109 protein-coding genes, 2 tRNA genes and 1 pseudogene (2 of these 112 only partly in view) are annotated in these 112,173 nt (G+C 71.2%); 68 read left to right on the forward strand and 44 right to left on the reverse strand.

Annotated features, from left to right (window positions below; genetic code table 11):
* Together KIK06_RS03690 and KIK06_RS03695 are read left to right on the forward strand one after the other, a co-directional pair.
* Positions 1–79 carry the 3' portion of an ABC transporter ATP-binding protein gene (locus KIK06_RS03690; RefSeq protein WP_268641900.1) on the forward strand. Its footprint begins 803 nt before the window's first position, so the window shows 79 of its 882 coding nt (coding positions 804–882); its start codon lies off the left edge, out of view; the stop codon is at positions 77–79.
* A complete protein-coding gene (locus KIK06_RS03695) occupies positions 72–917 on the forward strand; it encodes an ABC transporter ATP-binding protein (RefSeq protein WP_017597192.1) in 846 nt (281 codons plus the stop codon). Before KIK06_RS03690 ends, KIK06_RS03695 begins: the two co-directional genes overlap by 8 nt.
* Before the next feature lie 522 nt (positions 918–1,439).
* On the opposite strand, the gene KIK06_RS03700 is transcribed toward KIK06_RS03695, so the two are convergent.
* Both KIK06_RS03700 and KIK06_RS03705 read right to left on the reverse strand, forming a co-directional pair.
* Positions 1,440–2,687 carry an ABC transporter substrate-binding protein gene (locus KIK06_RS03700; protein ID WP_268641901.1) on the reverse strand — a complete coding sequence of 416 codons (1,248 nt, stop codon included), beginning with the start codon at positions 2,685–2,687 and terminating at the stop codon, positions 1,440–1,442.
* 389 nt (positions 2,688–3,076) lie between these two features.
* A complete protein-coding gene (locus KIK06_RS03705) occupies positions 3,077–3,508 on the reverse strand; it encodes a PaaI family thioesterase (RefSeq protein ID WP_268641902.1) in 432 nt (143 codons plus the stop codon).
* Between the two features lie 108 nt (positions 3,509–3,616).
* On the opposite strand from KIK06_RS03705, the gene polA reads away from it, so the two are divergent.
* The 23 genes from polA (at position 3,617) to KIK06_RS03820 (ending at position 28,822) form a co-directional block, all read left to right on the forward strand.
* Entirely contained in the window at positions 3,617–6,412 is a 2,796-nt protein-coding gene (polA, locus tag KIK06_RS03710) for a DNA polymerase I (protein ID WP_442789735.1), read from the forward strand.
* Positions 6,413–6,452: 40 nt separating this feature from the next.
* Positions 6,453–6,902 carry an alternative ribosome rescue aminoacyl-tRNA hydrolase ArfB gene (arfB, locus tag KIK06_RS03715; RefSeq protein ID WP_017597196.1) on the forward strand — a complete coding sequence of 150 codons (450 nt, stop codon included), beginning with the start codon at positions 6,453–6,455 and terminating at the stop codon, positions 6,900–6,902.
* Positions 6,903–7,318: 416 nt separating this feature from the next.
* Positions 7,319–8,809: a 30S ribosomal protein S1 gene (rpsA, locus tag KIK06_RS03720; RefSeq protein ID WP_017597197.1), complete on the forward strand. Its 1,491-nt coding sequence runs from the start codon at positions 7,319–7,321 to the stop codon at positions 8,807–8,809.
* Between the two features lie 254 nt (positions 8,810–9,063).
* The gene (locus tag KIK06_RS03725) at positions 9,064–9,567 is read left to right on the forward strand and encodes a GNAT family N-acetyltransferase (protein WP_268641903.1); all 504 of its coding nucleotides are present in this window, start codon (positions 9,064–9,066) and stop codon (positions 9,565–9,567) included.
* Between the two features lie 45 nt (positions 9,568–9,612).
* Complete coding sequence (gene coaE, locus KIK06_RS03730; protein WP_017597199.1) at positions 9,613–10,212, forward strand: dephospho-CoA kinase; 600 nt, start codon at positions 9,613–9,615, stop codon at positions 10,210–10,212.
* A 107-nt stretch (positions 10,213–10,319) separates the two neighbouring features.
* The gene (gene uvrB, locus KIK06_RS03735; protein ID WP_268641904.1) at positions 10,320–12,407 is read left to right on the forward strand and encodes an excinuclease ABC subunit UvrB; all 2,088 of its coding nucleotides are present in this window, start codon (positions 10,320–10,322) and stop codon (positions 12,405–12,407) included.
* A 170-nt stretch (positions 12,408–12,577) separates the two neighbouring features.
* Positions 12,578–13,066: a DUF3060 domain-containing protein gene (locus KIK06_RS03740; protein WP_017597201.1), complete on the forward strand. Its 489-nt coding sequence runs from the start codon at positions 12,578–12,580 to the stop codon at positions 13,064–13,066.
* Between the two features lie 185 nt (positions 13,067–13,251).
* On the forward strand, positions 13,252–14,247 hold the full coding sequence (locus KIK06_RS03745; RefSeq protein ID WP_026127338.1) for a GNAT family N-acetyltransferase: 996 nt from the start codon (positions 13,252–13,254) through the stop codon (positions 14,245–14,247).
* A 108-nt stretch (positions 14,248–14,355) separates the two neighbouring features.
* Positions 14,356–15,279, forward strand: coding sequence for a hydroxymethylglutaryl-CoA lyase (locus KIK06_RS03750; RefSeq protein WP_268641905.1), 924 nt, complete (start codon positions 14,356–14,358; stop codon positions 15,277–15,279).
* Between the two features lie 298 nt (positions 15,280–15,577).
* Positions 15,578–17,218, forward strand: a complete 1,641-nt coding sequence (locus tag KIK06_RS03755; RefSeq protein ID WP_083924033.1) for a CTP synthase — start codon at positions 15,578–15,580, stop codon at positions 17,216–17,218.
* A gap of 39 nt (positions 17,219–17,257) precedes the next feature.
* On the forward strand, positions 17,258–17,914 hold the full coding sequence (locus tag KIK06_RS03760; RefSeq protein ID WP_026127340.1) for an NUDIX domain-containing protein: 657 nt from the start codon (positions 17,258–17,260) through the stop codon (positions 17,912–17,914).
* Positions 17,911–18,924 carry a site-specific tyrosine recombinase XerD gene (locus KIK06_RS03765; protein ID WP_442789816.1) on the forward strand — a complete coding sequence of 338 codons (1,014 nt, stop codon included), beginning with the start codon at positions 17,911–17,913 and terminating at the stop codon, positions 18,922–18,924. Before KIK06_RS03760 ends, KIK06_RS03765 begins: the two co-directional genes overlap by 4 nt.
* Before the next feature lie 220 nt (positions 18,925–19,144).
* Entirely contained in the window at positions 19,145–20,104 is a 960-nt protein-coding gene (locus KIK06_RS03770) for a ParA family protein (RefSeq protein WP_017597208.1), read from the forward strand.
* Positions 20,077–20,502, forward strand: a complete 426-nt coding sequence (locus tag KIK06_RS03775; protein ID WP_017597209.1) for a hypothetical protein — start codon at positions 20,077–20,079, stop codon at positions 20,500–20,502. Before KIK06_RS03770 ends, KIK06_RS03775 begins: the two co-directional genes overlap by 28 nt.
* A gap of 115 nt (positions 20,503–20,617) precedes the next feature.
* Complete coding sequence (locus tag KIK06_RS03780; RefSeq protein WP_268641906.1) at positions 20,618–21,466, forward strand: segregation and condensation protein A; 849 nt, start codon at positions 20,618–20,620, stop codon at positions 21,464–21,466.
* Positions 21,463–22,056, forward strand: coding sequence for an SMC-Scp complex subunit ScpB (scpB, locus tag KIK06_RS03785; RefSeq protein WP_268641907.1), 594 nt, complete (start codon positions 21,463–21,465; stop codon positions 22,054–22,056). The genes KIK06_RS03780 and scpB overlap by 4 nt, the downstream gene beginning before the upstream one ends.
* On the forward strand, positions 22,040–23,884 hold the full coding sequence (locus KIK06_RS03790; RefSeq protein ID WP_268641908.1) for a pseudouridine synthase: 1,845 nt from the start codon (positions 22,040–22,042) through the stop codon (positions 23,882–23,884). The genes scpB and KIK06_RS03790 overlap by 17 nt, the downstream gene beginning before the upstream one ends.
* Positions 23,885–23,990: 106 nt before the next feature.
* The gene (gene aroH / locus KIK06_RS03795) at positions 23,991–24,353 is read left to right on the forward strand and encodes a chorismate mutase (RefSeq protein ID WP_026127343.1); all 363 of its coding nucleotides are present in this window, start codon (positions 23,991–23,993) and stop codon (positions 24,351–24,353) included.
* Between the two features lie 71 nt (positions 24,354–24,424).
* Positions 24,425–25,564, forward strand: coding sequence for a prephenate dehydrogenase (locus KIK06_RS03800; RefSeq protein ID WP_268641909.1), 1,140 nt, complete (start codon positions 24,425–24,427; stop codon positions 25,562–25,564).
* A 91-nt stretch (positions 25,565–25,655) separates the two neighbouring features.
* Positions 25,656–26,351, forward strand: a complete 696-nt coding sequence (cmk, locus tag KIK06_RS03805; RefSeq protein ID WP_017597217.1) for a (d)CMP kinase — start codon at positions 25,656–25,658, stop codon at positions 26,349–26,351.
* Positions 26,352–26,556: 205 nt separating this feature from the next.
* Positions 26,557–27,996: a ribosome biogenesis GTPase Der gene (gene der / locus KIK06_RS03810; protein ID WP_017597218.1), complete on the forward strand. Its 1,440-nt coding sequence runs from the start codon at positions 26,557–26,559 to the stop codon at positions 27,994–27,996.
* A 131-nt stretch (positions 27,997–28,127) separates the two neighbouring features.
* Positions 28,128–28,625 (forward strand): DUF523 domain-containing protein, encoded by a 498-nt coding sequence (locus KIK06_RS03815; protein WP_026127345.1) that lies wholly within the window; start codon positions 28,128–28,130, stop codon positions 28,623–28,625.
* Positions 28,626–28,748: 123 nt separating this feature from the next.
* Positions 28,749–28,822: transfer RNA gene (locus tag KIK06_RS03820), tRNA-Pro, on the forward strand.
* Between the two features lie 124 nt (positions 28,823–28,946).
* Here the strand turns inward: KIK06_RS03820 and KIK06_RS29315 are convergent.
* Positions 28,947–29,360: pseudogene (locus tag KIK06_RS29315) on the reverse strand (transposase); the annotation flags it as partial.
* 167 nt (positions 29,361–29,527) lie between these two features.
* Between KIK06_RS29315 and KIK06_RS03830 the strand changes: the two are divergent.
* Complete coding sequence (locus KIK06_RS03830) at positions 29,528–29,947, forward strand: hypothetical protein (protein WP_268641910.1); 420 nt, start codon at positions 29,528–29,530, stop codon at positions 29,945–29,947.
* A 255-nt stretch (positions 29,948–30,202) separates the two neighbouring features.
* Here KIK06_RS03830 and KIK06_RS03835 read toward each other — a convergent pair whose 3' ends face one another.
* A complete protein-coding gene (locus KIK06_RS03835) occupies positions 30,203–30,718 on the reverse strand; it encodes a hypothetical protein (RefSeq protein ID WP_268641911.1) in 516 nt (171 codons plus the stop codon).
* 468 nt (positions 30,719–31,186) lie between these two features.
* Between KIK06_RS03835 and KIK06_RS03840 the strand changes: the two genes are divergently transcribed.
* On the forward strand, positions 31,187–31,753 hold the full coding sequence (locus KIK06_RS03840) for an RNA polymerase sigma factor (protein WP_268641913.1): 567 nt from the start codon (positions 31,187–31,189) through the stop codon (positions 31,751–31,753).
* Entirely contained in the window at positions 31,741–32,817 is a 1,077-nt protein-coding gene (locus KIK06_RS03845) for a CU044_5270 family protein (RefSeq protein ID WP_268641915.1), read from the forward strand. Before KIK06_RS03840 ends, KIK06_RS03845 begins: the two co-directional genes overlap by 13 nt.
* Before the next feature lie 66 nt (positions 32,818–32,883).
* On the opposite strand, the gene KIK06_RS03850 is transcribed toward KIK06_RS03845, so the two are convergent.
* The 3 genes from KIK06_RS03850 to KIK06_RS03860 all read right to left on the reverse strand — a co-directional run bounded on the left by KIK06_RS03850 (position 32,884) and on the right by KIK06_RS03860 (position 34,728).
* Positions 32,884–33,618, reverse strand: coding sequence for a flavodoxin family protein (locus KIK06_RS03850; RefSeq protein ID WP_268641916.1), 735 nt, complete (start codon positions 33,616–33,618; stop codon positions 32,884–32,886).
* A gap of 154 nt (positions 33,619–33,772) precedes the next feature.
* Positions 33,773–34,045: a hypothetical protein gene (locus KIK06_RS03855; RefSeq protein WP_017597225.1), complete on the reverse strand. Its 273-nt coding sequence runs from the start codon at positions 34,043–34,045 to the stop codon at positions 33,773–33,775.
* Between the two features lie 497 nt (positions 34,046–34,542).
* Positions 34,543–34,728: a hypothetical protein gene (locus KIK06_RS03860; RefSeq protein ID WP_086002993.1), complete on the reverse strand. Its 186-nt coding sequence runs from the start codon at positions 34,726–34,728 to the stop codon at positions 34,543–34,545.
* Between the two features lie 1,065 nt (positions 34,729–35,793).
* On the opposite strand from KIK06_RS03860, the gene KIK06_RS03865 reads away from it, so the two are divergent.
* From KIK06_RS03865 to KIK06_RS03875, 3 genes are all read left to right on the forward strand, one after another.
* Complete coding sequence (locus KIK06_RS03865) at positions 35,794–36,498, forward strand: class I SAM-dependent methyltransferase (RefSeq protein WP_268641917.1); 705 nt, start codon at positions 35,794–35,796, stop codon at positions 36,496–36,498.
* A 177-nt stretch (positions 36,499–36,675) separates the two neighbouring features.
* Positions 36,676–37,794: a SagB/ThcOx family dehydrogenase gene (locus KIK06_RS03870; protein WP_268641918.1), complete on the forward strand. Its 1,119-nt coding sequence runs from the start codon at positions 36,676–36,678 to the stop codon at positions 37,792–37,794.
* A gap of 4 nt (positions 37,795–37,798) precedes the next feature.
* On the forward strand, positions 37,799–39,070 hold the full coding sequence (locus tag KIK06_RS03875) for an MFS transporter (RefSeq protein WP_017597228.1): 1,272 nt from the start codon (positions 37,799–37,801) through the stop codon (positions 39,068–39,070).
* A gap of 75 nt (positions 39,071–39,145) precedes the next feature.
* Here the strand turns inward: KIK06_RS03875 and KIK06_RS03880 are convergent, their stop codons facing one another.
* Positions 39,146–40,681 carry an MFS transporter gene (locus KIK06_RS03880; protein WP_268641919.1) on the reverse strand — a complete coding sequence of 512 codons (1,536 nt, stop codon included), beginning with the start codon at positions 40,679–40,681 and terminating at the stop codon, positions 39,146–39,148.
* A gap of 74 nt (positions 40,682–40,755) precedes the next feature.
* Between KIK06_RS03880 and KIK06_RS03885 the strand changes: the two genes are divergently transcribed.
* Positions 40,756–41,391 carry a TetR/AcrR family transcriptional regulator gene (locus KIK06_RS03885; RefSeq protein WP_268641920.1) on the forward strand — a complete coding sequence of 212 codons (636 nt, stop codon included), beginning with the start codon at positions 40,756–40,758 and terminating at the stop codon, positions 41,389–41,391.
* Here KIK06_RS03885 and KIK06_RS03890 read toward each other — a convergent pair.
* Complete coding sequence (locus tag KIK06_RS03890; protein WP_268641921.1) at positions 41,388–42,629, reverse strand: MFS transporter; 1,242 nt, start codon at positions 42,627–42,629, stop codon at positions 41,388–41,390. The two genes, KIK06_RS03885 and KIK06_RS03890, sit on opposite strands and share 4 nt — an antisense overlap.
* Positions 42,626–43,276, reverse strand: a complete 651-nt coding sequence (locus KIK06_RS03895) for a helix-turn-helix domain-containing protein (protein ID WP_268641922.1) — start codon at positions 43,274–43,276, stop codon at positions 42,626–42,628. The genes KIK06_RS03890 and KIK06_RS03895 overlap by 4 nt, the downstream gene beginning before the upstream one ends.
* 420 nt (positions 43,277–43,696) lie before the next feature.
* Here KIK06_RS03895 and KIK06_RS03900 point away from each other — a divergent pair, with 420 nt between their 5' ends.
* The 3 genes from KIK06_RS03900 to KIK06_RS03910 all read left to right on the forward strand — a co-directional run bounded on the left by KIK06_RS03900 (position 43,697) and on the right by KIK06_RS03910 (position 45,655).
* On the forward strand, positions 43,697–44,683 hold the full coding sequence (locus KIK06_RS03900) for a coiled-coil domain-containing protein (RefSeq protein ID WP_017597232.1): 987 nt from the start codon (positions 43,697–43,699) through the stop codon (positions 44,681–44,683).
* 127 nt (positions 44,684–44,810) lie between these two features.
* Positions 44,811–45,473, forward strand: a complete 663-nt coding sequence (locus tag KIK06_RS03905; protein ID WP_268641923.1) for a dienelactone hydrolase family protein — start codon at positions 44,811–44,813, stop codon at positions 45,471–45,473.
* 108 nt (positions 45,474–45,581) lie between these two features.
* A tRNA-Pro gene (locus KIK06_RS03910) sits at positions 45,582–45,655 on the forward strand.
* Positions 45,656–45,755: 100 nt separating this feature from the next.
* Here the strand turns inward: KIK06_RS03910 and KIK06_RS03915 are convergent.
* The 4 genes from KIK06_RS03915 to KIK06_RS03930 form a co-directional block, all read right to left on the reverse strand.
* Positions 45,756–46,937: a site-specific integrase gene (locus KIK06_RS03915; RefSeq protein WP_268641924.1), complete on the reverse strand. Its 1,182-nt coding sequence runs from the start codon at positions 46,935–46,937 to the stop codon at positions 45,756–45,758.
* A gap of 35 nt (positions 46,938–46,972) precedes the next feature.
* Positions 46,973–47,161, reverse strand: coding sequence for a helix-turn-helix domain-containing protein (locus KIK06_RS03920; protein ID WP_268641925.1), 189 nt, complete (start codon positions 47,159–47,161; stop codon positions 46,973–46,975).
* 166 nt (positions 47,162–47,327) lie between these two features.
* Complete coding sequence (locus tag KIK06_RS03925; RefSeq protein ID WP_268641926.1) at positions 47,328–47,750, reverse strand: hypothetical protein; 423 nt, start codon at positions 47,748–47,750, stop codon at positions 47,328–47,330.
* Positions 47,747–47,983, reverse strand: coding sequence for a hypothetical protein (locus KIK06_RS03930; protein WP_268641927.1), 237 nt, complete (start codon positions 47,981–47,983; stop codon positions 47,747–47,749). Before KIK06_RS03930 ends, KIK06_RS03925 begins: the two co-directional genes overlap by 4 nt.
* A 142-nt stretch (positions 47,984–48,125) precedes the next feature.
* Here KIK06_RS03930 and KIK06_RS03935 point away from each other — a divergent pair, with 142 nt between their 5' ends.
* Entirely contained in the window at positions 48,126–49,319 is a 1,194-nt protein-coding gene (locus KIK06_RS03935; protein WP_268641928.1) for a helix-turn-helix transcriptional regulator, read from the forward strand.
* A 282-nt stretch (positions 49,320–49,601) separates the two neighbouring features.
* Here KIK06_RS03935 and KIK06_RS03940 read toward each other — a convergent pair whose 3' ends face one another.
* Both KIK06_RS03940 and KIK06_RS03945 read right to left on the reverse strand, forming a co-directional pair.
* The gene (locus tag KIK06_RS03940; RefSeq protein WP_268641929.1) at positions 49,602–50,387 is read right to left on the reverse strand and encodes an HNH endonuclease; all 786 of its coding nucleotides are present in this window, start codon (positions 50,385–50,387) and stop codon (positions 49,602–49,604) included.
* 450 nt (positions 50,388–50,837) lie between these two features.
* A complete protein-coding gene (locus tag KIK06_RS03945) occupies positions 50,838–51,218 on the reverse strand; it encodes a hypothetical protein (protein ID WP_268641930.1) in 381 nt (126 codons plus the stop codon).
* 85 nt (positions 51,219–51,303) lie between these two features.
* Here KIK06_RS03945 and KIK06_RS03950 point away from each other — a divergent pair, with 85 nt between their 5' ends.
* From KIK06_RS03950 to KIK06_RS03960, 3 genes are all read left to right on the forward strand, one after another.
* Entirely contained in the window at positions 51,304–51,693 is a 390-nt protein-coding gene (locus KIK06_RS03950) for a hypothetical protein (RefSeq protein WP_268641931.1), read from the forward strand.
* Positions 51,694–51,819: 126 nt separating this feature from the next.
* Positions 51,820–52,515: a DsbA family protein gene (locus KIK06_RS03955; protein WP_268641932.1), complete on the forward strand. Its 696-nt coding sequence runs from the start codon at positions 51,820–51,822 to the stop codon at positions 52,513–52,515.
* Entirely contained in the window at positions 52,512–53,156 is a 645-nt protein-coding gene (locus tag KIK06_RS03960; RefSeq protein ID WP_268641933.1) for a vitamin K epoxide reductase family protein, read from the forward strand. The genes KIK06_RS03955 and KIK06_RS03960 overlap by 4 nt, the downstream gene beginning before the upstream one ends.
* Positions 53,157–53,169: 13 nt before the next feature.
* On the opposite strand, the gene KIK06_RS03965 is transcribed toward KIK06_RS03960, so the two are convergent.
* Together KIK06_RS03965 and KIK06_RS03970 are read right to left on the reverse strand one after the other, a co-directional pair.
* A complete protein-coding gene (locus KIK06_RS03965; protein WP_268641934.1) occupies positions 53,170–54,072 on the reverse strand; it encodes a serine hydrolase in 903 nt (300 codons plus the stop codon).
* Complete coding sequence (locus tag KIK06_RS03970) at positions 54,069–54,959, reverse strand: LysR family transcriptional regulator (protein WP_017597240.1); 891 nt, start codon at positions 54,957–54,959, stop codon at positions 54,069–54,071. Before KIK06_RS03970 ends, KIK06_RS03965 begins: the two co-directional genes overlap by 4 nt.
* A 209-nt stretch (positions 54,960–55,168) precedes the next feature.
* On the opposite strand from KIK06_RS03970, the gene bla reads away from it, so the two are divergent.
* Positions 55,169–56,089 carry a class A beta-lactamase gene (gene bla / locus KIK06_RS03975; RefSeq protein WP_268641935.1) on the forward strand — a complete coding sequence of 307 codons (921 nt, stop codon included), beginning with the start codon at positions 55,169–55,171 and terminating at the stop codon, positions 56,087–56,089.
* Between the two features lie 50 nt (positions 56,090–56,139).
* Here bla and KIK06_RS03980 read toward each other — a convergent pair whose 3' ends face one another.
* On the reverse strand, positions 56,140–57,039 hold the full coding sequence (locus KIK06_RS03980) for a LysR family transcriptional regulator (protein WP_268641936.1): 900 nt from the start codon (positions 57,037–57,039) through the stop codon (positions 56,140–56,142).
* 104 nt (positions 57,040–57,143) lie between these two features.
* On the opposite strand from KIK06_RS03980, the gene KIK06_RS03985 reads away from it, so the two are divergent.
* From KIK06_RS03985 to KIK06_RS04005, 5 genes are all read left to right on the forward strand, one after another.
* Complete coding sequence (locus tag KIK06_RS03985) at positions 57,144–58,094, forward strand: EamA family transporter (protein ID WP_268641938.1); 951 nt, start codon at positions 57,144–57,146, stop codon at positions 58,092–58,094.
* Positions 58,095–58,213: 119 nt separating this feature from the next.
* A complete protein-coding gene (locus tag KIK06_RS03990) occupies positions 58,214–59,152 on the forward strand; it encodes a carbohydrate kinase family protein (RefSeq protein WP_268641939.1) in 939 nt (312 codons plus the stop codon).
* A gap of 89 nt (positions 59,153–59,241) precedes the next feature.
* On the forward strand, positions 59,242–60,102 hold the full coding sequence (gene folP, locus KIK06_RS03995) for a dihydropteroate synthase (protein WP_017597245.1): 861 nt from the start codon (positions 59,242–59,244) through the stop codon (positions 60,100–60,102).
* A gap of 10 nt (positions 60,103–60,112) precedes the next feature.
* Positions 60,113–60,847: a hypothetical protein gene (locus tag KIK06_RS04000; protein ID WP_268641940.1), complete on the forward strand. Its 735-nt coding sequence runs from the start codon at positions 60,113–60,115 to the stop codon at positions 60,845–60,847.
* Complete coding sequence (locus KIK06_RS04005; RefSeq protein WP_268641941.1) at positions 60,826–61,602, forward strand: pyrimidine reductase family protein; 777 nt, start codon at positions 60,826–60,828, stop codon at positions 61,600–61,602. The genes KIK06_RS04000 and KIK06_RS04005 overlap by 22 nt, the downstream gene beginning before the upstream one ends.
* Before the next feature lie 74 nt (positions 61,603–61,676).
* Here KIK06_RS04005 and KIK06_RS04010 read toward each other — a convergent pair whose 3' ends face one another.
* The 5 genes from KIK06_RS04010 to KIK06_RS04030 form a co-directional block, all read right to left on the reverse strand.
* On the reverse strand, positions 61,677–62,876 hold the full coding sequence (locus tag KIK06_RS04010; RefSeq protein WP_268641942.1) for a PrsW family glutamic-type intramembrane protease: 1,200 nt from the start codon (positions 62,874–62,876) through the stop codon (positions 61,677–61,679).
* Positions 62,873–63,487 (reverse strand): hypothetical protein, encoded by a 615-nt coding sequence (locus KIK06_RS04015; protein ID WP_268641943.1) that lies wholly within the window; start codon positions 63,485–63,487, stop codon positions 62,873–62,875. Before KIK06_RS04015 ends, KIK06_RS04010 begins: the two co-directional genes overlap by 4 nt.
* A 121-nt stretch (positions 63,488–63,608) precedes the next feature.
* Entirely contained in the window at positions 63,609–64,394 is a 786-nt protein-coding gene (locus KIK06_RS04020; protein WP_268641944.1) for an SDR family oxidoreductase, read from the reverse strand.
* Between the two features lie 81 nt (positions 64,395–64,475).
* Complete coding sequence (locus KIK06_RS04025) at positions 64,476–65,381, reverse strand: pyridoxamine 5'-phosphate oxidase family protein (protein WP_268641946.1); 906 nt, start codon at positions 65,379–65,381, stop codon at positions 64,476–64,478.
* 69 nt (positions 65,382–65,450) lie between these two features.
* Positions 65,451–65,897, reverse strand: a complete 447-nt coding sequence (locus KIK06_RS04030; protein ID WP_040688090.1) for a VOC family protein — start codon at positions 65,895–65,897, stop codon at positions 65,451–65,453.
* A gap of 181 nt (positions 65,898–66,078) precedes the next feature.
* On the opposite strand from KIK06_RS04030, the gene KIK06_RS04035 reads away from it, so the two are divergent.
* Entirely contained in the window at positions 66,079–66,633 is a 555-nt protein-coding gene (locus tag KIK06_RS04035) for a CGNR zinc finger domain-containing protein (protein ID WP_268641947.1), read from the forward strand.
* Positions 66,634–66,652: 19 nt separating this feature from the next.
* Here the strand turns inward: KIK06_RS04035 and KIK06_RS04040 are convergent, their stop codons facing one another.
* Together KIK06_RS04040 and KIK06_RS04045 are read right to left on the reverse strand one after the other, a co-directional pair.
* A complete protein-coding gene (locus KIK06_RS04040; protein WP_268641948.1) occupies positions 66,653–66,940 on the reverse strand; it encodes a hypothetical protein in 288 nt (95 codons plus the stop codon).
* A gap of 86 nt (positions 66,941–67,026) precedes the next feature.
* On the reverse strand, positions 67,027–68,022 hold the full coding sequence (locus KIK06_RS04045) for an aldo/keto reductase (RefSeq protein ID WP_017597256.1): 996 nt from the start codon (positions 68,020–68,022) through the stop codon (positions 67,027–67,029).
* A 189-nt stretch (positions 68,023–68,211) separates the two neighbouring features.
* Here KIK06_RS04045 and KIK06_RS04050 point away from each other — a divergent pair, with 189 nt between their 5' ends.
* On the forward strand, positions 68,212–68,376 hold the full coding sequence (locus tag KIK06_RS04050; RefSeq protein WP_017597257.1) for a hypothetical protein: 165 nt from the start codon (positions 68,212–68,214) through the stop codon (positions 68,374–68,376).
* A gap of 81 nt (positions 68,377–68,457) precedes the next feature.
* Here the strand turns inward: KIK06_RS04050 and KIK06_RS04055 are convergent, their stop codons facing one another.
* The gene (locus tag KIK06_RS04055; protein WP_268641949.1) at positions 68,458–69,408 is read right to left on the reverse strand and encodes an aldo/keto reductase; all 951 of its coding nucleotides are present in this window, start codon (positions 69,406–69,408) and stop codon (positions 68,458–68,460) included.
* Between the two features lie 284 nt (positions 69,409–69,692).
* Here KIK06_RS04055 and KIK06_RS04060 point away from each other — a divergent pair, with 284 nt between their 5' ends.
* The 4 genes from KIK06_RS04060 to KIK06_RS04075 all read left to right on the forward strand — a co-directional run bounded on the left by KIK06_RS04060 (position 69,693) and on the right by KIK06_RS04075 (position 73,779).
* Complete coding sequence (locus tag KIK06_RS04060) at positions 69,693–70,574, forward strand: MetQ/NlpA family ABC transporter substrate-binding protein (protein WP_268641950.1); 882 nt, start codon at positions 69,693–69,695, stop codon at positions 70,572–70,574.
* Between the two features lie 514 nt (positions 70,575–71,088).
* Complete coding sequence (locus tag KIK06_RS04065; protein WP_268641951.1) at positions 71,089–72,138, forward strand: ABC transporter substrate-binding protein; 1,050 nt, start codon at positions 71,089–71,091, stop codon at positions 72,136–72,138.
* 8 nt (positions 72,139–72,146) lie between these two features.
* Positions 72,147–72,917: an ABC transporter ATP-binding protein gene (locus KIK06_RS04070; RefSeq protein WP_017597261.1), complete on the forward strand. Its 771-nt coding sequence runs from the start codon at positions 72,147–72,149 to the stop codon at positions 72,915–72,917.
* The gene (locus KIK06_RS04075; protein ID WP_268641953.1) at positions 72,910–73,779 is read left to right on the forward strand and encodes an ABC transporter permease; all 870 of its coding nucleotides are present in this window, start codon (positions 72,910–72,912) and stop codon (positions 73,777–73,779) included. Before KIK06_RS04070 ends, KIK06_RS04075 begins: the two co-directional genes overlap by 8 nt.
* 128 nt (positions 73,780–73,907) lie before the next feature.
* Here the strand turns inward: KIK06_RS04075 and KIK06_RS04080 are convergent, their stop codons facing one another.
* Positions 73,908–74,360 (reverse strand): GlcG/HbpS family heme-binding protein, encoded by a 453-nt coding sequence (locus KIK06_RS04080; RefSeq protein ID WP_268641954.1) that lies wholly within the window; start codon positions 74,358–74,360, stop codon positions 73,908–73,910.
* A gap of 270 nt (positions 74,361–74,630) precedes the next feature.
* The gene (locus KIK06_RS04085) at positions 74,631–74,963 is read right to left on the reverse strand and encodes a winged helix-turn-helix transcriptional regulator (protein WP_327084626.1); all 333 of its coding nucleotides are present in this window, start codon (positions 74,961–74,963) and stop codon (positions 74,631–74,633) included.
* Between the two features lie 150 nt (positions 74,964–75,113).
* Between KIK06_RS04085 and KIK06_RS04090 the strand changes: the two genes are divergently transcribed.
* Positions 75,114–76,058, forward strand: coding sequence for an NADP-dependent oxidoreductase (locus KIK06_RS04090; RefSeq protein ID WP_268641957.1), 945 nt, complete (start codon positions 75,114–75,116; stop codon positions 76,056–76,058).
* A gap of 83 nt (positions 76,059–76,141) precedes the next feature.
* Here KIK06_RS04090 and KIK06_RS04095 read toward each other — a convergent pair whose 3' ends face one another.
* The 3 genes from KIK06_RS04095 to KIK06_RS04105 form a co-directional block, all read right to left on the reverse strand.
* The gene (locus tag KIK06_RS04095) at positions 76,142–76,735 is read right to left on the reverse strand and encodes a Dps family protein (RefSeq protein WP_017597266.1); all 594 of its coding nucleotides are present in this window, start codon (positions 76,733–76,735) and stop codon (positions 76,142–76,144) included.
* A gap of 424 nt (positions 76,736–77,159) precedes the next feature.
* The gene (locus tag KIK06_RS04100; RefSeq protein ID WP_268641960.1) at positions 77,160–78,371 is read right to left on the reverse strand and encodes a cytochrome P450 family protein; all 1,212 of its coding nucleotides are present in this window, start codon (positions 78,369–78,371) and stop codon (positions 77,160–77,162) included.
* A gap of 68 nt (positions 78,372–78,439) precedes the next feature.
* Positions 78,440–79,612, reverse strand: a complete 1,173-nt coding sequence (locus KIK06_RS04105; protein ID WP_268641961.1) for a PucR family transcriptional regulator — start codon at positions 79,610–79,612, stop codon at positions 78,440–78,442.
* Positions 79,613–79,762: 150 nt separating this feature from the next.
* Here KIK06_RS04105 and KIK06_RS04110 point away from each other — a divergent pair, with 150 nt between their 5' ends.
* Positions 79,763–80,590, forward strand: coding sequence for an aldo/keto reductase (locus tag KIK06_RS04110; protein ID WP_268641962.1), 828 nt, complete (start codon positions 79,763–79,765; stop codon positions 80,588–80,590).
* A gap of 32 nt (positions 80,591–80,622) precedes the next feature.
* On the opposite strand, the gene KIK06_RS04115 is transcribed toward KIK06_RS04110, so the two are convergent.
* A complete protein-coding gene (locus KIK06_RS04115; protein ID WP_017597271.1) occupies positions 80,623–80,787 on the reverse strand; it encodes a hypothetical protein in 165 nt (54 codons plus the stop codon).
* Positions 80,788–80,890: 103 nt separating this feature from the next.
* Between KIK06_RS04115 and KIK06_RS04120 the strand changes: the two genes are divergently transcribed.
* Together KIK06_RS04120 and KIK06_RS04125 are read left to right on the forward strand one after the other, a co-directional pair.
* Complete coding sequence (locus KIK06_RS04120; protein WP_017597272.1) at positions 80,891–81,403, forward strand: RidA family protein; 513 nt, start codon at positions 80,891–80,893, stop codon at positions 81,401–81,403.
* 154 nt (positions 81,404–81,557) lie between these two features.
* Entirely contained in the window at positions 81,558–82,172 is a 615-nt protein-coding gene (locus KIK06_RS04125; protein WP_017597274.1) for a TetR/AcrR family transcriptional regulator, read from the forward strand.
* Here the strand turns inward: KIK06_RS04125 and KIK06_RS04130 are convergent.
* Positions 82,163–83,047, reverse strand: coding sequence for a sulfotransferase family protein (locus KIK06_RS04130; RefSeq protein WP_026127354.1), 885 nt, complete (start codon positions 83,045–83,047; stop codon positions 82,163–82,165). The genes KIK06_RS04125 and KIK06_RS04130 overlap by 10 nt on opposite strands.
* Before the next feature lie 166 nt (positions 83,048–83,213).
* Here KIK06_RS04130 and KIK06_RS04135 point away from each other — a divergent pair, with 166 nt between their 5' ends.
* Positions 83,214–84,020 (forward strand): SIR2 family NAD-dependent protein deacylase, encoded by an 807-nt coding sequence (locus KIK06_RS04135; protein WP_017597276.1) that lies wholly within the window; start codon positions 83,214–83,216, stop codon positions 84,018–84,020.
* On the opposite strand, the gene KIK06_RS04140 is transcribed toward KIK06_RS04135, so the two are convergent.
* Complete coding sequence (locus KIK06_RS04140; RefSeq protein WP_268641963.1) at positions 83,974–87,345, reverse strand: NACHT domain-containing protein; 3,372 nt, start codon at positions 87,343–87,345, stop codon at positions 83,974–83,976. The two genes, KIK06_RS04135 and KIK06_RS04140, sit on opposite strands and share 47 nt — an antisense overlap.
* A gap of 124 nt (positions 87,346–87,469) precedes the next feature.
* Positions 87,470–88,144 carry a uracil-DNA glycosylase gene (locus KIK06_RS04145; protein WP_026127355.1) on the reverse strand — a complete coding sequence of 225 codons (675 nt, stop codon included), beginning with the start codon at positions 88,142–88,144 and terminating at the stop codon, positions 87,470–87,472.
* Positions 88,145–88,772: 628 nt separating this feature from the next.
* On the opposite strand from KIK06_RS04145, the gene KIK06_RS04150 reads away from it, so the two are divergent.
* Together KIK06_RS04150 and KIK06_RS04155 are read left to right on the forward strand one after the other, a co-directional pair.
* Positions 88,773–89,480 (forward strand): tRNA-dependent cyclodipeptide synthase, encoded by a 708-nt coding sequence (locus KIK06_RS04150; protein WP_268641964.1) that lies wholly within the window; start codon positions 88,773–88,775, stop codon positions 89,478–89,480.
* Positions 89,480–90,646, forward strand: a complete 1,167-nt coding sequence (locus tag KIK06_RS04155) for a cytochrome P450 (RefSeq protein WP_268641965.1) — start codon at positions 89,480–89,482, stop codon at positions 90,644–90,646. The genes KIK06_RS04150 and KIK06_RS04155 overlap by 1 nt, the downstream gene beginning before the upstream one ends.
* A gap of 108 nt (positions 90,647–90,754) precedes the next feature.
* Here KIK06_RS04155 and KIK06_RS04160 read toward each other — a convergent pair whose 3' ends face one another.
* Positions 90,755–92,416, reverse strand: a complete 1,662-nt coding sequence (locus KIK06_RS04160; RefSeq protein WP_268641966.1) for a serine/threonine-protein kinase — start codon at positions 92,414–92,416, stop codon at positions 90,755–90,757.
* Between the two features lie 145 nt (positions 92,417–92,561).
* Here KIK06_RS04160 and KIK06_RS04165 point away from each other — a divergent pair, with 145 nt between their 5' ends.
* Positions 92,562–94,802, forward strand: a complete 2,241-nt coding sequence (locus KIK06_RS04165) for a protein kinase domain-containing protein (protein ID WP_268641968.1) — start codon at positions 92,562–92,564, stop codon at positions 94,800–94,802.
* A 63-nt stretch (positions 94,803–94,865) separates the two neighbouring features.
* On the opposite strand, the gene KIK06_RS04170 is transcribed toward KIK06_RS04165, so the two are convergent.
* Positions 94,866–96,671 carry a glycoside hydrolase family 15 protein gene (locus tag KIK06_RS04170; protein WP_268645842.1) on the reverse strand — a complete coding sequence of 602 codons (1,806 nt, stop codon included), beginning with the start codon at positions 96,669–96,671 and terminating at the stop codon, positions 94,866–94,868.
* Between the two features lie 432 nt (positions 96,672–97,103).
* Positions 97,104–97,793 (reverse strand): membrane protein YczE, encoded by a 690-nt coding sequence (gene yczE / locus KIK06_RS04175; protein ID WP_442789736.1) that lies wholly within the window; start codon positions 97,791–97,793, stop codon positions 97,104–97,106.
* Positions 97,794–97,945: 152 nt separating this feature from the next.
* Between yczE and yczR the strand changes: the two genes are divergently transcribed.
* Positions 97,946–99,418, forward strand: a complete 1,473-nt coding sequence (yczR, locus tag KIK06_RS04180) for a MocR-like transcription factor YczR (protein WP_268641969.1) — start codon at positions 97,946–97,948, stop codon at positions 99,416–99,418.
* Positions 99,419–99,465: 47 nt separating this feature from the next.
* On the opposite strand, the gene KIK06_RS04185 is transcribed toward yczR, so the two are convergent.
* A complete protein-coding gene (locus tag KIK06_RS04185; RefSeq protein WP_268641970.1) occupies positions 99,466–100,299 on the reverse strand; it encodes an alpha/beta hydrolase in 834 nt (277 codons plus the stop codon).
* A gap of 348 nt (positions 100,300–100,647) precedes the next feature.
* Between KIK06_RS04185 and moaA the strand changes: the two genes are divergently transcribed.
* The 5 genes from moaA (at position 100,648) to mobA (ending at position 105,607) form a co-directional block, all read left to right on the forward strand.
* Entirely contained in the window at positions 100,648–101,655 is a 1,008-nt protein-coding gene (gene moaA / locus KIK06_RS04190; protein ID WP_026127359.1) for a GTP 3',8-cyclase MoaA, read from the forward strand.
* Between the two features lie 82 nt (positions 101,656–101,737).
* The gene (locus KIK06_RS04195) at positions 101,738–102,160 is read left to right on the forward strand and encodes an archease (RefSeq protein WP_268641971.1); all 423 of its coding nucleotides are present in this window, start codon (positions 101,738–101,740) and stop codon (positions 102,158–102,160) included.
* Positions 102,161–102,222: 62 nt separating this feature from the next.
* Positions 102,223–103,641, forward strand: a complete 1,419-nt coding sequence (locus tag KIK06_RS04200) for an RtcB family protein (RefSeq protein ID WP_268641972.1) — start codon at positions 102,223–102,225, stop codon at positions 103,639–103,641.
* A 118-nt stretch (positions 103,642–103,759) separates the two neighbouring features.
* Entirely contained in the window at positions 103,760–104,947 is a 1,188-nt protein-coding gene (locus KIK06_RS04205) for an RtcB family protein (RefSeq protein ID WP_268641973.1), read from the forward strand.
* A 57-nt stretch (positions 104,948–105,004) separates the two neighbouring features.
* A complete protein-coding gene (gene mobA / locus KIK06_RS04210) occupies positions 105,005–105,607 on the forward strand; it encodes a molybdenum cofactor guanylyltransferase (RefSeq protein WP_268641974.1) in 603 nt (200 codons plus the stop codon).
* Between the two features lie 124 nt (positions 105,608–105,731).
* On the opposite strand, the gene KIK06_RS04215 is transcribed toward mobA, so the two are convergent.
* Positions 105,732–105,932 carry a hypothetical protein gene (locus KIK06_RS04215; protein WP_268641975.1) on the reverse strand — a complete coding sequence of 67 codons (201 nt, stop codon included), beginning with the start codon at positions 105,930–105,932 and terminating at the stop codon, positions 105,732–105,734.
* A gap of 550 nt (positions 105,933–106,482) precedes the next feature.
* On the opposite strand from KIK06_RS04215, the gene KIK06_RS04220 reads away from it, so the two are divergent.
* On the forward strand, positions 106,483–106,692 hold the full coding sequence (locus tag KIK06_RS04220) for a dodecin (protein WP_017597296.1): 210 nt from the start codon (positions 106,483–106,485) through the stop codon (positions 106,690–106,692).
* 122 nt (positions 106,693–106,814) lie between these two features.
* Here the strand turns inward: KIK06_RS04220 and KIK06_RS04225 are convergent, their stop codons facing one another.
* Both KIK06_RS04225 and KIK06_RS04230 read right to left on the reverse strand, forming a co-directional pair.
* A complete protein-coding gene (locus KIK06_RS04225; RefSeq protein ID WP_268641976.1) occupies positions 106,815–107,603 on the reverse strand; it encodes a hypothetical protein in 789 nt (262 codons plus the stop codon).
* Between the two features lie 306 nt (positions 107,604–107,909).
* A complete protein-coding gene (locus KIK06_RS04230; protein ID WP_268641977.1) occupies positions 107,910–109,433 on the reverse strand; it encodes an LCP family protein in 1,524 nt (507 codons plus the stop codon).
* Between the two features lie 496 nt (positions 109,434–109,929).
* Between KIK06_RS04230 and KIK06_RS04235 the strand changes: the two genes are divergently transcribed.
* The gene (locus tag KIK06_RS04235; protein ID WP_026127363.1) at positions 109,930–110,838 is read left to right on the forward strand and encodes an Lrp/AsnC family transcriptional regulator; all 909 of its coding nucleotides are present in this window, start codon (positions 109,930–109,932) and stop codon (positions 110,836–110,838) included.
* A gap of 231 nt (positions 110,839–111,069) precedes the next feature.
* Complete coding sequence (locus KIK06_RS04240; protein WP_268645844.1) at positions 111,070–111,837, forward strand: RraA family protein; 768 nt, start codon at positions 111,070–111,072, stop codon at positions 111,835–111,837.
* A gap of 65 nt (positions 111,838–111,902) precedes the next feature.
* On the opposite strand, the gene KIK06_RS04245 is transcribed toward KIK06_RS04240, so the two are convergent.
* Positions 111,903–112,173, reverse strand: partial view of a FadR/GntR family transcriptional regulator gene (locus tag KIK06_RS04245; RefSeq protein WP_017597301.1) — the final stretch only. It continues 431 nt past the right edge of the window; only the last 271 of its 702 coding nucleotides appear in the window; its start codon lies beyond the right edge, outside the window — the gene reads right to left on this strand; it ends in the stop codon at positions 111,903–111,905.

The following is a 112,173-nucleotide window of genomic DNA, read 5'->3' on the forward strand; positions in this document are numbered from 1 at the left end:
GAACCAGCAGGTGATCGACGCCTACCTGGGTGCCCAGGAGGACGACTCGGCCGAGGCCCGGGGGAGTGGTGATGACTGAGAAGGACGACCTGGGAACGGCGAAGGTTCCCTCGGAGGCCGAGGTCTTCGAGAGGCACCGTGAGGAGGTCCTGGAGCACGCGGGCGCCGAGGCGGTCGGTGAGGTGGGTGGTCCGGACGACTACCTTCTGCTGGCCAAGGAGTTGGTGGCCGGGTACGTGCCCGGGGTGAACATCCTCAACGGGTGTACGTTGACGCTCACCGAGGGTGAGGTCGTGGCGATCATCGGCCCCAACGGTGCGGGTAAGTCGACGCTGATCAAGACGATCTTCGGGCTGATCCCGGTGCGCGAGGGCGGTCTGACGCTGCGGGGTTCGAGTATCAAGGGCCTGGCGGCGCACAGTCTGGTCGAGCGCGGCGTGGGTTACGTGCCGCAGACGCAGAACGTGTTCCCGTCGTTGACGATCGAGGAGAACCTCCAGATGGGGGCGTTCCTGCGGCCGAGGTCGTTCGCGCAGCGGTTCGCCGTGGTGGCGGAGCTCTTCCCGTTGCTGGGTGAGCGGCGTAGGGCGAAGGCGGGTTCGCTGTCGGGCGGTGAGCGCCAGATGGTGGCGATGGGTCGTGCGTTGATGATGGATCCGTCGGTGCTGTTGTTGGACGAGCCGACGGCGGGGTTGTCGCCGATCTACCAGGAGGAGGTCTTCCAGCGGGTCAAGGAGGTCAACTCCACGGGTGTGTCGGTGATCATGGTGGAGCAGAACGCCCGGCGCTGTCTGCAGATCTGTGATCGCGGTTATGTGCTGGACCAGGGCCGTAACGCGTACACGGGGTCGGGTCGGGACCTGTTGACCGACCCGAACGTGATCGAGCTGTACCTGGGGACGCTGGCCAGGGACTGATCCGGTCGTCGGTGGGGGCGGGGCCTGCGGGCTCCGCCCCTTCGTCGTGTGCGGGGCCTGGGCGGGTCGCCCATCGCCGTGTGGGAAGTGTGCCCGGCGCCCTTCTTCGCGTGCCCGGCCGGGGTGTGCGGTGTTCGGGGGCGCCGGGGCGGTGTCGGTCCGGTGCGGTGCACGTCGACGGGCCTGGGCGGCCCCGGCGGGTGAGGTGCCGGTGGGGGAGACGGGGCGGGCCGATGCGGTCGCCTTGAGGGCTCCGCAGTGGTGGTGCGGCCGTGTCAGGGGTTGGCGATGGTTCTCGGGGCACGGTGTGGGTGGTCGTGGCCGCCCGTGGCGGTTCCGGTCGTTTCCGCGGATCGTCCGGTGCGCCGTGCGCCGTGCGCCGTCGCGTGGTCGTGGTTGCGGCCGCGCCCGAGGCCGTGTGGCGGCCGTGGGGAGGCGTGCACAGCAGAGCGCCCCGGGACGGGTGTCCCGGGGCGCTTGCCGTGCGTGGTCAGGGGGCCGGAGCCGCCTGACGGCGTCTCCCTAGTCGTTCAGGGAGTGTTCCTCGTAGGCGAGGACCTCGTGGCCGTCGTCTCCGAAGGCGAAGATCTCGAAGGTGGCGGCGGTCGGGTCGCCGTTGTCGTCGAAGTCGATGTTGCCGCTGACGCCCTGGTAGTTGATGTCCTCACCGTCGGCGATCAGTTCGGCGCACTCGCCGAAGCTGCCGCACTCGGTGCCCTCGGGGCGGCTGACGTTGGGCAGTTCGGCCACGTAGTCGGCGGGGTCGACGCTGCCGGCGGCCTCGGCGGCCAGGGCGATGACGGTGACGCAGTCGAAGACCTGCGGGGCGAACTGGAAGACCTCCAGCTCCGGGTTGAACTCGGTCAGCCCCTCGGAGAACTCGGCGTTGTCGGCGGAGGGGGCGACGCCGGTGACGCCGTTGATGGCGTCGGGGTCGTCCTGGTTGACCTTCTCGCCGAGCTCGGGGTCGTTGAGACCGTCGGTGATGAAGAGCTGCTCGCCCTCGACGCCGCTCTCCAGCAGCTGGGCGATGACCTGGGCGCCCTCCTCGAAGGCGATGAGGGCGACGGCGTCGGGCTCTGAGTCGTTGACGCTGCTGACCACCGAGTCGAAGGTGGTGGCCTCGGGGTCGTAGGTCTCGCTGACCGTGATCTCGGCTCCCAGGGCCTCCAGCTCGGCCTCCAGGTTCTGGGCGTAGCCGGCGCCGTAGTCGTCACCGCGGGCCACGACGGCGACGCTCTGGTTGCCGGCCTCGACGATCTTGCGGGCCATCACCACGGCGGAGAGGCTGTCGCTGGGCGCGGTGCGGAAGTAGTAGCCGTTGTCGTCGATGTCGCTCAGGGCCGCGGAGGTGTTGGAGCCGGAGCACTGGACGATGTTGGCGCTGGTGATGGTGTCGTAGGTGGCCTGGGTCATGCCGGAGGCGGCGGCGCCGATGACGGCGTTGACCTCGTCGGCGACCAGGTTGTTGGCGGCCTGGTTGGCCTGGGCGTTGTCGCCGGCCTCGTCGCCCTCGATGATGGTGGGGACCTCGGTGCCGAGGATGCCGCCGGCGCCGTTGATCTCGGAGATGGCGTACTCGGCGGCGGTGATCTGGGGCGGGCCGAGGAAGGCGAGGTTACCGGTCTGGGGGTAGAGGATGCCGAAGGTGAACGCCTCGCCGCCTCCGCCTTCTCCGCCTTCGCTTTCTCCACCGTTGCCACACGCGCTGATGCCGAGTACCAGGGCCGCGGTCGCGGCTGTGAGGCCGAGCAGCTTCTTGCTTGCCATGGTCGTGGTCAACTCCGTTCAACCGAAGAAGCACGGGCTGCGTGACGCAGGCGTGCCGTAGTGCTGTGCGTCCTGTTATGCCCGCGTTGTGTGGCATTGCTTAATCAGGAGCGTTAGCGGAGCTTAATCACGTATGTTCCCGGCGTGGAAGCTCGGTTCCGGCGTTGGTGCCGACTCGCCGTCATGCTGTTATGGGTCCGTAGTCATCGCAGCTCGTCAGGGCTGTGGTCGTTGGACGGACATCGCTGTTTCGTGATCGCGGGGTGGCGATGTGTCGTGGTTCGCGGGCATGACGAAGCCCGATCGTCGAGGGTCGCGGTACCCCGTGGGGCGCGCGGCGCCGTCGTCGACCGGGCCTGGCGGCGTGCCGCGTGGTGCGGCCCGCGGGATCAGCTGCCGGGCATCTCCCGCAGCATGCACGTCAACCGGGAGGTGCACACCTTCTTGTCCTGGTCGTCGGTGATGGTGATCTCCCAGGTGGCGAGGGTGCGTCCGAGGTGGACGGGGACGGCCACACCGGTGACGTGGCCGCCGGCCGCCGCGCGGTGGTGGGTGGCGTTGATCTCGATGCCGACCGCGACGCGCCCGAACTGGGCGGCGTGGATGGTGGAGCCGATCGAGCCGAGGGACTCGGCCAGGACGCAGGAGGCACCGCCGTGCAGGAGGCCGAAGGGCTGCTGGTTGCCCTCCACCGGCATCCGGCCGACCACGCGCTCGGCGGAGGCCTCGGTGAGCTCGATGCCCACGCGGTCGGCGAGGGCTCCCATGCTGATGGTGCCCTGGTCGAACTGGGCGCGCAGGGACTCGATGTCTGTGGGCATGGTGGTGCCTTCCGGTGGAATGCCCCGTGGGGGTGTTCGTCTGTGGCGCCTGCACCGATCTCCCGGTGATGGCCACGGATTGTCTCGTCCGCATCTTAGGATTTGCCTGTGGTGACCAAGCGAGAGACCCCCGGCCAGAATTCCCGTGCCAGCGCAGCGGCGGACGGCGCCTCCTCCTCAGCGGGTGGTGGCGCGCGGCCCCGCCTGCTGCTCCTGGACGGCCACTCGATGGCCTTCCGAGCGTTCTTCGCGCTTCCCGTGGAGAAGTTCGGGACGAGTACCGGACAGTCGACCAACGCCATCTACGGTTTCACGTCGATGCTGGTCAAGCTGTTGCGGGATGAGGAGCCCACGCACGTGGCGGTGGCGTGGGACCTGTCGGGTCCGACGTTTCGGCACGAGGAGTACGCCGAGTACAAGGACGGGCGGTCCGAGACGCCCGAGGGCTTCCCGTCCCAGGTTCCGCTCACCCAGGACCTCATGCGGTTGATGGGGGTGGCGAACCTGTCGGCTCCCGGTTACGAGGCCGACGACGTGATCGCCACGCTCGCCCACCAGGGCGGCGAGGCCGGGATGGAGGTGCTGATCGCCTCCGGTGACCGGGACGCCTTCCAGCTGGTGACGAGGGACTGCACGGTGCTGTACCCGGGCAAGAGCCTGTCGGACCTCAAGCGCATGACTCCGGAGGCGGTCGAGGAGAAGTACGCGGTCCCGCCGGAGCGGTACCGGGACCTGGCCGCCCTGGTGGGGGAGAAGGCGGACAACCTGCCGGGCGTGCCGGGGGTGGGGCCCAAGACCGCGGCGAAGTGGATCGCCAAGTACGGGTCGCTGGACGAGCTGGTCGCCCACGTGGACGAGGTCACCGGCAAGGCCGGGCAGAACCTGCGCGACCACCTGGACGACGTGCTGCGCAACCAGCGGCTGAACCTGTTGGCGACCGACGTCGACCTGGGCGTGGACGTGGCCGACCTGGGCATCGGAGAGGCGGACCGCGCGGGGATCGACGCGCTGTTCGACAACCTGGAGTTCGCCTCCAACCTGCGTGAGCGTCTGTACGCGGTGATCCGCTCCGGCGAGCCGGAGGGCGGGGCCGACGCGGCGGCGGAGGGGTTCTGCGTCGACCTGACGGTCGCGGACACGGGCGCGGTGGCGGCCTGGCTCACCGAGCACGCGGCGCCCGAGGCGCTGACCGGGGAGGCTCCCGCCGGTGTGGCGGTCGAGGGGGCGTGGGGCCAGGGGAGCGGTCGGGTCGACGCGCTGGCGCTGTGCGTGCCCGGTGGGGCGGCCCTGTACGTGGACCCCTCCGCGCTGGACCCGGCCGACACCGCGGCGCTGTCGGAGTTCCTCGCCGACCGGGACCGTCCGAAGGTCGTGCACGAGTACAAGGGGGCGTCGCTGGCGCTGGGGGCGCACGGGTGGTCCCTGGGCGGAGTGGTCAGCGACACGGCGCTGGCGGCCTACCTGGCGCAGCCGGGCCAGCGGCGGTTCGACCTGGCCGATCTGTGCCGCAGGTACCTGGGCCGGGAGCTGGAGGAGGACACCGACGGCGCGCAGATGGCCCTGGACCTGGGGACGGGGACCGAGGAGGGCGGTGGGCGCCAGCGGTTGTTGGCGGTGCGGGCGGCGGCCACCCGAGACCTGGCGGGCGTGCTCTCGGCCGAGCTGGACAAACGGGGCGGCAGTCACCTGCTGCACGAGGTCGAGCTGCCGCTGGTGGACGTGCTGGCGCGGATGGAGCGGGCCGGAATCGCCGCCGATCTGCCGTACCTGGAGGGGCTCCAGGGCGAGTTCGCGGCCTCGGCGCGCGGCGCGGTGGAGCGGGCGCACGAGATCGTGGGCCGCGAGTTCAACCTGGGGTCGCCCAAACAGCTCCAGCAGGTCCTGTTCGAGGAGCTGGGGCTGCCCAGGACGAAGAAGATCAAGACGGGGTACACCACCGACGCGGACGCTCTGGCGTGGCTGGCGACGCAGACCGACAACGAGTTGCCGGCGGTGCTGTTGCACCACCGGGACCAGACCAAGCTGCGGACGACGGTGGAGGGGTTGATCAAGACCGTCTCCGACGACGGTCGCATCCACACGACGTTCAACCAGACGGTGGCGGCGACCGGGCGGCTGAGTTCGACCGATCCCAACCTGCAGAACATTCCGGTGCGCACGGACGTGGGTCGGCGCATCCGGCGGGCGTTCGTGGTGGGTGAGGGATTCGAGGAGCTGCTCACCGCCGACTACAGCCAGATCGAGTTGCGGATCATGGCGCACCTGTCGGGTGAGCGGGCGCTGATCGACGCCTTCAACAGCGGCTACGACTTCCACGCGCACATGGCGGCGCAGGTGTTTCGCATCGGGGTCGACGAGGTGGACGGTGAGGCGCGGTCGAAGATCAAGGCGATGAGCTACGGCCTGGCCTACGGGCTGAGCGCGTACGGGCTGTCGCAGCAGCTGGGGATCGCCCCGGACGAGGCGAAGAAGTTGATGGAGGACTACTTCGAGCGGTTCGGCGGGGTGCGCGACTACCTGCGGTCGGTGGTGGACGACGCGCGCAGGGCCGGGTACACGGAGACGATCCTGGGGCGGCGCCGGTACCTGCCGGACCTGACCAGTGACAACCGTCAGCGCAGGGAGATGGCGGAGCGCATGGCGCTCAACGCTCCGATCCAGGGGTCGGCCGCCGACATCATCAAGGTGGCGATGCTCCAGGTGGACGCGGCGCTGACCGAGGGCGGACTCGCGTCGAGGGTGCTGCTCCAGGTGCACGACGAACTCGTGGTGGAGGTCGCTCCGGGTGAGCGTGAGCGGGTGGAAAACCTCGTGACGCACGAGATGGGCACGGCGTACGATCTGCGTGTCCCGCTGGCCGTGTCGGTCGGCAGCGGGCAGAACTGGCACGACGCCGCGCACTAGGCGCGCGGGTCGCGCCCCTGGGACATGGGAGGTGGGAACGGTGACGGACACGGGGGGATCCTCCGTGGCGGGCGGGTTGACCGTGGGTTCGGTCACCGTTCCCGCCGACGCCCTGGTGTGGCGCTTCTCCCGGTCCTCGGGGCCGGGCGGGCAGCACGTCAACACGTCGGACACGCGGGTGTCGCTGTCGCTCGACGTCGCGTCGTGCCGGGCGCTCGGGCAGACGCGCCGTCAGCGCGCCCTGGAGCGGTTGTCGGGACGCCTGGTCGACGGGGTGTTGACGGTGTCGGTGCAGACGCACCGGTCCCAGACGCGCAACCGGGCCGAGGCGCGGGAGCGGATGGCCGCCCTGCTGGCCGAGGCGATGGCGCCGCCCGCCCGCAAGCGCCGGGCGACGCGGCCGAGCAGGGCCTCCCGCCAGCGGCGCCTGGACGCCAAGCGGCGGCGCGGTGACGTGAAGCGTTCGCGTTCGCGTCCCCCGTTGGACTAAAGCCCTGTTTTCGGGAATTTTCCTGACTCGCGACGCTACGCCTCGCCACGGGGCGGGGCCGCGGGGCACCCCCTCGGACATGGGGCGGCGTGTAGTTGATCTTGACCACCATGCTCGGGTAAATTGCGGCCAACGTGACCTTCGTCGGGTTGGCGGCCCTGGGTTCCGATTGACCAGGACGCCCATGTCTCATATTCTGGCCAGAGCGTTGTGGGTTCGTGCGGGCGTCTGTCGTCCCCGGTTCGGGGTTCGATGATCGCACCGCTTCGGTCAACACTCTGGACCCGGCGGCCTGTGGCCACGGATGGTTCCGCCTTCCGTGACTGCGGTTCTCACTTCTGGACGACGGATCGACGGGCTCGAACTCGCGGCGTGCCCATTTTCTGAACCTGTCCGTATCCGGAGTCCACCCACAAATGACGAGCAGCACCGAGGCCACCTCGACACCCCAGGTAGCGGTCGACGACATCGGGTCCGAGGAAGCCTTCCTCGCGGCGATCGACGAGACCATCAAGTACTTCAACGACGGTGACATTGTCGAGGGCACCATCGTGAAGGTCGATCGAGACGAGGTCTTGCTCGACATCGGTTACAAGACCGAGGGTGTCATCCCCTCCCGGGAGCTGTCGATCAAGCACGACGTCGACCCCGGTGAGGTCGTCGCCGTCGGCGATCAGGTCGAGGCCCTTGTCCTCCAGAAGGAGGACAAGGAAGGCCGCCTGATCCTGTCCAAGAAGCGCGCCCAGTACGAGCGCGCCTGGGGCACGATCGAGAAGATCAAGGAGGAGGACGGCGTCGTCACCGGCACCGTCATCGAGGTCGTCAAGGGTGGTCTCATCCTCGACATCGGCCTGCGCGGCTTCCTGCCCGCCTCCCTGGTCGAGATGCGCCGCGTGCGCGACCTTCAGCCCTACGTCGGCCGCGAGCTCGAGGCCAAGATCATCGAGCTGGACAAGAACCGCAACAACGTGGTCCTGTCCCGCCGTGCCTGGCTGGAGCAGACGCAGTCCGAGGTGCGTCAGACCTTCCTCAACACCCTCCAGAAGGGTCAGATCCGCAAGGGCGTCGTCTCCTCGATCGTCAACTTCGGTGCCTTCGTGGACCTGGGCGGCGTCGACGGTCTGGTGCACGTCTCCGAGCTGTCCTGGAAGCACATCGACCACCCGAGCGAGGTCGTCGAGGTCGGCCAGGAGGTCACCGTCGAGGTCCTCGACGTGGACATGGAGCGCGAGCGCGTCTCCCTGTCGCTCAAGGCGACCCAGGAAGACCCGTGGCAGCAGTTCGCCCGGACCCACCAGATCGGCCAGGTCGTTCCCGGCAAGGTCACCAAGCTGGTTCCGTTCGGTGCGTTCGTGCGCGTCGAGGAGGGCATCGAGGGCCTGGTCCACATCTCCGAGCTGGCCGAGCGCCACGTCGAGGTGCCCGAGCAGGTCGTCCAGGTCGGCACCGAGATCTTCGTCAAGATCATCGACATCGACCTCGACCGCCGCCGCATCAGCCTCTCGCTGAAGCAGGCCAACGAGGCCGTCGAGCCGGGCCAGGAGGAGTTCGACCCGACCCTCTACGGCATGGCCGCCGAGTACGACGAGCAGGGCAACTACAAGTACCCGGAGGGCTTCGACGCCGAGAGCGGCGAGTGGCTCGAGGGCTTCGAGGCCCAGCGCGACGAGTGGGAGCGCAGCTACGCCGAGGCGCAGGCCCGCTTCGAGGCGCACCGCAAGCAGGTCGAGGAGGCCCGTGCGGCCGAGGCCGACGCCGCCAACGCCCCGGCCGAGGAGGCCGAGGAGGAGTACACCGGCGGTGGCCAGAGCGGCACCACGACCGGCTCCGACTCCAGCAGCGGCGCCCTCGCCTCCGACGAGGCGCTGGCCGCCCTCCGCGAGAAGCTCGCGGGTGGCGAGGCCTGATCAGAGGGCCGGGCTTGACCAGCCCGGCCAGTAGGTCCGTGAGGACCTTCTGACAGCCCCGAAGGGCCGTCCCCACACGGGGGCGGCCCTTCGTCGTGTGGGTCCCGGCCTTCCTCACGCCCCTCCGCTCCCCTGGGACGCGCGCAGCGGTCGGACACGCCCCGATCCCCGGCGGGCCTGATCCGGGACGGGACCGGTGGATGAGGCACGGTCAGGAGCGTTCCTGTGGAAGACTCGCTCCACGAGGAGGCGACGTGTTCGACATCCACCCGGCCACCCCCGCCGACGCCGGCGAGCTCCTGACGCTCCAGCGCGCGGCGTTCGTCGATGAGGCGCAGGCCTACGGCGACCCTTTCATCCTTCCGCTCACCGAGGGCCTGGACCGGATCGACCGGCTCCTGCGGGACGAGGGCGTGCTCGTCCTCAAGGCCGTCCGCGGGGCCCGGATCGTCGGGGCCGTGCGCGCGAGTACGGCCGGCGCGCACGGGGTGATCGGCCGCCTGGCCGTCGCCCCCGACCAGCGCCGCCAGGGGGTCGCCCGGGCTCTGCTGTCCGCGGTGGAGGAGGGGTTGCGCGTCCACAGTCCCGGACTGACCGCCCTGACCCTGTTCACCGGTGCGCAGAGCGCCGACCAGCAGCGCCTGTACCGCGAGCGCGGCTATGCCGAGACGCACCGCGAGCGGGTCGCCGACCACCTGGTGATGGTGCACATGCGCAAGGAACTGGTCCCGGTGGGGGCGTCCACCGAGCCGGTGTGACGGTCGGTCGCGGGCGGCCCGGGGGCGTGCCCTAGGGTCGGTGGCATGCTGACAGTGGGACTGACCGGGGGAATCGGCTCCGGTAAGAGCGCGGTCTCGGCGGAACTGGCGCGCCTGGGCGCGACGGTCATCGACGCCGACGCGATCGCGCGAGAGGTGGTCGAACCCGGCACGGAGGGGCTGGCCGCGGTCGTCGCGGAGTTCGGTGAGGGGGTGCTCGCCCCGGACGGGCGCCTGGACCGGGCCAGACTCGGGGAGATCGTCTTCGCGGACGAGGAGCGGTTGGCCCGGCTCAACGCGATCGTGCACCCTCGGGTGGGGGAGCGCAGCGCCGAGCTGATGGAGCGGGCGCGGGCGGCCGGTGCGCGGGTCGTCGTCTATGACGTCCCGCTGCTGGTGGAGAACGATCTGGGCTCCCTCTACGACGTGGTGGTCGTGGTGGACACCCCCGACGGGACACGTGTGGAGAGGGTGGCCGCCGACCGGGGCATGCCGCGTGACCAGGTGTGGGCGCGGATCCGGGCGCAGGCGGACCGGGAGACCCGGTTGGCCGCGGCGGATCTGGTGGTGGACAACTCGGGGACGCGCGAGGAGTTGGCGGCGCGGGTCGCCGAGGTGTGGAAGGAGTTGCTGGAGCGCGCCTGAGCCCTCCCCCTCGCCACCGCCTCCGTGTTCTTGGCGGGCACGGGATGTCGGGGGCGGTCGGTAGCGTTGGAGGGAAGGCAGGCGTGGGTGAGGCGAGGAGTGGCGACGTGCGACCGGTCAGCGACATCAAGCGCAGCGAGGCACCGTTCGAGGTCGTCTCGGAGATGACCCCGGCGGGAGACCAGCCCGGGGCGATCGCCGAGATCACGCGGCGGGTGGAGTCGGGCGACGCGCACACCGTCCTGCTGGGCGCGACGGGTACGGGTAAGACGGCGACCGTGGCGTGGACGGTGGAGCGGCTCCAGCGTCCGACGCTGGTGATGCAGCCGAACAAGACGCTGGCGGCGCAGTTCGCCAACGAGCTGCGGCAGATGCTGCCGAACAACGCGGTCGAGTACTTCGTCTCGTACTACGACTACTACCAGCCCGAGGCCTACGTCCCGCAGAGCGACACCTACATCGAGAAGGACTCGTCGATCAACGACGAGGTGGAGCGACTGCGTCACTCGGCGACCAACTCGCTGCTCACGCGCCGGGACACGATCGTGGTGGCGTCGGTGTCGTGCATCTACGGTCTGGGCACGCCGCAGGAGTACGTGGACCGGATGGCGCAGCTGTCGGTGGGCATGGAGGTGGACCGCGACGAGCTGCTGCGCCGGTTGGTGGAGATGCAGTACTCCCGTAACGACACCGCGTTCACCCGGGGCACGTTCCGTGTGCGCGGCGACACCATCGAGATCATCCCGGTGTATGAGGAGCTGGCGATCCGCATCGAGATGTTCGGTGACGAGGTGGAGCGGTTGATGACCCTGCACCCGTTGACCGGAGAGGTGCTGGGGGAGAGCCGGGAGATGTTCATCTTCCCGGCGTCGCACTACGTGGCCGGAGAGGAGCGCACGGAGCGCGCCGTCGCCTCGATCGAGGCCGAGTTGGGGGAGCGGCTGGCCGAGTTGGAGGGCCAGGGCAAGCTTCTGGAGGCGCAGCGGCTACGGATGCGCACCACGCACGACCTGGAGATGATGCGGCAGCTGGGGACGTGTTCGGGGATCGAGAACTACTCCCGCCACTTCGACGGTCGTGAGCAGGGCAGCCCGCCGAACACGTTGCTGGACTACTTCCCCGAGGACTTCCTGTTGGTCCTGGACGAGTCGCACGTGACGGTCCCGCAGATCGGCGCCATGTACGAGGGTGACGCGGCGCGCAAGCGCACGCTGGTCGACCACGGGTTCCGTCTGCCGTCGGCGCTGGACAACCGCCCGCTGAAGTGGGAGGAGTTCACTGAGCGGATCGGGCAGACGGTGTACCTGTCGGCGACGCCGGGCCGGTACGAGCTGCGGCAGGGCGCCGGTGACGTGGTGGAGCAGGTGATCCGTCCGACGGGGCTGGTCGACCCGGAGGTGCTGGTCAAGCCGACCGACGGGCAGATCGACGACCTGGTGCACGAGATCCGGGAGCGCGCCGAGCGCCAGGAGCGGGTGCTGGTCACGACGCTGACCAAGAAGATGGCCGAGGACCTGACCGACTACTTCGCGGAGCTGGGCATCCGGGTGCGCTACCTGCACAGCGAGGTCGACACGCTGCGGCGGGTGGAGTTGCTGCGTGAGCTGCGCGTGGGCGAGTTCGACGTGCTGGTGGGCATCAACCTGCTGCGTGAGGGGCTGGATCTGCCCGAGGTGTCGCTGGTGGCGATCCTGGACGCTGACAAGGAGGGGTTCCTGCGGTCGGAGACCTCCCTGATTCAGACGATCGGTCGCGCCGCACGCAACGTCGCCGGTCAGGTGCACATGTACGCGGACCACGTGACCGACTCGATGCGGGCGGCGATCGACGAGACCAACCGGCGCCGGGACAAGCAGTTGGCCTACAACGCCGAGCACGGGATCGACCCCACGCCGCTGCGCAAGCAGATCGCGGACATCCTCGACTCTCTGAACAGGGAGGATGTCGACACTGAGGAGCTCATGGCGACGGGGTACCGTAAGGGCGAGTCCGCTCCGGTACCCGCGCTGGGTGAACGCGCGGTGGACACGAAGAGCATGCCGCGCGCGGAGCTGGCCGGGCTGATCGACCAGTTGAGCGCCCAGATGCACCAGGCCGCGACCGACCTCCAGTTCGAGCTGGCGGCCCGGTTGCGGGACGAGATCAAGGAATTGAAGCGTGAGCTTCGCGGCATGGACGAGGCCGGGGTGAAGTGACGGCGGGCCCTGCGGGGTGGGCCTTTTCCGGCGTGTCGCCACCCTCGTGAGGTATCAGATTGAGAACGTTCGTACAACGAGTGGGTCGCGTGGTTACCTTCGCGTGACATACCCTTGGGGTCGACCAGGGTCATGTCGTACATTCCGGATATCCGGTCGCGGGGGAGTCCATGAAGGTTCAGCTGTTGGCGACGACGGGTGTCCTCCTCGTCGGAACGTCTTTCCTGGTAGGCGGTTGTTCCCTGGTCAGGGGAGGGGCCGAGGCCGCCGACTCTTCGGACGTCTCGGGTGCGCCGACCGGAGCTGATCCCTCCCCGGGGCCCGTCAGTGACGAGGACACGCTGGTGGTGGCCGACGACGGGGCCGAGGTCCGCCAGGACTGCGGCGACCGTGAGATCGTGGTCAGCGCCGATGACGCCGTCGTCGTCCTGGACGGGGCGTGCGGCCTGGTCAGGGCCACCGGCCGGGGCACCACCGTGGACGTCGGGTCGGCCGAACGGATCGTGCTGGTGGGAGTGGACAACACGGTCTCCTTCGCGGCGGGGGAGCCCGAGGTGATCAACCACGGGCGCAACACCTCGGTCGTCGAGGGCGGGGTGGCCACCGCGTCGCCGCGTCGGACCGTCGACGAGGACGGGACTTCCGTGTCCGCGGATTGACCGCCCCGACACCCGCGGGCTACCTGGGATCCGTTACCGTGGTGCGCGTCCGTGCCCATACGAAACCGGGGCACGGGTGATGGACCGGACGGGCACGTCCGCGCGGGGTGGATCCGCGGGGACGGGCGAGGCGACCGGCCCGTCATGGAGTGCTCCGGGCGAGAGACCCGCTAGGGGAGGGGTGGATGAGCGGATATGTGGCGCGGGTGCGGCACGACGAGTCGCCCGGGGGCGATCTCGGGCTGGACCCGCTGGTGCGGTCCGCCGCCCAGCGTTGGGCCGCGACCGACCCGCTGCTGCCCGAACCCGTGGGCTTCGCCCCCGGTTCCTCCCCGCTCGTGACGGTCAGCGACGAGGAAGGCAACACCGTCGCGGCCGGGAGCATGCACTACACCTGGTACCAGCCCGGCGAGGTCGGCCGGATCTGGGGGGTGCCCGACCAGCACTGGCTCACCCCCATCGTCGGCGGGCCCGACCCCGGCCGCGCCCTGGACTCCCTCCTCACGAGCTGGCGTGACCAGCTGGAGGAGCTGCCGACCGGTACCGGTTCGGAGTCGGCCGCCCTGGTCAGCTGGCCCGCCCGCGACGTGTGCGGGATCATCCCGCTCCAGCGGCACGGCCTCCAGCCCTACACGGTGCTGGCCGCCCGTCAGCGCCGCCGTGGGGTGCCCCCGTCGCTGCCCCCGCGCGACGTGACCATCCGGTTGGCCGACCGCAGCGACCTCACCCAGGTCGTCACCCTGCTCATGGAGGAGCACCGCTACGAGCAGCACTTCGGTGGAGTGTTCCTGCAGCCGGACACCGCCGAGCAGACCCGCAAGGTCGCGGCGCGGGCGCTGGACCGGTCCCGTTCGTGGATCTGGCTGGCGGAGCGACGCGGCCGGGCCGTGGGCCTGTTGTGGGTCTCGCCCCCGGAACGGTCGCGGTGGGCCAAGTCCCTGGTCAACGCGCGCCCGATCGCGCACATCGGCTACGGCGTGGTGACCGCCTCCGAGCGTGGCAACGGGATCGGTACCGCCTTGGTCGGCCAGGCCCACCAGGCGCTGGACAGTCACGGCGTGGGCGTGTCCGTGCTCAACTACGCGGCGATGAACCCGCTGTCGGGGCCGTTCTGGCACCGGATGGGCTACCGGCCGGTGTGGACGACCTGGGAGGTCCGTCCGGCCCTGGCCCTGCGCTGACCGCCGCGCCGCGTCCGGAGTGGCGGGGGTCACCCCGGTTCGGTCGCGGCGCGGGGCGCTCCGTTAGCCTGGCCGCAGGACGCGATGGGGCGTGGGAGAGGTGGACCGATGGCTGTGGACGAGCGCGGGTCCGAGGGCGCGGAGCACGTGGAGATCGTCGAGGTGGGGCCGCGTGACGGCCTCCAGAACGAAGACACCGTGCTGTCGGTCGAGGACCGGATCGAGCTGATCGACCGGGCGGTGGACGCCGGTGTGCGGCGGATCGAGGCGGTCAGCTTCGTCAACCCGAAACGGGTGCCGCAGATGGCGGGGGCCGAGGAGGTCATGGCGGGTGTGCGCCGCGCCCCGGGGGTGTCCCACATCGGCCTGGTGCTCAACCGGCGCGGTCTGGAGCGCGCGGTGGCCGCGAAGGTGTCGGAGGTCAACGTGGCGGTGCCCGCCACGGACGGGTTCTGCACGCGCAACCAGGGGTGCTCGGTCGACGAGATGTTGGACGTGCTGGCCGCGATCGACTCCGACCTGGCCGGTACGGGCATCCCGTTGAGTGTGACGGTCTCGACGGCGTTCGGCTGTCCGTTCGACGGTGAGGTCGCCCCGGGGCGGGTCGTGGAGGTGGTGCGGCGGATCGCCGAGACCGGTGCGGTGGAGATCGCCCTGGCCGACACGATCGGTGTGGGTGTGCCGCGCCAGGTGTCCGAACTGCTGCGTGCGGTCGGCCCGGTCGCGGGCGGACGGGCGCTGCGCTGCCACTTCCACAACACCCGTAACACCGGCTACGCGAACGCGCTCGCCGCGGTGGACGGCGGTGTGCGCGTGCTCGACTCCAGCCTGGGCGGCTTCGGCGGTTGCCCGTTCGCGCCCGCGGCGACCGGCAACATCGCCACCGAGGACCTGTTGTACATGCTGCACCGCAGCGGGCTGCGCACGGGCGTGGACCTGGCGGAGGCGGCGGCGCTGGGTGACTGGATGGGTGAGCGCCTGGGCAAGCGGCCGCCCGCCTACCTGGGGCGGGCCGGGGGCTTTCCGGTGTGATCCCGGGCCCGGACCCAGGGTCCGGGCCGCGTGTGGTGTTGGTCGCGGCGGGGAGGCCGCGCGGTGGGGCGGCAACGCCCGCCGCCGCGCGGGGTCGGTGGATCCGTCCAGGTCGGAGGCGGAACACCGATGCGGCACCTGGCGTTCCCAGGTGTAGGCGCGCGGGGGGCCTGTTATCCTGGTGCCCCGTGGAGTCCGACGGACCTGGGCGAGGATCTACCGCTCGGCACCGGACCGCCGCACGGCCGCTCAGTTCACCCGAGTCCGCCGTAGCCACTCAACCCACGGGAGCATCACTTTGGCATCCGCCGCGAGTACCAAGCACATTTTCGTTACTGGCGGCGTCGCCTCCAGTCTTGGCAAGGGGCTGACCGCCTCCAGCCTGGGCCGACTCCTGAAGTCGCGTGGTCTGCGGGTCACCATGCAGAAGCTGGACCCCTACCTCAACGTCGACCCGGGGACGATGAACCCCTTCCAGCACGGCGAGGTCTTCGTCACCGACGACGGCGCTGAGACCGACCTGGACGTGGGCCACTACGAGCGGTTCCTGGACACCGAGCTGTCCGCCTCGGCCAACGTCACGACCGGCCAGATCTACTCCAGCGTCATCGCCAAGGAGCGCCAGGGCGCCTACCTCGGTGACACCGTGCAGGTCATCCCGCACATCACCAACGAGATCAAGTCGCGCATCTACGCGATGGACGCGCCCGACGTCGACATCGTCATCACGGAGATCGGCGGCACGGTCGGCGACATCGAGTCACAGCCCTTCCTGGAGGCGGTCCGCCAGATCCGCCACGAGATCGGCCGGGACAACTGCTTCTTCCTGCACGTGTCCCTGATCCCGTTCCTCGGTCCGTCCGGGGAGATGAAGACCAAGCCGACCCAGCACTCCGTGGCCGCGCTGCGCAGCATCGGTATCCAGCCCGACGCGATCGTGTGCCGTTCGGACCGGCCCATCACCCAGAGCCTCAAGTCCAAGATCAGCCTCATGTGCGACGTGGACGAGGCCGGTGTGGTCTCCACCCCTGACGCCCCCTCGATCTACGACATCCCCAAGGTCCTGCACCGTGAGGGGCTGGACGCCTACGTCGTCCGCCGCCTGGGCATGCCCTTCCGCGACGTGGACTGGACCGAGTGGGACGAGCTGCTGCGCCGTGTGCACCAGCCCGACCACGAGGTCACCATCGCCATGGTCGGCAAGTACATCGACCTGCCCGACGCCTACCTTTCGGTGAGCGAGGCCCTGCGCGCGGGCGGTTTCGCCACCAACACCCACGTCAACATCCGCTGGGTCGCCAGCGACAACTGCGCCAGCCCCTCCGGCGCCGCCGCCGAGCTCGACGGTGCGGACGGCATCCTCATCCCCGGCGGGTTCGGTGTGCGCGGTATCGAGGGCAAGCTCGGCGCCATCCGCTACGCCCGTGAGAACCGTATCCCCCTGTTGGGTATCTGCCTGGGACTCCAGGGCATGGTCATCGAGTACGCCCGGAACGTGCTCGGTCTGGAGGGCGCCAACAGCACCGAATTCGACGACAAGGCCGTCGAGCCGGTCATCGCGACCATGGCCGACCAGACCGACGTCGTGTCCGGTGAGCGCGACATGGGCGGCACCATGAGGCTGGGCATGTACCCGGCCGACCTGGGCGAGGGCACCCTGGTGCGTGAGCTCTACGACGGTGAGGAGCGGGTCTCCGAGCGACACCGCCACCGCTTCGAGGTCAACAACGCCTACCGGGTCAAGCTGGAGGGTGCGGGCCTGGTGTTCTCCGGGCTGTCCCCCGATGGCAAGCTGGTGGAGTACGTCGAACTGCCCCGGGAGGCGCACCCGTTCTTCGTCGCGACGCAGGCGCACCCGGAGCTGCGTTCCCGTCCGACCAAGGCGCACCCGCTCTTCCGCGGCCTGATCTCGGCCTCCCTGGAGGGGCAGAAGTCCTGAGCCTGGGCCGGGCGGGGCATGAGCCTGAGAGGCGAGCACATGGCCGGTGACACCCGTCCGGAGACGATGGCGGGGGCGGACGCGAAGATCGCGGACGCCCCCGCGTCGTGGCCCGTGGAGCGCTCCGAGGAGCGTTTCCGTGGCCGCAAGTGCGGCATGCGCACGGACTGGGTGCGGATGCCCGCCGGGGACGGGGAGGGCACCACCCTGGCGGCCCGCGACTACATGGAACACCCGGGGGCCGCCGCCGTCCTGGTACTGGACGGGGACGGGCGGGTACTGCTCCAGCGCCAGTACCGCCACGCGACGGGCCACACGATGTGGGAGCTGCCCGCCGGGATGATCGACGTGGCGGGGGAGGGGCCGCTGGCCACGGCCCGGCGCGAACTGGTCGAGGAGGCGGGACTGCGCGCCGAGGAGTGGTACGAGCTTCCCGACTTCTTCCCCAGCCCCGGGTTCTCCGCCGAGCGGATCTGGCTGTTCCTGGCCCGGGGCCTGTCGGAGGTGCCCGCCGCCGAGATCGACTTCGTCCGCCAGCACGAGGAGACCGACCTGGCCGCGGAGTGGGTCCCCCTGGAGGAGGCGGTGGGGCTGGTCATGGGCGGCGTTCTGCACAACGGAGCGACCGTCATCGGTATCCTCGCCGCCCACGAGGCCGCCCGGGATGGTTTCGCGTCCCTGCGCCGGGCCCGCTGACCGTGGGCGGGGAAGCGGGCGGCACCGCTCCCTCCGCCGCCGGGGCCGCCGGGACGTTGGCGCGCGCCGGCGCGGCCTTCCTCGACCACCTGTCCGCCGAGCGCGCGCTGGCGGACAACACCCTGCTGGCCTACCGCCGTGATCTGGCCCGCTATATCGGCCACCTGTCCGCGCTGGGCGTCACCGACCTCGCCGACGTCGGCCCCGGACAGGTGGCCGGGTTCCTCCGCGCCCTACGTGAGGGCGACGACGACCGCCGGCCGCTCAGCGCCGCGTCCGCCGGGCGGGCGCTGGCCGCGGTGCGCGGGCTGCACCGGTTCGCGGTCCGAGAGGGCTGGACGGGGACCGACCCGGCGGCGGAGGTCGTCCCGCCGGCCCCGCCCATGCGGCTGCCCAAGGCGGTGTCGCTGGAGCTGGTGGAGCGGCTCCTGGCGGCCGCCGCTCCCGCGGAGGCCCCGGTGTCGGGTGACCGCGCGGCCCTGCTCGCGCTGCGCGACCGCGCCCTGCTGGAGGTGCTCTACGGTACGGGCGCGCGGATCTCCGAGGCGGTGGGGTTGGACGTGGACGACGTCGGCGACGCCGTGGAGGGGGACGACGGCGTCGGGCTGGTGCGTTTTCGCGGCAAGGGCGGGCGTGAGCGGTTGGTGCCGCTGGGTTCGTACGCGCGGCGCGCGCTGGGCGCCTACCTGGTGCGGGCCCGCCCGGCGCTGGCGATGTCGGGGCGGTCGGGGCCCGCCGTCTTCCTGAACGCGCGCGGCGGTCGTCTGACCCGGCAGGGCGGATGGGCGGTCCTCAGCGCTGTCGCGGACAGGGCGGGGGTCGAGGGTGTCTCACCGCACACGCTGCGGCACTCCTTCGCCACCCACCTGCTGGACGGAGGTGCCGACATCCGGGTCGTCCAGGAGCTGCTGGGGCACAGTTCGGTCACCACCACCCAGATCTACACGTTGGTGACCGTGGACCACCTGCGCGAGGTGTACGCGTCCAGCCACCCTCGGGCACGGCGCTGAACCGGTGCGGGGCACCCGATGCCGCGCGGGCGGGGCCGTCGCCGGAGCGGGTGCGACGGGGTTTCTTCGATTGGTTCGTGTTGAAGTGCGTCGTGTCGTCGTTCTAGAGTCGCCGCACAGAGGTACGTTGCTGTCGACATATTGAGTTTCCGACGGCGGCCAGGCGCAGGGGAGCAACGCCCCTCGGGCCGTGGCCGGTCCGTGGGGGAGGTCAAGGGTTGTGAACTGGTCGGAGAACGACGCGGATGCGAACACCGCACCCGTCGGCGGGCAGGACCCCGCCGACCCGGTGAGCAACCCTTGGGGGACGACACGCAACACGGGGGCGGAACTGCACACCAAGAGACCGGAGTACCAGTTTCCGGTGCCGGAGCCGCTGGACGAACACGGCCCGGCACGAATTGTAGCACTCTGTAACCAGAAGGGTGGGGTCGGTAAGACCACCACCACCATCAACCTCGGGGCGGCCATCGCCGAGTTCGGCAGACGGGTGCTGCTGGTCGACTTCGACCCGCAGGGCGCGCTCTCCGTCGGCCTGGGCAGGCTCGACCCGCGCGAGCTGGACCTGACCGTCTACAACCTGCTGATGCAGCGGGACGTGTCGGTCGAGGACGTCCTGCTCAAGACCGACATCGACGGTCTGGATCTCATTCCGAGCAACATCGACCTGTCCGCGGCCGAGGTCCAGTTGGTCGGCGAGGTGGCCCGCGAGCAGATGTTGGGCCGGGCGCTGCGGCCGGTGATCGACGACTACGACGTCGTGCTCATCGACTGTCAGCCGTCGCTGGGCCTGCTCACCGTCAACGCGCTCACCGCGGCCGACGGGGTCATCGTGCCCTTGGAGTGCGAATTCTTCGCGCTGCGTGGTGTGGCGCTGCTCATGGACACCATCCAGAAGGTCCAGGAGCGCCTCAACGAGCGCTTGGTCATCGACGGCTTCCTGGGCACCATGTACGACCCGCGCACCCTGCACGCGCGTGAGGTGCTGTCCACCATCGTCGACGGCTTCGGCGACAAGGTCTACGGGACGGTCATCAACCGGACCGTGCGCTTCCCGGACGCCACAGTCGCGGGGGAGCCCATCACCAGGTTCGACTCGTCCTCGGCGGGCGCAAACGCCTACCGGGAACTGGCCAAGGAGGTGCTGGCGAGGTGGCCTCTCAGCGGTCACGGCGCGTGACCCTGCCCGGGGCGGACGAACTGTTCTTCCGCCCCTCCGGCCCCGAAGCGGAGCCGGACGAGCCGACCGGACGCCAGCGCACGGCACCCGAGCGCGAGGCCGCGGGAGACGGATCCGAAGGCGGCGCCAAGGGCAGGCGTGGCACCTCCGGAGGGGCCGCCAAGGTGCGCCGCGCTCCCAAGCCGAGCGGCCGCCAGCGCCACGACGAGAAGATCACCGTGTACGTCTCCGGGGCGGAGCTGCTGGCCCTGGAACAGACGCGGCTGTCGCTGCGGGCCGAGCACGGGTTGTCGGCCGACCGCGGCCGCCTCGTCCGCGAGGCCGTCGCGGTGCTGCTCGCCGACTTCGAGGAGCACGGTTCGTCCAGCATGCTGGTGCGGCGGCTCAGCGAGGACTGATCGTCGGGCCCGGTGCGAGGGGGAGCGCCGGGCCCGACGGTGCGAGGGTGTCACCGGCGGAGCCTGGCCGGTGACACCCTTGTGTGTATGAGTGAGACGACGTGGAGCCGCCCCCATGGCGGCTGATCAGGAGGCGCACCCGCCCCCGGAGGAGACCGGGGAGGGCGACCCGAACGCCTTCCAGGTGCACCTGGACAACTTCGAGGGGCCCTTCGACCTGCTGCTGGCGCTGATCTCCAAGCACAAGCTGGACATCACCGAGGTGTCGCTGTCGAGGGTCACCGACGAGTTCATCGCCCACATCCGTGAGCACGGTGAGGAGTGGGACCTGGACCAGGCCAGCAGTTTCCTGCTGGTCGCGGCGACGCTGCTGGACCTGAAGGCGGCCCGGCTCCTGCCCCGGGGCGATGTGGAGGACGAGGCCGACCTCGCCCTGCTGGAAGCCCGGGACCTGCTGTTCGCGCGACTGTTGCAGTACCGCGCCTACAAGGAGGTCGCGGCGGTCATGAGCGACCGTCTGGTGTCGCAGGGCCGCCGGTACGCGCGCGCGGTGCCGCTGGAGGAGCGGTTCGCGGCACTGCGGCCGGAGGTGCTGTTCCGGTTGGGGCCGCAGGAGTTCGCGGCGCTGGCGGGCCGGGTGTTCACCCCCAAGGAACCGCCGAGCGTGCCGGTCACCCACATCCATCAGACCAAGACGTCGGTCAAGGAGCAGGGCGAGCTGGTCGTGGCGGCGCTGCGGGAGCACGGGACGCTCACGTTCGCCGAACTCACCGAGGGGTGTACCGGTACCTTCGAGGTCGTCGCGCGCTTCCTCGCCCTGTTGGAGCTGTACCGGGCCGCGAACGTGGGCTTCGACCAACCGGAGCCGCTGGGCGCGCTGACGGTGACGTGGACCGGCGGCGAGGGCGAGGTTCGGGTGGAGACCGACTACGACGACGCCGCGGGCGAGGGGGAACACGAATGAGCGGGGATCGCAGGGCCGGTGTGGGGGATGTCTCGGCGCCGGCGACGCTGCGCCGCGACCTGGAGGCGGTGCTCATGGTGGTGGACCAGCCGGTCGCCGAGTACGACCTGGCGCGGGCCCTGGAGGTGCCCCTGGAGGTGGTGACCCGGACACTGGAGGAGCTGGCCAGGGAATACACCGAGCAGGGCCGCGGTTTCGATCTGCGTGCGGTGGCCGACGGGTGGCGCGTGTACACGCGGCCCGAGTGCGCCGACATCGTCGAACACTTCCTCAAGGAGGGGCAGGAGGTCCGCCTCACGCAGGCCGCCCTGGAGACGATGGCGGTGGTGGCCTACCGCCAGCCGGTCTCCCGCGGCAGGGTCTCCGCCGTTCGCGGTGTCAACTGCGACGGAGTTATGCGTACCCTCGTACTGAGGGGGCTGATCGAAGAGGCCGGACACGACTCCGAATCCGGCGCGCTGCTGTATCGGACCACCTCCTATTTCCTGGAACGGCTGGGCCTGCGCGGCCTCGACGAGCTGCCTGATCTGGCGCCGTTCCTCCCCGACGACATCGAAGGTCTAGACGACACCGGTGAGCACACCCAATGACAGTTCCCGCGGTGCGCGGGACGACGCCCCGCGCGGTGAGCGCGGCGACAACAACGACAACCGCCGACGTGGCGGACGAGACTTCCACGGTCGGGGCGACCGTGACCGGCGCGACCGCGACGACCGGGGCTTCCGAGGCGGAGGCGACCGGTCCTTCCGGCGTGAGGACCGGGGCCGTGGGGGGTTCCGCGGCCGTGACGACCGGCGTTCGTACGGTCGTGAGGACCGTGACCGTCGGCCCCAGGGTCGTGACGACCGTGACCGCGGCGGCTTCCAGCGCCGTGATGACCGTGACCGCGGGGGTTTCCGTGGTCGGGACGATCGTGACCGTTCCTTCGACCGCGGCGAGCGGCGCGGCGGCTTCCGTGACGACCGCGGCGAGCGGCGTTCGCACGGTCGTGACGACCGTGACTTCCGTGGCCGTGACGACCGGCGTTCGTTCGGCCGTGACGACCGTCGCGGTGGGGGCCAGCGCGATGACCGGGGCCGTGGGGGGTTCCGCGGCCGCGACGACCGGCGTTCGTACGACCGTGACCGTCGGCCCCAGGGTCGTGACGACCGTGACCGAGGCGGCTTCCAGCGCCGTGATGACCGTGACCGCGGGGGTTTGCGTGGTCGGGACGATCGTGACCGTTCCTTCGACCGCGGCGAGCGGCGTTCGTACGGTCGTGACGACCGTGACCGCCGTGACCGCGGCCCGCGTGAAGACCGTGGCGGCTACCGCGGTGACCGGCGTCCGCACGGCCGTGACGACCGTCGCGGTGGGGGCCAGCGCGATGACCGGGGCCGCGGTGGTTTCCGCGATGACCGCGACCGCGGCGGCTTCCAGCGCCGTGACGACCGAGGCGACCGGCGTCCGCACGGCCGCGACGACCGCCGTTCCCACGGTGGTGACCGCGAACGGCGCGGTGGCGCCCGCCAGGACCGCGGCGGCCGCGGCCCCGCCCCTGAGCGCCGTGACACCGTTCGTTCCGGTGGCGTCCAGAACGAGTCGCAGCTGTCGAAGGCCGCGCGCGAACGGCTCAACGCCCTGCGCGCCGACTACGACCCCAAGGACGAGGACCGCCACACCGGTGAGGACCGCGACACCTACACCGACGTGCCCGGCGGCATCCGCCTCCAGAAGGCACTGGCCGGGGCCGGTGTCGCCAGCCGCAGGGCCAGCGAGGAGATGATCGCCGCCGGCCGCGTGAGCGTCGACGGCCAGGTCGTCCGCCGGTTCGGTGCCCGGGTCGACCCCGAGGCCTCCGAGATCCGCGTCGACGGCATGCGCGTCGTCACGGCTCCCGACAAGCTGTACTTCGCGCTCAACAAGCCGCGCGGCGTGGTCAGCACCATGTGGGACCCCGAGGGTCGTCCGACCCTGGCCGACTACACCGGCCAGACCGACGAGCGCATCTTCCACGTGGGTCGGTTGGACACCGAGACCGAGGGCCTCATCCTGCTCACCAACGACGGAGAGCTCGCCAACCGGCTCACGCACCCGCGCTACAAGGTCGTCAAGACCTACATCGCCAAGGTGCCGGGCCCGGTCCCGCACAGTGTGGTGCGCGAGATCCGCAAGGGCGTGGAGCTGGAGGACGGTCCGGTCGAGGTCGACTCCTTCCGGATCGTCGACAACGACGACCCCAGGGCCATGGTGGAGATCCGCCTGCACGAGGGACGCAAGCACATCGTCCGCCGTCTGATGGAGGCCGTGGGCCACCCGGTCGCGGACCTGGCGCGCACCCAGGTCGGCCCGATCGACCTCAACGCCCTCAAACTGGGCACGATGCGATCGCTGACCTCACGTGAGGTCAGCGAACTCTACGAGGCCGCGGGCCTGTAGATACAGTTGACGGCGGTCGTCGCCCCAGCTCTCCGGCCGGGGTGGCGGCCGCCGTCCTCTCGTTCGGGAGGACGGCCCGAGGTACGACGACGAGACGGGAACGAACGTGGCGGTACGGGCCATCCGTGGTGCGGTGCAGGTCGACGCGGACGAACGGGAGCAGGTGCTGGAGGCCACGGCAGAGCTGGTCTCCGAGGTGATGCGGCGCAACGGACTGGGGACTGACGACGTCATCAGCGTCCTGTTCACGGCCACACCGGATCTGACCAGTGAGTTTCCCGCTCTGGCCGCGCGCAGGATCGGCTTCGCCGACGTTCCGCTGATGTGCGCGGCGGAGATCGACGTCCCGCACGCCCTGCCGCGCGTGGTCCGGCTCATGGCCCATGTGGAGACCGACCTCCCCCGGTCGGAGGTCCAGCACGTCTACCTGCGCGGGGCGCAGGCGTTGCGCCTGGACATCGCGCAGTGATCGGGGGGCGCCCCCTCCGGGATGGGCCGTAGTCTGGTGTGGGTAGGCACGTGTAGGAGGACGGAAGAGCAGTGGGCGAGAGCTGGGACGGGGCCGGACACCGGCCCGTCGTGCGCCGTGTCACGGTGGTCGGCACCGGACTCATCGGGACCTCCGTGGCACTGGCGCTGCGTGCCCGCGACGTGGACGTCGCCCTGTCCGACCCTGACCCCGACACGCTGCGCCTGGCCTGTGACCTGGGCGCCGGTCGGCCGCTCACCGAGGCGGACGACCGGCCCGCCGACGTGGCGGTGATCGCCGCTCCGCCCGCCGTCATCCCGGACGTCCTGCGTGACGCGCAGGACCGGGGGCTGGCGCACGTCTACACCGACGCCGCGAGCGTGAAGGCCAGTGTGCTGGCCGGGGCGGACCGGCTCGGCTGCGACATGGCCACCTTCGTACCCGGTCACCCCATGGGGGGGCGGGAGAAGCACGGCCCCGGGGCGGCCCGCGCGGACCTCTTCCTGGGCCGCTCCTGGGCGCTGTGCCCCACGGGCAAGGCCGACGCCGAGACCGTCGCCACCGTCGCCGAGCTGGCGCGGATGTGCGGCGCGGTCCCCAGGGTCCTGGACGCCGACGCGCACGACCGCGCCGTGGCGTTGGTCTCGCACGCTCCGCACGTGGCCTCCTCCGCCGTGGCCGCCAGCCTGCTGGGCGCGGACGAGGCGGCTCTGGCCCTGGCGGGGCAGGGGGTGCGCGACGTCACCCGCGTGGCCGGGGGCGACCCGGCGATGTGGACCGAGATTCTCACCCACAACGCCGCGCCCGTCGCGGAGGTCCTGTCGGGGGTGGCCGCTGACCTCGCCGCCACGGCCGAGGCCCTGCGCGCGTTCGGCGCGGACCCCGACACCCGGACGGACGCGACGCTGGCCCCGGTGCGTGACGTGCTCGCCCGGGGGCGTGGCGGTCAGGGGAGCCTGCCCGGCAAGCACGGGGCGGTGCGGCGGCCCTCCTACACGGTCGTGCCCGTGGTCATCCCGGACGAACCGGGGGCGTTGGGCCACCTGTTCGCCGCGACCGCCGAGGCGGGGGTCAACATCGAGGACGTGCGGATCGAGCACACACCGGGCCTGCCGCTGGGCGTGTGCGAGCTGTACGTCCTGCCCGAGGCCGAGAACACGCTCGTCGGGGCGCTGGCCGAGGGTGGCTGGTCGGTGCACCCCGGCCGGTGATCCGGGGTTCGGACGGACGTACCGGACCGCGTCCACGCCCGGGTACGCTGGGGCGTCGGCAAGAAGTGAACGTACGCGGGAGTCAGGGCCAGTGAGCGCGCAGGGCAGCACCGAGGGCATCGTCGTCGCGATCGACGGCCCCTCCGGATCGGGCAAGTCGAGCACGTCGAAGGGCGTGGCCAAGGCGCGCGACCTGCGGTACCTCGACACGGGTGCCATGTACCGGGCGCTGACCTGGTGGATGCTGGACACGGGCGTGGACGTGCACGACGCCGCCGCCGTGGCCGCGGCCGTGGAGCGTCCCGGGATCACGATGGGCACCGATCCGTCGGCTCCCACCGTGGCGGTGGACGGCCGCGACGTGGCGGTCGAGATCCGGAGCAAGGACGTCACCGACAACGTGTCGGCCGTCTCCGCCGTCCCCGAGGCACGTGAGCTGCTCGTGCGCAGGCAGCGCGAGATCATCGCGGCCGCCCGCGCGGAAAGCGCGGGCATCGTGGTGGAGGGGCGCGACATCACGACCGTGGTCGCGCCGGACGCTCCGGTCAAGCTCTACCTGACCGCCAGCGCCGAGGCACGTGCCCAGCGGCGCAGCAAGGAGGTTCGGACCAGCGACGTGGCCGGGACCCAGGCCGACCTGGCCCGGCGTGACCGGTTGGACTCCAGCCGGTCGCACTCGCCGCTGACGCGGACCGAGTCGGCGACCGAGCTCGACACCACGGGCCTGACCTTGGACGAGGTCGTCGCGCTGGTGGTCAAGCTCGTCGACCAGGTCCGGGAGCAGTAGCCCGGGCCGACACCATCGGCGGGTGCCCCGCGAGCGGGGGCCCGCACGCGGAGGCGTGTCCTCCGTGGCCAGTACACGGGTGCCGTGGGCGCCCGTGCCGTCACGCCCGAGACCGTGGCCCCGTTCGGGGAGCGGGACCGGGCGTTCATTCGATCCTCGCGGCACGCGTCCTGGGCGCGCGGGGACCTGGAACCGGGAGCAGTACATGAGTGACTTCGACGTCTCCGATGTCGGCTACGAGGGCGAGGAGGGCACGGAGGCCACGCCCCTGCCCGTGGTCGCCGTGGTCGGCCGCCCCAACGTGGGCAAGTCCAGCCTCGTCAACCGCATTCTCGGCCGCCGTGAGGCGGTCGTGGAGGATGTGCCGGGTGTGACCCGTGACCGGGTCGCCTACGACGCCGAGTGGCAGAACACCAGGTTCACCCTGGTCGACACCGGCGGGTGGGAGACCAGTGTGAGCGGCCTGGCCGCCATGGTCGCCCGGCAGGCCGAGTACGCCGCGCAGACCGCCGACGTGATCCTGTTCGTGGTCGACGCGACCGTGGGCATCACCGACGCCGACGCCGCCGTCACACGCGTGTTGCGCAACACGAAGCGCCCCGTGGTGCTGGCCGCCAACAAGGTCGACGGTGAGATGCAGGAGGCCGACGCGCTCGCCCTGTGGAACCTGGGTGTGGGCCAGCCGTACCCGATCAGCGCCCTGCACGGCCGCGGTACCGGTGACCTGCTGGACGCGGTCGTTGACGCCTTCCCCGAGCAGCCCCGGGGTGAGGCCGAGGACGACGCGGAGGGCGGGCCGCGCCGGATCGCTCTTCTGGGCCGTCCGAACGTCGGCAAGTCCAGCCTGCTCAACCGCCTGGCCGACGAGGACCGCGTGGTCGTGGACTCGGTGGCCGGGACCACGCGCGACGCGGTCGACGAGCTCATCGAGCTCGGCGGCCAGACGTGGAAGTTCATCGACACCGCCGGAATCCGCCGCCGTTTCCGGGCCCTGCAGGGCGCCGACTACTACGCGACGATGCGCACCGGCAGCGCCCTGGAGCGGGCCGAGATCGCGGTGGTGCTGATGGATGTCAGCGCGCCCCTGGCCGAGCAGGACATCCGGGTGGTCGAGCAGGTCGTGGAGGCCGGGCGCGGTCTGGTGCTGGCGTTCAACAAGTGGGACGTCCTCGACGAGGAGCGCCGCACGTACCTGGAGAAGGAGATCGACCGCCAGCTGTCGCGGGTCTCCTGGGCGCCGCGGGTGAACATCTCGGCGAAGACCGGCCGCCACATGGAGAAGCTGGTTCCGGCGATTGAGACGAGCCTGCGCGGTTGGGAGCAGCGGATCCCGACCGGACAGCTGAACAACTGGCTCAAGGAGTTGGTCGCGGCGACCCCGCCGCCGGTGCGTGGCGGCAAGCAGCCCAAGATCCTGTTCGGGACTCAGGCGGGCGCGCGTCCGCCGCACTTCATCCTGTTCACGACCGGGTTCCTGGAGGACAACTACCGGCGCTTCATCGAGCGGCGCCTGCGGGAGGATTTCGGGTTCGACGGGTCGCCGGTGCACATCAGCATGCGCATCCGGGAGAAGAAGAACGGCACGGTGGGACGGGCCTCGAAGGGCAGTGTCCGTCCGGACCGCAAGCCGCGCGGTCGGCGCTAGAGACGTCGCTGCCGGTTGGGAGGGGTCGTCCGAGGTCGGGCGGCCCCTTCGCCGTGTCCGTCACCAGGGGAGGCGACGGGCGGTGCTCCCCCCGGGGCGGTAGCTTGACGGGGGAGCGAGGAGGAGGAATCGTGCGCAGGGTGCTGATCAGCTCGTGTCTGGTGGGTCGTCGGGTGCGCTACGACGGGGGTGCCAAGACCGTCGCGGCCGAGGTGCTCGACCGGTGGCGGGAGGAGGGGCGCCTGGTCCCGCACTGCCCGGAGGTCGCGGGCGGCCTTCCGGTTCCGCGCCCGCCCGCCGAGATCGAGCCCGGCGCGACCGCCACCGACGTCCTGGAGGGCAGGGCGCGCATCCTTACCCCGGAGGGGGAGGATGTGACCGAGGCCTTCGTCGCCGGTGCGCGTTCGGCCCTGGCCACCGTTCGTGCGCGCGGCGTCGCCGTGGCGGTGCTCAAGGAGGGCAGCCCGTCGTGTGGCGGCAACGTCGTCTATGACGGCACCTTCTCCGGACGCCGTATCCCCGGTGAGGGCGTCACCGCGCAGTTGCTGCGCGACCACGGCGTCGAGGTGTTCAGCGAGGATGAGCTCGCGCGGGCGCGCGAGTGCCTCGACGAACTCGACGAGGTCTGAGGCGACCGCCCCGGAGCCGCTGGTCCGCCGGGCATAGCGCCCATAACGTGGTGCGAGCGCACCGGAAAGTACGGTAAGGTTTCATCCGTTGGCGGCGCCGGAGACGGGGCCGGGCCAACGGTACGGGACGTGGCGCAGTTTGGTAGCGCACTTGACTGGGGGTCAAGGGGTCGTGGGTTCAAATCCCGCCGTCCCGACAGATGAGGGGCGTTCACCCAGGTGAGCGCCCCTTTCGCGTGTCCGGAGCGAAGGTGCCCGGGCTTTCTGCACATTCATTGCGGATGGGTTCGGAACTCAGGGACAGGCGTGTTGGAGCTCATCTCATTCGGTGAGTCCGCGGTAACGGATCCGTATGCGGGCGATGCCGGCGAAGGCCGGGAGGTGATCGGCCGGTGGCGGCGGTGTAGGCGGCGGCTCCGGCCGGTCAGGCCACGGTGCGCTCGATCCGCCACCGGTGCCGCCCCAACCGCTGGGAGGACTCCACCCCCTTCGCGGGCCGGGTGGTGCACGATCCCCCGCTCGCGGAGCCAGCGGCGCAGGTGGTCGTCGTCGTAGCCCCTGTCGCCGTGGAGCTCGTGCCCGGGCCCACCCGGTGAAGCGGCGGTGCGCGGTGGGCCCCGACGGGCCGAACACCGGTGGGAGCTGGGCCCAGGTGCGGCCGGTCGCGGCCACGAAGATGATCGCGGCCAGTGCTCGGCGGTCTCCGTGTCTGTGTCGACCGCCGCCCTGGGGCCGGTCAACGACCTGGTCACGGCCTCGCGCAGTGCGTAGGCCGACTGCGGACGGACATCTACAAAGCTGGCTGTGTGACTTTCCACCTTGGCGGCACCCAGGCCGTGGCCGTACTCGGCCAATCCGAGCAAACCTGTCCGCGCGCGCCGACCATCTGTGACCATGCCCCCATGACCACTATCGCCCTGCACTACCGGGACGGCGCCTGGACGTCGGGCCCCGACCCCGTCGAAGAAGCCACCGAGGCCCAGACCGTGGAGGAGGACTGGCGCGACAGCGTCGCCCGTGCCGGATTCAACCGGCACCCCTTCGCCGTCTACAGCGGCCCCTACTCCTACTCCTACGCCGAGATGTTCCGAAGCGCCGACGGCACGACGTTCTTCATGAACATCGCTCACGGCGACTGCGAGCAGCACTTGTACTTCCACTCCGTGGTCGACGCCCTGGAGCACGCGGCCCGGTGGGCGCCGGCCTTCGCCCTCCAGCACGACGACCCCGACCTGGTCTCGCCCGGGGTCAGGCCCGAACCGGACCTGGAGGACGTCGACGACGAGGAGCTGGCCGCGCTGCGGCAAGCCCCCCACCCCTGACCGCCTCGCCCCAGGACCACCACGGCGCGGCCCCGTACACCACGTGCGGGGCCGCGCCGGTCTTTCCGCCAAGCTGGCTTTTCAGATTGTTTTCCCCGGTGAGGGGATCGGACGGAGCCCTCGCTCCTCGGGATCCGGGCAGGGCATCCATTCGACTGTCATCCAGCCGTCCGGGTTCGTGGGCTCGAACGGCTGGAGGTAGGCGGTGGGCGGGACGTACAGGTCGCCGTGGTGGAGGCCGGGGGAGGGGCCGGTTCAGCCGGACGCCGTCGCGGCGTGCTCCTCCAAGGCGAGGCTGACGTCCCGGAGGGTTTGCCTGAGCGTCCACAAGGATTCTTCGGGGTAGCGGTCAACCCAGCCCTTGACGCCGAGGTTGTGGATGACGGCCCGCGGGATGAAGGCATCCTTGAAGTCTTCGGCCTCCTCTCCGTCGCAGATGTTCATGCCGTCGGAGCCGGAACCCCGGCTGACTTCCTCCACCGACTCTTTGGCCAACTTGATGATCGCTTCGGCTTTCGGAGGTGTCCTGGCGTCGGTCTGCTGTGCGTAGAAAACGAAGCGCTGACCGATCTGTACAGCGTGGCGGGGCTCCAGGATGACGGTTCCGCCCGCGGCCCGACACGTGTGGGTCACCTGCTCTTGGAAGGCGTTGAGCTCCTTGCGGTGCTGTTCGGGGAGGTCGAGGCTCGACGCCATCGGGACCTCGCACGCTGTCAGGAGGGCCGTCATGGTGAGGCAGAGCGCCGGTGTCAGGAGGCGGGGAGGCTTCACGTCGGCTCTTTCGTCGGCCGGCCCGTCGGTGCTGTGGTGCTGTTCGCTGGGCGGAGTGACTTTATCACTTTGAGTTCAACATCAAGTGACGCACAGTGACCGTTCGGGGCGGTTGGGGAGGCCACGGTGTACGTCGCCACCCTGGACGGTCGTGGGCGGACACCGCCACCGGGCGCGGCGGGCTGACCTGGAAGGACGCTACCGGACAGGGAAGTGGTCCATGTTCATCCGGGTGCCTGGTGGTCCACGTTCAACCGTTGTTGACAGCGATCGGCTGGCTGACACCCGTAGACATCCGATGGGCGCAGGGTGTCAAGCCACGGTCCGCAGCTCGGGTTCGCCCGGGTTCGGGAAGGCGGTGTTCTCGTCGTCGGTGGGGTCGTGGTCCCGGAGGAGAAAACCCGATCGGTCGTCTAACACTCGGCCCCCGTACCGACATAAGCAGGTGAGAGGACGGGAGGTAAGCCCATGGGACGCAGCACCGTCGGAGACCACTATTCCGACGAGCGCGCCTTCAACGCCCTGTTCGATGAGCACTACGACGCCGTGTACCGGTACGCACGACGCAGGGTGGGCGCCGACCACGCCGACGACGTGGCCTCGGAGGCCTTCGCCGTGGCCTGGCGGAACAAAAAACGCCTGATTCCGGAACGGGAACTGCCCTGGCTGTACGCGTGTGCGCGCCGTATCGCCCTGGCCCACCTGCGACGGTCTCAGCGCCAGGAACTGATCGTGGGCTCGCTGAGTCAGGAGCCCGGACGTGTCACCGACCACGCCGACGACGCCGACCGGGTGATCGAACGAACCGAGGCCCTGGCGGCCCTGGCACGGCTGTCGGAGATCGAACGCGAACTCGTGATGCTCGTGACCTGGGAAGGACTCGACAGTCGACAGGCCGCCAAAGTGGTGGGCTGCACCGCCGTCACCGCCCGGGGCCGCCTGCACCGCGCCCGAAAGAAACTGACCGCTCACACAGCCCAGGACTCCGACCCCCATCAGGACCGCACCGTCAGGGAGGCGGCATGGACGACCTGAACGCGCTGCGCACCGCCCTGAACGGTGCCGACCCCGCCAAGGACACCGCACCCACCCCGCAGGCCCGACAGTGGGCCCGCACCAACGCCATCCTCCGGCTGAAGGAGAACACCCCCATGGTCCGACCCCTGTGGCGCCGTATCCCCGTTCTGGCCGCTGGAGCGGTGACCGCCGCGCTGGCTGTCGGCGCCACCGCGATGCTGCTTCCCGGAGGCGACCCCCTGGGGGTGCCGGCCGCCTACGCCGCCCCGCCCGAGCCGATCGAGGTCGTGGGAGGAGAGCCGACCGACGGCACCGGGCGGCTGTTGGCCTTGGCCGACACCGCGGAGGGCCGCGGCGACGCCGAAGGCGAGGGCGAGGTCGGCTTCGTCTCCTCCACCGGCACCACCCTGTACCGACTGACCGCGAACGCCGGGGAGGACGACCCCGAGGAAACCCACGGGTACGGGTTCATCCCCTTCGAGTGGAACGAGTGGCAGGACCTGGAAGGCAACATGCGCCGGGACGAGCACCCCCAGCCACCGCTGGAGACGGGCGGGCGGGAGGCCGACCACGAGTGGTTCCTGGAACAGCAGACCGACATCCATGAGGAGGAGCTGGACCCGACGCTGGTCTGGCCCGATGAACTGCCCACGGACACCGCGGGGATGACCGATCTCCTGAGCGACTTCGGTGCGGACCCCGTCGACGACTCCCTGGCCAACCTGGTCAACTCCGCCGAGAACCTGTACGACTCGCGTCCGCTCTCCGGCGCCGAGGAGGCGGCCGTGCAGCGGATGATCGCCGAGAGCGGCGGGGTGGAGTACCTGGGTACCGCCACCGATCCGCTGGACCGTGAGGGTGATCTCTTCCGGGTCCGCGTCGAGGACGAGGTGTCCGTGGCCGAGCACCGCTACCTCTACGACCCTCAGGACGGATCGCTGCTGTACCGCGACACGACCCTGCTGGAGGAGGACTCCTCCCAGACCCAGGCCGAGGAGTTCGGACTGGCCTACCCGCTGCTGTCCGAGCAGGTCAGCTACCTCTGGTCGGGCTGGGTCCAGGAGGTCGGCCAGCGCCCCTAGGGCACCGCGGCGTGGCCGGCCCCGATGTTTCGCACCGGGACCGGCCACGCCACGTCGGAGACGGGTTCAGCGGTAGTCGGGGTTGTCGAAGTCGCTGCGGCATCCGGCGTCCCAGACCGAACGTCGGTTGCCGTAGGCGGGCACGCCCCCCGCGGCCCTGAGCATCGCGGCCAGGTGCATCAGGTTGTAGGTCATGAACGCGGTGTTGCGGTTGGTGAAGTCGTTCTCCGGCCCGCCCGACCCCTCGTCCAGATAGGACGGGCCGGGGCCCGCCTCGCCGATCCATCCGGCATCGGCCTGGGGCGGGATCGTGTATCCCAGGTGCTGGAGGCTGTAGAGCACGTTCATCGCGCAGTGCTTGGCTCCGTCCTCGTTACCGGTGATCACGCACCCGCCCACCCGGCCGTAGTAGGCGTACTGGCCCCGATCGTTGAGCAGGTGCGAGCACCCGTAGAGCCGTTCGACGACCCTCTTCATCACCGAGCTGTTGTCACCGAGCCAGATCGGCCCGGCCAGCACCAGGATGTCCGCGGCCAGGACCTGCTCGTACACCTGGGGCCAGGCGTCGACCGCCCACCCGTGCTCGGTCATGTCGGGATGGACCCCGGTCGCGATGTCGTGGTCGATCGCCCGCAGCGTGTCCACCGTGACCCCGGCCGAACGCATCAGGGACACGCTGCGTTCGATCAGGCCCTCGGTGTGGCTCAGCTGTGGTGACGGTTTCAGGGTGCAGTTGACGAACAGCGCCCGGAGCCCGTCGAAGGACGGCGCCGGATCGGTGACGGTCTCGTGCGCGGGCATGATCGGGTCCTTCCCTGCAGGCGATGGCCGACCACCAGTTGATCACGACGGGTGACCGGTTCCTCGTCATGCGCGCCGAGCGCGTCCGGCCGGGGGTGTGGGCGTCCCTCCGCCCCCATCTTTCGCGAGCCCGGGAGCGATCGTCCTTCGGCGGTCAGGCATCGAGGTCAGCGGCGGCGGTGACGTGCACGGGCGGGGTCAGCAGGCCGAGCTCGCGGGCGATGGCCGGGACTCCGGGGTCTGCGAGGAACCCTTCGTAGTCCCTGGTGTCCCAGTCGAAGAAGGACCACACCCGGTGCGTGTCCTCGGGGTCGATGTAGGCCCGTGCCGCGCGGCAGCCGTGCTCCCGCCGCTTCCGCGCGCCGATGGTTCGGAAGATTTCCAGGAACCGGTCGGGGTCGGTGACCCGGGCGACGGTGACGATCATGGCCTGCTCCTCGTCGTCGGAGTCGTCGTTCTCGTGCCGGTCGGCGGCCGATCAGGCGCGGGAGTCGAACCTGCTCTGCGCGGTGTCGGACTCCGGGTTCCGCGCCGCGGCGGAGGGGACGCGCGAGGCGGCTTCCTCGTCCATCCCCGTGTTCTTCCCCATGGCCCTCACCTACCCGCTGACCAGGCCGATACCGAACGTCGGGGGGATCCTGAGGGCAGCCATGACGCGGAGTGGCCGGCGGCCGGGTACGAGGAGGAGGTGCGCGGCCGGCCGGAGGCGGGTCAGCGGATTCTCACCTCGGACCTGCGGTCGAACACTCCGGAGCGGTTCGCGCGTCCGGTGCGGGCGCGACCCGTCGACGGCGGGCTCGGGCAGGAGCGGGGGTGAAGGGGCGGGCCGCGTGGCCGCACAGGTGTGGGTCTCTCCTCGGCGGACGACCCGGGTGAGGAATGGCCGGTCATGGGCCGGTGGGCGGGTGCGGCCTGGTGCTGACATCAACAACCGCCACCGCCATCACCCCCACCACCGCCACCATCGCTGGAGCCGTCGTGGTTGTAGGAGGAGAAGCCACCGCCGTGCCCGTCATAGCCCCTTCCCCCGCCCGGTGAGGAACCGGCTGCCAGAGCGATCAGGACGATGAAGAAGACGATCAGCACGATCGGAATGACGAGACAACTCACAAGACCACTTCCTGGGGGTTGGTGCCCAGCCAGTACCCCACCCCGAGGACGACAACCGGGAAGAGGGCGGCCGAAACGGGCCGTTCACGCCAAGGGGGCACAGACTTCGCGTGGCGAGGAAACACGTCGACCTCCTCGGGGACGGTGACGCGGTGGCCCAGCCAGGCTCTGACAAACTCAGCCCCGAACGATGTTCCACGGCTGTTCCGTGTTGTTGTGGAGTCTCCGGACGCGTCGGAGCACCTCGGCGAGACTGCCCGGTGGGTAGCCGCACGACGGCGTTGGTGTGCCCGCGCGGAGTTCCCCCTCGGTGCCGTCGAGTCCCACGGTTGCGCACGCTTGGTTGAGGACGTCGTATGGGCAAGCCGGGGGTGAGGCCGGATCGCCGCTGTCATCGGCCCCCGTAGGACCTGTTCGCGTCTTGGCGCTCCCCGCCCCGGGGCCACGGGTGAAGGTGCCCTCTCAGTGCGGTTCGCAAGACCGACCAGGCGCCAGATCAGGGAGAACGCCAGCACCGCAGCGAACGGACGACCGGGTGGGAAACCCGCCGGGTCCCTCCCGGGCCGTGGTCGGCATGGTGCGTCCGCCCCCTGGTCCTTCGGGTCCGCTCCCGTTTTCCCATGCCAGGGCCCGCTCATAACCTCGCACTTGGCCCAACTCCGATATTCGTGTGCTCTCCGGCGATCCTCGAGAACTTCGGGGGTCTGGCCGACAGGTAACCAGTTTGAGTCACGTCCGCATAACAGAGGCACACGGTATTTGGTTTCACTCAAACATCCCGGGATGCCTGCGCCGGTTTCTTTTTTCGGCTTCCGGTAGTGACCTGGTGATTCTCCGCCGACCCTCACCGGGTTGGGGTCGCTGCCGTTCCACCACTGTCCGCATGTGGCCACACTCCTTGGCCGAAGATGGCTCCTGGCATAATTTTTTACCCAATCAACTAAAGGTTGAATTTGGATGTCGAAGATTTCCACTCATCCCCCCTCGGCGTCTCCTCTGGAATCCTATGAAGGGCTTACCGGTCAATATGACGCGACATCGAGAACTTCCGACTACCACCGTTGGATGGACCTGTTCGGCGATCTCCTGAAAGAATTTGGCGCCCCCGGGCAGCGGCTGGTCGATCTCGGATACGGCACTGGCAACAGCTCTGTGGAACTTCAGAAGAACGGATACAAGGTCACCGGTGTCGACCTCTCTCCCGCGATGGTGTCGGCCGCTGAGGGAAAAGAGGAGATACGGGGGATCGATTTTTTCGTGGGAGGGTTGGCCGATCTTCCCCTCCCTTCTGCGAAATTTGATGCCGCGATTTCTGCGGGCGAGGTGTTCCACTGCCTCTCCGGAGGCGAGGAGTTGGACGCAGCTTTCGCTGAGGCTGCGCGGGTTCTGGTTCCCACTGGCCTTCTGGTCGTGGAAGTGAACACCGAACTATCTTTCCGTGTGCTCTCCCAGGCTCCCGACATCCGCAGTTCCGACCACGGGTTCATCTCCTTCTCGCCGCTGGCGCCGGCCGACTTCTCCCCCGGCGGCGCCATCGACCTCGAGGTGGACTCCTTCGCGCGGGTGGAGGGTGGCCTCTGGGAGCGTTCCGTCACACGGCACCGGCTCCGTCACCTGACCCACGAGCGCATCCTCGAGAGCATCGCCTCCGCTGGTCTGGAGTTCGTCTCCGTCCGGGGGTTCCACGGAGGAGTCCTGGAGGACGGCCTGGACAACGGAAGACACCCCAAGGCTCTGTACGTCGCCCGGCGTGCAGATTCCGTGGATTAACCGCGGAAATCCCCCCGTTGGAGCTTGGCTCCGACAGTTAAGGAGAAGGTCATGATCAAGATTGAGCCCGTCGAAGAGCTGACCGTCATCATCGTGTTCAGCGCCAGCTAGCATGCGGCCCGAGGAGGTCGGCCCCTTGACGGGGCCGACCTCCTCACTTTTACAGGGAGCAATACTTTGAAGTACAGGTCGGCAAAGCACCTTGAATGCTTCTGGGATGCATCTAATTTCTTCGTCAAGAATCTCATGACGAAAGCCAGGATCAGCACCGACCCGATCGCGGCGAGCGTTCTCTGCAGCTTTTCCGAGTTGCGATTCGTGTCTGATGTCGCGCAGGAGATTGAGTTGGACGAAAACGTCCTGGACAGTGAGGTGGCGTCCCTTTTGTCTCTCGGATTCCTTGAATCCGAGGAGCAGGGTGGGGCTGGAAAACACACAGAGGAGGGATTCGACGCCTGGGTGCCCTGGGGCAAGGAAGGTCTCTCATTCTATTTCTCCACCAGGGGCGCTCCCTTCACGGAGAGCACCGATGAGGTCCGAGAGGAGATCACGAAAGACCCGTCGCCTCCCGTTTTCAAGGAGTACAAGGACGCGGACAGGATCTTTCTCCCCCGGCATCATGAAGATCCCGGCCACTCCTACCAGGAGGTCCTCTACCGGAGGAGAACCCATCGGGACTTTGTTGACGCGCCTGTGAGGCGGGAGGTCTTCTCGGCCCTCATGGCGATGACCTTCGGTGTGAAGGACTTCATCGACGCCCAGCAGTTCGGTGCCCTCATGCTGCGAACCAGCCCCGCCGGCGGCGCCCGTCACGAACTGGAAGCGTACGCGGTCATCACCGGGGTAGCCGGGATCGCTCCGGGGATATACCACTACAACGTCCGGGAGCATTCCCTGGAACTGCTCCAGGAGGGCGAGTTCCGGGACCCTTTGACCCGTGCGTGTGACGCGCAGTCAGGGGTGGGTGAAGCGCCCTTCTCCGTGGTCCTGACGTCGGTCGTCTCACGGCTGAGCTTCAAGTACCGGCACCCCCGCGCCTATCGGGTCATGCTGATGAACTCCGGGCACCTCGGCCAGACCTTCGCCCTGACGGCGACGGCACTGGGGCTGGGCCCCTTCCAGACCGCGGCCTTCAACGACTCGGCCGTCGAGGAGCTGCTGGGCGTCGACGGGGTCCGGGAGACCGCGCTGTACGTCCTCTCCGCCGGTGTTCCCGCCGTGGACGCCAACGGGGACGCGGTTCTCTCCCATCCGCCGATGAGTCTGGAGGGCTCCCGGAAAGCCAGGTTCGAGTAAGCGCATGGACATCGACTCCTCACAGGCCAAGGGCGATCCGTCGGCGGTGGGGTTGGGGGGAGCCTTCCACCGTTTCTGGGGAGGACACACGTCGGCCAATCTCGGCGACGGCGTCCTTTTGACCCTCTTCCCGCTCATGGCCGCCGCCCTGACCTCCGACCCCTTCGCGGTCTCGATGCTGACCGTGGCGGCCTACACTCCCTGGTTGCTGTTCGGCCTCCACGCCGGGGCGCTGATCGACCGGATCGACAAGCGCCGCGCCATGATCATCGGCAATATCCTGCGCTGCGCGCTGCTCGGTGTACTGGCGGTGGTCTCCTGGTTCGGTCCGGTCCCCGTCTGGGGGTTGTGCCTCTTCGTCTTCGCCCTGGCGGTCTGTGAGGTCTTCCACGACGGCTCGGCCCGGGCGCTGCTGCCCGCGCTGGTTGCGCGCGGCCTCCTGATCACGGCCAACAGCCGCCTGCAGGGGGCGCGTGTGGTGGCCTCGGATTTCCTCGGCGGCCCGCTCGCGGGGCTGCTGTTCGCGCTCTCCACGGGGACGGCGCTGTTGTTCAACGCGGGGGCCTACCTGGTGGGGGCGCTGTTCCTGCTCTCCGTCCCCGCCGCGGCCCGGTCCTTCGGCGGGGACGGAGGGGACGAAGGCGAGCGGGCGCCGGGTACGGAGCGCTCCTCACTGACCCGCGAGGCGCTGGACGGGCTCCTGTTCGTCAGGGACGACCGCGTCCAACGGGGGTTCGCCGTGGCCGCCGCGGTCTCCGGGTTCGCCACCGGCGGGGTGTCGGCCATCCTGGTGCTCTACGTCACCCGGACCCTCGGTGTTCCAGAAGCACTGTTCGGGGTCTACACGATGCTGTCCGCGGTGGGCGCGCTCGCGGCCTCGTTCCTGTGTGCTCCGCTGGGACGGTGGTGCGGCCACGGGCCTTTGCTCATCATCGCCCACGTTCTCGGGGGCGGAGTCCTGCTGACCATGGGACTCTTTCCCAACGTCGTGGTGGGAGCCCTCGCCCTCGGTGTGTTCGGCCTGGCGGCGACGACGATCTCCGTGAGCGCCGTCTCCATCCTTCAGGCGGTGACGCCGGAACCGATCCTGGGGCGCGCATCCATGGCCCGCATGCTCCTCGCCCAAGCCTCCGTTCTCCTGGGGGTCTTCGCCGGCGGTCTGTTGGGAGGGCTTGGACTCCACACTCCGTTCGTCGTCGGAGGAGCCCTGCTCCTGACCGCGCCTCTGGTGTTCGGTCGCGTGTTCCGGGAGGGAGCGGAGCGCGCCGCGGTGTGACCGACTCCCGACCCGGGCTCGGCACGGCCTCGCGAGCATGGTGCGGGCGAGGCGCCGGGCCGTCAACCCGCGCCCTCAGGGGCGTGGAGCCGCGCTGTCGGTGCGCTTCGGGCGTAGGCCGACCAGGGCGATCACGGCCAGCCCGACGGTGATGGCGGCGCACGCGTACCCCACGGTGGAAAAGGCCGACCCGAAGGCGGCGCGGGCGGCGGCGACCACCTGTCCGGCGGCCTCGGGAGGGAGCTCTCCGGCAGCCTCGAGGGCCGCGTCGATCCCCTCCCGCGTCGCGGCCAGGGTGTCGGCGGACAGGCCTTCGGGCAGCAGGTCCGCCACGCGCAGCCGGTAGACCGCGGCCGTCAGGCTGCCCATGACCGCGACGCCGAGGGCCACGCCCAGCTCCCCGCCGGTCTCCGACAGGGCCGCGGCCGATCCGGCGCGCCCCTCGGGTGCCGACGCCACCACCAGGTCGGTGGTCAGCACCGTCGTCGGGCTGAGGCCGAGCACGGCGAGCGCGCCGCCCGCCACCAGGATCCACAGCGGATCCCCCACGTTGACCTGGGCCAGGGCCAGGTATCCGGTCAGGGAGAGTGCCGCGCCCGTGGTGATCACCGTCGGCGCGCCCCAGCGGGCGGCCAGGGCGGGTGCGGTGAGCGAACCGGCGATCGAGGACAGGGCGATGGGCGCCATCAGCAGGCCCGCCCGCAGCGGGGGCAGTCCGGCCGCGGATTGGAGGAACTGCGGGATCAGGAAGCTCGCCGACGTCGCGGTGAAGACCCCGACGACGAGCAGGGCCAGCGCGGAGCGGAAGGCGCGGGACCGGAAGAGGGCGGGGTCGATCAGCGGCGCCGCGAGGGTGCGCTGCCGACGGATGAGGGCGGTGCCCAGGACGAGGCCCGAGGCCAGAACGGCCGCGTCGGCGGTGTCCGGCCCGGAGCCGACCAGTTCCTTGAGGCCGTACACCAGACTGAGCACGGCCGCGATGGACAGCACCGCGCTCACGGTGTCGATCCGGGCCGGGGACGGGTCGCGGCTCTCCGGCAGCAGGAGGGGACCGCACAGCACCACCGCCGCCATGACGGGCACGGCCACGACGAACACCGAGCCCCACCAGAACGCCTCCAGCAGGGCGCCGCCGATGAGTGGGCCCAGGGCGACGCCGACGGAGAAGGTCGTCATCCACACCGCGACCGCGGTCGTGCGCTGGCGTTCGTTCCGGAACATCGTGCGGATGAGCGCGAGGGTGGACGGCATCAGTGTGGCTCCGGCGGCGCCGAGGGCGGCACGCGCGGCGATGAGTGACAGGGGGCCGTTCGCCAGTGCCGCCCACAGCGAGGCGGCGGCGAAGGCGGTCGATCCGACCATGAGCAGGCGTCTGCGCCCGATCCGGTCGCCGACCGCGCCCATGGTGACGAGCAGCCCGGCGATCATGAAGCCGTAGACGTCCATCGCCCACAGCCACTGGGTCGGTGTCGGATCGAGGCCGGCGGCGATGTGCGGAGCGGCCAGGAACAGGACGCTCGCGTCGACGGCCAGCACGAACAACGGCAGTGTGAGCAGGCCCAGCCCGAGCCACTGACGGCGTCCCGCGCGTGCCGGTACCTCCGTGACCATGCTTGTCCTCCGTTTCCAATTAGGATACGATACGGATCGAATCGGATCCTAGGTCGGAAGGAACGGGGGCGTCAATGGGTCAGCGCTCCGTCACGGGCGGACGGCCCCGCGACGCGCACATCGACACGGCGGTGCTGGACGCGGTCTCCGCCCTCCTGGAGGAGGACGGCTACAGGAGTCTGGCGATCGAGAAGGTGGCGCGCAGGGCGGGGGTGAGCAAGGCGGCCGTCTACCGTCGTTGGCCCAACCGGCAACTGCTCGTCCTCGCCGAGCTGGAACGGCGCATGGGCGGGGTCGAACCACCGCGTACCGGGTGCACTCTGTGCGACCTGGACGAGGCGCTGGCCCTCTTCGCGCGCACCTTCCGCTGCATGGGCCCGGAGTTCTTCAGTCCCCTGCTCGCCGACTGCTCGGGCGACGAGGAGCTGCACCGCCGGTTCATGGACACGCTCTTCGATCCACCCCGGAACGCCGTGCGCGACACCCTGGAACGGGCACGTGAGCGCGGGGACCTGCGCGACGACGTCGACCTCACCCTGGCGGTCGACACCCTGGCCTCCCTCGTCCACTACCGCCTGCTCTTCGGGCACGCCCCCGTGGACGGGCGGGAGACCGCACGCGCGGTGGCGGTCCTGCTGCGCGGTCTGGCACGAGACTTCGCCGCGCTGGAGGCCGAGGCGGTCGGACACTCCGCGACCTCGCACGGCTAGGGCGGTTCCGGGGCGGCCGACTCCGGTTCGGGCCGTGCGAGCCCCGCGGCGGCGCGGCCGAACGCTGGGACCGTGACCGCGCAGAGGTAGAGGACCGAGCACGCCACCAGGACGGGGGACATCCCCACGAGGGTGATCCCCGCGCCGACCACGGGGGCGCCGAACGGCGCGGCGAGCCGCGCCAGGGCTCCCACCGTCGCCGTTCCGCGTCCGACCATGTGCCCGGGCAGCCGTTCGAAGATCGCCGCGGACAGGATCGGGTTGATCAGGCCGCCGCCGACACCCCCCACGCCCCACACGGCCAGGACCACCCACAGGGGGGCGTCCAGCGCCAGGACGAGGATGCGCGGCGGACCGGAGAGGGCGAACGCGGCGAAGAACGTCCACCGGCGCGGGAGCCTGTGACCCACCCAGACCGCCACGAACGAACCGAGCACCGATCCGCCGCCGAGCACGCCCGCGGTGAGTCCCACGGCCTCGGGGCCGAGCCCGTGTCCGTGGACCCACAGGGGCAGCGCGATCGTCATGACGGCCGTGTCGACGAGGTTGGTGACCATGATCATCGTGATGAGCGCGCGCAACGGCAGGTCGCCCCACACCGTCCGCCACCCGGCGTACAGCTGGGACAGGTAACCGGTGTCCTCCTCCGGGGCGGCGCCCGGGGCCGGGCGGGCCCGGGGGACCAGGGTCGCCAGGGCCGCCGAGGCGAGCACCATGAGCGCGGCGTTGAGGGCCAGGGCGGGGATGGCTCCCACCAGTGCGACGAGCGCCCCGGCGGCCACCGGGCCGACGGTCTGGGAGAGGCGGTCAACGGTTCCGGTCAGGGCGGTGACGCGTTCCAGGCGGGTGCCCGTGTCGGTCGCCACGGAGGGCGAGAGCGAGACCTTGGCCGTTTCGGACGGTCCGGTGGCCAGGCCGACCAGGGCCACGAGCGCGAGCAGGAGGGGGAGCGACAACAGGTCGGCGGCGTGCAGGGCGGGGACACCCGCGAGCGCGGCGGCCGCCACCAGATCCAGGCGGACGCTGACCGCGCGCTGGCCGACACGGTCCAGGAGCGGGCCGCTGAACAGCCTGGCCAGGGTGTAGGCGCCCATCTCGAAGAGGGTCACCAACCCCATGCGGGCGGGGCTGTCGGTGGTCTCCAGGACGAACCAGGGGATGGCGACGAGGGCGAGGCGGGTGCCGGTGTAGGCGAGTGCTTGGGCGGTGACCAGTCCGACGAGCGGGCGGCGACTCACGGCTGCTTTCGACCGTCGTCGGGGCCGCCCCGGGCGGAGGGGCGGGCGTCGGAGGGGTCGGGGCTGGGGAAGGCGGCGAACTGGACGCGCACCACACGGCTGCCGGGCGCCTCGGTGTCGGCGCGCTCTCCGGGCTCGCGCGCGTACCGGTTGAGGACCGTGCGGATCTCGGACCTCAACGCGGCGAGTTCGTCGACGGTGAGCTGGGTGCTGCGCTCGCCCATGACCTGTGCCTCGCGCCAGCCCTCGGGCTGGGAGGACCACACGTTGACGGCGGCGCCGAGTTCCTCGGACCAGCGGGCGGCCAGGGCGAGCCGGACGGCCGTACTGAGTTCGGGGGCCTCGGTGTCCAGGTGCTCGGGCAGCCGGAAACCGGTGTGCGGGGCGCGCCACCAGCGTTCCTTGGCCGTGCCGAGCTCGGGCGCCTCCTCGACGAAGCCGTAGGTGTGCAGTTGGCGCAGGTGGTAGCTGGCCGAGGCGGACGCGATGCCGAAGTGCTCGGAGACGGTCTTTCCGGTGGCCGGGCCGTGGGTCTGGAGTAGGGAGAGGATGCGCAGGCGCAGCGGATGGGCGAGCCCGCGCAGGCTACGGGCGTCGGGGACCGCGGCGTTCTCGAAGGGGTCGGGGGCGTCGTGGGCGGTGTCCATGGCGCGAGGGTATATGCCCAAGACTTCTTGGCCAAGGAGTGGTGGCCAAGAAGTCTTGGGCGTGGGTGACGTTCACGTGGGCCGATGCGCCGGGTGGCCGGTACCGGCCACCCGGCCGTTCCAAGGGCGAACCCGGTGGCCGGGTCCGGCGGCTGAGTCGCCCCCCGTGGTCCGCCTCCGTATGCTGCGGGGGACGCCGGGTGCCGCGACCGCCCCTTCTGGCCGTGGCTCGTGCCCGCTGACCTGCATGGATATTCCTGGCATTAGGCATATGGGGTAAATTTCTCGTATCGTCTGCTAAGTACCCCTCGCCCCACAGGCACCCTCCAGCGAGCCTCCGTGCGCGGAGGGCGACGGCTCCGGGCCCCGACCTCCTCGCCGACGCACGGGCTCGCCAGCGGTACCACCCATGGAGCTGACATGACTCTCAACCCCGGATCGCCCTCCTCGCGGCCCTGGCGCCGCCGTGGAGTCCGCATCCGACTCGGCGCCGCCGCCGTGTGCGCGGCCGCCGTCGTCACCGTCCCCCAGGCCGCCCACGCGGACCCCGAGGACCTGGACATCGACGAGCTCAACGCCCGGGCCGAGGAACTGGAGGAGACCTACGACGGCGAGCTCCTCCAGTTCAACGAGATCGAGGAGCGCGCCGAGCGGGCGCAGCAGGATCTGGAGGATGTCGAGGAGCGACTGGACCGATCGCGCTCCGGAGTGGCCCAGATCGCCGCCAGCCAGTACATGAGCAACGGGTTCGATCCCACCCTGGACGTCGTCTTCAGCAGTGAACCCGAGAACTTCTTCACCGACGTGGCCATGGTCGAGCAGGTCGGCCGCAGCCAGTCCGAGCAGATCTCCGACCTGGTCGAGCTCAAGGAGGAGCGGGAGGAGATCGCGAAGGAGGCCGAGGAAGAGCTCACCGAGGCCGAGGAGCTGATCGAGGGCCTGGAGGAACAGCGCGACGAGGTCGAGGCCCTCATCGAGGAGTACGAGGCCGCGCAGGTCCCCGAGGAGCCGGAGACCCCCGCCACGGGCACCATCCCCAGCAGCGTGCGCGGTTGGGGCTTCGACGGCGCGACCCCGCGCATGGCGGCCATCCGCGACGAGGTCATCCTCAACGTGGGCGTCCCCTACGAGGTGGGGTGCGCCCGCAACAGCAACGACGACCACGGGTCGGGACAGGCCTGCGACTTCATGGTCTCCGGCATCGGCACCTACCCCTCCAGCGGTAACCGGAGCACGGGCAACGCGATCGCCCAGTACGCGATCGACAACGTCGACCGTCTCGGCGTGAAGTACGTCATCTGGGAGCAGCGGATCTGGCACTCCCAGAACCGCCAGTGGGTCGGGATGAACGACCGCGGCAGCGTCACGGAGAACCACTACGACCACGTGCACATCTCGTCGTACTGACACCGCCCGCCACGGGCGGGTGTGGCCCGCCGGGAGCGGGGTAGCGCTGTCTACGGGGGCCGTTCCGCGAGCGCGGACGCGCCCGCGCCGCACGGGACGCGCGGCCCTCCGGAAGGGGGAACCCGCCATGGCCGAGCACGAGGTGGCCGTGGAGACGGCCGGTGTGTCACTCAACGGGAGCCTGGTCATTCCCGCCGACCCCGTCGGCGTGGTGGTCTTCGCCCACGGCAGCGGGAGTTCGCGGCACAGCCCCCGGAACCGGATGGTGGCGTCCGTCCTCCAGAAGGCCGGGTTCGCCACGTTGCTGTTCGACCTGTTGACCGCGGACGAGGAGCGGATCGACCGCGTCACCGCCGAGCAGCGCTTCGACATCGACCTGCTGACGGGGCGGCTGTCCGGTGCGGTGTCCTGGCTCGGCGGCCGCGAGGACACCCGGGAGCTGCCGGTGGGCCTGTTCGGGGCGAGCACGGGAGCGGCCGCGGCGCTGCGCAGCGCCGCCGACCAACCCACCCCGGTCGGATCGGTCGTGTCCCGAGGAGGCCGTCCCGACCTCGCGGGTGCCGCGCTTTCCCGCGTGCGCGCCCCGGTCCTGCTCATCGTCGGGGGAGCGGACCATCAGGTGCTGGCGCTCAACGAGGACGCCGCCCGGCGGTTGGGCGGGCCGCACGAGGTCCACGTCGTCCCGCACGCCACCCACCTGTTCGAGGAACCCGGGGCGCTCGACCGGGTGGCCGACGCGGCCGCGGACTGGTTCGCGCGGACTCTGCGCGCCGAGAGGGGAGCGGCCTGAGGCCCACGCCACGCGCTCTCCCGTGCGGTGGGACGGCCCGAGCGCCTCCGGGAATGCGATAGGGTTTCACCTGTTGGCGGCACCGGAGACGGGGCCGGTCCAACGGTACGGGACGTAGCGCAGTTTGGCAGCGCACTTGACTGGGGGTCAAGGGGTCGTGGGTTCAAATCCCGCCGTCCCGACAGAGAAACAGCAGGTCAGTGAAGGGTTCACCTGAGGGTGGACCCTTTTCTGCGTCTCCGGTGGGGTTCAGGTGGGGTTGAACCAGGGTCGGGTGGGGTGTCAGCCCACGTCGTGCAGGATCCTGTCCATCGCCCGTGCCGCTGACCGGCGTACCGGTCGGAGCTGGTGGCGGTAGACGCGTTCGGTCGTGTCGGTGCCGTCGTGGCCGACCAGAAGTGAGATCTCCTCGATGCTCACGCCGTGGTCCGACAGCAGGGACACGAACGTGTGGCGCAACTCGCGCGCGGTCCATTCGTTCTCGTTCAGTCCTGCCTCTCTCATGATCTTCCGGAGGTCCCGCAGGACGTTGTGGCGGTCCAGCGGCGTTCCGTTCCTCGTACAGAACATCAGGTCGTTGTCCTGCCAGAGTTCGGCCGCCGCCAGCCGTTCGCGGACCTGCATCGCCTTGTGGGCGCTGACGGCCTTGACGGCGATGGCGGGCAGTTCCAGGGAACGCCGTGACCGTCGGGTCTTGGTGTCCCCGTCACCGCGTACTGACGTCCACACGTGGATCGTGGGGACGTTGCCGCCGGTGTCGACCTGGTCCCACGCCAGGGCGCGGATCTCCTCTGTTCGTGCGCCGATGACGATCGAGAGCACCAGGTAGGCGTACCACCTCGTGCCTTCGGTCGCGCGAAGGACCGCGACGGCCTGTTCCAGCGTCATCGACTTGGACGGCCGTCCGGGCTTGTCGCCCTTGAGCCTGCCTCGCTGGTCGAGGCGGGCCAGTTCGGCGACGTTGCGGGCGACCATCTCCTGAACCTGGGCGTACCGGATGGCGCGTTCCAACAGATTGAGCACCAGACGCAGCGTGCGCGACGACAGATGCCGCTTACGTCCCCGCAGCCACGTCAGCACGTCCGCCACCCGAAGCTCCGCCAGCAGGTGTCGGCCGGGGTAGGGGGTGATGTGGGTGTTGGCGAGCCGTGTGTAGTTGTCCTGGGTGTTGGGGGCCAGGTACGCGATCTGGTCCCGCAGGAACTCCGCGACGCAGTCGGCGACGGTGTAACGGGCAGGGGAGTTGATCCCCTCATCCAGCTCTTCGAGAACCGTGGACAGCTTGTCGTAGAGGGTGTTCTTGTTCTTGCTGCTGACCTTCTTGACCTGACAGCGTCCGGTGTGCGGGTCCTGCCTGAGACGGATCTCCGCGCGCCAGAGCTTCTTGGACCGGTCGAAGTAGACCGAGACGTCCTGTCGGTCGGTCAGGGATGCCCTGGTGGGCTTGTGTGGCGTCCTGGGCACCACTCCTCGCCTTTCCCGGGAACGGTCCCGTCAGCCTACGCCGATGCCTGGTCCTCTACGAGGCGGTTGACGTACTCCTCCAGCACGGAGCGGGGAATCAGCCTCCTGCGCCCCACACGCACCGACGCGAGCTTGCCCGTGGCCACGAGCTTCTTGACGGTGGTCCTGCCCAGGCTCAAGGCCTGCGCGGCCTCCTCGATCGAGTACGCGACCTTCTCACCCAACGTGAGTCCGCTCCCTTTCACTGAACGATGCCCTCACTATCAATTGCGATCGGGAAGGCGGAATTGGCTCACGCCCCGTGGGTCTGTGTCGGGATCGTTGTGTACGCGGTGCGGACAGCGGGAAGCCCCGCCGCTGGCGTGCGGCGGGGCTCGTGTGAGTGCTGGGTCAGGGTTTCCAGTGCACGGCGCGTTCCACGATGTAGGGGTCCAGCGTGGTTACGGTCGCTCCGCACACGTGGTGACGCTGGATCTCGACCAGCGCCGACGCGATCAGGATCGCGCTCCGTCGGGCCTCAGCCTCGGTGTCCCCGCTGGGGATGACGGCGCGTACGTGGTTGCACTGGGCACCGCCGATCTCGTGAACCAGTCCGACGACGTAGGTGCGAGCCAGACGCCGAAGCGCCACCGGGCGGGGGATGGACTGGCGGAACTGGCAACGGACCCGTGTGCCCTTGGCGTCGACGGTCTCGGCCTGGAAGGTGATGGTCTGCCAGTCCTCGGCGACCTGCGTCACCTTGGTGTGCATGGACCGTGCCCATGCTTCGAGCGTGGCGCGGTTCTTCGCGGTGAACGTGGTGGTGCCGGTCATCGCCGCTCCCGCATGGCCAGGTAGCGGCGGGTCAGTGCGGCGAGTTCGTCGAACTCCCCGGGCTGGTGCTGCGTACGCGCGATCCGAGACAGGGCGTCCATGCCCTGGTGTTGCTGGGGCGTGTGGCGCTGTCGACGGGGGAGCGGAGGTACCCCTGCGCGGTGGTGGAGTCCTCGGGGGCTCGTCAGCGGTTGTGTCAGCTTCGCCCAGATGCGGGCGATAGTGTTCCTCATGTCGGCGCTCCTGCGAAGCGTTGGCCGTGCCCCGGGGCGGTCCTACCCGTCGCCGGGGTCTGCTGGAAATGCCACTGTGCTTCGTGGAAACTGATTTCGGATCTGCCTGTTTGTAGGCCAGTTTGTAGGCCACCATGGATGTATGGCCCCCGAGACGTTCCCCCAGATGCTGAAGCGCCATCGCAAGGACCGTGGCTGGTCACAGCAGCGGCTTGCCGACGCGTTGTGCGAGGAGTCCGGTCGGGCCACGGTCACACGTCAGGACGTCTACCGGTGGGAGTCCGGCCGTAGGGCACCGAAGTTCTGGCGTCCGTATATCGCGGCGGTTCTCGGGATCACTCTGGAAGAACTGGACCGTGCCATCGCGACGTCGTCCGAACACGTACCCAAGCTGGAAGATCTTCTTCCCGGTGATGGCCCAGCCGTGGCGTTGCCGATGGGTGGCGGTCGTCGCGTCGGCAGGTCCACCGCTGACCAACTCATGGCCCGGGTACACGCGCTCAGACTCGCTGACGACGTCATCGCGGGGCAGGACCTCATCCGCCCCGCTCTCCGTGAGCTGGATGCCGCAGTCACGCTTCTGCGGGAGAGCACCCACACCGAAGCCGTGGGTAAGGCGCTTCGTGTGGCGGTGGGGGAGCTGGCGCAGATCGCCGGGTGGATCGCCTCAGACGCGGGACAGCACGACCAGGCGGAGCGGGCCTACCTCCTCGGGTTGTCCGCCGCTCGCGAAGCCGAAGACGCCACGCTTGCCGGACAGCTCGCGGGCTCTCTCGCCTACCAGTGGAGCAACATCGGGCGTGAGTCCGAAGGCGTGGAGTTGGCGGAAGCAGCGCTGGCCGAGGCCGGACCTCACACGCCTCCTCGCGCCCGCGCGCTGTTCTGGGACCGTGTCGCGTGGGCGCACACGAAAACGAAGGACGTTCGTGCCGCGATGCGCGCTCTGGGCGAGGCTTCCGAGGCTCTGTCCAAACACGGAGGGGAGGACGAACCCACCTGGCTGTACTGGGTCGATGCTGGGGAACTCCAGGTGATGGAGGCACGGGCCTACACCGAGCTTCACCGCCCCCTCCGCGCGGTTCCGTTGCTCAACGACGTCCTGTCGCGGTACGACGCGACCCACAGTCGCGAACTGGCGTTGTACCTTTCCTGGCTCGCTGTTGCGTACGCAGACGCCAACGAGCCGGAGGAAGCCGCCAGCGTTGCGCGGCGGATGCTGGATATCTCCGATGGCCTGGGCAGCGACCGCACCAACGAACGCGCACGCGTCGTACGGGAGTCTCTCGCGCCGTTCCGGGACGTGCCCGAAGTCCGAGAGGTGCTCGGCGTCGCGTAGAGCGGAGTCTCTCCGATGCCGAGGACGGGCCATGTCAGCGTGCACGGGAGGGGCGCGAGTGACATGACATCTGGTCAATCAGGTGGTCGATCAGGGGACCCGTGGGGCGGTCCGTTTGAGCGACTGGGTCATGCGTATGTCTTCACCCAGGTCAGACGAGGTTCTACCCCGGTCGGTGCCCCACCCGACATGTGAGGTCTTCACCATGCATTCCTGGGAAGAGTGGAGTGGGTAGGCGTAAATAACATACTCAAGTGCGGGTCACGGTTCAGTCGGTTATCATCACGGTGACCTGTACCATCTCCTGTACCTGTCGCTGGTATGCGAGTGAGAGTCCGATTTATTTTGATTGCAGGGCTTGCAGAGTAGTTGAATATTACTGAGATCGTTCAATCCGTAATTCGCGAGTGGAACGATATGATCAAACTGCTCGTTGGATAGTGCGTCCAACAGTCCAGAAACGTCCATGCCACAGGACACGCAGCGTCCGTGGTCGCGAAAATACACTGCTCTCTTGACCCACGTTGGGATGCTTTTTCTTTTCAAGGAACCTCTTTTGGTGAATTTCTCTTGAATCTCGACCTCCTGCATTTCAAGGCTTTTGCTTATTTCTTCGACATGCATGGAAAAGTAACTATTGAGGCCGCGCATGGTTACACGATCTCTGAAGACGACGTGGAACACCTCGTCAGCCATCCTGGAGAGCAAGTCTTCGTAGGCATAACTGTCTCTAAGGTCTTCGACAAAGTAGTCGTAGCATGCGTTGGCTACTTCTTCTGACTCTTGCCAAGTGGTCATATTTTGGGCAACTCTAACAACTTTTCCGTCTGGGGGTGGAATTTCGAATGGTGTGTGTTCGATTCCGTATCCCTGAAGTGCTAGATCAATAGGAAGATACTTCTTTGGTTGAAAGCCGTTTTTGGGGTCGTAGATTGTCACGTATGGACCGTCGGTGTCACTTAGAAAAAGTTCGTCTGCCACCACTTTTGCTAGCTTGTGAACCAGGGTGTCCTTCTGCCATGATGGAATCATTTGAAAGATTCCTTCGTTGGCATGGAAGTCTTCCATGTCAATTGCAGTGGAGGAGCCTCGCGCGAATCTGGTCAGGGTGTCTGCGATTTTGTATGTTCGAAAATATTTATGGTTAATCCATTCTTGGTCATTTTCCATTATGTTCCTGTGGCGTTAGTTTAAGTGGCAGGTTTCGGAATTATATCTGGGCTGTTTGGTGGGGTGGAGGTGGGGTTGGGAGAGGGGCACCCGTGGGTGCCCCTCGGTGACCGTTCCCGTCGTCTGGTGGCCGGAACGTGACTTCTGGCCTGGGATTTCTTGTTGTTCGGCGACCTCCGATGACCCCTGTTGGCCATGCCGTGCGTGACTGGGGGTCAAGGGGTCGTGGGTTCAAATCCCGCCGTCCCGACGGATGAGGGGCGTTCACACAGGTGAGCGTCCCTTTCACGTGTCCGGCGACCGTTCGTTTCGCGCGTGTCGACCACCGTGAGGACCGGGTTGACGCGCTCAGGGAGTCGGTTCCTCCTCGCGTTCCAGCGCGAGCACGAGCAGAGTGATGGCGCGGGTGGCGGCCTCCCACTGTTCGACGGTCAGACCGGGGAACCGCTCGCGCGGCAGCGGGGTGGACTCGATCTCCCAGGCGACGTCGCCCAGCGGGACGTCGGTGCCCCGGATCCTCAACCCCGACACCGGACGACGGCCGGGGCCGGGCGGTGTGAAGCGCGAACCGTACTCGACGTGCGCGGCGCAGGCGAGGTTGGAGGGGGTTTCGGACCCGAAGGACAGGAGCTCACGCACCAGCACGCGGGTGAGCTCCTCCGCGGACGCGGAGGAGTCCGCGTCCAGAAGTGTGCGGACGAGTCGTGCGCGGGGGTCGGGATTCACCATGGCGGGATGATACGGACCTCGCCGCCGTGACCGCCCTCCCGGCCCCGGTGCGGAGTGCCTCGGCGCCGCGGCTACAGTCTCAGGCATGGACGGGCGCACCCCTACTCGACGACAGCGCACCCTCGCGGTGCCGCTGGTCGCGTTGGTGGTCATGTGCTTCCTGTGCGCCCTGTGCCACAGTGCCGTCCCCGAGCCCTCATCGCTCGTGGCGGCGGATTGCCCGGACCTGGTCCAGGAGACCGTCGAGGCCCGGCCCGGCGCTTCCTCCCCGACCGTCCCGCACCCGTGCGAGGCCGCCGAGGCCCACGGGGTGACCACCGCCGCGTCCCTGTTCCTCCTCGCGCTCGGCGTCGTCCTCACCTTCACGCTGCTGCTGGCCCCACGGCCCGGACCGGCGTGCCGCGCCACCCGTCACCGCCCGTCGCCCCCGCACGGCCACGGGCTCTTGACGCTGCTCTGCGTCCAGCGGGTCTAGAACACGGAACACCCATCCACCTCCCCACCGGTGAGGTGCCCCGCCGTGCCCACCAGTCAGGCACGGCCCCGACGTGACCGTGTTCCGGGCGTGCCCGCGCACGCCCCCGACCCCAGGACCTTCCACATGAGCAAGAACCTCGTCATCACTCTCGGCCTGATCCTGGTCGCCGCCCTCGGGATCGGCCTCCTGGTCGTCCTCGACGGCGGTGACCCCGCCGCCACCGCGCCGACGGCGCGGAGCACCCCCACCTCCCCCGAGCCCACCGCGGCGGCCACCGCGCCGGCCGAACTACTGGTGCGCGAGGACAGCCGCCACCTGGACCGGGTGGAGGAGTCCCCGGTCACGGTCGTGGAGTTCCTCGACTTCGAGTGCGAGGCCTGCCGGGCCCAGTTCCCCGTCATGGAGCGGATCCGTGAGGACTACGACGGCCGGATCACCGTGGTGATCCGCTACTTCCCGCTGCCCGGGCACACCAACTCCGAACCCGCGGCCGCCGCGGTGGAGGCCGCCGCCCAACAGGGCGCCCTGGAGGAGATGTACGTCCGGATGTACCAGACCCAGGCCGAGTGGGGCGAGTCCCGTGAGGACCGGAGCGGGGTGTTCGTCGGCTTCGCCGAGGACCTGGGCCTGGACGTGGCGGAGTTCCGCAGGACCATGGAGTCCCCGCAGACCCTGGAACGGGTGGGTTCCGACTTCGAGGACGGCGTCGCCCTCGGAGTCCAGGGCACCCCGACCATCTTCGTCAACGGGCGCCCGACCCCGAGCATGCCCGACTACGACACCCTCGCGGCGATGATCGACGCGGAGCTGGAGGGATGAGCGCCCCCTCCGCCGCCCGCCGGGCGGTCTGCGCACCGCCCGGCTCCGGGGTCGCCGTCATCAGCCGGGCCCTGCCGTGGCTGCTCACGCTGGGCGGCGCCGTCGGGTTCGCCGCCTCCCTGGCCCTGCTCGTCGAGAAGCTCCGGGTCCTGGCCGATCCCGACCACGTCCCCGCGTGCAGCGTCAATCCGGTGCTCTCCTGCGGCACCGTCATGGCCGTCCCGCAGGCGGAGGTGTTCGGCGTCCCGAACCCGGTCGTCGGTCTCGCCTGCTTCGCCGTGGCCACCACCGTCGGCGCGGCCCTCCTGGCGGGTGCCGAGCCGCACCGCTGGTTCTGGCTCGGCCTCCAGGCGGGGGTGGTGTTCGGGGCCGCCTTCGTACACTGGCTCATCTTCCAGAGCCTGTACCGCATCGGCGCCCTGTGCCCCTACTGCATGGTGGTGTGGGCGGTGACCATCCCGCTGTTCTGGTACGTCACCCTGCACAACACCCGTTCCGGTCACCTGCCGGTGCCCGCCGGGCTCCGGCCCGTGGCGGAGGCCCTGGCGCGCAACCACACGGTCGTGCTCACGGTGTGGGGGCTGGTGATCGTCGGTGCGGTGGGCCAGGCGTTCTGGACCCACTGGACGATCGTGCTGTAGGGCCGGCCGGCCGCTACCCGCCGCGCAGGTGGTCGCGCAGCGCTCGCGCCACCCGGGCCATGAGCGCGTCGGCCTCCGGTTGCACGACCGCCGACACCCGCGACTCGGTGAGGGCGGCCACCGCGAACGCCTGGCCGTCCTCGTGCTCCACCACGCCGATCTCGTGGCGCAGGTGGAGCAGCGTCCCGGTCTTGGAGGACCACCGCGTCGAGTCGGAGGTGAAGTCGGGTGCCAACCGGTGCCGCAGCATGTTGGCGCCCATCAGTTCACGTACGCGCGCGGTCACCTGGGGCGGGATCCTCGACGGGGTCCACAGCGCGGCCAGCAGGTCGACGCAGGCCCGTGCCGACGCGGTGTTGGTCCGGGTGACGTCGAGCTGGGGGACCGGGTGGCCGCGCCCGGCTGTGCCCGCGCGGATCGCCAGCGCGTGGGCGAGGTGGGCGTCGGCCGGGGCCAGGTGGTCCTCAGGTGTCTCCCGGAGCTCACGGATCGCGTGCCGGACGGTGACGCCGCCGATCCCGAACTCCCGGAGCACGCGGGCCACCTCCTCTGGCGGGACCCGCTCGAACAGCAGGTTGGCCGCCTTGTTGTCGCTCAGGCAGAGGCTGAGGTAGATCAGGTCCTCGACGGCGATCCGGATCGGGTGCCGGAAGCGGCTGAGCCCGAACGGCCCCGTCACGCCCGCGTCCTCGGGGCGGACCTCGACCGGGTCCGCGCCGTCGAGTCCGCCCCGTCGGATCAGCTCCAGCACGGCGATCGCCAGGGGTACCTTGACCACGGAGGAGGTGGGGTACTCCAGGTCGGGCTCGATCCCCAGTTCCCTTCCGGAGGCCAGGTCCCGCACCAGGAACGATCCGCGCAGGCCGCCCTCGTCCAACTCCTGGCGCAGTTCCCTGACCAGGGACGTGTCGTTCATCCGCCGTCCTCCTCCGCTCCTCGGGCGCCCAGGCAGCGCGCGATGTCCCCGCCCAGGGTCCCGCGGATCCGCTCCGCCTCGTCTCCGGTCACGGCCCCGACCTCGTAGCCGCGTACGAGCCGCGGCTCTCCGAGGGGCCGCCAGCGCAGGCCCAGCTCCGCGGCCTGGGCGTGCGAGCACAGGAGCAGGTCCCGCGACCCGAACACCTCCGCCACGGCCGCGGTCAGCGCGGAGGCGACCGTGACCTGTGTCGGACGCAGACCGACGGTGTCGCGCACCCGGAGGATCCGGTCGCGCACGTGCGGCACGTCGTCCTCGGGTTGGAGCCACACCCGTCGGGGCGCCGATCGCTCCGCCCGGCCCGTCCGCAGGGATTCCAGGTAGACCGTTCTCGTCTGTGGTTCCTCGGCACCCGCCAGCCCCAGCGGCACCGTCCACCGCGCCTCGTCCTCGGGCACCCCGGTGACCGCGGCCCGCACCTGCTGGGTGCGCAGCAGCTCCGCCCTCCGCTCCGGCGGCGCCGGGTGGAAGTCCAGGTGCAGCCCCCGGCGCCGCGCGGCCGCGTCCAGCCGGGCGAGGGCGCGCGTGGGGCACAGGTCGGGGACGGCGAGGCGGACCGGGGCGAGCCGCGCGCGTTCCGCGTCGTGCTCCATCGCCTCGGCCAGTTCGACCAGGCGTCGGGCCGACGGCAGCATGTCCCGGCCGAACTGGGTCAGGGCGGCCCCGCGGGCGGACCGGTCGAACAGCCGCGCGCCCAGGTGCCGTTCCAGGGCGGCGACGCGGCGGCTGGCGACGGGCTGGGGAATGCGCGCTGCCGCCGCGCCGAGGGTGAAGCTGCCGCGGTCACTCACGCTGACGAACGCGCGGCAGGCGCCGACGAGGTCCATGGCCGCACAGTATGCCGTAAACGCATGGAGGCCGTCGTTCGTGTCTTGGACAGCATGCACCGGCCCGGGTGAGACTGCCGGACACGGGCCCTCCGGAGGGGGCGGGCGTGTGCGCGCGGCACGTGCGTCCGCTTCGGGACGCCGCCGGTCGGCGGCGGGGCCCGGTCCATCGGCACACCCCCACCACAGGGGAAGGAAGGCGTACAGCCATGTCGCATCACCTCTCACGTCTGGCCAGGACCGCGGCGGCCGCCGCGGTGGCCCTCGTCCCGCTGGTCGGCTGCGCGACGACCGGCGAAGCCGCTCCCCAGGCCACCGAGTCGCCCTCGTCGGCCCCGGCGGCCTCGCGGGAGCACGCGGAGCGGTTCGCCGCGTTGGAGGAGCGCTACGACGCCCGGCTCGGCGTCTTCGCGGTCGACACCGGTACCGGGGAGACCCTCGCGCACAACGCCGACGACCGGTTCGCCTACGCCTCCACCCACAAGGCGTTCTCGGCCGCCGCCGTGCTGCGGCGGAGTTCGGACGAGGACCTGGAACGGGTCGTCACCTACGCGGAGGAGGACCTCCAGGAGCACGCTCCGATCGCGAAGGAGAACCTCGACACCGGGATGACCCTCCTGGAGGTCTGCGACGCCGCCGTCCGGTACAGCGACAACACCGCCGCCAACCTGCTCTTCGACGAGCTGGGCGGGCCGAGCGGCCTCCAGGAGGAGTTGCGGGAGGTCGGCGACGACGTCACGCACGTCGACCGGGTCGAGCCCGAGCTGAGCGAGGGGGCGCCCGGCGACATCCGCGACACCAGCACGCCGCGCGCCATGGCCACCACCCTGCGCGCGTACGCGCTCGGTGACGTCCTGCCGGAGGAACGGCGGGAGGTCCTGGTCGACATGCTCCGGCGCAACGTCACGGGCGACACGGTGATCAGGGCCGGCGTCCCGGACGACTGGACGGTCGGCGACAAGACCGGCACCGCCGGCTACGGCGGCCGCAACGACATCGCGGTCCTGTGGCCGCCGGAGGGCGACCCGATCGTCCTGGCCGTGATGAGCGGCCGTGACACCGAGGACGCCGAACACGACGACGCGCTCATCGCCGACGCGGCGGCGATCGTGGCCGAGGCCATGGGGTAGGCGCGCCCCCACCGGTCCGGGGCGGTCCCGAGCGGTCGCCCCGGGCCCGGTCACAGCGCCCGGGCGTGCTCCCGCAGGACACGGACGGCCTCGGTGACGGCGGGCCGGCGCGAGGTCCCCTCACGCCAGAGGACGGACACGCCGCGGACCGGGGCGGGCTCCAACGGCCGCACCACGACGGAGTCGGGGACGGCGCCCCGCCCCAGCCGCGGGACCATCGCGATGCCCAGACCGGCCGCGACCAGCGCCACCTGGGTCTGGTACTCACCCACCAGGTGGACGACGTTCGGTTCGACCCCCACCGCGCGCAGTGTGCGCATCAGCCAGTCGTGGCACACCGTTCCCGGCGGCTGGCAGATCCAGCGGGCGGAGGCCACGTCCTCGCGGCGCAGGACCGGGTGGCTGGAGAGCGGATGGTCCGGGGGCAGCAGGACGTCGCACACATCGCGTCCGATCGTCGCGCGTGTGACCCCCTCCGGGACGGACATCGGCGCGATGTCCCAGTCGTGCACCACCGCCAGGTCGACGGTCCCCTGCGCGACCATGCGCGGCGTCGCGTGCGGGTCCTCCTCGATCAGCCGCGGGTCGAGGGCGGGGTGGGCGGCGGACAGCTCGGCCATGACGCCCGGGAGCAGGCCGCGGGCGGCGGTGGAGAAGGCGGCGACGGTCAGTCGGCCGCTGGGCCTGCCGCGCTGTTCCTCCAGGGCGACCTCGGCCTCCTCCACCAGGGACAGCACCCGGGCGGCCGTGTCGACGAGGAGGACGGCGGCGTCGGTGAGCACGACCCCCCGCCCCCGCCGTTCCAGGAGCGCGCTTCCGGTCTCCCGTTCGAGCTTGGCCACCTGCTGGGAGATCGCCGACGGTGTGTAGCCGAGCGCGTCGGCGGCGGCGCCGACGGACCCGTGGACGTGTACGGCGTGCAGGGCGCGGAGCCTGGCGAGGTCGAGCACGGCACTCCTTCCGGGGGCACACCCAGACAATGTAGCAACGCTGAATCCAACCATGCAGAACTCTTCGCTAGTGCTGAATCAACATCATCGGCATCATCGAATCCATGCGTCCGGTTCACATCGCCCTCGCCGTGCTCGTCGCCGCGGTGTGGGGCATCAACTTCGTCGTCATCGAGGTCGGCCTCGACCACGTCCCACCGCTCCTGTTCTCCGCCCTGCGTTTCCTCGTGGCGGCGGTCCCGGCGGTGTTCCTGGTACGCGGGCCCGGGGTCGCGCTCAGGTGGATCGTTCTGGTGGGGTTGGTGCTGGGTGTGGCGAAGTTCGGCCTCGTCTTCACCGGGATGCACCTGGGCATGCCCGCCGGGCTCACCTCGCTGGTCCTCCAGGTCCAGGCGGCGTTCACCGCGCTCCTGGCCGTGCTGCTCCTGGGGGAACGCCTCGGGCCCTCGCGGTACGTGGGGACGGCGGTGGCGTTGGGAGGGATCGGGGTCGCCGCCTACGACCAGGGCGCCTCCGGGCCGATGACCGCGTTCCTCATGGTCGTGGCCGCCGCCGCGTTCTGGGGCCTGGCCAACGTCATCACCCGTCGGGCCGCACCGCCCGACGCCCTGAGCTGGATGGTCTGGGTCAGCCTCGTGCCACCGCTGCCGCTGTTCGCGCTCTCCCTCCTCCTGGAGGGGCCGGAGGCCGGGCTCACGGCGATCCGGGAGCTGGACGCGGTCGGGGTCGGCGCGATCCTGTTCGTGGCGTGGGGCGCCACGGTCTTCGGCTTCGGCGCCTGGGGCTTCCTGCTCCGCCGCTACGACGCCTCGGCGGTGGCGCCGTTCTCGCTCCTGGTGCCGGTGTTCGGCATGGCCTCGGCGGCGCTGCTGCTGGGAGAGGAGATCACCCCGCTGAGCTGGGTCGCCGCCGTCCTGCTCGTGGGCGGGGTCGCCCTGACGTCGCTCAGCGGCCGTGCGCCGAGGTCCGCACCAGCCTCCGTCGGCGCCTCCGGGCCCGGGCGTGACCCCAGACCCGCCCCCGCCTCCGAAGGCGCGACCGGTCCCTCGCGCTGACCCCCGAGCGGCCCGCGGTCCTCCTCCCCGGGAGACCCCTGGCGCCCCGGGGAGGAGTGTGGGAGGGTTCCCGCGGACTCGGGCCAGCCGGATCCGGGCCCCTACCTGGAGGAGACGTGATGGCCGAGAACGGACGGGGACACGACTACGACGTCCTGGTCGTCGGCGGGACGGGGGTGGACACGATCGTCCGGGTGGAGGAGCTGGCCCTGCCCGAGGGCGACGCGGTGTTCGTGCCCCCCGTGCGCGACTACGTGGGGCACACCGGCAACGGGGTGGCCCTGGGCTGCCACGCGCTGGGTATGGCCACGAAGTTCATCGACTTCCTCGGCGACGACCTCCAGGGCCGGATGGTGCTGGAGTCCTACGCCGAGCGGGGACTCGACTTCAGCCACGTCGTCTCGCCGCACGGCACGCCGCGCGGCGTCAACCTGGTGGACGCGCGGGGACGGAGGTTCTCCTTCTTCGACGGACGCCACCCGTCGGACCTGCGGCTTCCCCGCGAGTTCTACCTCCCCTTCGTCGAACGCGCCCGCCACGTGCACATGTCGATCATGAACCACAACCGAGACATGTACGACGACCTGGAGCGGCTGGGGGTCGGCACCTCCACGGACCTGCACGACTGGGACGGCGAGGAGTCCCACCACCTCGACTACGCCCTGCGCTCCGACCTGGTCTTCCTCAGCGCCGCCGCGATCCACGGGCGCGAGGCGCGGGTGATGCGCCGCGTCCTCGACGAGGGGCGCGCCCACCTCGTCGTGGCCACCGACGGGTCGAACGGCTGCCGCGTCCTGGCGCGCGGGGAGTCCGAGCCCCGCCACTTCCCGGCCGTTCGTCCCGAACGCCCGGTGGTCGACACCAACGGCGCCGGTGACTCCTTCGTGTCCGCCTTCCTGTACACGCGTCTGGCGGGCGGCGACGTGGCGGAGTGCGTGCTCGCGGGGTCGGTCGCGGGCGCGTTCGCCTGCGGCAGCCACGGCACGCACACCGAGTTCGTGGACCCGCCCGCTCTTCGACGCCTGGCCGGTGCCGCCGGGGGGTCCGCCGTGCCCTAGGGTGGGCCGCTGGGAGGGGCGTTGAACCACGAGATGCGAAAGCGCCGCGTCTGCCGGGGCGCGAGTGTTCCGGGAGAGGCGGACGGCACGTGCTGAGACTGCGCGGTCGGGAGTACGGACCGGACACGACGCTGGTCATGGCGATCGTGAACCGGACCCGGGACTCCTTCTACGACAACGGCGCCACCTGGGACGACGCCCCCGCCTTCGAGCGCGTGCGCGCGGTGGTGGCCGAGGGCGCCGACATCATCGACATCGGCGGAGTCAAGGCCGGCCCCGGCGAGGAGGTCGACGCCGAGGAGGAGAAGCGCCGCACGGTGGACTTCGTGGCGGCGATCCGCTCCGAGTTCCCGGACCTGGTGATCAGCGTCGACACCTGGCGCGCGTCGGTGGGCCGGGCGGTCTGCGAGGCCGGCGCCGACCTTCTCAACGACGCCTGGGGCGGCCACGACCCGGAGCTGGCCGAGGTCGCCGCCGAGTTCGGCGTGGGGCTGGTGTGCACCCACACCGGTGGCCTCGCCCCCCGGACCGGACCCCTACGGCCCTCCTACGACGACGTCGTGCGCGACGCGATCGACGGGACGGTGGCGCTCGCCGAACGCGCGGTGTCCCTGGGCGTGGACCCGCGTTCGGTGCTGATCGACCCCGCCCACGACTTCAACAAGAACACCTGGCACTCGTTGGAGCTCACCCGCAGGCTCGACGAGATGACCGACACCGGCTGGCCGGTGCTGGTCGCGCTCTCCAACAAGGACTTCGTCGGCGAGACCCTCGACCTGCCGGTGGGGGAACGGCTGACCGGCACGCTCGCCGCGACCGCGGTGTGCGCCTGGCACGGCGCCCAGGTCTACCGCGTCCACGAGGTCACACCCACCCGTCAGGTGCTCGACATGGTCTCCGCCATCCGGGGCGTCACACCCCCCGCACGGACGATTCGGGGACTGGCGTGAGGAGGAGCGCGTGATCGTCGCGACCGCGGTGTGCCCACACCCGCCGCTGCTGCTGAGGGAACTCACCGGTGCCCAGGACGTCGCCGCCGACCTGCGCGGGGTCTGCGAGTCGGCGGTGTCGGTCCTGCTGTCCACACCCGGGCTGGACCGGATCGTCGTCGTGGGCGGCGCCGACACCTCCCGTGGGGAAGTGTCGGGCCGCGTGCCCACACGGATCTACGCGGACGCCGCCCGGCGCGGCCCCGAGGCGGAGGGCGCGGGGAGGGAGAGCCGTCCCCCGACCGCCGAACCGCTGCCCCTGAGCCTGGGCATCGCCCGGCGCCTGCTCGACTCGGTCGCGCCCGACACCCCCGTCGAGATGGTCACCGTCGCCTGGGACGCCTCCGCCGAGGAGGTCGAACGTGTCGCGCGCGCCGTCGCCGGACGCGCCGAGCGGGTCGGGTTGCTGGTCATGGGGGATGGCGGCGCCCGCTGGGGCGTGCGCGAACCAGGGCACCTGGACGCCGCGTCCGTCGACGTCGACGAGGTCGTGCGCCACGCACTGGCCGACGGCGACACCGGAGCGCTGACCGCCCTGGACCCGGAGGAGGCCGCCGACCAGATGGTCGCCGGGCGCGCGGCGCTCCAGGTGATGGCCTCGGCCGTGGTGCTGGGCGGTACCAGCGTCGGATCGGAACTCCTGTACGCCGACGCGCCCTTCGGCGTCACCTACTTCGTGGCGGTGTGGTCGTGCGCCTCCTGCTGAACGACGTCGCGCCCGGTGCGGCCGCCCCCGGTGACCGGCTGGGACCGGACGACCTGGAACGGCTCTACGCGTACCCGGACGCGACCGCGCGCCCCTGGGTGCGCGCGAACATGGTCGCGACCCTGGACGGCGCCGCCGCGGGCAACGACGGTAGGACCGGCTCCATCAACACCGACGCGGACCTTGTGGTCTACACGCTCCTGCGCGATCTGGCCGACGTGATCCTGGTGGGCGCCGGGACGGCCCGGAGCGAGGGGTATCGGCGCACCCCGGCCAGGTCCGCGCGCTTCCGGGACCGGGCCGCCGCCGAGGGGCGGCCGACGTGCCCGGTGACGGCGGTGGTCAGCGGCGCGGCCCAGGTACCGCCGCTGCTGGCCGCCGACGACCCCGATCACGGCGACGTCCTGCTGGTCACCTGCGAGGCCGCGGGTCCGGAGGCGCTGGACCGGGCGCGCCGTGTGATCGGCCCCGACCGGGTGATCGTGGTCGGGGAGGGGAGCGTGGACCTGCCCGCCGCCGTCGACGCCCTGCACGCCCGCGGCCTGTCGCGGATCCTGTGCGAGGGCGGGCCCCGTCTGCTGCGTGACGTGGCGGCCGCGGACGTGCTCGACGAGCTGTGTCTGACCGTCGTGCCCCTCCTCGCCGCGGGAGTGCAGCAGCGCGTCACGGTGGGGGCCGGGGTGGACCGGACACTGGTTCCCCGGCTGGTGGTCGAACAGGACGGCACCCTGCTGCACCGCTGGATGCGTCCCTAGGCTGTGTTCGTCTCGGGCCTGCCGCTTCGCCTCGGCCCGTGCTCGGGTGACCGCTCCACGAAACGGCACCCCTCTCAGGCTTCGTCCCGGGCCACGCGGTCCTCGGCGGCAGTGAGCATCCGCTCCTGCCGGTCCAGCACCGCCGGCTGCTCGGGCAGCGCGACGTCCTGGACCGCCCGGCGCCGACCGTGCCGCGTGACCAGGGCGACGGCCGCCGGGCGCCGCATCCCCACGGCCTCGCCCTCGACGGCGAGCGCACGCCGCATCCGGCGCCGGTAGGAGTGCCGCACCGGGACGTAGACGGCCATGGTGCTGGCGAAGACCGCGGTGACCTTCACCAGGACGGCGACGATCCCCTCACCGAACAGCGGCGAGTCGAGCAGCCAGTGCTGGCCCGTCGCGAGCAGGACGAGCAGGGCCGCCAGAACCGCGCGCCGCCGGTCCGGCCGCCAGCGGTCGGCGGCGAGCAGCCCCACGGCGGTGCCGGCCACGGCCGACATCGCCCAGTGCGAACCCAGGCCGGTGAGGCCGATCCGCACGATCGTGGTCGTCGCCACCGCCAGAGCCGGGTCCGTGGCTCCGCTCCGGGTCACCGACTGGAACGCGTAGATGAGGTTCTCGGTCACCTCGAATCCGAGCCCGACGAGCGCGCCCAGAACGAAGCCGTCGACCGGGCCGCGCAGGGCCCGGGGGAAGACGACGGCGACCAGGACGATGCCCGCGAGTTTGAGGAGCTCCTCGTTGACGGGCGCGGTCAGTGCGGCGTCCCAGGCGCCCGTGACGCCCAGTCCCAGAAGTTTCGACCAGACCGCGCCGAGCCCGCCGTTGGCGATGATGCCCGCGCCCGTCGCCGCCGTCATCCCCCACACGGCGGCGACCGCGCTGGGCACCGGGGCGGGAGCGCGCACCGGGCGGATCCCGCGCAGGATCCAGAACCCGAACGCCAACGTCGCCGCCGCGAACGCCAGGGCCAGCACCGCCGCCCACGGGAAGACGCGGATGTGCCCGGCGAACTGGAACATCTGGAAGATCAGCCCGGCCAGGCAGGCCACGGCGATCACGACGGCGCCGACCAGGGCGGGCAGCCGGGTACCGGGGGGTCGGGAGCCGGGACGCGCGTGCGTGGGCGCGCCGTGCCGGGCCGCGTGTGCGGTGGTCGGCGGTTCGGGCTCTCGCGCGTCGTCCCCCCTCGGGGGCGGGACCCGGGGTTCCTCCTCCGTCGGCCGTTCGGGCGCGGGGGCGGTGTCGCGGCGTTCGTGGGGCACGTCGTTCACGCGGCCCCTCCCTCGGAGAAGACGACCGACCGGATGACGTCCTCGACGGCCGCGAGGTCCGCCGGGGTGGCGTCCGGTCCGGACAGGACCAGCTGAACCGCGAACCCGCCGTCGGGGGAGGGGTAGAGGGCCGCGACTCCGTCCTCGTCGCCGGCCAGGGGGCCGGTCAGTCCCGGCGCCCCCTCGTCGGCGGCCACGGGGCGCGGATCGCCCAGCCGCGCGTCCGGATCCTCGGCGCGGACGGTCCTTCCCAACCCCTGCCACAGCTCCGTGGCGCTGGGCGGCGTCTCCTCCAACGGGACGACGGAGCGCACGGTGAGCTCCACCGGGCCACGGCCGAACAGGTAGGACCGGTCGGCCGTGCTGGAACCGGGGTACAGCTCCCATCCGCCGCGCTCGAAGGTCAGCGCGGCCTCGTAACCGCCCTCGGACCCGACCCGCAGCGCCTGCCCGGAGCGCACCGGCTCGGTGTCGGGCAGGGCCGCGTTCAGCAGTGGCCAGACCGTCACCAGCAGCACGGTCACCGCCGTGGCCACGCCCAACGGCAGCCAGGCGCTCCGACCGGGGCGCGATGGCTCCGATCCGGGCTCCCGTTCGTCCGCGTCCGCCATCGTGCCCCTCCGTCTCCGTGGCCCAGTGCCGGTTCCAGACAAACACCCGGATGGGCGAACGGAGGGGAGGAAAGCGCTACTTGGTACACGTTTGCTGGGGATTTCACCTCACCAAGGGCGGTCAGAGCGTGGGGATCAGCCCTCCGTCGACGCGGACCGTCGACCCGGTGACGTAGGCGGCCCGCTCGCTGGCCAGGAAGGCGGCCACCGCTCCGTACTCCTCCGGGTCGCCGTACCGTCCCGCCGGGATGGCGGCCCGCGAGTCGGCCTCGACCTCGGCCAGGGGGCGGCCCTCGCGCTCGGCCCTTGCCCGGTCCAGGGCGTCGGTGCGCGCCGTGGCCACCTTCCCGGGCACGATGACGTTGGCCGTCACCCCGAACGGCGCCAGTTCGCGGGCCACGGTCTTGGACCAGGCGTGCAGAGAGGAACGCAGGGTGTTGGAGACTCCGAGGTTCGGGATCGGCGCGACCGCGCCCGACGAGGTGCTCGTGATGATCCGACCCCAACGGCGTTCGCGCATGCCGCCCACGACGGCGTCGGTGAGCGCGATGACCGGGAGGACCATCGCCGCGTACTGCTCCTGCCACAGTCGCGTGTCCTGCCCGAGGGCGGGGGTGGGCGGCGGACCGCCGGTGTTGTTGACCAGGATGTCGACCGGCCCCAGTTCCTCGGCCGTGCGCGCGGCGACCTCACCGGCCCGGCCGTGGTCGGACAGGTCCCAGACCGTTCCCGTGGCGCGGACGCCGAGTTCGGCGCAGGCCGTGACGGTGGCCTCCAGCCGCTCCGGGTCGCGGCCGGTGACGGCCACGTCGACCCCCTCGGCCGCCAGGGCGACGGCCATGGCGCGGCCGAGCCCGGAGCTGGCGGCGGTGACCAGTGCGACCTTACCGGCGATGCCCAGATCCATGTGTCCTCCCGATCCCTGCTCGTGCTCATCGCATCCTGACAGCCGTCGTCGCGCGGCGCACGTTCCGGGGCGGGGCGCCGGTCAGTCCGCCGTGGCGGCCGCGACCGGCGGGTTGGCGCGGGAGTACTCGGGCGGGCCGGGGGAGAGGAGGCCCGCCCCGGGGCTGGCGACCACCTCCTCCACCGTGAACTCGACCGAGCGCGGAGCGCCGGGGGCGCCGTCCGCCCAGCGGACCCGTGCCGTTCCGGTGATCTGGAGCAGGTCCCCGGTCTCCCAGTCGGGCACGAGGAGCCCGGCCCGGGGGTTGACCCAGAGGTTGCCCAGGGTCATGAACATGGCGTTGCCGGTGTAGTCCGGCCAGCTGAGCAGCTCGGGGGAGTGCACCGTCAAGAACCCCGGATCGCCGCCCCGGTGGCTGGCGTCGGCCGCCCCCGAGGCACCGGCGGTCGCGACGAAGAACGTGTCCGCCCGCCGCAGGACCTCCTGCTGCGCCCCGGTCAGACGCCCGCCCCTCGTCGGCGCGGCGTCCGCCGTCGCGGAGGGCGTCAGTTCCCGCCGCTGGATGTACTTCGGGCAGTTGGCGTACACCTGGTCGGCCGTGACGCGCAGTCCCTCGGGGGCGAGGCCGCGCGCCGTGCCGTTGACGCGCATGCGGCGTCTGGCCACCGGGTCGAGGGCGATCGCGCCGACCTGGACGGTGCCGTCACGGAGGACCCCGGCCAGGGGGTCGGCGTCGCGGAGCGCCGCGGCGACGTCGACGGTGCGCTCGTCACGCACGCGGAGGAATCCGGGATCCCCGGTGAGCAGCGAGGACCACACACGACCGTCGTGGTCGGCCGCTCCCAGGACGAGCACGCGCTGTGCGGCGAGGAACCGCGCGGCGACGTCGGGGATGGTGGCGCGGATGGACCGGCCCGCGTGATCGGCCGGGTCCGTCAGACCGCTGCGGGCCTGTACGGCTCGCTCCCCCGGGTGGTAGGTGCCCATGCCGTCGTCCTTCTTCCTTGGTCGCGGGGGGCGGCGCCCCGGGGCGGGGCACCGCGGAATGCGGGTCGATCAGAAGAAACCGCAGGTGGGCGCGGAGGCGACCGGGGCCTTGGTCCCCTCGGCGCCGGTGGGCGCGTAGACCTCCAGCCGGATGCCGTCCGGGTCGTGGAAGAACACGCCCCCGGAGGAGGCGCCCTCGCCGTGCGGGACCACGCCGTCGTAGGCGAACCGGACGTCCGACGCGCGCAGCCGTGCCTCCACCCCGCGTACTTCCTCGACCGTCTCCACCTGGAAGGACAGGTGGTGCAGGCCGGACACGTCCCCTTGGAACGGCTCCGAGGCCTGTCGCCACAGGGTCAGGACGAGTTCGCCGTCCCGGCCGAGGAAGGCGAACTCGCGCCCCTCCTCCGTGCCCCGGCCCATCACCTCGAACTCCAGGGCCAGCGCGTAGAAGTCCACGGACCGCTCGATGTCGGTGACGTTGAGACCCACGTGCCCGGTCTTCACCTCGGTCAGTGCCACAGCACACCTTCTCTCGGGTTCGCCGATCGTTCTAACCGGCTATCTGGATATTAGGGGTTAGATTGCGATGCTGCAACCGATCAAGTGAATTTGAAGGGTTAGGCGGCGTCCTTGGTACGATCCAGACGGCCCCACGCTGACGCGGGCCTGGGACGATGCGCGAGGCGGAAGAGTGATGGCTTCGACGGTCACGAGGCGGCGACCGCTGGTCGGCGAGCCGGTCGCCATGGACCTGCTCAACACCCGGTGGGTCGAGGGGGCGACCCCGCACGACCTGCTCGACGGGATCGACGGTCTGCGCCAGTGGCTGGGCGAGACGGGCCTGGACACGCGGTTCGCCGTCGACAATCGGACGCTGGAACGGGTGCTGACCACCCGCGACGCCCTGGCCGTGCTCGTGGACGCGCCCGAGGACACCGAGGCGGCCGCGCGGCTCAACGAGGTCCTCGGCCACGGCCTCGTGCGCAGACTGCTGCGTGACGGGATCCCGGCGGCCACCGTCGAGTTCGACGACCCCGCGTGGGGGCCCGCCTGGACCGCGGCCGCCGACTACCTCGACCTGCTCGACGCCCCGGAGCGCATCCGCGGGTGCGCCAACCCCGCCTGCGTCCTCCACTTCTTCGACACGTCCCGGAACGGCACCCGGCGCTGGTGCTCCATGGCCGGGTGCGGCAACCGGGCCAAGGCGGCGCGGCACCACGCGCGCACCCGGTCCGCGGGTGCCCCCTGACCGGTTCCGCGCGGCGCGGTCAGGACCGAGGCCGGTCGGGCGGACCCGCCCCGGGCGATGGGCCGCCCGGCTCACCGGGATCCTCGCCCGTTTCCCCGGACGAGGCGCCACCCGATTCCCCGGGCTCCTCCCGTCCGGTCGGATAGCGTCGCCCGTCCGGCTCCTCGCTCCAGTCATCCGGAGAGGCGCTTCGCCGGGCGCGGGCCTGTTCGAGGGAGATGACGCCGATGACGACGAGGATCACCACGACCGGGACGGCCAGGGCCACCAGCACGCCGATCAGCCAGCCCAGGGTCGGCCATTCCATGGTCCCTCCTCCCACCGGGGAGACGGGTCCCTCCACTACCCGGCGCCCCGGCGGACAAACGCCGACGGCGGAGCCCGGTGCCCGGCTCAGTCCGCCCGGGCGTGCGGCTCGATCTCGGCGAGTTCGGCGTCGGTGAGGTCCAGCGCGCCCACGGCGGCCACGTCGTCCTCCAACTGGGCGACACCGGTCGCGCCGACCACTGCTGAGGTCACACGTTCGTCGCGCAGCACCCAGGCGAGCGCCATCTGCGCGAGGGTCTGTCCCCGTCGCCCGGCGACGCCCTCCAGGGCGCGGACCCGCTCCCACACGTTCTCGGTGATCGGCTCGCCGGAGGGGAGGGGACGCGCCTCGTCGGGGCGGGAATCCTCCGGTGCGCTCCTCAGGTGGCGGTGGGAGAGCAGCCCCCGCGCCAGGGGCGCGTCGGCGACGCACCCCGTGCCGAGGTCGTCGAGCACCTCCAGCAGACCGTCCTCCGCCCGTCGGTCGAACATGGAGTAGGGCGTCTGGTGCACGAGCATCGGCGTGCCCAGGCGGCGGAGGATCCCGGACGCCCGCCGCGTCAGCTCGGGGGAGTAGCCGGACACCCCCGCGTACAGGGCCTTACCCCGGCGCACGGCCGTGTCCAGGGCGCCCATGGTCTCCTCCAACGGGGTGTCGGGGTCCGGGTGGTCGTGGTGGAAGACGTCCACGTGGTCGAGTCCCAGCCGGGTCAGGCTCCGGTCGAGACCGGCCAGCACCGCCTTCCGGGAACCGCCCCCTCCGTAGGGACCGCGCCACGCGGAGCCCCCCGCCTTGGTCGTGACGACCACCTCGTCCCGGTATCGGCGCAGTTCACGGGTGAGCACGCGGCCAAGGGTCTCCTCGGCGGCTCCGACGGGCGGCCCCTGGGTGCCCGCCACGTCGAAGTGGGTCACACCCAGGTCGAAGGCGCGCAGGAGGACCGCGCGCTGGGCCTCGAACCCCCGGTCCTCCCCGAAGCCGTGCCACAGGCCGAGCGACAGCACCGGAAGATACAGTCCGCTGCGGCCGCACCGGCGCCGCGGCATCGTGTCGTAGCGGGCGGGAGCGGCGACGTAGATCACGAAAAAGGCCCCTGACGTCGGCGGACTCGGGTCGCGGCCATCCTCCCATCACGGCGGCTTTCAGCCGGGGAACCCGGCCGAGGCGGGTCCGGGCTTCACCCCTCCGTCACCGCGCGCGGTTTCCCCGCGGCACCCGGCGGGTAGCTGGATGTACATCCCCGGCCTGACGATCCGGGAGGAGGACGGACCATGCACACCCGTACCCACGGCGCGGTCGAGCGCTATCCCGACCCGATGCCGCCGGACCCGTTCCCCCCGACGCCCGTACCGCCGCCCCCGCCGGACCCGGAGCCCAAGCCTCCCGGCCCGGTTCCCGAACCGCCCGGACCCGAGCCCGAACCCGAACCGGCCTGAGCGCACGGGGCCCGGCCGACGGCCTCGGTCGGCGGCGAGTGTCGGACCCGGTGCGAGGGCGCGCGCCCGCACCGGGCCGCGTCAGGCGGAGGCCTTCGTCAGCCGGTCCGACTCCTCTTTGGTCAGCTTCAGACCGTGGACCGGGAGCAGGCCCTCCAACTGGGCGGCGTCGCGCGCGCTCGCGATCGCCGACACCACGCCCGGCCGGTCGGCCAACCAGGCCAGGGCCACGGATGCCTGGGGCACGCCGTGCTCGGCCGCGATCGCGTCCAGTGCCTCGAGTACGCGTTCACCACGCGGTCGGTCGAGGTAGGCTCGGGCGCTCCCGGCGCGTGGGCTGTCCACATCCGGGCCGCCGTGGCGGTACTTGCCGGTGAGGAAGCCCCGGGCCAGACCGAAGTAGGGGAGCAGCGCCAGCCCGCGCTCCTGGGCGAGGGGGACCAGGTCGGTCTCGATGCCGCGTTCCATCAGGTTGTAGTGGGGCTGGACGCACACCGGGGCGTGCAGGCCTTGGTCCGCGCAGATGTCCAGCCACTCCCGGATCCGGTCCGGGCTGTGGTTGGACAGGCCGATGTAGCGGATGACGCCCTCGTCGACGAGGGAGGAGAAGGCCTCCGCGCTCTCGGCCAGCGGGGTGTCGCGGTCGTCGAAGTGCGCGTAGTACAGGTCGATGGTCCGCACGCCCAGCCGGTGGAGCGAGGCGTGGGCCGCGGCCCGGACGTTGGCGCGGGACAGGCCGCGGAACTCGGGGTGCTGGCTGACCTTGGTCGCGATGACCAGGTCGTCGGGGCGGCCGCGGGCGGCGAGCCACGCGCCGATGACGGTCTCCGACTCCCCGCCCCGGTGGCCCTCGACCCACGCGGAGTAGACGTCCGCGGTGTCGACGATGGTGCCCCCGGCCGCTGTGTAGGCGTCCAGGACCTGGAACGAGGCGGTCTCGTCCGCGGTCCAACCGAAGACGTTGCCGCCCAGACAGAGCGGGGAGACGTACAGGTCGGAGCGGCCGAGCCTGCGGAGTCTGGTGTCGTTCATGCTCACCGTGTTCGGATAGGAGGTCGGTGGTCGCGGCCAGGTTAGGGCAGCGGGTGAGCCGGAGCCAGGCGTTTTCCGCCGTGCCCGGGGAACCGTGGCGGGCCGTTCGCGTGTGGGGGATCCCACGCTCTGAGCTGGGCGGAACGTAATTTCCTACCAAAAGGGTGGGATAGTCTCGTGCTCGGACGAACCCGCCCGTCGGCGGACTGGTCCCGCGGGCGCCCGGAGCCCCCCTGACCGGCCCCTCCCAGGTCCGCCACCCCATGAGCACGAAGGAGTGCACCATGCGCACGACCCCGACCGTCATCGGCGCCGCAGCCGTCACCCTGGCGCTCGCCGCCTGTGGCGCTCCCAGCGAGCAGGCCGCCAGCGAGGCCGCCGAGGCCGGGGCGCTCCGGATCGGGGTGAGCCCCGTGCCGCACGGCGACATCCTCACCTTCATCGACGAGAACCTCGCCGAGGAGGCCGGGCTGGACCTGGAGATCCAGGAGATCTCCGACTACAACACCCCCAACGCGGCCCTGGCCGAGGGGGAGCTGGACGCCAACTACTTCCAGCACCGCGCCTTCCTCGCCGAATGGCAGGAGAACGGCCCCGACGCCGAGTTCTCCTACGTCACCGACGTGCACATCGAGCGCCTCGGCCTGTACTCCGAGAGCGTCGAGTCCCTGGAGGACCTGCCCGAGGGCGCCGAGATCGCGGTCCCCAACGACCCCGCCAACCTCAACCGCGCCCTGCGCATCCTCGAGGCCGAGGGTCTCGTGACGGTCGATCCGGAGGCCGGGGAGTCCGCCACCGAGAACGACATCACCGACAACCCCCAGGGTCTCGTCGTCATGCCGCTGGAGGCCGCCCAGCTGCCGCGCTCCATCGCCGACGTGGACGCCGCGATCGTCAACGGCAACTACGCGATCGAGGCCGGGCTGACCGAGGACGCCAACGTCCTGGCCTGGGAGCCCGAGGGTGAGGACTACGTCGAGACCTACGCCAACGGCCTGGTGACCCTGGCGGAGAACGCCGAGGACGAGCGGGTCCTCCAGCTGGTCGAGCTCCTGCACGACGAGCGGGTCCTGGAGTACGTCGAGAACACCTGGCAGGGCGTCGTCCTGCCCGTCGACGCCGACGGCGCGGTGGTGAAGGACGAGGACGTCGTCGAGACGGATTAGGGACCGTTGCCCGGAGCGGTCGCTCCAGGCGCCCGAACAGAGTGAGCGCCGCGCCGTCAGGCGCCGGTTGAGGGTGTCCGCTCCGCCGCGGAGCGGTCCCTCGGGCGGTGGCGGGCGACGGGCGGGCCGAAGCCAAGCGGCAGGCCCACGACGAACACAGTCCCACAGCGTCCCCGCGAGGGTGGTGGAGCCGGCCGGCTCCACCACCCTCGCGTCGTGTTCGGGGCGGGTCGGCACTCCCGCGCGGGGCGGGTGACACGGATCACTCTCCTGGTGGCGTGGGAGGCGCGTGGTGCGGGAGAGTGCGTTCGGTGACCAATGGTCGGGGTGTCGTCCTCGCCAGTGCGCCTGAACTGCGGTTTTCTTCGGTTGTGGGGTTACTCCGGGTCGCCGCGCGCCGTCGTTCGGGCTGGTCGTCGCGGTCCGGGGGCTTCCGCGCCCGGCTTCCACAAAACCTACTTATTAAGTAGAGTTTCGTCAGACCTCGACAGCGGCCGGAAAGGGGCCTCCTCTCATGCGACCGCCCTCGCGCCCGACGGGAGTGCTCGCGGCCTGCCTGGCCCTGGCCATGGCCGTCACCGGCTGTGGGGCGCTCACGGAGGACGACGGCCCCTCCCTGACGCTCGGCTACTTCCCCAACGTCGCCCACGCCCCGGCCATGGTCGGTGTGGAGCGGGGCACCCTGGCCGACGCCCTCGGCGACGGCGTCGACTTCGACACCCGGGTGTTCAACGCGGGGCCGGACGCGATCAACGCCGTCTTCTCCGGGGAGGTCGACGTCGCGTTCGTCGGCCCCAACCCCGCCGTGAACGGCTGGGCCCAGTCCGAGGGGCAGGCGCTGCGCGTCATCGCCGGGGCGGCCTCCGGAGGGGCCGGCCTCGTCACACGCGACGACATCACGAGCGTCGACGACCTGCGCGGCGCCACCGTCGCCAGTCCGCAGCTCGGCAACACCCAGGACGTCGCCCTGCGCGCGTTCGCCGACGAACAGGGGTGGGACGTGGACACGGCCGGAGGCGGCGACCTGTCCATCCTCCCGCAGCCGCCCGCCGAGATCGTGGACGCCTTCGAACTCGGCGAGATCGACGGCGCCTGGCTGCCCGAACCCCACCTGAGCCGTCTGCTCACCCGAGGCGACGCCCACCTGCTCGTCGACGAGGCCGACACCTGGGCCGAGACCGACGGCGCCTTCGTCACCGCGCACCTGGTGGTCGGCTCCGAGTTCCTCGCCCGCGAGCCCGACCTGGTCGAGGACCTGCTGCGCGGCCACCTGGAGACCGTCGACTGGATCAACGCCCACCCCGAACGGGCCCGGCGCGTGGCGGGCGACCACCTGGAGGGGCTCACCGGGTCCCGGCTGTCGGACGAGGTCACCGAAGCCGCCTTCGACCGGATCGCCTTCACCGTCGACCCCGTCGCCCCGTCGCTGTTCACCGGGGCCGAGCGGGCCGAGGCCGTCGGCCTGCTCGACCCCGTCGACCTGACCGGAATCTACGCCCTGGACCCGCTCGACGGCCTCCTCGCGGAGGACGGCCGCGACCCGGTCTCCGGGCTGGAAGGCTGATGAGGCCCATGACCACCATCACCGACACCCCGACGCGCGTCAGCGCCGTGGAGGTCGACACGATCTCCAAGGTCTTCGGCGAGGGCGCGGGCTCCGTGACCGCCATCGACGGTATGTCCGTCTCCGTCGGCGAGCACGAGTTCCTGTCCATCGTGGGCGCCTCCGGATGCGGCAAGAGCACCCTGCTCTCCCTGGTGGCCGGGCTGGACCGGCCCACCACCGGCAGCGTGGACACGGCGGGCCACAAGGTGGCGATGATGTTCCAGGAGGCCGCGCTCTTCCCGTGGCTGACCGTGGGCGCCAACATCGAGGTCCCCATGAAGGTCAACGGCCTACCCAAGGCCGAGCGCCGCGAGCGTGTCGCCGAACTCCTGGAACTGGTCCGGCTGACCGGGTTCGCGCGCAAGCGCCCCCACGAGCTCTCCGGCGGCATGCGCCAGCGCGTGGCCATGGCCCGCGCCCTGGCCCAGGACGCGGACGTCCTGCTCATGGACGAGCCCTTCGGCGCCCTGGACGCCATGACCCGCGACATCCTCCACGACGAACTGGAGCGCATCTGGCAGGAGCGGCGGCTCACGGTCCTGTTCGTCACCCACAACGTCCGGGAGGCGGTGCGCCTGGGCGACCGGGTCGTGCTGCTCTCCAGCCGCCCCGGCCGCGTGATCGACGAGTTCCCGGTGGAGGGCGAGCGCCCCCGCCGGATCGACTCGGCGCTGATCGCCGGCCAGGCCGCGGTGATCACCGACCGACTCCGCCAGGAGGTCTCGCGCCATGCCTGACACCGACACCCGGGACCGCCAGGTCCAGGGCCTCGACGCGCTCGAACTCCAGCCCGAGCGCGGCCGACGCGGCGCGGGCGAGGTCGCGCGGCGCGTCTGGTCGGCGGCCTGGCCCAAACTGGCCGCCGTGGCCGTCGTCCTGGTCGCCTGGCAGGCGGTCGTGTGGTCCGGATGGCGGTCGGAGTGGGTCTTTCCCGGGCCGGACCGGGTGCTGCCCGTCCTGTCGCGGGAGGTCACGTCCGCCGAGTTCTGGGAGGCCGTGGGCGTCACCATGCGGCGCGCCCTGACGGGCTTCGCCCTGGCGCTGGTGGTCGGGGTCCTCGTCGGCGTGGCGGTGGCCCAGGTGCGCACGCTGCGCGTGGCGATCGGGTCGCTGATCACGGGCCTGCAGACCATGCCGTCCATCGTCTGGTTCCCCTTCGCGATGCTGCTCTACGGCATCAGCGAGTCGGCGATCATGTTCGTGATCATCCTGGGCGCGGCGCCGTCCATCGCGGGCGGCCTGGTCTCCGGCATCGACTACGTGGCGCCGTCGCTGCTGCGGGCCGGGCAGGTGATGGGGCTTCGGGGGGTCCAGCGGTACCGGCTGCTGATCGTGCCCGCAGCGCTGCCGATGTTCGTCGGCGGTCTCAAGCAGGGCTGGGCCTTCGCCTGGCGGTCGCTGATGGCGGGTGAGCTGCTGGTCATCATCAACCAGCAGAACTCGATCGGCTGGGCGCTGAGCCAGGCCCGCCAGCTCAACGACGCCGAGCGCCTGCTGAGCTACGTCATCGTCGTGCTCGTCGTCGGCATCCTCATCGACGTCTTCTTCAGCTGGGCGGACCGCTCCCTGCGGCGCCGGTGGGGGCTGGCCACGGCCTGAGCGGCTCGACACCCGGTCCCGTCCCCTCCACGACACACGGCCGCCGCCGCGCGTATCCCGCGCGGCGGCGGCCGTCGTCGGCTCCCATGCGCGGCGTGGCCCCCGGCATGGCTCCTGTCGCGGCTGCCTCAGACCTCGACCTCGGCTCCGGTCTCGGCCCTCAGCCCGACGGACTCGATGCCCGCCAGCAGGGCGAGCTCGTCGTTGACGGACGTGTCACCGGTAGCCCCGCAGGCGCCCAGCAGGGCGCCCTCGGCGTCACGGACGAACACGCCGCCGGGGACGCTGAGCACCCGGCCCTGGGCCAGGGTCGCGACCGAGGTGAAGAACTCCGGTGAGGACTCCGCCCGGGCGGCGATCGCCCGGTTGTTCATCCCGAGTCCGAGCACGCCCCAGGCCTTGGCCACGGCGAGGTCGGGTCGGAGCAGACCCGAGCCGTCCTGACGGGCCAGGGCGACGAGGACGCCGCCCGGGTCCAGGACGGCGACGGTCAGTGGCTGGAGGTCGTTGGCGGCCGCGTGCTTCACGGCTCCGTCGATCAGTCCCTGAGCCTGCTCCAGAGTGATGGCCACCAGGCGCATTCCCTTCGTTCGGGTCTCCCGGGGGAGACGTCGGCGTCGTGCCACCCACGGAGATGTCGATCCCCCGTGCCGCCCTCCGGACACCGGGTGCTCGGCCCGACACTCGGAGGGTTGTGATGGTCACCACACGAGGCTAATGCATGCTAAATCAGTAGTGAATGTGGGGATACGCCTGATTCCCCCACCGGGAAGCGGGCGGCCTTCGTGGGAAACTCCAGGTCCGGTGGCCAAGAGCCCCCACCAGCCTCACCGGTCACATCAGTCCCAGCCTCAGGGTGCGTCGAGTGCGCGCACGGGTGCGGCCGCGCGGGCGTCGTAACGCTCGCGCGCCTCGGTGATCTCGGCCATGTGCTCCTCCGCCCACACCCGGCAGGACTCCATGAGCATGCCCAGGTCCCGTCCGAGGGATGTCAGGGAGTACTCCACCTGCGGCGGGGTGGTGGGGAACACCCGGCGCTCCACCAGGCCGGCGCGCTCCAGGTCGCGCAGGGTCCGGGTGAGCATCTTCTGGGTGATGCCGTCCAGGCGGCGGCGCAGCGCGCCGAAGCGCATGGGTTCGCCCGCGAGCGCGCCCACGACGAGGCACACCCACTTGCTGGACAACAGGTCGAGGACGTCGCGAGAGGCGCAGTTGCGGAGATAGGCATTCGCTCCGCCATGTTCCCGCATTTCAGGAGTGGTATACACAAGGTACCTACCGTACTTTTAAGTGCCTTCTATACATTGGATACCTTATCCGGAAGGCTCGGGGACATGACAGAGCAGATGCGCGTCGTTCAGCAGCAGACACTGGGTGGCCCCGAGGTCCTGGAGGTCGCCCGAGTACCCGTCCCCGATCTGGGCGCCACCCGAATCCTGGTGCGCGTGCACGCCGCGGGGGTCAACCCCGTCGACTGGAAGCTCCGGCAGCACGGGTACTGGCTCACGCCGCCCTTCTCCCAGGGGTTCGACGTCTCGGGCGTGGTCGTGGCCGTCTCCCAGGGATCGAGTCGGTTCTCGGTCGGCGACGAGGTCTACGGGATGCCGAACTACCCGGACGTACCCGACGCCTACGCCGACTACGTGTCCGCCCCCGCTCGGCGCTTCGCGCGCAAACCCGACGGACTCGACCACGTCCAGGCCGCCGCCCTCCCACTGGCCGCGCTCACCGCCTGGCAGGCGCTGGTCGACACGGCCGGAGTGCGGGACGGTCAGCGCGTCCTGGTACACGCGGCCGCGGGCGGGGTGGGCCACCTGGCGGTGCAGATCGCCAAGGCCCGGGGCGCCCACGTCATCGGCACGGCCAGCGCGGCCAAACACGGGGTGCTGCGGGAACTGGGCGCCGACGAGCTCGTGGACTACACCTCCGTCGACTTCGCCGAGACGGTCGGCGACGTCGACGTCGTGCTCGACGCCATCGGCGGCGACTACCTGGACCGGTCGCTGCGCGTTCTCCGGCCGGACGGGGTGTACGTCGGCGTGTCCAACCCGCTCGACCAGGAGATCATCGTCGAGAGGGCCGCCGCCGCGGGCGTGCGCGGCGCCACCGTCTGCGTCGAACCCGACCACACCCAGCTGGAGGAGATCACCGCCCTCGTGGAGGCCGGGAAGCTGCGACCCGTCGTGAGCGGGACCTTTCCCCTGGAGGAGGCCGCCAAGGCGCACGAACACAGTCAGTCCGGACGCACCACGGGCAAGGTCGTCCTCACCCTGACCTGAGGTCGACCCCTGGCCCGACGGGTCCACGCCCGTGCACGCCCCGCGCGGACCGCCGTACCGGCGTCCGCGCGGGGCGTTCGCGCTCAGGTGTGCACGAGCGGCGTGTCCACCAGGTGTTCGGCGAGGAACCAGGCCTCGAGCTCGTTGGTGCGGATGACGTCGGAGACCAGTACGTCGTTGGTGCCGTCGTCCCCGTTCTCCTGGCACCGGGCCGCCGCGTCGTGGGCGTCCTCCAGGATGGTCTCGTGCGCCTCCAGCAGGCGGGACAGCATCGCCGGGACCTCCTCGACGCCGTTGGGCGGGCGCGGGACGTTGGTGATCTCGGCGACGTGCCGCGGGTCCCCGATGGCCACGCCGCCGAGGGTCTGGATGCGCTCGGCCACCGTGTCGATCAGCTCGGCCTGCTCGTCGGCGTGCTTGTCCATCAGAAGGTGCAGTTGGTAGAAGGTCTGTCCTCGCATCAACCAGTGGTGCTTCTTGTACAGCGCGTGCAGGATCTGCGTGTCCGCGAGTACCTGGTTGAGCCGCTGGCACGAGTACATGCGCGTGTTGTAGGACATGCCCACCGGGAGCTGGCGGACGGTGCCGTACTCCTGGATCTCGTTCCCCTTCTGGTGCAGCCACGGCTGGCTGCTCCGGGGTTTGGGCGTCGCACTCGCACGCTCTTGGGTGGTCACGGCTGGTTCCCCCTCCGGATCGGGTCGTTCGGAGCGCGCACGGACGCGCCCCGGGAGCCAGTCTCGGACACCGACCGTCGACGGAAGAGAAAGCACACACCATCCCCGGGCAAGGCTCACCGATTTTATGCCGGGGGTGCCTCGGTCCGGCGGGTCCGCGCGGTTGCCCCTGTTGTGGGAACGCTCTTTCCTCGCAGCGGCGGCCGGGGTGTCCTCTGCGTCTCCGAGAGCGGCGGCGCGGTGGCCGACCGCGTGGACACCGCCGACACCGGCGACATCGCCTGGAACAACAGTCAGGGCGACACCCGCTGGCTCCGTCGAGCCAGTGGACCCGGGGTTGCCGGAACGCCCTCCGTCGGCCCCGGGCCCGCGCGAGCGGCTGCCCCCACCGGGAGTTCCCTCCCAGCGACCTGCCCTGGGGCCGTCAGGGCGTGTCGAAGCGCACCGGGAGGGCGAACAGGCCGTGCATGATCATGCTCGGCCACCACCGCAGGTCCTCCTCGGGTGCGGCGAGCCGCAGTCCGGGCAGTCGGTCCAGGACCGCGTTCACCGCCACACGCGCCTCCATCCGGGCCAGCTGGGCGCCCACGCAGTAGTGCGCACCGTGTCCGAACCCCAGGTGCGACTCGCCCCGTTCGGGGTCGAAGACATCCGGGTCGTCGTAGCGCTCCGGATCCCGGCCCGCGGCCAGCAGCGACACCAGCACGGGTTCCCCCGCCTCCAGCGCGACGCCGCCGACGGTGGTGGCGGTCCGGGGGAAGCGCCAGGTGGCGTTCTGGAGAGGGCTCTCCAGCCGCAATGTCTCCTCGATGGCCGGGCCCACCAGGTCGCGGTCCCGGCGCAGCCGCTCCAGGTGCTCGGGGGCGCGCAGCAGGGACAGGAACAGGTTGCCGAGCAGCGCGACGGTCGTCTCGTGTCCGGCCACCAGCAGCAGGAACGCCGTGGAGGTGACCTCGTCCCGGGTGAGGCGGCCCGACCTGTGCGCCTCCACCAGGTCGCCGAGCAGGTCATCGGCGGGCTCGGCGAGGCGGGCGTCGACCAGGCGGCCCAGGTAGTCGTCGAACCAGTCCGTGGTGGTCCCGATCGCCGCGATCTCCTCGGGCGCGGAGGCGTCGATCACGGCGGCGCGGCGGTGGAACTCGGCCCGGTCCTCGGGCGGGACACCGAGGATGTCGCAGATGATCGCGATCGGCAGCGGGTAGGCCAGATCGCGTACCAGGTCCGGGTCGGACGAGGCCGCGATCCGGTCGAGGAGGCCGGCCGTCACCCGTTCGGCGCTCTCCACCAGGGTCCGGACCCGGCGCGGGGTGAAGGCGCCCCCGGCCACCTTGCGCAGGCGCGTGTGGTCGTCGCCGTCCACGTTGACCATGCTGCGCACGAGGCTGGGCCGGTGGTCGAAGGGCAACCCCATCCGGGCCCCGCGCCACACCTCGTTGCCCCGGGCGGGGTCTTTGAGCATGTCGGGATCGGCCAGGACGGCGCGGGCGTCCTCGTAGCGGGTCACCAGCCACGCCCAGGCGCCTCCGGGCAGCTCCATCCGGTGTACGGGGGAGTGTTCGCGCAACCAGCGGTAGGCGGGGTGCGGGTCGGCGTCGAACGCCGGGCCGTGCAGGGGAGGGGGAGCAGAGACGGACATGCCGTACCTTTCATGCCGTGGCGGGATCCTTCGGGTCCTACCCCGCGCCCCCGGCGGGCGAACCGCCCTCAGCGCGCGATCGCGCAGGCGGTCTCCAGGACGAACCGGGGCCAGGGGCGGTGGGGGTCGTGCCCGGTCAGCTCGCGCACCCGGCGCAGCCGGTAGCGGAGGGTCTGGGGATGGACGTGCAGGGTGTCGGCCGCCGTGGTGGCCGCGCCCTCGCGAAAGTAGACCCGCAACGTCTGGAGCAGGTGCCGGTGCGCGTCCGACAGCAGCGGCCCCAGCACCGCGCCGCGGAGGGCCTCAGGAGTGACCGGTCCGCCGTTGAGCAGCGCCAGGACACACGCGTCGGCCTCGCCCAGCAGCCCGTTCCCGCCGAACGCGTGCGGGGGCGCGGTCTCCACGGCGTCGTCGGCCAGACGGTAGGCGGCCGTCATGTCGGTGAGGGCTCGCGGGGCCAGCACGCAGGCCCGCCAGGGGCGGTCCCCGAGGGCCGCGGTCACACGGTCGACGGCCTCGGGGGACACCAGCAGCACCACCCGGCCGGACCGGGTGGTCGTCAGCGCGTCGGCGCGACCGACCTCGTCCAACAGGTCCATGCCCGCCGAGGCCGCACCGCCCCGCTGCGGGTGCCCCTCCTCCGGGCCAGGTTCGGCCACCACCAGTACGCCCGGGTCGGGCGGGGAGATGCCGAGGGTGCGGGCCCGGTCCCGGATCGCGCCGAGGGAGGCCTGGCGGCCGATCAGGAGGTCATCGAGGAAGACCCGGCGCGCCCGCTCCACGTCCGCGTCCAGGTGGCGGGCCGCCTCGGTGTGGCCCGCCAACAGGTGCTCGGAGATCTGGTCGAGCGAGGTCAGCCACAGTTCGCTCAGGGCGAACACGTCCGCGGCGCTCACCCGGTCACCGGCCAGTTCCGAGAGCAGGCGCACCGCCGCGGCCGACCCCACCCGGTGCGCCCGGACCACCGCCCCGATGGAGCGGCCGTCGGCCGCCCGCGCCCTGCCGATGCCGCGCAACCGCTCCAGGTCCTCCTCCGGGAGGCGCACCGCACCGTCCACCCACAGCTCCAGCGAACGGGTCACCAGCCACGCGACGATGGCGCGGACCTCGGCGAGCTGTGACCCGTGCAGCCCCCGGTAGGCGGGCACCTCCGCGTACACCGCGTCGACGATCCGGCCGACCAGGTACGCGCGGTCCCTGGACAGTTCGGCGCTGACGTCGGCGCGCTGCTCACGGCCCATCGGCCCACCTCCGCTTCGGGATCGACCAGGGTAGCGGTCCGACGCGGGTCCGACGGTAAAAAGCCCGTGGTCCAGCGGGGCGGCACCCGGGAAAGCCGTGGCGGCGTGGCAGTATGCGGTCAGGGCAGGCCCGACGGGGGAAGGGGAGAGATGACGGTTCCCGACGTTACTCTGAGTAACGGTGTGCGCATGCCGCAGCTGGGTTTCGGTGTGTGGCAGGTGTCCGACGACGCGGTGGTGGACGCCGTGGCGACCGCCCTGGAGACGGGGTACCGCAGCATCGACACGGCCGCGGCGTACGGCAACGAGCGGGGGGTCGGGGAGGCGCTGAGCCGGGCGGAGCTCGACCGCGACGACGTGTTCGTCACCTCCAAGCTGGCCAACCCGGAACAGGGCTACGACCACACCCTGCGGGCCTTCGACGCCAGTCTGGAACGCCTGCGCCTGGAGACCCTGGACCTGTACCTCATCCACTGGCCGCTGCCCAGGCGGGACCTGTACGTGTCCACGTGGAAGGCGCTGGAACGGCTGTACGCCGACGGGCGGGTCCGCGCCATCGGGGTGTGCAACTTCCAGGTGGAGCACCTGGAGCGGGTCATGGAGGAGGGCGGTATCACGCCCATGGTCAACCAGATCGAGCTGCACCCGCTGCTCGTCCAGCGGTCGATGCGCGAATTCGACGCCAAGCACAACATCGTCACCGAGGCGTGGAGCCCCCTCGGCCAGGGCAAGCTCCTCGACCACCCGACGGTGACCGCGGTCGCCGACGAACTGGACCGCACCCCGGCTCAGGTGCTGCTGCGCTGGCACATCCAACTGGGCAACGTCGTCATCCCCAAGTCGGTGACCCCCGAGCGGATCCGCTCCAACTTCACGATCTTCGACTTCGAGCTCTCCGAGGCGGACATGGACCGCATCAGCGGGCTCGACACGGGCAGCCGGTTCGGCCCCGACCCCGACGAGTTCGACGGCGAGTAGGCGTTCGGACCCGGACCGGGTGTCCGGGACCGCTACGCCCCGTGCAGCTCGCGACGCTTGCGCGCACCGGCCAGGACGGCGTCGGTGCCCTTGCGCCGGACCCGGTCGACGTAGACGGCACCCCCGATGAAGATCGCGGCGATCAGCGCCAGGGCGGCTACGAGGGCGGCGGCGGACAGCAGGAAAGTGATCGACATGCGCTCATCGTAGCCGCACGTCCGACGGTGTCCCCGGGAGGGGTGGCCGCGGTCGTGTCGGACCGGCCGCGGTGGGTGGGACGTGAACCTTGAGGGGACGCCGATGGACCGGACACCGCACCAGATCGTCAATCCGCTGTCTCTGGCCGAACCGGTGGGCTTCTCCCACGCCCTCCTGGTCACCCCCGGCCGTACCGTCCACGTGGGCGGGCAGACCGCGCGCCGTCCGGACGGAGGGGTGGTCGGCGACACGGTGGTGCAGCAGTTCGACCAGGCGCTGGCCAACATGGTCGAGGCCCTGCGCTCGGCCGGGGCCGAGCCCGCTCACGTGGTCAACATGTGTGTGTACACCACGGCCGTGCCCGCCTACCGGGTCAACCTGCCCACCCTGGGCTCGGTCTACCGTCGCCATATGGGGCGCTACTACCCGCCGATGGCCGTGGTGGGCGTGACCGGACTGCTGGACGCCGATGCCCTCGTGGAGTTGGTGTGCACCGCCGTGATCCCCCGGGGCGAGGACACCGACCTGCTGGAGGCGGCCGAGGCGCGGGAGTTGGTCGAGGAGGTCGAGGACAGCCTGGAGGTGAACCCCTTCGTCGTGCCCGACCGCGCCTAGCGGGTGGACCGGGAGACGTGCTCCGGGGCCGGGCCGCCGACGGGACGGCGACCTCCTCCGGGACCTCTCAGGGGTGTCTCCGTGAGGTAACCACACCGGTGGGTATACTCGCGATGCAGAGTGACCCGAGCCACGGAGCCGAAGGAGTACCCCCATGACCGTGACCGCGACCAAGCCGCTCACCCCCGCGGCGCGCAGGATCCTCGCCGTCGCGAGCGAGCTGTTCTACTCACGCGGGATCAACACGGTCGGCATGGAGCTGGTCGCGGAACGGGCCAGCGTGACCAAGAAGACCATCTACGACCGGTTCGGTTCCAAACGGGAGCTCGTCGTCGCCTATCTGCGCGCCCGTGACGAGCGCTGGCGCGCCTACCTCACCGATTACCTGACCGGGGCGCACACGCCGCACGCCCGCGTCATCGCCACGTTCGACGCCCTGCACTCGTGGATGGGCAGGGAGAACCCGCGCGGTTGCGCGATGGTCAACGCCTACACCGAGCTGGCCGACCCCGAGCACCCCGGTAGGGCGGTGGCCGAGGGACAGAAGCGCTGGCTACGCGATCTGCTCACCGGGTTCGTCGCGCAGGCGGGAGCGGACGACCCCGCCGCGCTCGCCGAGTCCCTCGCCATGCTGCACGAGGGAGCGGTCGTGGCGCGCAGCGTCCTCGGCGAGACCAACGCGGCCCTGACGGCGCGCGCCGCCGCGGAGACCCTCATGAGCGCCCACGGGATCGCCGGAGACGTCCCCCGGCAGAACGGTCAGAGGTAGCCGAGGCGGGACAGCTCGACGGCGGCGACCTCGTTGACGTCCCCGTGCTCGTCGCGGGAGAGCCGGTCGCGCCACCGGCCCACGTTCCAGGCGCGCGTGTCCATCAGCTCAGTGGCCGACACGCGCGCGCCGGTGAACGCGCGCAGCCGCCGCGCGGTCGCCACCTCCCCGCCCCGGACGTCCTCGTAGCGCACCGTCATGAGCTGGTCCTCGCCGATCGCCTGGCGCAGCCGCGCGTGCATCCGCACGGCGCCCCGCCAGCGCATCGCGCACTTGACCGCGTCGGAACCGTCCCGGAACGCCTCCAGGTCCGACTCCTCCTCCAACCCGAAGAAGTCGTTGGGAAACTCGTGGTCGGCCGACATCAGACCGGGCTTGAGCCAGGCGAGGGCGCGCTCGTCGTCGAGCATGCCCGCGACGACGTCCCGGCCGTCCCTGATGACCTGCACGAACAGGGCGTCGGGAAAGGCCACGTGCAGGGCCTTCGCGCAGAACAGCAGGTCGGGGCTGGCATCGCCGTACCGCTGGGCGTCGGCACTGTGCTCACAGGGCTCGGCCGAGGCGTTGGCGGGCACGCGCGCGTACGGGCCGGGGCACCGGGGGCAGGTCAGGGGGGTGAGCTGCCACGCCTCGGCGTAGGCCTCGCGCAGCAGGCTCGCCGTTCCCGACACCTTCTCCTGGGCGAGGGAGGGCCGTCGGGCGACGGCGTGGACGGCGTTGAGCACCCCGGAGGACCCCGCTCCGATGTGGAATCCCGGGGCACGCGCGAGGGCGAGGGCGATCTCGGGGACACCGGAGTGGGGCGCGCCCAGAACGAACACGGGGCGCCGCACCGTGGTCCGGTTGACCACGAGGATGTAGGACGGCTGCTTCATGGCTGTGTCGATTTTCGCACCCTTCGCCCGCATCGTGTGCATCGGCAGGGTATTCCACCTGTGCGTCCCACACGTTCCTCGAGGCTACGGAGTTCTGGTGCCCATCGTGGAGCCCCGAGGGCAACGCCGGAGGCAAGAAGTCTCAACGTCGCTGCAACAATGGAGTATGGCCTCCACCACCACCGACACCACACCGCTGGCCGATCCCGAGGGGTTCGAGCAGGCCGCCGACCTGCTGGCCGCCGCCTCGCGCGTCACCGTGCTCACGGGTGCGGGCGTGTCCACGGACTCGGGCATCCCCGACTATCGGGGCCCGAACGGCCTGTGGACCAAGGATCCGGCCGCGGAGGCCATGGCCGACTTCGACAGCTACATGGGCGATGTCGACGTGCGCCGGCAGGTGTGGCTGCGGCGCCGGGCGCACCGGATCTGGGAGGCCGAGCCCAACGCCGCGCACCGGGCCTTCGCCGCGCTGGAGGCCACCGGCAGGCTCCGGGCGCTCATCACCCAGAACATCGACGGACTGCACCAGAGCGGCGGGATGCCCGCCGACCGGGTCATCGAGGTGCACGGGACCATGCTGTGGGTCGTGTGCATGAGCTGCGGCCTGCGCACCCCGAGCCCGGACGTCCTGGCGCGGCTGGACGAGGAGTCCGACCCCCGGTGCCTGGAGTGCGGCGGCATCCAGAAGTCGGACACGATCTCCTTCGGGCAGCGGCTGGACCCGGAGGTCGTCGAGGCGGCGGCCCGGGCCGCCCGCGAGTGCGACGTGTTCCTGGCGGTGGGTACCTCCCTGACCGTGCACCCGGTGGCCGGGCTGTGCGACGTGGCGATGATGGCCAGGGCCGGTCTCGTCGTCGTCAACGCCGAGCCGACCCCCTACGACGACTTCGCCAGCGCCGTCCTGCGCGACCCCATCGGCACGGTCATCCCCGCTCTCGTGCGCCGTGTCGTGGAGGCTGCGCGGAGTTGAGGCCGACCTCGTCCGCCGGGATCCGCTGAGGGGTGTTCTGCCCCGGGCCGTCGCTCCCTCCGGGCGGCGGCTGCTCGGCGCGCCGGGCAGCCCGTTTCGCCCCGTCGCCCCCGTGCTTGTTCTTGGCGACCTTGCGTTCCTTCCTGGGGCGCTTCGGCTCCTGTGGGCTGGTCTCGGGCTTCGGCCCGGCGGTGTCGGCGGTCCCGCCGACTTCGGCGGGATTCGCGTCCTCGACCAGCGCGCGGACCCTGGCCAGATCCGTGTCGGACACGTGGGGAGCCAGGGCCCGCAGGACCGGCTCCACCGACTCCGCGCACAGCCGGGGACCGGTCACGACGGACCGCACACCGTTGAGGAAGTCGTTCAGGACGCGCGGCAGGACCATGTGCAGGTCGGAGTCGCCGGGCGTGTGGGCCAGGTCCTCCACCGCCTGGGTGAGCACCAGCAGTTCGCGACGGCCCAGGGCGTTCGTGAGCAGCAGCCGTCGGTAGGTGGTGAGGCGTTTGCCGGGGTCGACCGTCGCGGGTTCGAAGCGCAGCCGCATGACCTCGTGCATCTCGGACCAGGGACCCTCGTCGTCCGGCCCCCGGAACCAGGTGCCGAGGTCGGTCGAGACGTGTCGCAGGTACGGCAGCGACCCGAGCGTGAACCGCGCCGCCGTGCCGTTGACCCGCATCGCCGCCGACCGCAGGAGGCGCGACGTGACCGAGTCGAAGGGCACGGTGACGCCGTAGGGGTCGACGACGTCGACACGGAAGTCTTCGCCCACCCGCAGCTCGAACCCCACGCACTCGCCCACGTCCACGGGGGAGCCGTCCTCCACGCCGATCACCGTGCGCACCCCCTCCTCGCCCCAGCCGTCGAGGTGGCGTACCCGCAGGGTCGACAGGATGCTGAACCACTCCGCGCCGGGCAGGGTCCGCCACAGGGTGGTGCTGTGTTGCAGGGCCTGGTCGGGTTCGGCTGCGTCGGGGAACAACTCGCGGGCGTCCACGGGGTCCTCGCGCACGAGACACAGCAGGATGACCAGGTTGCTGGTGTAGTTGGCCTCGCGCTGGGTCAGCGGAAGCCGCACGGGCTCGTACTCGGTGTGGGAGCGGTTGGGGGCAGGGAAGGGGGCCTCCTGGAACAGCTCGACGAGGAGTGCCCCGTACTCGGCGCGCAGCTCCGGGTCCTCGGCCAGGCGGTGTTCGACCAGTTCCCGGAGGAAGTCCACGACCCGGTCGCGGCCCCCGTAGCTGGCGAAGGACGACAGGGCGTACAGCTCCCCGTCGTCGGGGCGCGCGCCCCGGCCCCGACGGCGGGAGGAGCGTGCCCGTGACTCCGCCGCCTCCTCCAACGCGGCGACCACCGCCCGGGCCACCAGGTACTCGCCGAACGTCGAGTGCAGGAACTCGAACACGCTCGCCCGACCTTCCGCGGCCCTGGCCCGTGACTCGTGGACGAAGAAGAACCGCCCCAGCACCTGGGCGGCCGGGGCGATCGCGCCGTGCAGGTCGGTGTCGGAGGGGCGAACGGCCGCGTCCGGCATGAGCACGGCCAGGTCCCGGTCCAGCTCGGCGGCGCTCACGCTCTGCCTGCGGCGGGTGAACATCGCCAGGGCGGCGACCTCCAGCCGCCGGAGTTCGTCCTCCACGGCCTCCTCGAAGTCCTCCGGGCTCAGCCCGGACCGGTGCTTGTCCACCTCACGGCGCGCGAACATCCGCAGCAGGCGTTCGTACAGCTCCGTGTTGGACAGGGCCTTGGAGGCGTGCTGGAGCGCGTTGCCGTCGGCGTCGTAGATGAGCAGCATCAGCAGCAGCAACGGCTGCTCGGCCAACTCGCGGTACCGGGTCAGGGTCTTCGGGGCGAGCGGTTCCAGGCCGGACTCGGTGAGGGAACGGGCGTTGGCGCGGTTCCACACGTCCAGCATCCGGACGATCCGCGCGTCGTCGAACGGTTCCAGGCGCATCACCACGGTGCCGTTGGGGAAGCGGGCGCGGTCGGCCACCACGGTGCGGCTGGTGACGATCACCGCCACCGGCTGACCCATCGCCTCCTGCTGGTGCTGGAACTCCTGGACCCGCTCCAGGTAGTCGGAGCGGTCCACACCGGTCGCCTGGAGGAGTTCGTCGAACCCGTCGAGGATCACCACGGGCAGCGCACCGTCGGCGGAGTCGGCCAGCTCCCGCCAGGACACCCGGGTGTGCAACGTGGCGGCCAGGCCCTCCTCGATCTGCACGTGGATGGGTGCGTTGGGTTGGACCGAGCGCAGCTCCACCCGGACCGGGAGGAAGTCGGAGGCGGGCAGGCGGGCCGCGAGCATCTCGGTGAACTTGGACTTGCCCGAACCGGGGTGGCCCAGAATGACGGTGGGGAACCCGGTCGCGAAGGGATGGACGAGGTGGGCGGCGATGACTGGTTGGAGGTCGTCGATCACCGGCAGCCGTTCCCACCACTCCTCGCCGGAGGGGTTGCCGCTGTGTACCGCGCGCGCCGCCCGGGCGCGCGGCGCGATGTAGGCGTCCTCCAGCGAGGGCAGGACGAGGCCGGGCGGAGCGTCGTCCGAACGCAGCACGGGCTGGCGCAGGACCGCCTGGTACCCGGCGGCGAGCTCCCGGCGCCGCGTGTCCACGTCCCGGTGGGAGCCGATCTCCTCCAACCGCCGCCGCAGGTCGCTCAGCCCCGTGCCGAGGGTCGCGCGGGTGCGGTCGTGTTCGTGGAGGTGCGCCCACATCCCGAACTCGGGGACCTCGGCGGACAGGCGTCGGTAGGACTCCGCGTACCGCTGGGCGGCGCGCTCGGGAACGAGCTCGCGCAACTGTTCGACCAGGGGGTGGGCCTCGGAGGTGACGCCGTGTTCCTCGGCGACGGTCAGCGCGGTCAGCGCGGTCGTGAAGTCCTTGATGAGGAGGTCCGAGGAGACGAGGGGCGCCGGACCCGTGTCCAGGGACAGCGAGGGGACGGCCGATTCACGTCCGAGGGCGCGGTTCATCAGCTCGGCCTGCTCGGCCTTGGTGATCTTCAGGTCGGCGAGGGTGAAGGGGGCGTCCAGCTCCTCCAGGGACTCCTCCAGCGCCTCGAAGAAGGACACCACCGTCAGGATCTGGTGCGCCGCCTCGATCCGCTCCGTCCGCGACATCCGACTCCGCCCCCGGAGCTTGTCGCCGATGCCCTCGATCGCCTGACGCCCCCGGCTCACCAGTTCGCCGCGCAGACCGAACAGGTCCGGTACCCCCACCAGCCCCAGGCCGCCGTCGGTCAGCTTCTCCGCCAGGTCCAGGACCTGCGAGTCGTTCTCGCCGAGCACCTTCAGGGCGTCGGAGTAGGTGAGCTGTCTGGCCAAGGGGGTACCGCCTCTCTCACTGTGGGAGGACACGACCGGACCCGGTGCCGTGCCGGTCACCGGGTCCGCAGGTCAGTGGGGGTCGAGGGTGGGGGCGTTCTCGTTCTCGCGATCGTGTGACGCCTTAGGGCAGCTGCCAGTTCACCGGCTCGGCGCCCTGCTCCCGGAGCATCTCGTTGGTCCGGCTGAACGGCTTGGAGCCGAAGAAGCCGTTGCGGGCCGACAGCGGGCTCGGGTGAGCGGACTCCACGCACGGCACGCCCGGCATCATCGGCCGAAGGTTGCGCGCGTCCCGGCCCCACAGGATGGCCACCAGCGGCTTGCCTCGCTCGGCCAGCGCCCGGATGGCCTGTTCGGTCACGGCCTCCCAGCCCTTGCCGCGGTGCGACCCGGCCTTGCCCGGCGCGACCGTGAGCACCCTGTTGAGCAGCAGCACGCCCTGCTCGGTCCACGGCGTGAGGTCGCCGTTGGACGGCATGGGAGTCCCGACGTCCTCCTGCATCTCCTTGTAGATGTTGCGCAGACTCGCGGGCAGACGCACGTCCGGGGCCACGGAGAAGCTCAACCCCACCGGGTTGCCCGGAGTGGGGTAGGGGTCCTGGCCGACGATGAGCACGCGCACGTCGTCGAACGGCTGCTGGAAGGCGCGCAGGACGTGTTCCCCGGCGGGGAGGTAGGTCCGGCCCTCCGCGACCTCCTGGCGCAGGAAGTCACCCATCGCGGCGATCTGCGGAGCGACCGGCTCCAGGGCCTTCGCCCAACCGCTGTCCATGATTTCGTTCAGATCCCTACTCGGCATGGCCAGAACACTAGCGGCAGACAGCGACAACCACGGCCGCTTCGGGCGATTCGGAGCCCGCCCCGGGGGCGGTCCCCGACGAACGGTCAAGGGGGCCGGGATGGTTGACCACATCCGGCCACGAGGTGCTCACACAGCGATACGGGCGATAACTTGGGGTCGTTGTCGCCACACCGGGAGCACGGGGCTCCACAGGGACTAGCGGCATCACGAGGTGAATCACACGTGCGCGTCCGCCGCCTGGGGCTGCACGTCCCCGAACCCGCGGATCCACAGCCGTTCCGGCAGCACCCGCCCTTCCCGCGCGGCGTGCCCCCCTCCGTCTAGGAGCCCGACACCGGACACGCGTCGCCGTCCGTGACGCCGTTCTCCGGTGCCCGCTCCCGAATCCACCGCGCATTCCCTCTCCACGCCGTCGAGGCATTCCGGCCACCCCCCTTGTTCGGCGGCGTGCGGCCACGGGAACCCCGTGTCCGTGTGCGCGGTGTCCCCAGCACGGCCCGTCCGCCATCGCGGGCCGGCCGTCGCGCCCTGAGCACGTCGCCCCGCGCCCACGTTCGCGTTCGCGGCGTCGTGCCCCTCGCCATGGTCACCACCGGCCGAAAGCGCGAAAGCAGGAGGCGCCACCATGGGACCCGCCGTCCCCACGATCACCGTGGCCGAATTCGAGGCCATTCCCTTCACCGTCAACTGCTCCGTCGTCTATGACGAGGGAGAACACCTCCTCGTCGGGGCGAGCCCGGGAAACGGGTACTTCACCCGCGACCGCGTCGCCGCGCTCCTCACCTGGGCACGGCGCCGGTTCGACTCGGTCGACGTCGTCTACGCCGACCGGGAGGTCGACACGATGCTCGTCGCCCTCGGGTACTCCCCGGATCGGGCGCGCCGACGCGCCAACAAGGACATCCGCGCCCTTCACAGACGCATCCTCCAGGGGATCGAGCTCTCCGGCTCCGACGCGCGCTGCACGGCCCTCTCGGAGTTCGAGGGCGATCCCACCTACGTGTCCCTGCGCTCCGACGTCGAGAGGGCCATGCTGGACGACCCGGAGTTCACGGGGGTCTGCGAACGCACGATCCGACGATTCCTCCTTCCCCGACGCGGCGGCACGGAACCCACCGCGGAGCAGGTGGACGCGGGAATGCGTTATCTGGCCCGCGAGCTGCCGTTCTTCCTCGATACTCCGGCCATTCTCGGTGTCGGTTCCTCGGTGAGTTGCTACCACGTCGAAATGCCGCTGACCGAACTCCTCCTCACCCGGGAGCACGGCCTGCGCGCCGTCGCGTCCCAGGCCTACGCCACCGTCCGACCGTTGCCCGACCAGGGAGTCCGCTGATGACCATCGACCTCACCTTCCCTCTGTCCCGGGACGGGAGGACCGTGCCCGTGGAGTGCTCATGGCTGTGCGAGCACCGGCCCGTCGCCCGGGTCCGCACGATGACCGGGGACCCCGCCTGGCTCGTGAGCACCCACGCGCTGGCCACCGCCGTGTTGGAGGACGAGCGGTTCAGCCTCAAGGAGACCTCGCGGCCCGGGGTGCCGCGACAGTACGCGCTGACCATCCCGCCCGAGGTCGTCGACAACATGGGCAACATCAACAGCGCCGGGCTCAGGAGCGCGGTGATGCGGTCCCTGCGACCCACCGAGACGCTGGTCGGATGGATGCTCGCCGAGGCGCACGCGCTCATCAACGCCCTCGTCAGCCAGGGGCCGCCCGCGGATCTGCGTGACGGCTTCACCGAACCCTTCTCCGCGGCCCTGCACTGCAAGATCGTCGGTGTGCCCGTCGGGGACTGGCGGAGGCTGATGCAGGGTATCGACGTCGCGTTCCTGACCAGCCCGTCTCCATTCGAGGGCGCCGGGGCCAACTGGAACAAGGACCACGGCTACATGCTCGACCGGCTGCGCTCCGGCCCCCGGTCCGGGCTGCTCGGCGGGTTCGCCGAACTGCGCGCCACCGGGGACGTCGACGACGAGCTGCTGGCCACGGTCGCCGTCTCGCTGTTCGGCGCCGGCGCGGTGAGCACCTCGGCCTTCCTCCTTCACGCGATCCTCGCCCTCGCCGAGCGCCCCGAACTGGTCCGGCGCCTGCACGAGGAGCCCGGGGACGTGCCGCGGGCCGTGGACGAACTCATGCGCTACAACCTGTCCATCGGTGACGCCCTGCCCCGGATCGCCACCGAGGACGTGTGGCTCGACGACACCCTGGTCCGGACGGGCGAGCTCGTGCTCGTCCTGGTGGAGGGCGCCAACCACGACCCGGCCGTGTTCGACCGTCCGGAAGTGATCGACATCGACCGGGAGAAGAACCCGCACCTGGCCTTCGGCGGCGGGCGGCACTACTGCCCGGCGTCCGCGCTGGGCCGCGCCCACGCCGAGGCCGCGCTGACGGCACTGGTCGCCCGGCTGCCGGAGCTGCGGTTGGCGGTGCCCGCCGAGCAGCTGGCCTGGCGTCCCGGGTTCATCAAACGACTGCCCGAACGGCTGCCGGTCCTGTGGTGACGCGGCGGCGCTGAGGCCACCGGCGCCCGCTGCGGCGCCGGTGCGCGGCCCAGCCCCCGTGGTCGTGGACGGACCGCCGGACGGCGTGGACCATGGGGGCTCGGGGGGCTACCCCTGGGCGCGGGCCTCCCACTGGGCCAGGTGGGACCGGACGCGGTCGGTCGCGGGGTGCTGGTCGCCGTGCACCCGCGCGTGGTCGGTCAGCAGCGCGCGGTAGCGCCGTACGGCCTCGGCCGGCTGACCGGAGTGGCCCAGGTAGGCGGCGTGGTAGTGGCGGGCGCGCAGGGTCGTGGGGTCGTCCTCGCCCAGGACGCGGACCAGGTCCGGCAGCAGCGCCTCCAGCAGCCGCACCGACCGCCGCGGCTCGCCCGCCTCGCCGACCTCGAAGGCCAGGTACAGGCGCGTGGTGAGGACCCGGTCGGAGTCCGCGCCGTGGACCGCCACCAGGTCCGGGACCAGGTCGCCGTGCACCCGCGCGGCCAGCCCGTGGTTCCCGGCGCGGCCCGCGTTGGTCGCCAGCTGGTAGCGCGTGGTCAGGGTCTCCGGGTGCTGGGAGCCGTAGGCCCGCATCAGATCGGTGAGCAGCGCGTCCAACCGGGCGACGGCGCTGCGGGGGTCGCCCGCCTTGCCCGTCAGGTAGGCCTCCTGGCGGCGGGCGCGCAGAGTGTCGGGGTGGTCCGGGCCGAACGCCTCCGCCAGTCGCGGCAGGAGGACGCGCAGGTCCTCAGCGGCCTCGGCGACGTGCCCGGCGGAGGCCCGGTCCCGGGCGGCCTCCACCCGTGACTGGAGGCCGCCGATGCCCGTCACCTGGGACGGGGGCCGCGTGTACGCCCGGGTGGGCGGGGCCTGCGTGTACGCCTTGGTGGGGACCAGCGGCCGCCGGCCCGGGGCCGACTCCGGGCGCGAGGGCCGATCGGGGACGGGCGGGAGGAAGGCGCCCAACCGCTCCCTCACCTCCTCCGCGGACGAGGGCCGGGTACCGGGCCGCTTGGCCAGCATCGACGCCACCAGTTCCGACAGCTCCGCCGGAACCTCCGGGCGCGTCTCGACGACGGGGGGCGGCTCGTCCACCACGTGCATGCGCAGGACGGTGAGGGGGTTGGAGTGCTGGAACGGCGGTCTCCCGGCCAGCAGCTGGTACAGGATCGCGCCGAGTGAGTACAGATCACTGGCGTGGTCCACCCGCGCGCCGCTGATCTGCTCGGGCGACATGTACAGCGGTGTGCCGATCACCTGGCCGCTGCGGGTGAGACGGCGGCTGGCCTCGGCGGCCGTCACCGAGGCGATCCCGAAGTCCAGCACCTTGACCGTGCCGTCCGAGGTGCCCTTCTCGACCACCATGAGGTTGCCCGGCTTCACGTCCCGGTGCACGATCCCGGCCGCGTGCGCGGCCCCCAGGCCTGCGGCCGCCTGGGCGGTCAGACCCGCCGCCCGGGCGATCGGCATCGGGCCGCCCTCCCTCAGCACGGCGGTCAGCGACCTGCCCGCGACCAGCTCCATCACCGCGTACACCGCGCCGTCTCCGGAGTCGTCACCGAAGTCGTGCAGGATGACCACGTTGGGGTGGCCCGCCAGCCGGGCGGTCAGCCGTGCCTCGCGGTGGAACCGGGCCACCACCTCGTCGGTGTCGACCCGCCCCGGCCGGATCAGCTTCACGGCCACGGTGCGGTCCAGTCGGTCGTCGACCGCCCGCCAGACCTCGCCCATACCGCCCTGGCCCAGCCGGGTGAGCAGGCGGTAGCGGCCTCCCAGCACCCGTTCCTCGGCCACCGCGGTCCCTTCCGTCCGTTTCCCGTGTCCGACAGCGGCCACCTCGGGTCCGGGACGGCGCACAGGGCATGAGTGTTCGGCGGTCCACGTTACTGTGGTCCCCGTGCCTGTGGGCATCCCGAATCCCCCGTACCCCCCGTGTGGAATGAGTGGCGGAGTAGTGAGCCTCAATCTCTACGTTGGTCCTGACTCACAGCCGGACAAGTATCGCCTGGTCCGATCGGTGGGGCGTGGCGGGGAAGCCACGCTCTACCTGGCGGAGGTCACCCTCGCGGGGCAGACGGAGCCCGTCGTGGTCAAGGTCCTCAACTCCGAGGTCACGGCGAACGAGGAGCAGTTCGCCGAACTGAGCGCCAAGTGGGGTGAACAGGCCGAACTCCTGCGCTTCATCAACCGCCTGGGCGTGGTGGGCGTGCGCGAGCACTTCGAGGGCGCCCCCGAGCACCCCGCCGACGGCGCCGCCGAGTCCACCGACCGGGCCCTGTACCTGGTGATGAACTACGTGGAGGGCGTCGACCTGCGCGACTGGCGGGCGGAGCACGCCGTCGAGGGGCCGCGCGGGCAGCGCGAGGTACTGCGCTACCTGGAGCAGATCGCCCTGGTGCTCGACGTGCTGCACTCGGGGCGCGCCACCCCCTCCAAGCGCGTGGTCGTGCACGGAGACCTGTCCCCGGGCAACATCATGATCAGCGACGAGGGCCAGGCCACCCTGGTCGACTTCGGCCTGAGCCGGATCGCGGCCCGCCACATGACCGCGCGGCCCTGGTTCACGCCCGGCTACGCCGCCCCGGAGATCTTCAACGGCGAGTACTCGGCGGCCACCGACCGGTACGCGTTCGGCGCCATCGCGTTCTTCGCCCTCACCGGGGAGGACCCGCCGCCCTCGCCGGAGCAGCTGCGCGACCGCTTCGGCGCGTTGCCACTGGTCGCCGCGGCCGGGGAGCGCCAGCGCGTGCTCGTCATGTCCATGTTCTCCGCCGAACCGGGGGAGCGGCCCGAGGCCTCGGACTGGATCCGCGCCCTGCGCTCCCTGGCCACCTCCGTGCCCTGGACGGGACCGGTCGCCGAGCCCGGTGACGCCGTGTTCGCGGCGGCGGTGGCGGAGGCCCCGGCCGAGCCCGCCGGTCCGGAGGGCGGGGAGGCGCCGCCGGAGCCCGCCGTGCCCGCGGCGGCCCCGCCCAGCGGGGAACGCGTCTCCGGTCCGCCGCCCGAGAGCGGCCCCGTGGCGGACCGGCCCGGCGCCGAACCGCCCGCTCCCGACACCCGGGCCGAGACGCCGTCCGGCGCTTCGGACATGGCCCCGCGCCCCGTCGGCGGGATGCGCGGGCGACCGCAGGCGGAGCAGGACCCCGCCGCCTCGGGGCCGGTCGCCGCCGCGCCGCCCGCTCCCACGGGTGGTCCGGTCGGTGGTACACCCTCCGGCCCCGCGGCCCACCCCGGGCACCCGGCCGGACCGCCTCCCGGGGGTCCGATGCCGCCCCAGTCGCGTCCGGTCTCCGGTCCCCAGCCGTCGCGTCCCGTGCCGCCCCCTCCGGGCCGGGCCCCGGGCGGCCCGACCCACCACGGCCCCGCGATGACCGGCCCCCAGCCCGTGTGGAGCGGCCCCGCCGCCCCGCCGCCGACCGGCGCCTTCTCCCAGCCGGTCGCCGCGGCCGCCGAGGCCGGGGTCCCGCCCAAGCGCAGGTCGCGTAAGCCCCTGTTCGTGGGGTTCGCCATCTTCGGCGTGGTGTGCCTCGTCGGGGGAGCGGCGGGGACCTACTGGGTGATGGACCGCGTCGTCCCCGTCGTCGCCGCCGACGGCACCGGGAGCGCGGCCGACCAGGCTCTCGACGAGCCTTCCGAGGACACGACGGCCCCGGCCGAGCCGACCGCGGCCGACCCCGCGGAGGCAGGCGACGAGCCGACGGCGGGCCCCGGCACCGACATGACCGCCGACCCCTCTCCCGCGGAGTCGGGCGCCCCCGACGACACGGAGCCGGGAACCACCCTGCTCACCCAGCTCGATCCGGTCGACCAGGACGGCAGGTGGACTCACGACGTGGGTCGCGCCGAGATGAACGCGCGGGTGTACAGTCGTGCGCTCGTCTCCCCGGAGGTGTGCGGGGGCGACTACGCCGACTGCAATGGATGGGTGGACTACAACCTCAGCCGCGCCTACACGTCGTTCACCACGACCATCGGCGTGGACGACACCTCCAGCGCCTCCGAGACCGTGACCTTCACCGTCTACGCCGACGACGAGTCGCTCATCTCCGAGACCGTCCGGTTGGGGGAGACGATCGACCTCGACGTCGACGTCACCGACGTGCTGCGCCTCCGGTTGGAGGTCGAGTCCAGCGACGACGGTATCTACCCGGTCTGGGCGGAGCCCGCGCTGACCAGCTGACCGCAGGCGCGCCGTCCCCGAGCGTCGCCGCCCGGGGACGGTGGGACGGGCGTCGGTCCGGGCCTACTCCGCGCGCCAGCCGCCCTGGCGGTCGGCGAGGTTGAGCGCGGTGGTCACCAGCGGCACGTGGCTGAACGCCTGCGGGAAGTTGCCGACCTGGCGCCCGGCGTTGGGGTCCCACTCCTCGGCGAGCAGCCCCAGGTCGTTGCGCAGCGACAGCAGCCGTTCGAACAGCTCCTTGGCCTCCTCCTGGCGGCCGATGGACAACAGGGCGTTGGCCATCCAGAAGCTGCACGCCAGGAAGGCGCCCTCGTCACCGGGCAGCTTGTCGGCGGAGGTCTCCAGGTCGGTGCGGTACCGCAGCACGAAACCGTCGACCATGAGGTCCTTGCGGATCGCCTCGATGGTGCCGACCACGCGCGGGTCGTCGTAGGGCAGGAAGCCCACCTCGGGGATGAGCAGGAGCGCCGCGTCCAGCTCCTTGCTGCCGTAGTACTGGGTGAAGGTGTTGCGGTGCGGATCGTAGCCGTACTCGCACACCTCGGCGTGGATGGTGTCGCGCAGGGACCGCCACCGTTCGATGGGGCCCTCCTTGCCGAACTCCTCGATGCTGCGCACCGCGCGGTCGGCCGCCACCCAGGCCATGACCTTGGAGTGGACGAAGTGCTGGCGCGGGCCGCGCACCTCCCACAGGCCCTCGTCGGGCTCGTCCCAGCACCACTCCAGGTAGTTCACCAGGGAGCGCTGGAGCCCCCACAGGTAGTCACCGCCGCGGATGTTGGACCGGCGGGCCAGGTGCAGCACGTCCATGACCTCGCCGTACACGTCGAGCTGGTACTGGCCGACCGCGGCGTTGCCGATCCGCACCGGCCGCGAGGCCTCGTACCCCGGCAGCCAGTCGGCCTCCCACTCGGTCAGCCGCCGCTCTCCGCGGATGCCGTACATGATCTGCATGAGCTGCGGTTCACCGGCGACGGCCCGGACCAGCCACTCGCGCCAGGCGAAGGCCTCCTCCTTGTACCCGGAGCGGATCAGCGCCTCCAGGGTGATGGTCGCGTCCCGCAGCCAGCAGTACCGGTAGTCCCAGTTGCGGACCCCGCCGATCTCCTCGGGCAGCGAGGTGGTGGGCGCGGCCACGATGCCGCCCGTGGGCCGGTAGGTGAGGGCCTTGAGCACGATGAGGGAGCGCACGACCGCCTCGCGGTAGGGGCCGTCGTAGGTGCACTGGTCGACCCACTTGTCCCAGAACCGCTCGGTCCGCGACAGCGCCTTCTCCGCGTCCAGGTGGTCGGACTCCTCCACCTGCGAGGGGTGCCAGGTCATCACGAAGGGCACGCGCTGACCCGCGGTGACGGTGAAGGACGCGTCGTGCGTGAAGTTGTGGCCCTGGAGGGCGACGGGTGCGCTCAGCCAGATGGCGTCGGGTCCGGCGATGGCGACCAGTTCGGTTCCGGCGCGGTGCATCCACGGCACCACGTGGCCGTAGTCGAACCGGATCCGCATGGTGGTCTCCATCCGGACCGATCCGCTGATCCCCTCGACGATGCGCACGATGTGCGGTGCTCCGCCGCGCGGCGGCATGAAGTCGATGACCCGCACGCTCCCGGTGTCGGTGTCCCACTCCGACTCCAGGATCAGCGTCTCCCCCCGGTAGCGGCGCCGGGTGGCGTTGGGTTCGCCGTCGACGGGCCGGAGTGCCCAGCTGCCGTTCTGGTCGTCGCCCAGGAGGGCGGCGAAACAGGCGGAGGAGTCGAAGTCCGGCAGACACGCCCAGTCGATGGAGCCGTCCCGCCCGACCAGCGCGGCGGTCTGCATGTCGCCGATCAGTGCGTAGTCCTCAATCCAGCCGGGCACGCGGCTCACCCCCAACACGTCGTCATGGTTTGTGCGGTTGGCGCGAGAACCCGTGTGGGGACGGGGGCGCGCCGCTCCTTCGCGGTCGCACCACGCACATCCGTGTACGCGCCCCGTCGGGGGTCTCCGGCCCGCCCCGGCACCGGACGTGGTCCAGGGCCGGGAAGGGGCGCCGTCCGAGTCATCGGCTCACCTCCCCGGCCCTTGCTTGCCTCCCGTATACCCGGTTATGTGCCCAGGTGAGGGCAGGCTAAAGAGGCGGACCGAAGGAAGGGGCCGAACCCGTCTTCCTGTCGTTCACCGCGGTCCCCATCTTCCCCTCTTCCTGGGGTGCGCGCTACCCGCAATTGCACGTGCATTTGAGCGAGCAGGGTGTTATGTAGCGAATTGCGGAGTTTTCGACTACAGAAGTTATGACGCGGTGATCAATCGCGAATGACGGTCGGGCTAACGGTGAGGTGGCGCCTGAACCGACGGCTCTCGGTCCGGTACACGCATCACCGGCAGGAACGCCTGGGCCAGCGGACCGATCGCCAGAGCGTACACGACCGTTCCCACCCCCAGCGTTCCGCCGAGCAGGGTGCCGGTGATCACCACCACCACCTCGATCGCCGTCCGAGCCAGCCGCACCGACCACCCGCGTTCGGCGAGTCCGGTCATCAGACCGTCACGCGGGCCCGGGCCGAGGCGGGCGCCGATGTAGCACCCGGTGGCCACACCGCACACCAGCACGCCCAGGAGCAGCGCTCCCACCCGAAGGGGCAGGGAGCCGGGGGAGGGGAGCAGCCACAGGAACAGATCCACCGTCGTGCCGACGACGACCACGTTGCTCAGGGTCCCCAGACCGGGACGCTGCCGCAGCGGAATCCACAGCAGCATCAGCGCCGCGCCGACGAGCACGCTCCACGTGCCGATCGACAGCCCCGTCCGCCGGGCCAACCCCTGGTGCAGCACGTCCCAGGGCATCGCGCCCAGTTCGGCCCGGACCAGCAGGGCGCCGCTGAGCCCGTACAGCGCCAAGCCGAGGTAGAGCTGGACCAGGCGCCGTGCCCGCGGTCGGGGCACGATCCGGGCGAGCCGGTCCCGCGCCTTGGCGGGTGGTGGTCCCTGGTCGAAGGGGTGGGGACGATCGGCCACGCGGGTCTCCTGACTCCGGTCGATGACGGGGGAGTGGTGGACCGTTGGATGGGGCCATGAACGGTGCCACACCGATATGGTGGCCAAAGTGGCGCCCGTGTTGAAGCGCCAATCGGGACAACTGGCCCGAGACGGGGATGGCTGGGGGAAGCATGGTGCGGCAGAGTGGTCACCGCGGGACGGAGCGGACCCCCACCAGGGGCGGCGGTCGGCGGATCAACGGCCGTCTGCTGGCCCGCCTCATCGGGGAGGCGCCCGTCGAACGCCCCTACTACCTGGCCATCGCCCGGTCCGTCAGCGGACTGGTCCTGGACGGCCGCGTCCCCACCAACACCCGCCTGCCCGCCGAGCGCGACCTGGCCGCCGCCCTCGGCGTCAGCCGCAACACCGTCACCGCCGCCTACGCCTGGCTGCGCGACAACCGCTTCCTGGACAGCCGTCAGGGCGCGGGCAGCTGGACCGTCCTGCCCGACACCGGCACCAGCGAGCTGTCACCGTTCGCCCCGGTCGCCGAGCACATCGACCTCGGCGTGGCCGCCCCGCCCGCCGTGGAGGGTCTGCGCGCCGCCTCGTTCCAGGCAGCCGAGCAACTCGCCGCGCACGTGGGCGGGCTCGGCTACTACCCCTACGGCCTTCCGGAACTGCGGCACGCGATCGCCCGCCGCTACGTCGAGCGCGGTCTGCCCACCACCCCCGAGCAGATCTTCGTCACCAACGGTTCCCAACAGGGCATCGCCCTCCTGTTGGACCTGCTGGCCCAGCCCGGCGACGAGGTCCTGGTCGAGTCGCCCACCTACCCGCACGCGGTGGACGCGATCCGCAGGGCGGGCGCCCGCATCCGGACCGTCGGCGTCACCCCCCAGGGGTGGGACATGGAGTACCTGTCCGACGCCTTCCGCCAGTGGAAACCGGGACTGGCCTACCTCATCCCCGACTTTCAGAACCCCACCGGCGCGCTGATGGACGACGAGGAACGCCGCGTGCTCGTCCGCGAGGCGCGCAGGGCGGACACCCACCTGATCATCGACGAGACCGTCGCGGAACTGGCCATCGACTCCGGTGACCTGCCCGTTCCGGTGGCCGCCCACGACACCGACGGACGGGTGCTGACCGTCGGCTCGGTGGCCAAGCTCCTGTGGGGAGGGCTGCGCGTGGGCTGGATCCGCGCCACGCCGCCGATGGTGGCACGGCTGATGTCCGCGCGCCAGCGGTTCGACCTCGCCGGGGCGGTGCTCGACCAGCTCACCGTCACGCACCTGCTGGCCGACGTGATGCGGATCCGCGCCGAACGCAGCCGTCAGCTGCGGCGCAACCGCGACGCCCTGGTGCACGCGCTGCGCGAGCGTCTGCCGGACTGGCGGCCCAGCGTGCCCGGAGGCGGCCTGGTGCTGTGGGCCACGCTGCCCCACCCGGTCGCCGGTGCCCTCGCGGTGGCCTCGACCCGGCACGGCGTGCACCCGGCGGCGGGACCGGTGTTCGGTGTCGACGGAACCCTGGAGCGGTACGTGCGCCTGGCCTACGCCCAGCCGCCGGACGTGCTGTCCGACGCGGTGGACCGGTTGGCCGCCGCCTACGCGGACACCCTCGCGCACCCGGTCCAACCGCGCGGCCAGCTCTTCGTCTGAGGAACGGCCCCGGGGCGCCGTGGTCCGCCCTCCTCCGGTCCCCGGCGTCAGCCCGGGGAGCCGTCGGTGAACCGTCGGGCGAAGCGGACCACCTCGGCCAGCACCTCGTCCCGGTTGGTCTCGTTGAACAGCTCGTGCCGGGCCTCGGGGAAGATCCGGACGGTCACGTCCGAGCCCGCGAGGACGTCGACGCCCCGCTTGCTGCCGGCGAGCGGAACCAGGGCGTCGTCGGAGCCGTGCAGCCACAGCAGCGGCAGGTCCCCCACACAGCCCGCCGCCTCGATCCGGTCGAGTTCGGTGAGCATCGCCTGGATCGTGGGCCGCTTGAAGGGACCGTGCCAGACGAGTGCGTCGGCGGCGTAGGCGGCGCCGACGTCGGGGTCGCGGGAGAGCACGGCGGGGTCGATGGGCACGTCCGGGATCTCCTCCAGGTCACGCAGCGCCTCCAGCACCTCCCAGCGCCCGAGGACGGGTGAGGACACGACCAGAGCGCGCGGCACCTCGGGGTGGGTCTGGGCGTAGCGGGCGGCGATGAGGCCGCCCATCGAGTGTCCGATGAGGACCAGCGGGAGCGAGCGGTAGGCGGTGCGCGCCTGGGTGATGACACGGTGGACGTCCTCCACCACTCCGGCGAAGTCGTCGATGAGCACCCGCTCGCCCGAGGAGCGGCCGTGCCCCCGGTGGTCGGCGCCGTAGACGACCGCGCCCGCCGCGACCAGGTCCTCCGCGACCCTCTCGTAGCGCCCGAGGTGTTCGCCGTAGCCGTGGACCAGTACCGCCAACCACGTCGGTTCGCCCTCGGCGGGCGCCCACGCCCGTGCCGCCAGCTTCCCCGACCCGTCGGGTCCGCCCGCCAGGGCCCACTCGCGTGTGGTGATCACGGCGCTTCGCCTCCTCGTCTGCGACGATCTCTGGGAGGAACACCCTATGGCGGCGCGGTCCTGGCACGCACGCAGGGGAGGACTGTCGTTGACTCCCGTGGCCTGAGTGAGCCGAGGGGACACCGCCACACCACGGGCATCAGGCGTGTAACGATCGACGCGTCCGTTCGTAGTCGCGCCCCAGGCGGGAGGGCCTTCGTTCGTAGGGGGGAACGAAATACGGCATAAGGTGCGATGTTATCTACTCCACATAAAAGGTGATCTTCTACGCTAACCAGTGGGTATCCCTCGGGCGGGTCTATCCGAGCCCAACCCGTCCGGTAACTCAGACTGGAGAGGGTGACGCTCGTGCTGGCCGACTCCTACGGACGAGTGGCGACCGACCTACGCGTGTCGCTCACCGACCGCTGCAACCTCAGGTGCACCTACTGCATGCCGCCTGAGGGCTTGGAATGGCTGCCCAAGCCGGAACTGCTCACCGACGACGAGCTCCTGCGCCTGATCCGCGTCGGAACCACCCGCCTCGGCATCACCGAGGTCCGCTTCACCGGTGGTGAACCCCTCCTGCGCCGCGGCCTGCCCGGCCTCGTCGCGGGGACCACCGCCCTCACCCCCCGACCGCAGACCGCCCTCACCACCAACGGCATCGGACTGGCCCGCATGGCCCCCGCCCTGGCCGAGGCGGGGCTGGACCGCGTCAACGTCTCCCTCGACACCCTGCGCCACGACCGCTTCGAGCAGCTCGCCCGCAGGCGCCGCCTCCAGGACGTCCTCGACGGCATGGCCGGCGCGGCCGAGGCCGGGCTGACCCCCGTCAAGGTCAACGCGGTGCTCATGCGCGACATCAACGACGACGAGGCACCCGACCTCCTCCGCTACTGCGTCGAGCACGGCTACGAGCTGCGGTTCATCGAACAGATGCCGTTGGACGCCCAGCACGGCTGGCGCCGCGACACCATGGTCACCGCCGACGAGATCCTCGCCCGCCTGGAGGCCGACTTCACCCTGGAGGCCGCCGACGCCGAGACGCGCGGCAGCGCCCCCGCCGAACTCTTCCACGTGCGTGGCGCCCGCTTCCCCAACGGGGAGCCGGCCACCGTCGGCGTGATCGGCTCCGTGACCCGGCCCTTCTGCGGTGCGTGCGACCGCGTGCGCCTCACCGCCGACGGTCAGATCCGCAACTGCCTGTTCGCCCGGGAGGAGTCCGACCTGCGCGCCCTGCTGCGCGGCGGCGCGACCGACGAGGAGATCGCCGACAGCTGGCGGGCGGCCGTGGCCACCAAGCTCCCCGGCCACGGCATCAACGACCCCTCCTTCCTCCAACCGGCCCGCCCGATGTCGGCGATCGGCGGCTGACGGCCCGGTAGCCACCCCGTCCGAACGGGCACGACAGTGGAAGGGGAGGAGCACGACCGCAGCGGACCAGGAAGCCGTGGCCATGCCGAGAACGGACGCCGGTCACCGGACCACCGCCCACACCGCGGACCTGACGGTGCGGGCGTGGGCGCCGACCCGGGAGCGGTGTGTCGCGCACGCCGTCGCCGGAGTGGTGGAGAGCGTCGTCGGAACCGGGCCGCCGCCCGCGACGACGACCGTCGAACGCGACCTGGAGGGCGCGACCGACGCCGACCTCCTCGCTGCGGTGATCGACGAGGTCGTCTACCTCCTGGAGACCAGGGGGCTGCTCCCGGCCGCGACCGAGGTGCTGGCCACGCCCACCGGGCTCCGTGCGCGGTTCTCGATGGTCGACGCCGACGCGCTCGAACCCGTCGGCGCGGTCCCCAAGGCCGTCTCCCTGCACCGGCTGCGCTGTGAACGCGGCCCGGAGGGATGGTGGTGCACCGTGACGATCGACGTCTGAGATCGGGCCCGGGAGGGGCCCGACCACGAGCAGTGGTCCCTTGACGTATCCGGGAGCGCGCCATGCGCATCACCGAAGAGACTCCGTACCGGTTCCGTGTCGAACGAGAGGGAGGGATGCGGGTACCGGGCATCGTGTTCGCGTCGCGACGGCTGCTGCCCGACCCCGCGGCGGACGAGTCACTGCGCCAGGTGGCCAACGTGGCGACCCTGCCGGGCATCGTGGCGGCCTCCTACGCGATGCCGGACATGCACTGGGGCTACGGTTTCCCCATCGGCGGCGTCGCCGCCACCGACGTGGACGAGGCCGGAGTGGTCTCGCCGGGCGGGGTGGGGTTCGACATCTCCTGCGGCGTTCGACTCCTCGCAGCGGACCTCGACCGGGAGGCGCTCGAACCGAGGCTCGGCGCGGTCATGGACGCCCTCGGCCACAGCGTCCCGCGCGGCATGCAGCGCGGCAGCGTGTGGCCGATGCCCGACGCCCGGCGGCTCCGCGACGTCCTGGAGGGCGGGGCGTGCCACGCGGTGGACATGGGCCACGGCGTGCAGCGGGACCTGGTGCGGTGCGAGGACGGCGGGCGGATGGCCGACGCCGACCCGGGGCGGATCAGCCCCCGGGCGGTGGAACGCGGGCTCGGACAGGTCGGCAGCCTCGGCTCGGGCAACCACTTCCTGGAGGTCCAGGCGGTCGAGGAGGTCTACGACGCGCGGGCGGCGCGGGTCTACGGGCTGCGGCCGCGCCAGGTCTGCGTGATGATCCACACCGGGTCACGCGGCCTCGGGCACCAGGTCTGCTCCGACCAGGTGCGCGTGATGGAACGGGCGATGGAGTGCTACGGGATCTCGGTCCCCGACCGGCAGCTCGCCTGCGCCCCGGTCGAGTCGAGGGAGGGGCGCGCCTACCTCGGGGCGATGGCGGCGGCGACCAACTTCGCGCGGGTCAACCGCCAGCTGCTCGGCGAGGCCGCACGCCGGGCCTTCGCCACCCACGCGGGCTGCGGCCTCGACCTCGTCTACGACGTGTCCCACAACCTCGCCATGGTGGAGACCCACGTCGTCGACGGGCGGCGGCGCCGACTGTGCGTGCACCGCAAGGGCGCCACCCGGGCGTGGCCGCCCGGCCACCCCGACCTGCCCGCCGACCTGACCGACGTCGGCCAGCCCACGCTCATCCCCGGCACGATGGGGACCGCCTCCTACGTCCTGGCCGGTGTCCCCGAGGGGAGGGCGTTCCACTCCACCTGCCACGGCGCGGGCCGGGTGATGAGCCGCCACGAGGCCGTGCGCAGGGTGCGGGGCGAGGCGCTGCGCCACGACCTGGAGGAGCACGGGATCGCGGTGCGCGGGACGTCGTGGAAGGGGCTGGCCGAGGAGGCGCCGTCCGCGTACAAGGACGTCGCCGACGTGGTGGACGCCAGCGTCGGCGCGGGCCTGTGCCGCAGGGTGGCCCGGCTCGTGCCCCTGGGCGTCGTCAAGGGGTGAGGCCCGCCGCCTCCGCGGAAAATCCGGTTGCCTCCCTGCACCGACTCTGGCTGGATGTTGCGGGGCGAACACCGGTTCGCCCCGCACAGGCCCGATCAGGAAAGGGAGGTGGCCTGTCATGTCCTACACCGAGGTCGCCGGTGAACGCGTTCCCATCCGCATGTGGGCCGACCCGGACCAGGTCGAGGCCCAGGCGATGGACCAGCTGCGCAACGTCACCCGGATGCCCTGGATCCACGGACTGGCCGTGATGCCGGACGTGCACTACGGCAAGGGCGCCACGGTCGGCTCCGTCATCGCCATGCGCGACGCCGTCAGCCCCGCCGCCGTCGGCGTGGACATCGGCTGCGGCATGACCGCCGTGCGCACGGACCTGACCGCCGAGCGGCTCCCCGACGACCTGGGCCGACTGCGCTCGGCCCTGGAGGCGGCGATCCCCGTCGGGTTCCACGCCCACGACGAACCGGTCGACCCCGCGACCGTGCCCGGCCTGCGCAGCTCGGGCTGGGACCGGTTCTGGAGCGGCTTCGACGACCTCGCCGAGGCCGTGCACCCGAGACTGACCAAGGCCCGCCGCCAGATGGGCTCCCTCGGCGGCGGCAACCACTTCCTGGAGGTGTGCCTGGACGACGACGGAGCGGTCTGGCTCGTCCTGCACTCCGGGTCGCGCAACATCGGCAAGGAACTGGCCGACCACCACATCGGCAGGGCACGGTCCCTGGCGCACAACCAGGGCCTGGTCGACCGCGACCTGGCGGTGTTCCTCGCCCGCACACCCGAGATGGCCGACTACCGCCGCGACCTGTTCTGGGCCCAGGACTACGCGCGGCGCAACCGCGACGTCATGATGGGCCTGGCGTGCCGGACCCTGGCCGACCAGATCCCGGGCACCGGGTTCGACGAGTGGATCTCCTGCCACCACAACTACGTCGCGGAGGAGACCTACGACGGCGTGGACGTGCTCGTCACCCGCAAGGGCGCCATCCGCGCGGGCAAGGGTGATCTCGGGATCATTCCCGGTTCCATGGCGACCGGGACCTACATCGTGCGCGGTCTGGGCAACCCGGCCTCGTTCAACTCCGCCTCGCACGGGGCGGGCCGCCGGATGAGCCGGAACAAGGCACGCAAGACGTTCACCAAGGCGGACCTGGAGGAGCAGACCAGGGGCGTGGAGTGCCGCAAGGACATCGGGGTCGTGGACGAGATCCCCGGCGCCTACAAGGACCTGGAGTCGGTGATCGAGGCCCAGACCGATCTGGTCGAGGTGGTCCACCACCTGCGCCAGGTGGTGTGCGTCAAGGGCTGACCGGTACGGGGCGACCCGCCCACGCGGGTTGGCCCCCGCGTGGTCCATCCTGGGAGGGTGAGCAGCACACCACCAGTGGGCCTGGACGCGGTCATCCTCGCCGGAGGCGCCGCCCAGCGCATGGGCGGTGCCGACAAGCCCGGCCTGGCCGTCGCCGGGCGCACGATGCTGGAGCGCGTCGCCGACGCGGTCCGCGCCCACGCCCCGGACGCCCGTCTCATCGTGGTCGGCCCGCCCCGGGAGAGCCCGCCCGCCCTCTACGTCCGGGAGGACCCGCCTGGGGCCGGACCTGTGCCCGCCCTGCGCGTCGGGCTGGCGCACGTGCGCGCGCAACGGTTCGCGCTGCTGGCCGCCGACCTGCCGCGCCTGACCGCCGCCCACCTGGCCGAACTCGCCGAGGCACTCGACGAGACGGCCTCCGGAGCCGTGTACGTGGACGCGGGGGGCCGTGAACAGTGGCTGACGGGAGTGTGGCGCACCGGCGCCGTCCGCGCGGCACTCGCCGACTACCGGGGCCGGTCCCTGTACCGCCTTCTCGGCCCGTTGGACCCCCGCCCGGTCACCCTCGCCGACGACGGCGCCGAGTTCGACTGCGACACTCCCGAGGACCTCGCCCACGCCCGCCGCGCCCTCGAACGGGACACGTCGGCCGAGACCTGAGCCACCGGCTCAGCTGCCGATCGCGTGCCCGGTGGCCTCGCCGCATGTGCGGCAGCCCGGCCGTCCGGCGGACGGATCCGCCGCCGAACCCGTCGTCGGCGACCTGGATCCCGGCCCGGGAGGGTCAGCGGTTCCGGTATTCGTCCATGGGAACGACCTCGCGCAGGAACCCTCGCATGTCGAGGAAGTTCGACAGGTACTCCCGGTGCTCGTCGCAGGCGGTCCACACCTTGCGGCGGTCGGGGGTGTGCAGCTTCGGGTTGTTCCACAGCAGCGCCCAGACGGCGTCCGCGTGGCAGTCACGGCGGGAGCAGCGCGGTTCCACGGCCGGATTACCCAATTCTGACCCCCAGCGGGATACGCGGCTCGCATGGTCAAGCCGTGGTCACGATCGGTCGTCGCCGCCCAAACCGGCGGAGAAAAGGGCGACGCCGGGTGGCTACGGGGGCAAACCACCCGGCGTCGCTCACGATGTTCCGACGGGGGCTCGAAACATCGCCGCGCGCTCCGACGGGGGACCGAAGCGCTAGAAACCAATGTACACCGACGCCCCCCGGGGTACGTCAAGAGTCAGTTACGACGTTGTCTCGGGGGAGTCCCGCCAGTCGAAGGTCTTAAGTCCCAGGTCAGGACCAATCTGACACTTGACCAGGATGTGGTCGATCCGTGCCCGGAACGGTGCCGTCGGGGGTCAATCCCGCACCAGGAAGGGGTGGGGGCCGTGCCCGGAAACGGTAAAGCCGCGCGCCCGGGTTCCCGATCGCCGTCGGTGGCACGGGGGAGCGGTCGGTGTGGCGAAAGGGGAACACGGGGAGGCAGGGACACGGGGGGTCGCGTTCGCGCGACCGGGCAACGGACAACGCAGGGGGTCGCTCATGTCCCACCACACGTATCGCGTCACGGAGATCGTCGGAACCTCGCCGCAGGGGATCGACCAGGCCATCCGCAACGGCATCGACCGGGCCGCGGGCACGCTGCGGGGCCTTGACTGGTTCGAGGTCACCGAGATCCGCGGCCACATCGAGGACGGCGTGATCGCGCACTACCAGGTCGGCCTGAAGGTCGGGTTCCGTCTGGAGGACTGAGCGGGAACCTCAGCCGGGTCCCGGGCGGCACGTCCGGGACCCGTCAGCGCGCGGGGACCGTTCCGGTGCGCCGCCGGGGGGCGTTCGGGAAACGGGTGGCCCCGGCCCGCGCCCCGGCCCGCTCAGCCCGCGTCGGAGGGGTCGGCGCCGCGCTGGACGTCGACGTGCACGTGGTCCAGGTGGCGCAGGATCTCGTTGTCGGGGTCCGCCTCGTAGTCGCGCCAGCCCAGGGACGGGTAGAAGGTGCTCCAGATCCGGTCGTCGAAGATGATCACGGCCACGTCGTAGTCGGGCGCGTGCGCGATCAGCCAGTGCGCCATGACCCATCCCGCGCGCCTGTTGTCCTCGCTGACCGGACGGTAGAAGACGTCGATCGCCCGGCCCTCGTAGTGCGCCGAGTCGTCGCCGTGCCCGGTGTCGTAGCCGCCCGGGAAGAAGCCGCCCAGGCTCAGCCCGGCGAAGACCTCCTCCATGCCGTTCCTGAGGTGGTCCGCGCGCGCGGTGAGTCCGGACGACTCCAACTCCTCCTGGACCTCCAGGCTCTGGTCGTTGGTGGACCGGCAGGTGAGCGACGGTCCGGGGTCCCCCGGTGGCCCCTCCTCCAACACGGCCAGTACCTGTGGGGGGATGTCACTGGTGTCGGGTGCCTCGACGGGGGCGTCGTCCCCCTGGACGGCGACCGCGGCGGCGGTGGTCGCGCGCCGTGCCTGGTCCCGGTCGAGGGAGAAGCGCTCCTCGCCCACCCACGCCGAGCACTCCGGTCCCCAGGGAGCCGAGACCCCCTGGCCGCCGGTGCGCTCCACCACCCAGCGCGCGGCCAGGACGATGACGGCCGTGAGGGCCACCAGGATCGCCACGGAGAGGATCAGCCCGTTCCAACGACCGGAGGACCAGCGCGATGCGTTCGCCATCTCCCCACCCTCCACACTCGTGCGCCGGGCCCGGAACCGGGCCCGGCGAAGGACACCGGTAGATCCTCAACCCCGAAGGGGCCGCGCGCATTTCCGCCGTTGCCGACTCATTCCGTCAACCGTGCGTTCCGATGAAGCTGACCGAGGGCGGACCGGCGCGTGTGACCAGTGCCGATCCATGGTCTCACCGGGCAGGGGCGCGAACGCACGAGGCCCCGTCCGGCCGGAAGCGGCCAGAGGGGGCCGTGAACCGTGTGTGGCGCGAAACGGGCCCGCGCGGTCGCCGCGCTCAGCCGCGGCCGGGCGTCACGGGCACAGGGCGTCCAGGTCGCTCGGGTCGGCTCCGACCTGGCGGCCGGGGTCGGCGGGGGAGGGCTCGGCCAGGCCGGTGTAGTCCTGCCACTCGGTCCGGTCGTCCTCGGGGGCGGTCCCCTCCTGGGCGGGGTCCTCGGTCGACGGAGAGGCCGAGGGGGACGGGTCGACGGGGAGCACGTCGTCCTCGGACTGCTCGCCGATGGCGCTCGCGACCAGGTCGCGTACGGCGTCCCAGTCCGGGTTGCCCGTGTTCACCTGGGGCGGGGAGAGCTGGAGGGTGCTCATCGACCCGGTGCTGGTGACCGTGTCGGCGAGCTCGATGAAGGCGGGGACCTTGGTCTGGGGGATGTCCGTGCTCAGCGTGCGCTCGGTCGCGCCCGCCAGCCGCCGGTAGCTGGTCAGGATGGTCCCCGGGTCGACCTGTTCGGCCACGTACTTGATCATGCAGCCCTGGCGGCCCATCCGGCCGTAGTCGTCGGAGAGGACCCGGGAACGCCCGTACCAGAGCGCCTCGTGGCCGTCGAGACGCTGCAGGCCGGGCTCCAGCACCCCGCCGTGCACGCCGTAGGGGATCGGCTCCTCGATGAGGACCTCGATCCCTCCGACCGCGTCGATCAGGTCGCGAAAGCCCATCATGTCGACCATGGCGTAGTACTTGACGTCCAGGCCGATGTTGTAGCCGATGACGGTCTTGAGGGTGTCGGCGGAGGGGTCGGCCACGAGCGGGTTGACCGCCAGCTCCTCCGGCTCCTCGGCGACCGTCTGGTAGACCTCGTTGAGCAGGTCGTCGAAGCCGTACGGGGCGGGGTAGCGCTCGGCCAGGGCGGTGCCCGGCGGGAACTGGGCGTTCTCCAGGTTGCGGGGGAGGCCGACGAGCACCGTGTCACCGGTCTCGATGTCCACGCTGGCGACCATCATCGAGTCGGTCCGCGCGCCGTAGCGGTTCTCCGCGGAGTCGGCGCCGATGAGCAGGACGTTGATCCGTTCGGCGCCGTTCCAGGGATCGGCGGCGTCGTGCGGCTCGTCGTCGGGCTGGGGCGCGCCGAAGACCGAGGACAGCGTGCGCTGCGTCGTGTACCCGCCGTGCAGGGCCACGGCCGCGGGCAGGGCGACCGTCAGGCACAGGACGGTGACGACGACTCCGCTGAGCAGCCGCCGACCGAGCGGGGCCTCCTTGGGCCGGGTGATCACCCAGGAGTGCACGATGATCGACAGCCACAGCACCGTCACCACGAACACCGTGGCCATGGCGCCCACGAGCCACCTGTTCTGGACGGCCATACCGGCGAGGATGGCCGTGGTGCTGGTGTCGTGGGCTGAGATCCACACCCACCAGCCCACGAGCGCGACGATGCCGAGCAGGTACGTGCCCAGGACCGCCAGGCCCGCCCGACGGAGTCCCATGCGCAGGTGGGCCACTCCCGGCAGGGGCAGCGACGCGGCGGTCCACAACAGGGCCCGCCCCGTGCCCGGCCGCGCGGGTGCCTCTTCCCGCTGGTCTTCTTCGGCTGCCACCGGCGATTCCTCTCCAGCCGCGGGGCGGAGACCTCCGCCCCATGTGGTCGCGTCCGCCGCGGTCGCCGAGCGGAGGACGCGCTCGCGGCGTCCGGGGATCGGCCCGAACGCCTCCGTCAGTACACCTACGAGGGCGCGGCCCCGCTTCCCCGGGGGCGTGTTCGCGCCTTCGGACAGGTCACACGGGCCGTGCACGGGTGCGTGAGGACGGTGTCCTCCGCGCGGGCGTGCGACGCGCCCGTGAGTTCAGTGTGGCGCTTTGCCGGACTTGTGTGCACGGCGGTCGCCTCATTAGGGATGTTCTATACAAGTCTGTTATGTGACCGAGAGGTCGGCGGTGGGGGGTTGGGTGGTGCTTTCGGGCCGATCAAAGGGGTGAAACCGTCGATTTCTTTCTCGATCAGTAGTGAACCGGCGCGACAACTGCGATGATCTGGCCGCAGGAGGGGGCGTCGTCCGGGGGAAGGGCGACGTCATGGGAATGAAAGGCACCATCGTGCTCGATGCGGTTGACGCGGCGCTGATGCGCGCGTTGCAGGGGGACGGCAGAGCGACGTTCCAGGCGCTGGCCGACGGGGTCGGCCTGTCCCGGACGGCGGTGCGCGCCAGAGTGCGCCAGCTCGTGCACTCAGGCGCGATCAGGATCGTGGGTGTCCTCCACGCCGGCGTCGTCGGTATGGAGGTCCTCGGCCACGTCTCGTTCCGGGTGAACGGTCCCGTGGGTCCGTTGATGGAGGCCCTGGACGAGCGTGAGGCCGTGACCTTCGCCGCGCACTCGGCCGGGCGCTTCCCGGCCGTCGCGCAGGTGAGGGTGGCCGACGACGGGGCGCTCACCAAGGAGCTGGCGGAGTTGCGCGCGCTGCCGGGCGTGGACGGGGCGGAGGTCTTCCGGGCCAACGCCGTGTTCAAGGACGCCCACAGCAGCGTGCGGGAGCTCAGGGACGTGGAGCTGGACGCCCTGGACTGGCGGCTGGTGCGCCAGCTGCTCAGGGACGGTCGCGCCTCGTACGCGGATCTGGCCCGCCAGGTGGGTCTGTCGCAGGCGGCGGCCCGCTCCCGCGTGGTACGGCTGCTCAACTCGGGGGTGGTGCACGTCACCGCGATCGTGGAGCCGTCGGCCGTGGGGGCCAACGAACAGCTCGGCTTCGGCCTGCGGTGCCGGGGAGACGCCGAGGCCGTGGGCGCGGCCCTGGCCAACATGCCCGGTGTGTCCTTCCTGGCCAGCGGGTTCGGGCGCTACGACGTGGTGGGAACGCTCACCGCGCCCGACCGCCAGCAGTTGGTGGAGGCTCTGGAAGGGGTCCGGGTCGCGCCGGGGGTGGCCCACGCGGAGACGTGGGACCACCTGTCGGTGCGCAAGGAGCGCCGCGGGGGCGAGCGCCCGGCGGGGTGGGTCCCCGTCTGACCCCTGTGCCGAGGTCCGGCGCGCACGTCCTCGGGCCCGCGGTCCGGGGCGTGCGCGTTCGGCGCGGGCCCAAATGTAACCGCCGGTAACATTTTTACGTGTTTCCGGGGCGTATGTCTTGCGTCACGCTTAAGTTACCCGTGAGTATAGAGGCGGGCCGGTGCGAGCCGGCCGCACCAGGCGCGGGTGTAGTGGGAGGCTGACGTGGCGCTTGCGAGGACGTTGACGGCGGTGGGCACGGCTGCTCTGGCCAGGAATGGAGGCCGCCCGTTCGGGACGCACCTGTTCTCGGTCTGGCCGGGGGCGGCGTTCGCCGCGACCGCCTTCCCGGTCCGCTGCGTCCCGGGGGACAACCTGGCCATCCACGTGGCCGTCGCCCAGGCCCCGACCGGCTCCGCCCTGGTCGTGGACGTGGCGGGCGAGCCCGAGTACGGGTATGTGGACGAGATCATCGCGGTGGCCGCGCGCACGCGCGGCGTCGTGGGCATCGTCCTCGACGGCTGCGTGCGCGACATCGCCGCCATCGCCCACAGCGAGCTGCCGGTCTTCGGGGCCGGGGTCGCCGTGCGCGAGGCCGGACACGACGCCGGAGGGGCGGTCGGTCAGCAGATCAGCATGTCGGCCGCCGGCGGCCCGGGGCCCCTGCCCGTCCGCCGCGGTGATTGGATCGTCGCCGACGACGACGGGGTGGTGTGCCTGCCGCGCGGCCAGGTCAGCGCGATCATCGCCGACACCGTGAGCGGTATCACCCGCGACCGTGCCATCGTCGACGCCGTGCACGCGGGGGAGAGCACGCTGGACCTGCTCGGCCTGGACCCCTCGCGGGTCTCGGGTTGGGAGGGCGCGGCCGACCGCGACTCCGTGCGGGGCGCCGGACGCGCGCGCTCCCGTACCGCCCGTCTCGACCAGGCCGCGCGTGGCGCTGACGGCCGTTCGGCGCTCCGGCCGGGCGTCGTGGCGTCCCGACGGGTCGCGGGCGACGTCTACGGCGGCGACTGACGGCCGCGGAGCGCACACGCGACCCGGGTGAGGGCCCGGGGTCCGCCGGATGGGCGGACCCCGTCTCACTCCTCGGCGAGGGAGAGCAGTTCGTCGATGTAGCAGGTCGCCTCACGGGCCGCCGCGGTCGCGTCGGCCGCCCGGACCGCCTCGACCAACTTGGAGTGGTCGATGCCCTCGGCCGCCGTGGAGGGCTGCCCGCCGGCCTCCTCGTTCTGCTCGTAGGCGGTGTGCGCGATGCTCGCGTAGACCACCTGCGCGATGTCGTCGTACAGATCGATGAGCAGGGTGTTGTGCGTGGCGTTGACCACCGCCCGGTGCAGGGTGAAGTCCGCC

It is taken from the genome of Nocardiopsis sp. EMB25 (assembly GCF_026797795.1).
In the GTDB taxonomy this organism is placed as follows: domain Bacteria; phylum Actinomycetota; class Actinomycetes; order Streptosporangiales; family Streptosporangiaceae; genus Nocardiopsis; species Nocardiopsis lucentensis.

Bases quoted from the DNA above. Each gene is read 5' to 3' on its own strand.
- KIK06_RS03850 (WP_268641916.1), bottom strand. From the start codon at position 33,618: ATGCCCGCGCACGAGACCGTCACCGATCCGGCGCCGTCCTTCGACGGG.
- KIK06_RS03750 (WP_268641905.1), top strand. From the start codon at position 14,356: ATGGCTGTGGACGAGCGCGGGTCCGAGGGCGCGGAGCACGTGGAGATC.
- KIK06_RS04040 (WP_268641948.1), bottom strand. From the start codon at position 66,940: ATGGAATGGCCGACCCTGGGCTGGCTGATCGGCGTGCTGGTGGCCCTG.
- KIK06_RS04155 (WP_268641965.1), top strand. From the start codon at position 89,480: ATGACCATCGACCTCACCTTCCCTCTGTCCCGGGACGGGAGGACCGTG.
- KIK06_RS04125 (WP_017597274.1), top strand. From the start codon at position 81,558: ATGACCGTGACCGCGACCAAGCCGCTCACCCCCGCGGCGCGCAGGATC.
- KIK06_RS04195 (WP_268641971.1), top strand. From the start codon at position 101,738: ATGCCGAGAACGGACGCCGGTCACCGGACCACCGCCCACACCGCGGAC.
- KIK06_RS04100 (WP_268641960.1), bottom strand. From the start codon at position 78,371: ATGTCCGTCTCTGCTCCCCCTCCCCTGCACGGCCCGGCGTTCGACGCC.
- KIK06_RS04070 (WP_017597261.1), top strand. From the start codon at position 72,147: ATGACCACCATCACCGACACCCCGACGCGCGTCAGCGCCGTGGAGGTC.
- KIK06_RS03700 (WP_268641901.1), bottom strand. From the start codon at position 2,687: ATGGCAAGCAAGAAGCTGCTCGGCCTCACAGCCGCGACCGCGGCCCTG.
- KIK06_RS03940 (WP_268641929.1), bottom strand. From the start codon at position 50,387: ATGGAAGACTTCCATGCCAACGAAGGAATCTTTCAAATGATTCCATCA.
- KIK06_RS03930 (WP_268641927.1), bottom strand. From the start codon at position 47,983: ATGAGGAACACTATCGCCCGCATCTGGGCGAAGCTGACACAACCGCTG.
- yczR (WP_268641969.1), top strand. From the start codon at position 97,946: ATGGTGCGGCAGAGTGGTCACCGCGGGACGGAGCGGACCCCCACCAGG.
- KIK06_RS03955 (WP_268641932.1), top strand. From the start codon at position 51,820: ATGAGCAAGAACCTCGTCATCACTCTCGGCCTGATCCTGGTCGCCGCC.
- rpsA (WP_017597197.1), top strand. From the start codon at position 7,319: ATGACGAGCAGCACCGAGGCCACCTCGACACCCCAGGTAGCGGTCGAC.
- KIK06_RS03830 (WP_268641910.1), top strand. From the start codon at position 29,528: ATGACCACTATCGCCCTGCACTACCGGGACGGCGCCTGGACGTCGGGC.
- KIK06_RS04115 (WP_017597271.1), bottom strand. From the start codon at position 80,787: ATGTCGATCACTTTCCTGCTGTCCGCCGCCGCCCTCGTAGCCGCCCTG.
- KIK06_RS03990 (WP_268641939.1), top strand. From the start codon at position 58,214: ATGGCCGAGAACGGACGGGGACACGACTACGACGTCCTGGTCGTCGGC.
- KIK06_RS04135 (WP_017597276.1), top strand. From the start codon at position 83,214: ATGGCCTCCACCACCACCGACACCACACCGCTGGCCGATCCCGAGGGG.
- KIK06_RS03760 (WP_026127340.1), top strand. From the start codon at position 17,258: ATGGCCGGTGACACCCGTCCGGAGACGATGGCGGGGGCGGACGCGAAG.
- KIK06_RS04060 (WP_268641950.1), top strand. From the start codon at position 69,693: ATGCGCACGACCCCGACCGTCATCGGCGCCGCAGCCGTCACCCTGGCG.
- KIK06_RS03780 (WP_268641906.1), top strand. From the start codon at position 20,618: ATGGCGGCTGATCAGGAGGCGCACCCGCCCCCGGAGGAGACCGGGGAG.
- KIK06_RS03935 (WP_268641928.1), top strand. From the start codon at position 48,126: ATGGCCCCCGAGACGTTCCCCCAGATGCTGAAGCGCCATCGCAAGGAC.
- KIK06_RS04120 (WP_017597272.1), top strand. From the start codon at position 80,891: ATGGACCGGACACCGCACCAGATCGTCAATCCGCTGTCTCTGGCCGAA.
- KIK06_RS03885 (WP_268641920.1), top strand. From the start codon at position 40,756: ATGGGTCAGCGCTCCGTCACGGGCGGACGGCCCCGCGACGCGCACATC.
- KIK06_RS04015 (WP_268641943.1), bottom strand. From the start codon at position 63,487: ATGGCGGACGCGGACGAACGGGAGCCCGGATCGGAGCCATCGCGCCCC.
- KIK06_RS03845 (WP_268641915.1), top strand. From the start codon at position 31,741: ATGGACGACCTGAACGCGCTGCGCACCGCCCTGAACGGTGCCGACCCC.
- scpB (WP_268641907.1), top strand. From the start codon at position 21,463: ATGAGCGGGGATCGCAGGGCCGGTGTGGGGGATGTCTCGGCGCCGGCG.
- KIK06_RS03895 (WP_268641922.1), bottom strand. From the start codon at position 43,276: ATGGACACCGCCCACGACGCCCCCGACCCCTTCGAGAACGCCGCGGTC.
- KIK06_RS03705 (WP_268641902.1), bottom strand. From the start codon at position 3,508: ATGCCCACAGACATCGAGTCCCTGCGCGCCCAGTTCGACCAGGGCACC.
- KIK06_RS04200 (WP_268641972.1), top strand. From the start codon at position 102,223: ATGCGCATCACCGAAGAGACTCCGTACCGGTTCCGTGTCGAACGAGAG.
- KIK06_RS03985 (WP_268641938.1), top strand. From the start codon at position 57,144: ATGCGTCCGGTTCACATCGCCCTCGCCGTGCTCGTCGCCGCGGTGTGG.
- KIK06_RS04205 (WP_268641973.1), top strand. From the start codon at position 103,760: ATGTCCTACACCGAGGTCGCCGGTGAACGCGTTCCCATCCGCATGTGG.
- KIK06_RS03695 (WP_017597192.1), top strand. From the start codon at position 72: ATGACTGAGAAGGACGACCTGGGAACGGCGAAGGTTCCCTCGGAGGCC.
- KIK06_RS03855 (WP_017597225.1), bottom strand. From the start codon at position 34,045: ATGATCGTCACCGTCGCCCGGGTCACCGACCCCGACCGGTTCCTGGAA.
- KIK06_RS04090 (WP_268641957.1), top strand. From the start codon at position 75,114: ATGACAGAGCAGATGCGCGTCGTTCAGCAGCAGACACTGGGTGGCCCC.
- KIK06_RS03900 (WP_017597232.1), top strand. From the start codon at position 43,697: ATGACTCTCAACCCCGGATCGCCCTCCTCGCGGCCCTGGCGCCGCCGT.
- KIK06_RS03740 (WP_017597201.1), top strand. From the start codon at position 12,578: ATGAAGGTTCAGCTGTTGGCGACGACGGGTGTCCTCCTCGTCGGAACG.
- KIK06_RS03875 (WP_017597228.1), top strand. From the start codon at position 37,799: ATGGACATCGACTCCTCACAGGCCAAGGGCGATCCGTCGGCGGTGGGG.
- KIK06_RS03905 (WP_268641923.1), top strand. From the start codon at position 44,811: ATGGCCGAGCACGAGGTGGCCGTGGAGACGGCCGGTGTGTCACTCAAC.
- KIK06_RS03880 (WP_268641919.1), bottom strand. From the start codon at position 40,681: ATGGTCACGGAGGTACCGGCACGCGCGGGACGCCGTCAGTGGCTCGGG.
- KIK06_RS04075 (WP_268641953.1), top strand. From the start codon at position 72,910: ATGCCTGACACCGACACCCGGGACCGCCAGGTCCAGGGCCTCGACGCG.
- KIK06_RS04225 (WP_268641976.1), bottom strand. From the start codon at position 107,603: ATGGCGAACGCATCGCGCTGGTCCTCCGGTCGTTGGAACGGGCTGATC.
- KIK06_RS04020 (WP_268641944.1), bottom strand. From the start codon at position 64,394: ATGGATCTGGGCATCGCCGGTAAGGTCGCACTGGTCACCGCCGCCAGC.
- KIK06_RS04110 (WP_268641962.1), top strand. From the start codon at position 79,763: ATGACGGTTCCCGACGTTACTCTGAGTAACGGTGTGCGCATGCCGCAG.
- KIK06_RS04165 (WP_268641968.1), top strand. From the start codon at position 92,562: ATGAGTGGCGGAGTAGTGAGCCTCAATCTCTACGTTGGTCCTGACTCA.
- coaE (WP_017597199.1), top strand. From the start codon at position 9,613: ATGCTGACAGTGGGACTGACCGGGGGAATCGGCTCCGGTAAGAGCGCG.
- KIK06_RS03970 (WP_017597240.1), bottom strand. From the start codon at position 54,959: ATGGACCTCGTCGGCGCCTGCCGCGCGTTCGTCAGCGTGAGTGACCGC.
- KIK06_RS03960 (WP_268641933.1), top strand. From the start codon at position 52,512: ATGAGCGCCCCCTCCGCCGCCCGCCGGGCGGTCTGCGCACCGCCCGGC.
- KIK06_RS04080 (WP_268641954.1), bottom strand. From the start codon at position 74,360: ATGCGCCTGGTGGCCATCACTCTGGAGCAGGCTCAGGGACTGATCGAC.
- KIK06_RS04065 (WP_268641951.1), top strand. From the start codon at position 71,089: ATGCGACCGCCCTCGCGCCCGACGGGAGTGCTCGCGGCCTGCCTGGCC.
- KIK06_RS03745 (WP_026127338.1), top strand. From the start codon at position 13,252: ATGAGCGGATATGTGGCGCGGGTGCGGCACGACGAGTCGCCCGGGGGC.
- KIK06_RS04055 (WP_268641949.1), bottom strand. From the start codon at position 69,408: ATGAACGACACCAGACTCCGCAGGCTCGGCCGCTCCGACCTGTACGTC.
- KIK06_RS03925 (WP_268641926.1), bottom strand. From the start codon at position 47,750: ATGACCGGCACCACCACGTTCACCGCGAAGAACCGCGCCACGCTCGAA.
- KIK06_RS04150 (WP_268641964.1), top strand. From the start codon at position 88,773: ATGGGACCCGCCGTCCCCACGATCACCGTGGCCGAATTCGAGGCCATT.
- KIK06_RS03950 (WP_268641931.1), top strand. From the start codon at position 51,304: ATGGACGGGCGCACCCCTACTCGACGACAGCGCACCCTCGCGGTGCCG.
- der (WP_017597218.1), top strand. From the start codon at position 26,557: ATGAGTGACTTCGACGTCTCCGATGTCGGCTACGAGGGCGAGGAGGGC.
- KIK06_RS03965 (WP_268641934.1), bottom strand. From the start codon at position 54,072: ATGAACGACACGTCCCTGGTCAGGGAACTGCGCCAGGAGTTGGACGAG.
- KIK06_RS03865 (WP_268641917.1), top strand. From the start codon at position 35,794: ATGGACCTGTTCGGCGATCTCCTGAAAGAATTTGGCGCCCCCGGGCAG.
- KIK06_RS04105 (WP_268641961.1), bottom strand. From the start codon at position 79,612: ATGGGCCGTGAGCAGCGCGCCGACGTCAGCGCCGAACTGTCCAGGGAC.
- KIK06_RS04220 (WP_017597296.1), top strand. From the start codon at position 106,483: ATGTCCCACCACACGTATCGCGTCACGGAGATCGTCGGAACCTCGCCG.
- bla (WP_268641935.1), top strand. From the start codon at position 55,169: ATGTCGCATCACCTCTCACGTCTGGCCAGGACCGCGGCGGCCGCCGCG.
- KIK06_RS04035 (WP_268641947.1), top strand. From the start codon at position 66,079: ATGGCTTCGACGGTCACGAGGCGGCGACCGCTGGTCGGCGAGCCGGTC.
- KIK06_RS04025 (WP_268641946.1), bottom strand. From the start codon at position 65,381: ATGGGCACCTACCACCCGGGGGAGCGAGCCGTACAGGCCCGCAGCGGT.
- KIK06_RS03945 (WP_268641930.1), bottom strand. From the start codon at position 51,218: ATGGTGAATCCCGACCCCCGCGCACGACTCGTCCGCACACTTCTGGAC.
- KIK06_RS04130 (WP_026127354.1), bottom strand. From the start codon at position 83,047: ATGAAGCAGCCGTCCTACATCCTCGTGGTCAACCGGACCACGGTGCGG.
- KIK06_RS03840 (WP_268641913.1), top strand. From the start codon at position 31,187: ATGGGACGCAGCACCGTCGGAGACCACTATTCCGACGAGCGCGCCTTC.
- KIK06_RS04050 (WP_017597257.1), top strand. From the start codon at position 68,212: ATGCACACCCGTACCCACGGCGCGGTCGAGCGCTATCCCGACCCGATG.
- KIK06_RS04145 (WP_026127355.1), bottom strand. From the start codon at position 88,144: ATGCCGAGTAGGGATCTGAACGAAATCATGGACAGCGGTTGGGCGAAG.